Source organism: Brevibacillus schisleri (assembly GCF_055685845.1).
This window is the reverse complement of sequence record NZ_JBVNDM010000001.1, coordinates 4,150,542-4,265,646: the sequence shown is the minus strand read 5'-3', so window position 1 is coordinate 4,265,646 and position 115,105 is coordinate 4,150,542. Positions and strand designations below refer to the sequence as shown.

Sequence of the window (115,105 nt, the reverse complement as noted above, 5' to 3'; positions counted from 1 at the left end):
AAAGGAAAGCAGACCAAACCACGGAGTAAGAGAGGAGGAAGAGTATGGGTGTTATGAATAAATTGATGGGGTTTCTGGGGTTAGAAAACGAGGAATACATCGAAGAGACAACAACGGTGGAAGAGGAAAGAGAAGAGCAAGAGTCCTCGCACAAACGCCAGCCAGCGATCAGTCGAGCTAACAACGTAGTACCGTTTCAAGCACGGGAAAAGGAGGGAATCCGTTTGATTCTCTGTGAACCCCGTCATTACAGCGACGCACAGGATATCGCTGACAACCTGCGTCATCGTAGACCTGTTGTGGTCAATCTTCATCGCGTGGAAAAAGACCAAGCCAAGAGAATTATCGACTTTTTGAGCGGGACGGTATATGCATTAAACGGCGATATCCAAAAGGTCGGAGACACGATCTTCGTGTGCACACCTGACCATGTAGATATTCAGGGTACGATCTCCAGTGTGTTGGAAGAGTAGCCATTTAAGACGAATGTAAAAGGGTGAGCTAATGACTGCTGTCATTTCGATTTTAAATTTTGCCTTTACGGTATATCAATACATGATTATTGCTTACATTTTAATGTCATGGGTTCCTCAAATGAGAGGTACAGGCATCGGTCAGTTACTGGAAAAACTGGTTGAACCTTATTTGGCGCCATTTCGCCGATTTATCCCACCGCTCGGCTTCATCGATATCTCCCCGATTGTCGCATTGATTGCCCTGCGTCTTGCCCAATCTGGCCTGTACGCCATTTTGGACCAAATCATGTTCTAGGCGAGTGAAACGATGAGCATATTTGACCATTTCTCAAAAGAAGAACGTCCCTTTGTTGAACGGGCGCTGGAAATGCTGACGCAAGTAGAGCGGAAGCAGGCCATGCGCCTTACTGATTTTGTAGACCCGAGGCAGTTGCTGATTTTTCAGAGTCTATCCACTCAAGTAAGAGATGTGAAGGTTTCTCCATATGGAGGGTACGAGGGTGCTGAGCGAGTTCGTATTATCATCCATCCGGAGTACCTCCCCGTCGAACCTGATGATTATCGCCTTACCTTATTGGCAATCAAGGCAGATCAGCGCTTTCATGTGCTGGAGCATCGAGATGTGATGGGGGCGATGCTGGGTGTCGGGATGAAGCGGGAGAAATTCGGAGATATGCTGACAGATTCAGCGGGCAGCTATGCGATTGTAGCAGAGGAAGTAGCTGATTTTGTCTGTGCGCAGGTGACGCAAATTCACCGGACATCTGTTCAGTTTGAGCGGGTAGCATGGGAGGCGTTCACACCGCCTGCACCCAAGTTTGTAGAAAAAATGATCACTGTGCCATCAGGTCGAATTGACGCGATCATTGGAGAAGTACATAATATGTCTCGCGCAAAAGCCCTGGTGCCAATCCGAGCGGGAAAAGTAAAAATCAACTGGAAAGTAATCGAAGACCCGTCTTATCAACTCCAGATGGGGGATATGGTATCTCTTGCAGGCTCTGGTCGGTTCAAAATTCTTGAGGTAGCAGGTCCAACACGCAGTGGACGAATTCGAATGATTGTCGGACTGGTTACATAAGATGGACCAAGGCTCAAAAAATTGTAAAATACGGCAGGAAACACTGCTAATCCTGTCGAAATGATTGAAGACGAATTATCGGGAAAAGTGGGGGGTTCATGTGCCATTAACGCCGTTGGATATACACAATAAGGAATTCAGCACAGGCTTTCGTGGGTATAATATTGACGAAGTGAACGAATTTCTCGATCAGGTGATCAAAGATTTTGAGCTCTTGATAAAAGAGAAAAAAGAACAGGAAGAGCGCGTAGCCATTCTAAATGAGCGCGTAGATTACTATAAGAGTTTGGAAGAAAATTTGAGCAAGTCGATTTTGGTGGCGCAGGAGACAGCGGAGGACGTGAAGTCGAATGCCCGCAAGGAAGCGCAGCTCATCTTGAAAGAAGCCGAGAAAAATGCAGACCGAATCGTCAATGAAGCATTGGCGAAGTCGCGCAAAATCGCAATCGAAATCGAAGAATTAAAAAAACGTGCTTCGGTTTACCGTATGCGCTTTCGTACGCTTTTGGAAGCACAGTTGGAAATGCTGGAGAATGGCGACTGGGACAGCATTGAACAGCCACAAGTTGATTCGCCTGTAACAGTTGAATAAATCATTGACGTTCGAGCAATGATGGTATTATAATGAAAGACAACTTTTTCGAAATAAAGCACAAATCATAGACGATGAACGGGAAGAGTACGTGAGCCAGCACTGCCTAGAGAGTCGGGAAAAGGTGAAAACCCGGCCAGTTGCTTTCGCAGAAAATCACCCGGGAGTTCAATATCCGAAAACCGGAGAACCTTGATGGTTGCACAGGTGAGTAAGTGAGCGCGTCATTCCCGTTACGAATGAATGAGTGGAACGAATCCGATGCAGGTTTATTTGTCGTAGGGGTTTGTTCAATCAGGGTGGTACCACGGGAGCTTTCTCTCGTCCCTTTTAGGGGATGAGTGAAGGCTTTTATTTATTTAAGGAGTGAATCAGGCCATGGATTACAGCAAAACTTTAGCGCTACCAAAAACCGATTTCCCTATGCGTGGAAATTTGCCAAGCCGCGAGCCACAGATGCAAGCGGTATGGGAAGAGCAAAATATTTACCAACAAGTGTTGGATCGAACAAAAGACCGCCCGTCTTTTGTCTTGCATGATGGCCCTCCATATGCGAATGGAGACATTCATATCGGTCACGCACTGAACAAGATCCTCAAGGACTTCATCGTTCGCTATAAATCCATGGCAGGCTTTTATGCGCCGTACATCCCAGGCTGGGATACACATGGTTTGCCGATTGAGCAAGCGATTATTAATGCACAAGGGCTGGATCGTCGTAGCATCGAAGTGAACGATTTCCGCCAGCGCTGTGAAGAATATGCTTGGTCCTATATCGACAAGCAACGCGACCAATTCAAGCGTCTGGGCGTTCGCGGAGATTGGGAAAACCCTTATGTAACACTCCTGCCTGAGTATGAAGCCAACCAAATTCGCGTATTTGGTGAAATGGCGAAGAAGGGTTATATTTACAAAGGTCTGCGCTGCGTATACTGGTCTCCGTCTTCTGAGACGGCTCTGGCTGACGCAGAAATCGAATACAAAGACAAGCGTTCCCCTTCTATTTACGTTAGCTTCCAAGTAGCAGATGGAAAAGGCAAGCTGGACACAGAAACAGGCGTCGTGATCTGGACAACGACTCCGTGGACATTGCCCGCAAACCTCGCGATCAGCTTGCACCCTGAACTCGAGTACAACGTCGTGAAGGTAGATGGCCGCAAGTTCCTGGTAGCTAACGGTCTGATTGAAGCTGCGAGCAAAGAAATTGGCTGGGAAGGCGTAGAGATTCTTGCGACCTTTAAAGGTCAAGAGCTGGAAGGTGTAGAAACTCAGCATCCATTCTACGATCGCAAGTCCCCACTCATCCTGGGTGAGCACGTAACCTTGGATGCAGGTACTGGTTGCGTTCATACTGCTCCAGGACACGGGGAAGATGACTTTAACGTTGGTCAAAAATACAATTTGGGTGTGCTTTGCCCGGTAGATCACGAAGGTAAAATGACCAATGAAGCACCAGGCTTTGAAGGTCTGTTCTATGAAGATGCCAACAAAGTGGTTACCGAAAAGCTGAAAGAAAACGGAGCACTCTTGAAGCTCAGTTTCTTCACGCACTCTTACCCACATGACTGGCGTACGAAAAAACCGGTTATTTATCGCGCGACAGAGCAATGGTTCGCATCGATCGACGGATTCCGTACGCAGATGCTCGAAGCGATTAAAAATGTAAAATGGATTCCGCATTGGGGAGAAACTCGTCTGGCTAACATGATTGCGGATCGTGGCGACTGGTGCATTTCCCGTCAGCGTGTATGGGGTGTACCGATTCCAATCTTCTATTGCAAAGCATGTAACGAACCGATCATTAACGACACGACGATCAACCATGTTGCTGATCTGTTCCGCAAAGAAGGATCGAAAGTATGGTTCTCCCGTGAAGCAAATGAGCTCGTTCCAGAAGGGCTTTCTTGCACCAAATGCAATTGCAACGACTTCCGCAAAGAAACGGATATTATGGACGTTTGGTTCGACTCCGGTTCCAGCCACCAGGCTGTTTTGCGCGAAAGAGGCATTGCTTGGCCAGCTGACATGTATCTGGAAGGCTCTGACCAGTATCGTGGCTGGTTCAACTCTTCTCTCTCGACAGGGGTTGCCGTGTATGGCACAGCTCCTTACAAATCCGTCCTGAGCCACGGCTTTGCATTGGATGGGGAAGGACGCAAAATGTCCAAATCCCTTGGTAACGTCATCGTGCCACAACAAGTGATTGACAAGATGGGCGCAGATATCTTGCGTCTGTGGGTAGCTTCTGTTGATTATCAGGCTGATGTTCGCATTTCCGATGCGATTCTAAACCAGATCGCTGAGGTGTACCGCAAAATCCGCAATACGTTCCGCTTCCTGTTGGGTAACCTGGATGGATTTAATCCAGCAACAGACCGCGTAGCGTACGAAGAGCTGGGAGAGCTAGATCGTTATGTTCTGGCGAAAGCGGCAAAAGTCGCGAAGCGTACACGCAAAGCGTACGATGAATATCAATTCCATACCGTTTTCCATGCGGTTCACAACTTCTGCGTGATTGATTTGTCCGCGTTCTATCTGGATATTTGCAAGGATCGCCTGTATGTAGAAGCACCAGACAGTCTGAAACGACGTGCTGCACAGACAGTGATGTACGATTGCTTGCTCAGTCTGGTGAAGCTGGTTGCTCCACTCTTGCCGCATACAGCCGACGAGGTGTGGGCGTTTATTCCAGGCGTGGAAGAGAAGAGTGTGCAGTTGACAGATATGCCAGAAGGCGACGAACAACATCTCAGCTTTGCTGCAGAAGCAGAGAGCAAATGGGATGCGTTCCTAGCGATCCGTGACGAGGTTCTCAAAGCCATGGAAGAAGCGCGCCGCAACAAGGTGTTCGGTAACTCCGTTGATGCGAAGCTGGCTCTGTACCCACAAACGGAAGAAGTTGCGAAAACATTGGCAGCAATGGACGATCTCGCTGACCTGTTCATCGTGGCTCACGTGGATGTACACAGCGGGTCTGCTCCGGCAGAAGCAGTACAACTCGAAGGAATTGCTGCTGTGGTCTCTGCCGCAGACGGTGGAAAATGCGAGCGTTGCCGCGTAGTAAAACCTGATGTTGGCACTCGCGAGTCGCACGCGTCACTCTGCGTACGTTGTGCTGATATCGTCGAACAACATTACGCACATGTAACAGAATAAAAATTGGTTGATCAACCTGTCATTCCTTTTGGGGGTGGCAGGTTTTTTGCTGGTCATATTTCCTTCGGGACCAAGACATACTACCTGTTGAGGAAACCAAACAAAGGTGGTGTACAGCGTGGACCAAAAGATGGTGGCCAGCTTCCGGGAAAAGCTGCTGGAACAGAAAAAAGAACTGGAAGACCGCGTACAGGACCATTATGGCATGAGAGAACCGATGACAACCTCTTTGCAGGAGTTCTCCATGTACGATAATCATCCGGCAGATATCGGCAGCGAGATGTTTGAACGGGAAAAAGATTTGGCTCTAGACAGTCTCGATCGTGAGACGTTAAAAGAGATTGATCAAGCGCTACAGCGTATGGAGGAAGGCACCTACGGCCTGTGTACGGTCTGTGGAGAGCAAATACCTGTGGAGCGACTGGAAGCATTACCACAGTCACAAACGTGCAAGGAGCACGCACCAGCGCCAATAGTCAATGAGTCGCGTCCGATTGAGGAGGAGTTTTTGCAGCCACCATTCGGACGTACGTCTTTGGATGAAAAAGAAGGACAGAACGGATTCGACGGTGAGGATGCTTGGCAAATTGTCGAGTCATGGGGGACATCCAGCACGCCTTTTTCGTACCAGGGTCCCGACAAAACGGATTACGACGAAATGTATATCGAGAGCAATGAGCCGGATGGCTTTGTGGAAGCCGTAGAGGAGATCGGTTATACCGATATTCAGGGCTATCACGGTCCGGACAGTGTGCATTTTATGAGAAGTGGGACGTATGAGGAGTACATGAGAAAAGGAGAAGGAAAAGGAAACTTCCTCTCCTATGACGATTATGAGGGAGAGCAAGCAGAGCGAGAGGGCATGGATGACTATTCGTGATCAGGTAGCGATCGCAGACCTGCAAATTGAGCGCGTGGAAACGTATCCGCTTCTTCATCGTCTATCGCAAGCTTACGGTGATGCGAATGGGTATAAGCGTTATCGAACGAGTTATCTCATTCGGATTATCACACGGGCTGGAATAGATGGCTGGGGAGAAATTATTGATTGGCTGCCGACGCTCCACAAGGGCTTTTGTGAGCGCATCATTCCGTACTTGCTGGGGAAGCAGGTGGATGACAGAGTAGCTATTATCGATGTCATAGGAAAGTGGCATCAGCGATCGGCTTCAGGTGTTAGTATGGCCTTTACGGAAATTTTGGCGAAAGCGGCGGGGGTATCTGTGTGCCAACTGTGGGGAGGGCAGATTCATTCTGGTATCCCGGTATATGCCTCCCTCCAATCCTACCGTGAAACAGAAGACTGGATGCAACAGTCATGGAAGCAAGTCAGCAAGCAAGTCGACGATGGTTTCAAGATGGTGAAAGTAAAGATTGGCGGGCGCTCTGTTCAAGAGGATCAGACGCACATTGAAAAACTGATGAATATGCTTCCCGAAAAAGTTCAAGTAGCAGTAGATGCCAATCAGAGCTACGACTGTGCGACTGCAAGGAAGTGGGCAGGGCTTTTTTCCCGTTATGGCAATTGGCTTTGGCTAGAGGAGCCGATGCCTATGGAGCGTACAAACGAATATGTCAAGCTTCGTGCCTCATTATCCATTCCGCTTGCTGGCGGAGAAAACTTGATCCGTTGCACACAGTTTTTGCCCTTGTATAAGGAGGGGGCTATCGATATTGCACAGCCTGACCTGATGCATACGGGAGGCATTGACGATTATCGAACACATTTGCAAATAGCCCGTCAGTTTGGTTATCGCGTATCTCCGCATTCCTTTGATGGCTCGCTGGCACGATTGTATACGTTATTTGCACAAGCTTGCTTATTAGCATGGACCAAAATGGATAGCCATCCAATTGAGCCTGTCGAATGGGACGTGATGGAGAACCCCTTTACACAATTGTTTCCGCTGCGACCCATAAATGGCGAAGTGACGCTACCCAGTGGCGTGGGAATAGGCATTGAGCCTGACTGGGAGATTATTAACGCGTTGCGCTGGGACGGTAGCGCTTATGCGTAAGACAAGGAGTTTCGTATGGCACAAAATGCGAAAAACCTAATTGGGCTTGTCGGGGTTCCATTAGTTATGGTGCTGGGCAACTCGATGCTGATCCCTGTACTGCCTACAATGAAAACGGAAATGAAGCTCACTTCTTTACAGTCGAGCTTGTTGATCACCGCTTTTTCGATTGCAGCAGGTATGGTTATCCCTTTTGCCGGCTATTTGTCGGATCGATTTGGGAGAAAAATTGTCATTATCCTCTCCCTTGCCCTGTATGGTTTGGGTGGTTTGGTCGCAGGGCTTGCTGCGTTGTGGATCGATCAACCTTATATGGCCATCATGGGAGGGCGTGTCCTGCAGGGGATCGGTGCCGCCGGAACAGCCCCCATCGCGATGGCATTGGTAGGGGATCTGTTCGATGGCGCATCGGAGAGTAGGGCATTGGGGCTCTTGGAGACATCCAATGGGATGGGAAAAGTATTAAGTCCGATTTTTGGCTCTTTGCTAGCTCTCATTTCTTGGTACATGGTCTTTTTAGCTTTTCCGATTATTTGTGGGGTCGTCCTCCTGATGTTTTTATTTTTGACCAAGGAAAAGAAACAGGAAAAGAAGCCGCTCCCCGTCAAGCAGTACATGCATTCGATCGCGCAAGTGTTTAAGCAGCATGGAAAATGGCTTGTCCCCGCGTTTTTTATAGGGAGCATCTGCTTGTTCACGTTGTTTGGTGTACTGTTTTACCTCTCTGATTTATTGGAGGAAAAATACAAGATTGATGGTGTCATCAAAGGCTTCTTTTTGGCGATTCCCTTGCTCGTAATGAGTATAGCCGCATACGTGACAGGAATCATCATTAAAAAGAAGCTGAAGCTGATGCGTCTGTTTGTGATAATCGGCATGTTTTTGTTGGCTACGTCTTACATTCTGGCCAGCTTTGTCCAAGGGGCTTATATCCTGATTGGTATTTTGGTCATCGGCAGCGTGGGGACGGGGATGATTTTACCGTGCTTGAACTCCATGATTGTTGGGGCCGTACAAAAAACAGAGCGGGGCATGATTACTTCTTTGTATAGCGGTGTCCGTTTTATCGGTGTTGCGATTGGCCCGCCTATTTTTACCTGGTTGCTCGGAATTTCCCGAACGGTCATGTTTCTATCAATCGCAGGTTTATCGCTCGTTTTCGCAGTAGTTGCGATCTTTTTCTTGAAGCCCAAGCAGGTCGAGCAGCAAGGAAAGGGGACAAAAGACAGCGAGACGAAAGCGTGGCGGCAACTATCAGAGGTATTGGGAATTGAACCGGAAACGGTACATGAGGAACAACGTGAGAGAGCCATCGAAAGGTATGGTTTTGATCCAAATGAGCTCGTCAAGCGTGTGTTGTCGGGAAAGAAGGAAAAGGAAAAACAATAAACAGGCTGTCTCTGCCGGTCAGTCTCACCGAATACAATGTCGGAGAGCGGCAGGGACGAGCCTGTTTATGATGGCTAGGACTCAGCGAACGGATGACGCAAAGCTCGTTCGAGCGCGAGCGGATACACATCATCTTGTAGAATGCGACTAAACTCCTGATTGCCTTTTACATCCCGCGGGATATCCGCAAACACAATAGTGGCAAGCACATCGGAGCCACTTGGCTGGTTTGTATATTGCGCTACCTTGGCGATATAAATGTCTTTTCGCATCGAGTCGTCGATGGTGTACTGTCCAATGCGCTCAATCCCTTCCAGAATGGCGCCAGTTTCTTCATAGACCTCACGCACTGCCGCTGCCAGGCTGCTTTCACCCGGTTCTACTTTTCCCCCTGGTAGCTCCACACCCCGTTTACGATGGCGCGTAAATAACAGCTTACCTTGATAAAAAGCAAAGATCAGCACGTGACCGGCTTGGTGGTTACGATATTCTTCTGGGGAAAAGGTTAGCTTGACAGGTAAGCCGAAATCGTCGTTAAAAGCGTACATGCAATGCTCTCCTTCTACAGGCTCATTGATTTGGTGTTTTGGATTTGCAAGGAAAGATGTTTGACCGCCTTCATCGCTTGACCAACTGCTAGAGACAAACTCGCATAAGCGGCACCGTTGCTCACGTCTCCGATAGCGTATATCCATGGAGAATTGACTCGGTGATACGAATCGGTTTGCAAATACTCATCGCCAAACGTGTCCAAGCCTTTGAGACCAGCTGTGTTTCCATGAACGCCAATTCGTGGCAAAATCCAATCGACTACGATCGTCTCCGGATTACCTTCTCGACTAGAGGTGAGTGACAAAACAGTCCGTGCCTCTTCGTCCTGATAGTCGCTAACTTGTGTTTCCCACAGGACTTGAATGTTGGGGAGGCCTGTGATTTTCTTTTGCCACTCCGGCCGAGCTCGCCACTTATTGCTCCGAACCAACAGATAGACCTGTCGGGCATGCAAACTCAAATTCGCAGCACTCTCTAATGCACGATCTCCTCCGCCAATCACGGTGATATCTTGCCCGGCGATGGTGTGCGCTTGGGCAGTTGTAGAAAACCAAGGCGACAGGACGCTCGGACAACCAGCTAGGGCAGGGATTTCATTCCAATCAACGCCTGTAGCGATGAGTAAATAGTCGACACGATAAACGGATTTCGAAGTGGTCACCTGTTTCGTTTCCTGATCAATGGAAAGAATGGTCTCGTTGAATCGTATGTTTTGCTGCTGAATGAAAGGATGCTCGATCAGTACCTTTACAAGGGCAGCTCCCTGGTCATATACAAGGGGCGGAAAGTCGGTAATCTCGTTGTAAATGTGATGCAGTTGGCCGCCAAGTCTATCCGTTTTTTCGATAAGAAGACAAGAAAGACCTAATCGTTGGCACCATATTGCTGCGGACAACCCTGCGATGCCGCCACCCGCGATCAGCACCTGTATGTGTTCCACTCTCAAGTCCCTCCGATTCCCTTATTCATCTATCCGATTTTCCTCAGTTTTAGACTACCTGTTTCGATTCGCAAGTGCAAGAACTCAGAGGGAAAACCGCTCGAGTTGAATCGGCAGGATTCTACATTTTAACGGAAGATTGTGGTAAAATGAGACGAAAGTTTTCCAGAATATATTGAAAAATGAAAAGCCCAAAGCACTATGGACCCCGTGATACGAAAAGGAGTGAACCGAACGTGCAAGCCAAGAATGACAAGCCTCAAGCTCCTGCAAAACAGCCGCGTAAACGGATGAAGCGTGGCCAGCGAAGCAAGCGGATGTATCTGCTCTTGGCGGGTTGCTTATTCCTCTGTTTGTTGGTCGTAGGAGCAGGCCTCACCCTCAACAAGTTAGACAAGACCCTGGACGTCGTAACAGTAGACCCTTACAAGCTGCCGGATCAACCCGCTGTAGAGAAGCCGTACGAGCAAAAGAAATCAATCGCTTTTGTCATCGTCGGGGTGGATACGCGCAAAAACATCGGCATGTTGAACACAGATGTCCTTATCGTTGCAGTCGCCAATCCGGTTACGCAAAAGCTGAGCATGGTTTCGTTGCCACGTGATACCCGCGTTCAAATCCCAGGCTATCCCGGCTATCACAAGGTCAATGAAGTATTTGCATTAGGGGAAAATATCAGGAAAGATGCGGAAATCAAAGGGAAGCCTGTCACAGAAAATGGCATGACGATGCTCAAAAAAACGTTGAATCACATGCTGGGGATCTCGGTTGAGCATTATGTACAGCTTGATTTCGAAGGCTTCACAGCGGTCATTGACAAGCTAGGCGGTATTACAGTTGACGTAGATCGCGATCTCGTATACGAATTGCCGAAGCAAGGGGTATACCGCAATTTGAAAAAAGGGAAGCAAGTATTGAACGGCGAACAGGCACTCGGCTTCGTCCGTCATCGCATCGACAGACGTGGAGACGCTTACAACTCCAGCGACTTCGATCGCAACCGCAGACAGCAACAGGTGATTCGTGCCGTGGCAGAAAAGAGCATGTCGATGGATGGATTATCGAGTTTGACAGTTGTACTGGATACCGTTGGTCAACATATCAAAACCGATCTCTCGAAAGACCAAATAAAAGGATTGGCACTCGATTTTGCCAGCTTTTCGTCAAGCAACATGGTTACTTTGAATAATGGGGCGATCTGGAGTTCTCCTTATTCCTTGTGGCCGAGGGAGAATATGCAAGCGGTTCGAACTGCTCTGCAAACAGAAGTGGGTGTAGCCGGACCGGGCGAACAGCTCAGTGATGCAGCTGTAGCAGAAGTAGCAAAAGTCGAAATGAAAGCGGAGAAGAGAACGCCAGCTCCAAATTCTAAGTCTAAAACAGGGACAAAAGAACAGCCAAAAACATCAAAACCAGCGACAACACCAAAACCTAATCCAGAACCGACACAGGAGCCTGCAACACCGCCGACTGTTCCAGATGGCAATGGCGAACTTAATCCTGCGCCGACGGATAGTAATATGCCACCACCAGATATTTTGGCCCCGCCTGCACCGGCGACAGATAGTGCTGACATCGGGTAAACTGGATGATCTTGAGCACACCCCCCAGGCAAAAGCACATATTCTATCGTACATAGACTGTCTTGCCTCTGCTGGGAAGGGGAGTGTGTACGTGATGAAAAATCTGCAAGAGACCATGAAGCAGTTGCAAAAAGCATCCGAAAGTTTGTCCAAGCTCGGTTTTAACCCAGAGCATCCGTGGAAAGCATTGAGCCAGATGGGGCAGGTGCTGGATACAAACTTTTGGGAGAATATCGCGACGCTTAATAAACAAGCTGCACAAAAAACGGCCGCTGACGCCGCACCAACTGTACCACCCGTGAAAAAGAGAAAAAAAAAGACGAAGGAAAAACCGATGCGATTCTTGCAGGCTGACGATTCGCATTTTTCCCCAGTCTCGGATATCTTCCAATTAGAGCAAATGGTCATTGTTTCCTGTGAACTGCCGGGCTTCGATCGCGATAGTCTGGAGATTACTCTCTCCGAGCAACGGTGGTTGGAGGTCAAGGGGATCATCAAGGGGAATGAGCACCAGGGGCTTCGTACACAAGGGGAAAGAAGCTACGGCCCCTTTTATCGAAAGCTGGCTCTTCCGGTTTCCGTCAGTTCAAAAGGGATGAGGGCCCAATATCAGGACGGATTGTTAGAAATCTATTTGATGCGTGGTAGGGCTGCGAATGAAGGAAAAACAACATTTAAGGCGAGCTTGTAAAAGCAGGTGTAGTCGAAACATCAAAAAAGAACCTGGATATTTCCGCCAGGTTCTTTTTATTGCACATAAACAGACGCGATGATATAATCAGATCACGACTAACATTTGTTATGAAGTCATAAATATTGCATCTTACATTATAATAGTATCATGCTGCTGAACTCTTGTCAAATGTTTTTTCTCATTTGAATGGTTAGGGGAGATATTGAATGAGTTCTTTGGTTCTCGGTTTTCAGGAAATAAAAAAGACGCAGCTTTTGCTCGTTGGCGGAAAAGGGTTACATTTAGGGGAATTATCAAAAATTCAAGGAATACAAGTACCAGAGGGATTTTGCGTGACAACAGTGGGATATCAAAAGATGGTCGAATCAAACGACATGTATCATGCCTTGTTGGATCAACTAACCATGTTAAAAGTACAAGACCGAGAAGAAGTTGGAGAAATCAGCAGGAAGATTCGAGAAAGTATTATGGAAGCAGAGATTCCTTCCGATGTTGTGAAAGCCGTTACTCACTATCTCTCCCAATTTGGAGAGGAGCATGCTTATGCAGTGCGTTCTAGTGCGACAGCTGAAGATTTACCACATGCCTCTTTTGCCGGTCAACAAGACACCTATTTAAATATTATTGGCAAAGAAGCAATCTTGCGGCACATCAGCAAATGCTGGGCTTCTCTCTTTACGGATCGCGCGGTCATCTACCGTATGCAAAATGGATTTGACCACAGTCACGTTTATTTATCCGTTATCGTTCAAAAGATGGTTTTCCCACAGGCTTCCGGGATTTTATTTACCGCTGATCCCATTACATCCAACCGGAAGTTGCTATCCATCGATGCCAGTTTTGGACTTGGTGAGGCACTGGTCTCTGGCCTGGTTTCTGCTGATTGTTATAAAGTGCGGGAAGCAGAAATCGTCGATAAGCGGATAGCAACCAAAAAATTGGCTATCTATGGACGAAAAGAAGGCGGAACAGAGACACGGCAGATCGATCCTGTTCAGCAAAAGACGCAAACACTAGCAGATGAACAAATTTTACAACTGGCACGCATTGGAAGACAGATCGAAGCCTATTTTGGGTCCCCGCAAGATATTGAATGGTGTTTGGTTAATGACACCTTTTATATTGTCCAGAGTCGGCCGATCACGACTTTATACCCGATTCCTGAAGCGAATGATCAAGAAAATCACGTCTATGTATCTGTTGGCCATCAACAAATGATGACCGACCCCATGAAGCCATTGGGACTGTCTTTTTTCCTGTTAACGACTCCTGCACCGATGAGCAAAGCAGGTGGAAGATTGTTTGTTGATGTTACAAAAATGTTGGCTTCACCTGACAGCAGACAAACCATATTAGATACCCTGGGACAATCCGATCCGCTTATCAAAGATGCACTTATGACCATCATGGAGCGTGGCGATTTTATACAATCGTTCAAAATAGAACAGAATCCCGATAAAAGCAATAAAGGCATGTCGTTTTGGGGTTTTCAAGAACAATTCGAAAACGATCCGACAATTGTTTCTGATTTGATTAAGCGTACGCAAAGATCGATCGAAGAGGTAAGGCATAACATCCAAACGAAATCAGGACCGGACTTATTTGATTTTATTCGGGAAGACATCCAGCAATTAAGGAAGATTTTATTTGATCCACAAAACATAGGTGTGATTACGGCTGCGATGAACGCTTCAAAATGGATCAATGAAAAAATAAACGAGTGGTTGGGGGAAAAAAACGTAGCCGACACGCTTTCTCAATCTGTGCCAAACAATATTACTTCGGAAATGGGTCTGGCACTCATGGAGGTTGCAGATGTCATTCGTCCTTATCCGGAAGTCATTGATTTTTTACAGCAGGTAAAAGACGATAACTTTTTACATGAACTGGTTCAGTTCGAAGGTGGACAGGAGACGCAAGACGCAATCTATGCTTATCTCACGAAATACGGGATGCGATGTTCGGGAGAAATCGATATAACGAGAACGCGTTGGAGTGAAAAACCAATGACGCTTGTCCCCATGATTCTAGGTAACATCAAAAACTTTGAGCCGAATGCTGGCAAGCGGAAATTCGAACAAGGGCGACAGGAGGCTTTGGAAAAAGAACAAGAGCTATTAGCGCGATTGAAGCAATTACCGGATGGTGAACAAAAAGCAAAAGAAACCAAACAAATGATCGACCTCATTCGCAATTTTAGCGGATACCGGGAATATCCAAAATACGGCCTGATAAATCGCTACTTCGTTTATAAGCAGGCTTTACTGAAAGAAGCCGAACAACTCGTACAAGCAAAGGTCATTCATGAAAAAGAAGATGTATTCTATCTCACTTTTGAAGAATTTCAAGAGGCTGTACGGACAAACAAATTGGATGCTCAGATCATCAGCAAACGAAAAGACGCGTACAGGTTTTTTGAAAAACTGACTCCCCCACGTGTAATTACGTCTGATGGTGAAATTATTGCTGGTGAGTACAAGCGAGAAAATCTGCCAGCGAATGCGCTTGTAGGTATACCTGTTTCAACCGGAGTCATAGAGGGGCGAGCACGCGTCATCTTAAACATGGAAGATGCTGATTTAGAAGATGGCGATATATTAGTCACCGCCTTTACCGATCCTGGCTGGACACCGTTGTTTGTATCGATAAAAGGTCTAGTCACCGAAGTCGGTGGACTGATGACCCATGGAGCAGTTATCGCGCGTGAATATGGCTTACCAGCCGTTGTCGGCGTGGAAAAGGCTACTACCCTGATAAAAGACGGACAACGAATTCGCGTGGATGGAACAGAAGGGTATATTGAAATATTGTAGTCAGGGGGCCTCGTGCCTCCTTTCTCATTTCGTTTTTAGCCAAAATAAAAACAGTGTCAATGAAAAAACATTAACACTGCTAGGATTAGATGTTCCCAAACAATGGCTGATCGACGAGATTGGAGTCCAAAGTATTGGTTGCGTTGACGCCATTGAGCGTATTTACGACGTTACCTGTATTGCCGCCTCCTGAACCGGAGAATGTCTTGGCGGCTGTTTTTGGCGATATGTTGAGGGTGTCTCCGAAGTTAACGGTACCTGAATTGTTATTGATATTGACAGCTCCAATGACAGAAGGCAAAGGCTATCTCCTCCCCCCAGTATGTGGTTCTTCACGGAACAGGTGGCGAATGTTTACCACACGTGTTTCTAACGAAATAGACTCGTTTGAACCGATGTGGACAACAGAGGCAGCAGCTAAGAAAGGGACCCGCACATTGCGAACGAAAATGTAAGGACAGTCATGAAACGTATCGATGAAAATCGGTTCAGTCAGGCTGGGTGCGACTAAAGGAATGGAGAAGGCAGAGTAATCCTCGAACATAAATTCGTTTTCGTAAAAGATGGCCTTTTCACGCTGGACCGCCAAAATATTGGAAATAGCATCAAGGCACTGGGAATCACCTATTTGCAGAACCGATGAGGCATCTACTGAGAGGACATCTACTTTGTGGATATGACTGGTTCTCCGACACATGGTGACCAACGTCCTTACGGAGCAGGAATTGCCGTATCAACGGGAATAGTGGCACCTACAATCATTTTTTCAGGCGGCGTTTCATAAATCGATCGGAGGTTTACCGTCTGGGTGTCCCCGATAAATAAAGACGCGGCAGAGGAGAGAGCTTCAATGGTGACTCGCTTCACGCAAATGGCTTCGTTAATCACCTGATACATGATCAAGGTTCGTTCACCTCACGCGGCAAATTTTTTACAAACGTTTCGCATGTTTTATCAATATCGCGTTTCACTTTTTGAACGATCGTTTGCACGAAAATGTCGTGCTGCTCCGGTTCCAGTTCATCAGTAGGAAGATCGTTTAGGTAATGCTTGATGCGTTGGTCAATCTGCTTTTTAATATCATCTAAAATAAACGCTCGATAATTTTGGTCAAGTGGGTAATTGCACTCCGTTTCAATTTTTTCTAAAACGAGGTAGGCATCGCCCTCCAAATATTGATAAATCTCATTTTGTACACGGTCAAAAAGAGGAGCGCTGGTTTGGTGAGGATCAGGGATGTCCATTGACTGATTGATGGAGAAATCACCGATCCCAGAATCATTTCCTTTTGGATTTAATCCGATATTGAGAGTCCCTTCGAGACGTTCAACCTTGAGCAAGTCGAATTTGTATTCATTTCTAATGACGGAAGGGATCTGCCTTTCCTTGAGGTCATTGACATCTTGTTGCAGTTGTTCAAGCATCTGCCTCATATGTTCGATCTTTTTGTTTTGCGATTGTATATAGTCATGTAACTGTTGAATATATTGCATCATTTCGTGTTCCATGTACATGACGACCATCCTTCTTCAGCCAGCATAAAGCGTATTTAACGACGCCGTAAGGTCATACGCGGGGTAATGCGTGACGGCGCTACCAACGGGACAAGTGGAACGAACTCCTCCGAAACAGCTTCTGGAAGAGGACCCGCTGGTGGTGCTGGTTCTGAGAATCCCCCCGTATTGTAAAGCTTGGATAATGGCTTGATAATACCTGCACTTCCGATCTGGCACACAGAGGAGTTGGTAATGCCATCGATCTTAAGTGAGTTGATTATGATATGCTGCGTGACAAAAAAGTTCATGCGAAATCTCGTCCCTTTGCCCGGAAATCATTCGTTTCTTCTACAAAAAGAGGAATGTCATTATCCGATTGATCATTGACGTAGACGACGCTACGTGGAATTTTGAAGGACAAATTCGTACCGGAATTAAATGATCCTCCACCCGCGAAGGTTTTGGTGTAGCTGGTAGGTGCGATTTTACGGACGTCTCCGACATTGAAAACGCCGCTCACGTTGTTTACATTGATGACTCCAACGAATGCTGGCATGTTCGGCACATCCTTTTGGGAGAGATCCTCTCTGTATTGTATGTCGTAGGCCATTGGGTGTTCATACCTGTTTTTGCGACCGAACCAGTGCGAGCAGCATACGCTGTATGCATAGGCGAGTTTTAGGAAAAGGAGAAAAAGTTCCATGAATATGAAGGTGACGAATAAAAAAATAGACGTCGGTGATTTCAGCTTTGGTGGGGTTTCTCAGTCGTCGATTGTGCTGATTGGGGACACCGATGTCCTGTCCTGCTACACTATTTTTGATACGCCGCTACACGCCGTAATTTATTCCCCCCAGGTTCCTATCCGGCCGTTAGACCTTGGTTTGCGAAGAGGGTAGCGGTGGTTTTTACGTATTCGGGTATTTGGCCTGATAGTGGCTGAGAGCCAGCAACGGCCAAATCCAACGATAGCTGTGATAAGCAAAGTAAGTGCCGCCAGGGCGTCCCCCGCCAGTCGGGTAGCGAGTCGTCCAGTCATTTGCTTGATTGTGAGTGAGCAAATAGCGAATTCCTCGTTGCAGCTCTGCCGTTGGCTTGGATGACACGGCTATCAGTGCATCGATTGCCCATGCTGTCTGCGAGGGAGTGCTTGCTCCGAGGGGGACGTACGTTTTCTTTAAGTCACTTTGGCAAGATTCCCCCCAGCCGCCGTCGGGATTTTGGTTGGCAACCAGCCACGCCACCGCTTTTTGGATAGCGGGTTCAGTAGGGGAGAAGCCAACCGCCATTAGCCCGGTAATGGCAGCCCAAGTGCCGTATAGGTAAGCAATTCCCCAACGTCCATACCAGGAGCCGTCTGACTCTTGATGCTTGAGAAGCCAGCGGACTCCTTTTTCTACATGCGGGTCAGTCAATGTTCGTCCGGCATCGTTTCCGAGGAATTCCAAAGTCCTCCCTGTCAAATCGGCAGAGGACGGATCTGTACTGACGGTATCTGCTCCTTCGATGGGCAGGTGGCGAATGAAATCAGCATCTGTATTTCGTTCAAAAGCAGGCCAGCCTCCATCGTCGTTTTGCATGGATAATAGCCATTCGAGACCGCGTTTCCAAGCAGCAGCTGCTGTCATATCCGTACGGGCTAGCAGGCGTAGAGAGCGAAGAGCAGCTGTCGTATCATCAATATCCGGGTTCATGGTGTTGTGGTCAGAAAAGCCCCAACCGCCAGGCTTTGCTTTTGGATTGCGAATTTTCCAGTCACCGTACGTATGCTGCTGTTTTCGGAGAAGGTAGCGGTTTGCTTTTTGAATCGCGGGATGGGTGGTAGAGAGTCCGCTTTTTTGCAGAGAAGTAGTCAAGAGCGCCGTGTCCCAGACGGCTGAAGTAGCTAGCTGCAAGTGTGCACCGTTTTCATAATCATAGACACTATTGGTAAGCCCTTGCATCGCTTTTTGGATCAGTGGGTCTTTCGGAGAAAACCCCCGTGCGAGCAGCGCAAATATCATGAAAAAGGTAGATGTCGAATAATTGTACAGCGTACCGTCCGGCTCGATTCGCGCCAGGATGTATTGTTCCAGGCGACGTAGAGCGAGCTTGTGTAGTTGTCCGGGTAAAAGGGGGAGCTGCTGCAAGGAATCGTGGATGGTGGCGAGGAACGATTGCCCCTCTTTGAGGAAATTCTCCAGGAATCGGTGCGGATATAGACCGCGAGAGATCGGTGTATCTGCGTATAGATCGGACAAGTCTGGTGCATTGTCAGGCTTTTTTACATAATTGCGATCAGCCACAATCATCATGGGGGCAAGATGGACACGTGCGTACCCGACAAAATCATAAAAGCTGACAGGGAAGCTCGGAGGCAAGAGAGCAATCTCGACGGGAACGAGAAAATGCGAGGGCCACTGGTATTGGCCTGTCAAGGCTGTAGCAAATTTGGTCAGCATGTTCGCTTGTGTCAGCCCACCCTTTTCCAAAATAAACGAGCGAGCCAGAGCCATTCTCGGTTCGTTCTTCGTAAATTTGCCTGATAACAGCAGAGCGTAATACGAATCAATCGTCGTAGACAGATGGCCTTCATGCTCGTCGGGATACAGCTTCCATGCCCCATTATCCTGTTGAAGAGACGTGATGTGAGTCGTGAGCTTCTCCATCAAACGTTCATCATGAATACCCAGCGTACGCAATAGGATGATCATGTGAGAATCTGTCATCGGTGAGCTTTCCAGACAAAAGCGCCATGTGCCATCCTCTTTTTGGCGCTGTAACAAAAAGGTTTGAATGCGGTTGATTTCTTGCTGGACTTCACGCAACTCATTCACCTCCCGATAAAATACGGCGTCTGAGGAAGAGAGGGGGAAGGGCATCCATGGGTTTGTCGTGGCACCAATACGCATCACGTCTGCCGCTTGCCATGAATCTGGGGAAAGTCCGTACGGCGACAGCATCACTGCCAGCACAGGATCAAAAAACGGTAGAGCAGATCAAACAGGAGACACACGCCCACAACCTTGACAACATAGACAGAACGCGCGCCTATTTGTCGTTTTATCAAAAGCATTCACAGATTCACTGGGCGCTATTGGCACATCTCGTATCGCGCAATGCGGGATGGAGTATGACTGATTTGCGGGGAGAATTATTGCCTCGTTTGCTTCGAACAAAAGAGCAGCAGGATTATTTTTCGTTTTTGGAGCGGGGAAACTGGTTGATTTTTCACGATGCGTACCCTCAATTGTTACTGTATGAAGAGAGTGTCAGGCGACAGACCAATCTTTTTTATTTACTGCCCCATCTGGGCGTCTCTACGTTCATGCAGGCGATCTGGAATCACTTTTGGAAGACCACAGATAAAGAGCTGCTCGCCATTGCTTTGATCATCAATGAACAAAACTATTTGGAAGAGCAGCTCATGAAAGACTCAGGCTATCAAAATTCAGTCGTCCGCACCATCCCGTTTGCTCTCCAGGAACTTTTGCAACTGAATTTGATCTTGTTTCCCCATCGGAAAATGGTCGATGAGCAGGGAAGCATCTTGCAGCTCGTGGGGGAGCGAGTGTTTCATTTTGCCTCCTTACCAGAGAGAATCCGCTTGGGAAAAAGGCTGTACAGTTTGCTGTTCGGTGGTGCGAATAGGCAGGAGGCAGCGTACGCTTGGGCATTGCAACAGCCACACACAGGTTCGCGAAAAGATTATTGGCCGCATCTTTTTCACGATGTGAATGATACAGCTCCTGGCAAGTCTTATCAGGTAAAACTAATGAACTGTCAGCTGCGCCAAGGGGCAAAGCGGCTGTTTTCCCCAACGCTGCGTCAAGTTTGGAGACCTATCCACCATGAACCGCCAAAGGCGTTAGATTGGTACAAAAACAAGAGCGATGTATGGCGTGTGCTGACACGAATGGAGGAGACAGCATTTGCAGCAGAGATGAATGAGGCGCATTGCCAGGCGTTGGCAAAAATCGAGTGGGCTGTCGCAGCCAAGACGAGATTACTTGGCTAACTTGTAGTAAAATAGAGAGGAATCCAGAACGTTAGACTGAATCTCGACAGGCTTGAGAGTTTTAGAAGGAGCGATAACCATTTGAAGATATTAATTATTGCGGAGAAACCTGATATGGGACGAAATATTGCCGCCGCAATAGATCCTAAAGCAAAAAATCACCGCACCTATTTAGAAGGTGAAAAATACATGATTACATGGGCAATCGGGCACTTAATTGAACTGGCAGAGCCGGAGGCGTATGACCAAAAATATAAAAAGTGGAACATCAATGATCTTCCTATCATTCCCGAGCCATTTAAGCTAGTGCCCAATCGGAAAACAATCGATCAGCTAAAAATAATCGGGCAGTTGGCCAAACGAAGCAATCTGCTGGTTAATGCATGCGATGCCGGGCGGGAAGGTCAACACATTTTTTCCCTCATTCAGCGACATCTAAAATTGACGCAACCCGTTAAAAGACTGTGGATCTCGGACTTGACCCCTGAAACGATCAGGAAAGGATTCGCAGAGATGAAGGATGCCGCAGCCTATGAGAACTTAACGAGGGCAGCAAAAGCTCGTAGTGAGGCTGATTGGCTAATCGGGATGAATGGCTCACGTGCATTTACGACCAAACATAACGTGCTCCTTTCTGTCGGACGAGTACAGACGCCTGTCCTTGCGCTCATTTACGATCGACAGAAGCAGATTGAGGCCTTCTCATCGGTTACATTTTTTCAAGTAGAAGGGCATTTTTCGCAGGGGGAGAGGACGTACAAGGGTCTTTGGCAAGGTGATCGCTTAACCGATCCATCGAAAGCAGAAATGTTGGCTCGTAAAGTGAAAGGAAAACAAGGGCGGATCGCCTCCTACGAAGTAAAGGATACCAAGGAGTATCCATTCAAGCTGTATGACCTCACATTGCTGCAACGTGAGGCCAATGGCAAGTACGGTTTTTCCGCCAAGAAAACCTTGGATATAGCACAGGCTCTCTATGAAAAACACAAGGTGATTTCTTATCCGAGAACGAATTCCAACTATGTGACAGAGCAAAATATTCCCGAAATGCACAACACCCTGTCGTCCTTACAAGGCACTGGATATGACGCTCTGGTAAAGGGTGCAAACCGTAGTTTGGTTCATAAAGGCAACAAATTTATATGTAATCCGGCAAAGGTGGACGACCACCATGCTATCCTGCCGACCAATCGTAAGGCTTCAGGGCTTACACCAGACGAGCAGAAGTTATATGATTTGATCGTTCGCCGCTTTCTGTCGCAGTTTTATCCGCCAGCAGAATATAAGATGCATACGGTTATAACCGATGTGGAAAATGAGTTTTTCAGAACGTCGGTGAAAGAACAGAAAAGCCTCGGTTGGAAGATTATTTATGCCGACCAGCAGAAGGAAAAGCCCAAGAATGGAAAAGGTACGGCCAAAGAAGAAGAGGATAAAGAAGAGATTGAAGTAAACGAGCCTTTTATCATTCAATCCGATGCCAGCGTAGTATGCTCGGATGCGATGGTAAAGGAAAAAGAAACACAACCGCCGAAGCATTTTACGGAAGGAACGCTTCTAAAGGCAATGGAAAGCGCAGGCAAGCAAATTGAGGACGAGGAACTGCGTGATGCGATGAAGGAATCTGGTCTGGGAACCCCGGCAACTCGTGCCGCCACCATCGAACGGCTGAAAAAGGTCGGATACGTTGAGATGCAGGGGAAAAAGGTTCAACTTACGCTAAAAGGCCGTACCGTTATCGAATTGATTAGGGGAGCAGGGATCGAACTTTTAACCTCTCCTGAAATGACAGGGCATTGGGAGCGCCGCTTAAATGAGATCTCCCGAGGAACCGCCGCCGACGGGCAATTTATGGAGAATGTGAAGAAATTCGCTACGATGATCGTAGAAAAAGTTCGCGTACAATCTCGTGCTGAGAAGACCTTGTTTGAGAGTGAGAGTACCACGCAGAAAGGATCTTCGAAAACAAGAGGACGAGCTAGCGGGCGAAGTACAGGCAAATCAGGTGGCAGGTCTGCCACAACAAAGGCTTCAACTCGAAGCGCAGCAAAGACCGCTACTACAACTTCGAGTATCATCACCAAATGTCCACGACCGGGTTGCGGAGGCTCCATTTTCATGGGACGCAAAGGTTACGGATGTTCGAATTACAACGTGGGCTGTAAATTCGTTATATGGAAAGAGAATTACGGGCGTATGCTGACGGATACACAGATTAAAGCCCTCATTGAAAAAGGCAAAACGGGTAAAATGAAGCTTGAGCGTCAGGATGGAACACCATTTCAAGCAAAACTTATTTTGAAAAGTGTAGAATCGGGCGAGCTTACTTTCGAGTAGGTATGTAAGCCAATAAAAAAATAAATTGTTGAAACTTACTTGCGTAACTATCGTAAATACATGTATAACGGGGACGGCTAATTCAGGCCGAACTACCTAGCACGTACTTTAAGGAGGAATAATCCATGTCCATTTTTAAAAGACTGCGTGATTTGACCATGTCCAATTTGTACGCTTTGATTGAGAAAGCAGAAGATCCAATCAAAATGACAGACCAGTATTTGCGTGATATGCAAGAAGACTTGAGTGAAGCAGAGAAAGCGGTTGCCGCTCAAATTGCTTTGGAAAAGAAATTCAAGGTGCTGTATGAAGAACAGGAAGCCTTGGTGAAAAAGCGTGATGAGCAAGCTCACATTGCAGCACAAGCACAGAACATTGATCTGGCTCGACGGGCTCTGGAAGAAAAGAAAGCTGCCGAGCAAAAAATGAACGAATACAAGGACAGCTACGAGAAAAACAAGCTGGCAGCCGATGGATTGCGCGAGAAGCTGGCTGAGATGAAAAAACAGATTACCGAACTGAAAAACAAGCGCGAGACATTGGTTGCCCGCGTCAATGCAGCCAAAGCGCAAAAGACGATTAATCAGGCGATGGGTAGCTTCGACACGAACTCGGCTATGTCTGGCTTGAAACGCATGGAAGAAAAAGCACTGCAAATGGAAGCAGAAGCAGAAGCCAGCGGCGAGATTTACAAAAAGCAGAGCTCTTTAGATGATGAAATTGCGAAGCTGAATAAGGATCAAGCCGTTGAGGACGAACTGGCTGCTCTGATGAAAAAATATGAGGGGTAAACCGCTTCAAGCGGTTTCCCTTTTTTTCAGACCTTATACACTTTGATGAAAGTGGAGTGATTCGCTTTGACGTGGACAGAAATACTAGGGATGCTGGTTTGGACAGGAGCCGGCGGCATTTTGCTTTTTGTTTTGATGTGGATCGATTCGTTGTTTACGAAATACAAGGACATCACGGAAATCAAAAATGGAAACATCGCGGTCACGACGCGTTTTGTTATGAAGCTGTTTGCGCAAGGATACATCTTATCGCAATCTATCATTACCTCCAACTCATTGTGGACAGCTCTGCTCTTTTCTGTGGTCTCCTTTATTATTTTATTCCTTTTGGAAAGAATCGTGGAATGGCTGTTAAAGCAAGTAACTGGACTGGATCTGGAAAAAGGGACGCAGGAAGGAAAGGTGGCACATGCCATGATGGCTGGTTCATTCCATCTCGTGGGTGCCTTGATTTTGGCTGCATGTCTGTAAGACATGAAAGGGAAGGGAGTACAGCATGAGTTTGATGAAGCGAATCCAAAACATTTTTGCCAAGCATGAGCCTCCTGCACCGGAGAAGAGCATCCTGACGGTGGGACCAGGTGATGTGGTCGATGTATCGCTCGTTACGTATCAAGTAATCGGGAAGGCGAGCAATGCGAGTCGCAAAGCCACGATGCTTACCTTGCAGGATGGAACGACCATTCGCTACCTGTATATCGAAGAACGGGAAAAGATCGTCTATCAGCTGTATAGCGTCATTGATGGACGACTGGATTCAATAGACGAGGTACCGACCACAATCGAGATGGATGATGTCACCTACCATTTGGAGGAGCAATATAATGGCGCCGTCCAGACTGTGGGAAAAGCGCCGTTTCACACATCAGGGGAGCAGTACATTTGGCAATTCCAATCGGATCAACGTCAATTGCTGCGGATCGAGTGGCAGGATGGCCGTTTCATGCTCTATGAGGGAGAAAGTGTTCTGCCAGCGGACGTGCAGGTATTGCGCGGCACATAGAGAGGAGGGACAAGTACATGCCAAATCCATGGATGAAATCAATCAAGCTCCTACTGATTCCGGCGTTGTTCCTCCTTACGCTAGCGGGTTGTGGCAGCCCTGGGGTTGGCGAGACATATCCGCTTGAGTCTGTCTCTACGAAGGACAATGGACAGTCGTCACGCATCTACCGTGCGGAAAACAAGACTGTACCGGAAGTAGCCTCCGAGCTGGCGGAGCAGAATTCGCCAGATGAAATCTCCAAAGAAGATCCGCAGCATATGTTCCTCATTTATCCGGACGAGATCTACCATTTGCAGCAAGACGCTGCCAAGCCGACGGATACGTTGATCGAGGTCGACAGCAAAGAGTACGTCCGGCAAAATTACGATTCTTCGTTTTTGCAGGGATATATTGTAGCCAGTGTACTGGATAATTTGTTCGACGGACTTAAGAAAAGTACAAAGGGCAGCTATCGCGGCTACTCTAGCAAGGACATATACAAGCCTTCCGGTACGTATCGGGTGCCTACAATCGAGGACAAGAAAGTAGCGCCGCCGATTACTAAAGAGGGTACGGGAAGTATTTTCAAACGGGGTAATGCGAAGAACGCGGATGGTACGGTAGGTTCTGACGGCAGCATTTTCAAGAAGAAGGCGGATTCATCTTCTAGCGGTAGTTCAGGCGAAATTACTCGTTCTTCCAGCAGTCAATCGTCGAATTCAAGTGACTCTTACTCATCCAAACGTTCGAGCTTTTCTCCGCCGAAAAGTAAGTCGCCCCCAAGAACGAAGGTTGGGGGTTCTGGGCGGATTACAAAACGCCGATAACTGTAAAAACAAGAGAGAAACGAACACCCCCAAACGATTTTGATAGCTCGTTTGGGGGTGTTTTTGTTTTGCTGATTAACGCTGATTGGTCTCTACCGTATACACAATATCTTCATTTTGATATTTGTACACATACAAGAAGTAACGGCCTGGCTTTACTTGATAATGGGCACTTTGCAGATTTCCCTCCCGCTCTTGCGGGTACGTTACAGGCTGATCCAGATTTCCTTCATGGAATAGCATCCAAGTCACACCTTGTCCCTCTTGAGGATTTAAAGAAATACGTATTTCTTCTGGTTTATCTACTTGGAAGGCAAAGATATCTTGCCAATCGTTTCCTTTCATATCCCCTGAAACAGTCGTGCCAATCTTTAATGGACCATTCGCTTGTTCGGTAGAATCATTGCTCTCGTTTTCTTGATAGAGCTGCTCTTGTGGGCGATCTTCCCTCGTAACCAATAAGCGAAACGGTTGGTTCTCTTGTTCTGTACGATACGTATAAGCAGTCACATAGTAAGTCCCTGGTTTCGCATCGAATGATCCGATCAGTTTGTTGCCTTCACGCTTGGTGGGATAGGAGATATAGTTCTCTCTATCGGATTCGTGGAATACAAGCCATGCCACGCCATCTCCTTGCTTCGTTTCCATCTCTACTTGAAGCTGTTGGGCTGATTTCACATCGAGACGGAACTCCTGACTCGGTTTTTGTGGATGAATGATACCCGTGATCGGCTTACCTAATGGAAGGGAAGACTCTTCAGGATGTGGATTTGGGTTTGGGTTTGGCTGTTCCGTTTCGGAGCCATCTTCTTGAGCCAGCTTCCCGTGGAACACGACATCATAGGCAAAGCGTCCATCTTTTGTTGTACGATAATTGGTGAAGTAGCTCGTAACCGTGTCATAGCCATTCCAGGAAAGATCCGATAACTCCTTGAGGAACCCATCTGTGAGGCGGTTCATTTCTTGCCAATCCTGATATTCCCCTTGGGAAGCTCCACCTGTATAGACCCCACGCAACGTGAAGCTGCGGAAATCTCCAGAGTCTTTTTCATCTGTTTTCACATCGACCAGAGAAGCAACCTTTGCGATTTGGCGATAAACCTCTTCTTTGTTCGTCACGTCTACTTTTTGTAGGTAATCATCTGAAACGAGAGGAACATCCAATTCTTCATACTGGTCGATCAAATCTTCTACTGTTTCTTGATAGCCGCGTTCAAGAGCGCGGTCACGGCTGAATTCTTCGATTAAGTCATCATAAGCAGATACATCATTGGAACGGATCGTATCATTGATTTTATCCAGACGAGCAAAATCATTCTTGAATAGATGGTACTGAAGCGCGAAGGAGTAGTCATAGAATGCAAGGGTTCCGTATTTGGCATGCATCATATCGGCCGCAGTGTAATCGAGATAAGGCGCTGCATTTCGAATATTGCCTACAACTGACTGGCGAGGCTTGATTCCTTCTGTTCGGGTAGAACCTGCGAAAAACTCAGCTCCGCCTTCTTCATACCAAGGCAAGCGACTGTTTTCATATATCTTTCCTTGTCCCCACATGCCCGGCACTTCATATCTGCCTTGCAAATAGTGGACGAATTCATGACGGAACAGCTCCTCCAGACTATAGATGCTTTGTTCTTTTGTCCGATCGTAGGTGAAGAAAGTGCCAGTACCCTCGATGTAGATACCACCATTATCGGTGTCGTATCCGTACAAGAAGCGATTCATTTTATATTCATCAGGCGTATTGTAGATGACAATGGTCAGTACATCATCCGGATTGCCGCTCTCCAGCTCCTTGTCATTACCGATGACACGATGAAATTGTGCCTTCACTTCCTTGGATGCCCAATACAAACGCTCAACCTGTTCTTCTGTGAGCTTATCTCCCGTTTTGAACACAACCGCTCCGTTATCAAAGGTGAATTGCTGCGGAAGATAATGCTTTTTGCCTTCCTTTACCATTTCCTCGAGATCGATTTTTTTGCCATTGGCATCCTCGCCATATGCTTCCGCGATTTGTTGCGCCGCAGTGAAGTATGGCTCGCTCATCTTTTTATACGTTTTCATCGCTTTCGTCAATATGTCATTGACTTTTTCTGGATCACTGTAGTAGCTACCTAATTTCCCTGTGTAATACAGGGCATTGTTCGTCAACCATACGTGATCAGCGGAAGTCTCCCCATTTTCCGCCATGTCAAAAATAGGGTCGAGAAATGCGTCGATGTTACCTTTCAGCTCATCTCTTTCTGAATCATCTACTCCCCAAATCAGAACATAGCCAATACCTTGAAGGACACTGTAAAAGGCCTCGCTTGCTACGCGATCATCTGACCATTTATCCCGATTGTCGTTAAAGTCTTCCATTACTTTTGACAAAGTACCGATTGTTTCTGAATCAACAGTCGTGTTGCTAATTAATTTTCCCGTTGAACTAATGATTTCATTTTGCGTCTTTGTCCCGAAGGCGAAATTTTGGTTGGCAGTAATGGCTTGAAGTGCTGGAATAATCCTTTGCTTATACTTTGGCTCCATCAAATACTTTAATTCATCATGGTAGTACCCCAAGTAATACCCCGAACGCAAAACCTCTACATAGGTATGGATGCCCTGCTCGTCATCCTTGGTGAAGTTCTTGCCACTCGCTTGCAAGGCATCGATGATGGCCTGAACCCGCTCCCGATCCTCATAAAATTCCTGGGTGTCGTCGTTGTAAGTAAACAGCTCAGGGATTTGCGTCCAACTGATTTCCTTCAACAATTCAACCAGCTCTGAATTGTCCAATGTTTTCAGATGCGAGATGCTGTACTTCTCCTGGTTGGCTGCTTGGCGTAACTGTGCTTTCGACATGTTTTCCTGAACGGGTGTATGACCAATCTGTGAATCAATGGGCTCTTGGGATGGGGGTTGCGGCGTGCTTTTAGCTTGAGCTGCTAGTGGCAAGCCTGCCGCTATCGTTGAAATGGCAATTGATCCTGCTGTTACCATGCTAATCCATGAACGCTTCATAGCTTTTGTTGACTCCTTTTTCATTCATTTTGGAAGTATAAGTGAATATTTTATAGTATCGGTATCCAACATGAAAATACTTACAAATAAAACAAAAGGTGATGGGATATGGAACTTTCTTCCTATTTGGCAAAAAGAAAAGAATGTCTCGAGAAGTAGCTTTGTAAGAATGGAAGGAGAGCGGCTTTTGTATGCCTGTGACGAAAACATGATTGTTGATCGACAAAAGAAGAAGGGATGTGCATTCAGCATTCGACAGTCTTTGTTAGCAGCATTGGCTATGATTGACAGTGGGAAAGCACAGATAGGCGAAGTTGGCGGAGGGGAGTGCTAGAAGATGCTGGAAAAAATTCTCGAACTGCGTTCACGATCCATGTCCATTGCACAAATTGCCAAAGAGATCGGCTTAACAATCGGTCAAGTGAAGTATCGCCTGCAAAAAGACCGTGCGAAGTCAGAGGCACCACCTCCCGCTAGAACGGAATTGGAATGGCGATTGCCTGCGTTTTATGGTCGGGACATTGTCAAAGTCATGGCACAAGGACCGACTGTGTTATTCATCTATTGGGAAATCACTTGGCCACGCATGAGAATGGTCGCTTCGTACCTGCAAGCCGATTATCGTCACATTCAGAAGGGATTGCGTCTGTATGATGTGACTGAACGTTTATTTGATGGAAAAAATGCGCATTCCGTCCGAGATGTGTTCGTACATGAAGAGGCTCATTCCTGGTACGTGAAAGATGTAGAGCCAGGACGTACATACATGGTTGATTTTGGTTTATATGAACACAATCGGTTTTGTCCGATATTACGCTCGGAAACGGTAGTTACTCCACGTAATTCAAAAGCTAGCTGGGGGGAACCGTTAGTTGAGCCTGCCCGCGACCCAGCTACACCTTCCTGGTTTGAGAACTTTTCCTCCTACTCGTTGTATACCAAAACATCAAATAAGTGAGGTGTCATTTGTGCACAAAGGTTATCTCTCCCTCGTGTTGCATGCCCATCTGCCTTATGTTCGACACGGGGATCGGGACGATCGCCTGGAAGAGCGCTGGGTGTATGAAGCCATGCTGGAATGCTATCTTCCTTTGCTCATGGTTTTCGACAAGCTCCTCTCAGACGGCATCGCTTTTCGCATGACCCTTGCTATTTCTCCGACGTTACTTTCCATGCTGGATGATGATCTGATCGTGACTCGTTTTCGCACACATCTAGCGAAGACCGTTGAATTGGCTGGGAAGGAAGTCAAACGAACCACAGCTCAACCTCAAGAAAACCGTATCGCCAAAATGTATCTGGAGCGTTTTCGAACGATCATTGCCTATTGCCGCAAGTGGGATTTTCAACTGATCAAGGCCTTTAGGCATATCGCGGACAATGGATGCCTCGAACTCATCACTTGCGCAGCCACACACTCCTTTTTGCCCTATGTGGAAACAGAAGAGGCGATTCGGGCACAGCTTCTGGTAGGGATTGATACACATGAGCGGATTTTGGGAAGACGTCCGAAGGGAATTTGGCTGCCAGAGTGCGGATATACACCTGGACTGGATCGCTTGCTGAAGGAGGCAGGGCTTCGGTATTTCTTTGTAGACAGTCACACGATAGAGCATGCGACGCCTTTACCTCGCAGAGGGTTGCTGGCGCCCTTGTTCACGCCGCATGATGTGGCTGCTTTTGCCCGTGATGAAGTGGCCTCCCGCCAAGTATGGAGCTCGATCGATGGTTATCCAGGGGACTATGACTACCGTGAATACTACCGGGATATCGGATTTGACAGGGAGATGAGCTACATCGAGCCGTACATCCATCCTGAAGGCATCCGCGTGCATACCGGTTTGAAATACTATCGGATCACTGGAAAAGAAGGGGATAAAGACTGGTATGAGCCAAGCTGGGCGCGCGAAAAAGCAGCGTCACATGCGGGACATTTCTTGTATCACCGAGAGCGTCAAGTGGAGGAAGCCACTCATTGGATGGATCGCAAGCCGTTGGTCGTCGCCACTTATGATGCGGAGCTGTTTGGGCATTGGTGGTTCGAGGGTCCGCAGTTTTTGGATTTTCTCATGCGCAAAACCGTGTGTGATTCAAAAGAAGTGAAATTAATGACACCATCTGAATATTTGGAGGAGTATCCAGAGCAGGATCGCGGTCACTTGCCGATGTCAACATGGGGGAGAAATGGCTACGGAGAAGTCTGGCTGAACGAGAACAATGGCTGGATATACAGGCATCTGCATCAAGCGGAGCGGGAATTGATCACAGCGATTATTACCTATTCTGAAAAGAAAGGAGATCAGCTTGCCTTACGGTGCCTCAAGCAGGCCGCACGCGAATTGATGCTGGCCCAAAGCAGTGATTGGGCGTTTATTTTAGACGGTCAAACGGTCACTCGGTATGCGGTGCAACGTGTTCATGACCATTTGGTTCGCATGCGGACTCTCTTGACGATGTATCGGGAGCATCGACTGGATGAAGAGGCAATTACACAAGCAGAAGCTGACTTTCCGATCTTTCCTGACATGGATATCACGTTCTATTTGCCTAAACAAACGCATAGAGTGAACGTATCGCGTCAATTGGTAGCGGCTGCGCAAGATCAGTCTTCGACAAAAACAGTTTTGATACTTGCATGGGAATTTCCCCCTCATGTAGTAGGGGGGCTAGGTCGGGCTGTCTACGATCTCGCCAGGCATCTTGCCCAGCAAGGAATCGTGGTGCATGTGCTGACACGTGCGACAGATTCATGCGCCGTAGAGGAGATGATGGAAGGGGTTCACGTACACCGTTTGCCTACGTACATTCCTTCTGAACAAGCCGACTTTCTGGCATGGGTGTTTCAACTGAATTTGGCGATGGTCGATGCTACCTATCAGCTCTGGTCACTCGGGGTGCGACCAGATGTCATCCACGCTCACGATTGGCTAGTCAGCTGGGCTGCAATCGAACTGAAACAGAGGTACTCTCTTGCGCTCGTCAGCACGATTCATGCTTTGGAACATGGTCGGCATCAAGGCATTCATACACCGTTGCAGCAAAGGATCCATGAGTGTGAACGTACGCTAACACAAAGCTCTGACGCAATGATCGTTTGCAGCAAGTATATGGAGTCGGAAGTCATACGCCTGTTCGGAACACCCTCCTCCCATTTACGTGTCATTCACAATGGTGTCGATCTCATTCCCCTAACGGAGGTAAATCATGAACAGCTTCGACAGGAATTGGCGATAGGGGATGGTCCTGTTCTCTTTTTTGTAGGGCGCTTGGTTCAGGAAAAAGGTGTTCACCTCTTGTTAGAAGCTATGGCAAGGCTACGCGCTGAGTTTCCGCATGCGAGGTTGCTCATAGCTGGCAGAGGACCGATGCAAGACGAGTGGAAGCTATTGGTTCATCAGATGGGACTTTCTGAACAGGTCCGCTTCTTGGGCTTCGTAGACGATGGAAGGCGAGATGAGCTGTTCGCCCTGGCTGATGTGGCAGTATTCCCGAGCTTGTATGAGCCTTTTGGAATTGTTGCGCTGGAAGCGATGGCTCTAGGGACTCCTGTTCTGGTTGCGGATACGGGAGGGCTGCGAGAGATCGTTCGCCACGGCGAAAACGGCGCCATGATGTACACAGGCGACCCTGAATCCTTGACGAATCAACTCCGCTGGCTACTGCGCGACCCTGATCAACGACATCAACTGGCCCAAACGGCCATGCAAGATGTTAAACAGTTTTATAACTGGACACTTCTGGCTAGTCAAACCATCGATCTATACCGTTCACTCGGCGTACCTGCGGAAATCGGCATGACAACCTAGATTGCAACGATGAAGGAGGAAGAAAAGAAGATGAAGGCAGTAATCATGGCTGGGGGAAAAGGTACACGACTACGTCCGTTAACATGCCACACGCCAAAACCAATGGTGCCACTATTAAACCGGCCTTGCATGGAGTACACGATTGATCTATTGAAAAAGCATGGGATTACAGAGATAGCAGTGACACTCCAGTATCTGCCTGACGTCATCCGCGATACGTTTGGTGATGGATCCCGCTACGGTGTTTCGCTTGTCTATTTTGAAGAAGCCATTCCTTTGGGCACGGCAGGCAGCGTGAAAAACTGCGCGGATTTTCTCGATGAGCGTTTTGTCGTGATCAGTGGAGATACGTTGACAGACATCGATTTGTCGGCGGCCATACGTTTTCATGAGCAAAATAATGCACTGGCTACGTTGATCTTGACGCGGGTTGAAACACCGCTGGAATTTGGCGTTGTCATGACAGACGAGGGCGGACGCATTACCCGTTTTTTAGAAAAGCCGAGCTGGGCGGAGGTTTTTAGCGATACGGTGAATACCGGGATATACGTCTGCGAGCCAGAGGTCTTGTCTTATATAGAAGAGGAGCGGGAAGTGGATTTCAGCAAGGAAATTTTCCCGTCCTTTTTACAAGCAGCAAAGCCTCTATATGGCTATGAGGCAAGCGGTTATTGGTCTGATATTGGTTCTTTGGAGGTTTACCAGCAAACCCAGTTTGATTTGCTGGATGGACGCGTACATCTCGAAATAAAAGCACAGGAAATCGCACCGCGTATTTTCTTGGAAAATGATGTTCGCATCGATTCATCGGTCCGTTTGGAAGGCCCGGTCTATATCGGTGAAAATGTACATCTGCAAGCTGGAGTTGCCGTTGGTGCCTATTCCATTCTGGGAAAAAATACGGTGATTTCTTCTGGTACAAAGCTGTCCAGGACGATTATTTGGGAAAACAGTGTCATTGGGAAAAAAGCAGAGATCACAGGAACGACTCTCTGCCGCAACACACGAATTGCAGATTGCGTACAACTCGGGGAAGGGGCCGCTATTGGAGACCAGTGCCTCATTGGGGCGAAGTCAGTGGTAAAGGCAGGGATCAAAATTTGGCCGGATAAGGAAGTCGGGGAAAATGCGACTGTCACCACCTCGCTTATCTACGGTGCCAAGCAAACCAAAAATTTGTTTGGGACGCACGGAATCAAGGGCATTGGCAATGTTGACATCACGCCCGAATTTGTTACAAGACTTTCTGCTGCCTACGCGTATTTACTACAAGCAGGGGACAAAATTGCGCTCTCGGCATGCGCACACCCTTTTGCTCAGTTATTGAAGCATAGCATCATGACGAGCTTGTGCTCTTCCGGAATTGATACGGTCGATCTCGGAATTGGGAATTCACCCTTGATCCGGTATGGCGTACGCTCTCTGGCTTGCAAAGGCGGCATACATATTTATATGGCAGAGCCAGTGGATGATAAAGAGATTGTCATCCAATTCATCGATCATGCGGGCTTGCCGATTTCTCGTGATCTGGAGCGGAAAATTGAGAATGCCTACTGGCAAGAGACTTATATTCGCAACCTGAATCGGTTGGGAGCACTGCAAGTCGAGCATCACGTACAAGAAGCTTATCTTCATGCTTTGGTCCAACAGTTGAATGTATCGTCCATCCAGCGTCAGCGCTTCCACCTGCTGATCGATTGTGAACAGCGTTTTTTCCCGAGTTTTCTTGCGCCTCTTTTGCATGCACTGGGAGTTACTGCCGATTACAGCTCCATACAAGAAGGTATTCGGAAAAAGGGAGTGGATTTGGGCGTTCGTCTCGATAAAAATGGCGAGCAATTTGTCTTGTTTACCGAGCATGGAGAGAAGCTCGCAACCGAACAGATCACGGCGCTACAGCTATTGGCGTGCAGTGGTCAACATCGGCGTATCGGTCTTCCTGTGAGTGCACCGATTGAATTGGAGCATATGGCCCAGCTGTTGCAAATGGAGGTTGTACGCACCAAGGTTTCGCCGCGATCCATGATGGAGGTATCGAACGAACAGCGTTTTCATCCGATGTTTGACGCCGTGTACAGCCTCATGAGAATTCTTTCTTATCTGGCTTCTGAGGAAAAGCCGCTCAGTGTTTTGCTGGAATTGTTGCCAGCGTGCCATATGGAGAAAAAGACTGTTTTTTGCCCATGGGCAGCAAAAGGGAAGGTCATGCGCAGAGTGATGGAGGAAAACAAAGGAAAGCTGCTCGAGCTCGTCGATGGAATCAAGGTATACGATTCGAATGGCTGGGTACTGATTTTACCCGATTCAGAGGATTCGCACGTAAAGGTGATTTCGCAAGGGGCTACGGCAGAGACCGCGGCTACACTTGCTTCTTCCTACGCGAGACGAATTGCCGAATATCAGTTTCACGAAAAGAGAGAGATCGACAGCCTATAACGAAAAGGACGTGAAGGCATGCCGAGACCGCTCGTCGTCGGGAACGGAAAACTGCTGATTAATTTTGATGACAAGCTGCACATGCGAGATCTGTATTTTCCGTATGTTGGTCAGCTGAATCATGTTGGGGGACACTTTAGCAAGCTGGGGATTTGGGTGCAAGATCGCTTTTCCTGGCTGGATGAAGACGGCTGGACGCGGAGGCTCGGATACGGACAGGAGTCTTTGGTGACAGATGTTCATGCGCATCATGAACATCTGGGCATCTCCTTGCAAATCGCAGATGGGGTGCATCAGCGTGACCCGATTTATTTGAAAAAGGTGTGCGTTCGGAATTTGACGAGCGAGATCCGGGAGGTCAGGCTGTTTTTTCATCACGATTTCAGCTTGAATGAGACAGAGGTAGGGGATACTGCTGTTTTTGATCCCGTTCTGCGTACGATTTATCACTACAAGCGTAATGTGTACATCATGGCGAACGGAAAAACAGATACGGGTGGAATCAATCAATATAGCGTCGGGATTAAGCGGTTCAACTATGCGGAGGGGACTTGGAGGGACGCGGAGGATGGCCTTTTGTCCGGCAATCCGATTGCACAAGGCTCCGTCGATAGTACGATCTCTTTTTCGCTCATACTGCAACCTCAAGAAGAGAAGGCGCTCTTTTACTGGATGTGCATTGGTGAATCGTATGAGGATGTCAAAGGGTTGAACCAATATGTACTCGAAAGTGATCCGGAACGTTTGCTCAGTCGGGTTGCTGTGTATTGGCAGCGTTGGGTCAATAAGGAAGAGCGGGACTTTGCTGATCTTCCGGCAGAGGTTGTCAATCTGTACAAGACCAGCTTGCTCCTTGTGCGCACGCAAATCGATCAGAACGGAGCGATTCTCGCTGCGAATGACTCGGATATTCTTCAATTTAATCGCGACCATTACAGCTACATGTGGCCAAGAGACGGGGCGTTGATTGCGAGTGCGATGGCGAAAGCGGGCTACACGGGAGTGGTCGCATCATTTTTTCGATTTTGCGCGGACGCCTTGAACAAGGACGGGTATTTGCAGCACAAGTACAATCCAGACGGGTCTGTAGGCTCCAGTTGGCATCCGTATATTGTTGACGGAGAGGTTCAGCTTCCGATTCAGGAGGATGAGACGGCACTCGTGCTGTACGCGCTCTGGGAGCAATACAAGAGCGGCAAGCAAATTGAAGATTGCCAGGCGCTCTATCCTACGCTGGTTCGTCCGGCGGCTCGCTTTTTGCTGGAGTATATCCATCCAGAGCTGCAACTCCCAAAACCAAGCTACGACTTATGGGAAGAGCGACGGGGAATTTTTACGTTTACCAGTGCTACGGTTTTCGCAGGTTTGATGGCTGCGGCTCGTTTCGCCCAGCTATTCGGGGATGATCGACGCTACAAACGCTACGCAGAAGGGGCAGAGCGCATTCGTGAGGCAATGGAAAAACATCTGTACGACCCTGAAATCGGGCGTTTTCTGCGTGGAATTTATGTAAGAGCAGATGGGAGTGTCGAAAAAGATTTCACGGTGGAGAGCAGCTTGTTCGCTTTGTTTGCGCTTGATGTGTTTTCCGTAGACGATCCGAGAGTTGCGCGGACGATGGAAGCTGTCAAAAAGAGTTTGCAGGTAGACACGGCGATCGGTGGAATCGCTCGCTATCAAGGGGATTACTATTTCAAAAAATCACATGACACGGTCAAGGTCCCGGGAAATCCATGGATCATTTGCACCTTATGGGTGGCTGATTGGGAAATTGCCAAGGCAAAATCACTCGATGAACTCCAAGAGCCAAAGAACAGACTGGCCTGGGTCGTACGGTATGCCCTACAAAGCGGCGTGCTATCCGAACAGCTCGATCCGTATACAGGTGCTCCCGTTTCCGTTGCACCCCTGACGTGGTCGCATGCTACTTATGTCGCCACTGTTTTGCGTTACTTAGAGAAAGTGAATGAGTTGCGGTAACGAAGGGAGAGATGAGGAGATGACAACGATCCGTTTCGGTACGGACGGTTGGCGCGACATAATCGCAGATGGCTTTACCGTCGAGAATGTCCGTATTGTCGCACAAGCCATCGCCAGCTATACCAAAGAAATCGGACAACAGGAGCAGCCTGTTTTGGTCGGGCATGACACGCGGTTTCTGGGGAGACGCTTTGCAAAGGAGGTTGCAGCTGTCCTGACCGCCAATGACATTCGGACCTATTTGGTGAACGAAGCAGCGCCAACGCCTGCCGTAGCTTTTGGAGTGAAGCATTTTGCAGCGAGTGGTGCAATCATGATCACGGCCAGCCACAATCCACCCGAATATAACGGCATCAAATACATTCCGGAGTACGCTGGACCTGCAACCCCTGCGATCACGCAAAGATTGGAAGAGTGGATCACCGAAACCTGCCAGACCAACTCGGTTCGTACGATTTCCCTCGCGGAAGCAAAGGCCCGCAAGCTGCTGCAAGTCATTGTGTTGCGTCCTCATTACGAGGCACATCTGAGACGGATGATAAACATGGATGTGTTGCATAACTCTTCCTTGTCCGTTGTTGTCGATGCCATGCATGGTGCGGGTATGGGCTACGTGAGCGGTTTTTTGTCGGAGGCGGGGGTAAAAAACGTCGGAATCAGAGAAGTCCCGGATGCGGCTTTTGGAGGGGATTTGCCAGAGCCAAACGATAAGCATTTGCAGTTATTAAAAAAAGAAGTCGTAGAACGCCAAGCATCTCTTGGTCTTGCCAATGACGGCGATGCGGATCGCTTCGGAGTCGTCGACCGCTTCGGACAGTATATCACGCCAAATGAAGCGCTGGTCCTGCTGACCTATCATTTGCGAAAAAATCGAGGCTTGACCGGACGGATTGTCAGGACAGTAGCAACCACGCATCTACTGGATCGGATGGCAACGCATTATGGTCTTGAGCTCGTAGAGACGCCGGTCGGTTTCAAGTACATTGGTGAGGAGATGCGCAAAGGCGACGTGCTCATTGGTGGAGAAGAAAGTGGCGGGGCGAGTATTCTCGGACACATCCCGGAGAAGGACGGGGTACTCATCAATTTGCTGCTCGCCGAGATGTGCGCGTATGAAAACAAAGGAATCGATCAAATACTGCGAGACGTCTACGAGCAGTTCGGCGAGCTGTTCCATACACGGCTTGATATGAAATTGCCGGAAAAAGATCAATGGGTACAGCAAATGATCGCCAAGCCACCTGCACTCATTGGTCCTTATCAGGTTTTGGAGATTCAACGAGTGGATGGGGTCAAGCTGTTGCTCGAAGAAGGACATTGGGTCTTAATCCGTCCGTTTGGCACGGAACCGTTGGTGCGTATTTATTGTGAAGCAACGAATGCGACAGCCTTGCAGAAGCTGCAAGATGCGATTCATGAATGGTTTTTGGAGATTAATGTGTAAAAAGTTGACGAGGAGAGCCTGCATAATGTGCGAGGTTCTTCTTTTTGCGTGGGGTCCTTCTATGCGGCTCCCGGAGAAGAGAAGAATATTTCCAGTCTAGGCTCCAGGCTCCGTCCTGGTTTGGGTTGGGACTGTCCGCTCCGAAGGGATTCGCGGGGAAACGCAAAAGTGGTAGCCGCTTCGTAGCACGGGCACGGTTGCGTTTCTTTTGCCCGCGAATCCCTTCTGCGCTGGGTAGGACTCCACAAGTCGCTACGTCTGGAAATATTCTTCTCTGGCGTAACTGATGAGCTTCTTCAATTCTTTTCAGGCATTTAAAAATCGGATCACACAGAAAGCTCGTAGAGAAAACAGGAGAAAAAAGCGAAGATCTTAGGGACACCGACCGAGGCGCAATGCAAAAGGCGAAACACGCCTTTAAGCGTCCACCTCTGAAATACATCCTGCAGAGACCACTTTGGACGCGGTTTCGCTTTTTGTATGGAGCCGTGCAGTCAATCCCACAGGGGGTGGCCCTAGAATCCGAGCGTTTTCTCCTGTTTCCTCCCCACCACAACAGCAACGTACAAGAGCCCCATTTACCAAATCAAAAAAATGAGGTATTCTTGTCCATATGCAATCCTTTCATTGGAATCGGACAGGACTTCCTGGCCCCAACCAGTGCAAAGGATTTTTTGCCCCTTATAGGAAATGTCTGAATGATCGTAGTAGATGAACCTTCATTAATTTTGTTTTAACGTAGTTCGAAGTCGGTAACTGATGAGAGATGATGAGAAACGATGCGGATCGATCAGCATATATTACAAGCTTTTTTACAGGAAGTTCAAGTGGAAAGTCTGTCGCCAGATGATCCAGTCGTTGTACACCACACGCCATACCCGTGGGAACTGGTCGGTACCGGCAATTATGCTGCCGTATTTGCCCACCCGGACTATCCGAAGGTAGTGATCAAGCTGTACGCACCTGGACGACCAGGAGCCGAACAGGAAATCGAAGTCTATCGCAAGCTAGGGGAGACTCGTTCCTTCCCCATCTGTTATGATTATGGGGAAGGATACTTGGTCATTTCGCGGATGAACGGTATCCCCTTGTTTGACTGTGCCCGCTTTGGTATTCCGATTCCTCCGCAGGTGATTGAAGACGTGGAGGAAGCGTTAGAAGAGGCCCGCAGGAAGGGTTTGTTTCCGCATGATGTCCATGGGAAAAATGTATTAATGGATCAGGGACGAGGTTATCTGATTGACGTATCGGATTACTATGTCAATGATACAGACACCAAATGGCGTGATTTACGCAAGGCGTATTACAAGGTGTATCTGCCATTTATCAAGGATCGAGGATGGAAAATTCCATTGTGGATGCTGGAAGTCGTACGCAAAGGCTATCGCCTGTACAAAAAAGGAAAGCGCTTGTTCACGTAGGCGGTCTCTGGTAAAATGATCATTTGACATTGTGTTTGTACAGTTGCTGGTCGAAGCAGAATAAGGAGGACATTCCATTGTGGTACTATCTCATTGCGGCAGTAATTATTGCGCTTGATCAGTTTACAAAGTATTTAATCGTGAAGTATATGGAATTGGGAGAATCCATTCCTTTGATCGCGGACGTCTTTCATCTAACTTCCCATCGAAACATGGGAGCGGCGTTTGGTATCCTGCAAAATCGACGCTGGTTTTTTATCGCCATTACCGCTGTTGTTGTGATTGGGATTGTCATTTCCTTGATTCGCTTGGGAAAAAAACAACCTCGTGCATCGTTGGCGCTGTCATTTGTCTTGGGTGGAGCCGTTGGGAATTTCATTGATCGCGCGATGTCCGGTCAAGTCGTAGATTTTCTCGATTTTACGTTGATTCACTTCCCGATCTTTAATGTGGCGGATATGGCCATCACAATTGGTGTGGGGATTTTGCTTCTCGATGTTTTTCTGGATGGGAAGAAAAACAGATAATCATGAGAATAATAGTGGGAAAGCTCGGATAGGTGGAGAACATACATGAATGACACGCAATTGTTTGAACGTTACGATTGGACGGTAGACCCAACGGATGCGAATGAGCGCATCGACAAATTCATCACGCTGCAAAATGAAGATTGGTCCCGTTCACAGGTACAGGCTTGGGTGAAGGAAGGTCGCGTTACTGTAAATGGTGAACCGATCAAAAACAACTACAAGCTACAGGCAGAGGACGAAGTGACCCTCCGTGTTCCGCCGCCAAAGGAAATGGCGATCCAGCCAGAAGAGATGTCGCTTGATATTGTATACGAGGATAGTGATGTCGTGGTCGTGAATAAACCACGTGGTCTCGTCGTGCATCCTGCTCCTGGACATTACAGTGGGACACTCGTCAATGGGCTTTTGGCACATTGCAAGGATTTGTCCGGAATCAATGGCGTTTTGCGTCCGGGAATTGTCCATCGCATTGACAAGGATACGTCCGGCCTGTTGATGGTAGCCAAAAACGACAAGGCACACATGGGGTTGGCTGAACAGTTGAAAGCACATACGGTCAATCGGAAGTATGTCGCGCTTGTTCATGGGGTCATCCCGCATGAAATGGGAACGATTGAAGCACCGATCGGACGCGATCCGAAAAATCGTCAGCAAATGGCGGTCGTTTTTGAAAACAGCAAGCCGGCAGTTACGCATTTTATCGTGCTGGAGCGCTTCAAAGAGTACACATTGGTGGAATTGAAACTCGAAACAGGGCGTACCCATCAAATTCGCGTACACATGAAGTACATTGACTATCCACTGGCGGGCGACCCGAAATACGGTCCGAAAAATACATTGGAGCTCGATGGACAAGCTTTGCATGCGAAAACGCTGGGCTTCATCCATCCCCGTACAGGAGAGCAGCTCGAGTTCGAAGCACCAATGCCGAAGGAAATGCTTGACGTCATCGAAGTTCTCAGACAAGCGTAGAGAACAGGAGGTAGAGCCGTGCTAAAAAGATTAGCGCATGTGACACTGTACGTTCACGACTGTGAAGATGCATTGCGGTTTTACACGGAAAAACTCGGTTTCGAAAAACGCATGGATTCTCGGATGGATGATGGTTCTCGTTGGCTCACCGTCGGTCTTCCAGGGCAGGAGCTAGAGATTGTATTGCATGACCCTACCCATTGGCATCGGGAAGACGTTGCGCAGGAAATGCTTCGTCAGGTCGGCAAAAATCCAATGTGGGTTTGGCATACGGATGATTTTTGGTCCACATACGAAACACTGGGTCAACGCGGCGTGGAGTTTGTGAGTGAACCAAACGAAGTAATGTATGGCATAGAGGTTATTTTCAAGGATCTGTATGGCAATCGTTTCTTGTTGTTGCAGCAAGTCTTCCTATGACACTTACATAATGGCAGTTGGATTGGAAAACGCTAGTAGAGAGCTTATTACTTTCTTCTGGCGTTTTTTTCATCATTCAATAGAGAGTGTAAGGAGTGAATGCCTGTGATCGGAAAATGGGGGAAGCTGTTCGGTCTTTTTGTCCTTTTGGTTGTACTTGTCACAGCAAACGGTGAAGCAAAGGTGGCAGCCCAAAGCCAAGGGCCAGAGCGCGTGAACAAGGAAATAAGCATTCCAGCAAAAATGGCATTTACGAGCAACCAGCATTTGTTTTTGGTAGATGGACGGGATGCGACGGGAAAGATCAAGCAAATCACCAAGGATGGCTATGCACAGATCGTGGGTTGGTCGCCAGATGGCAAGTGGCTCCTGTTCGTGAAATACAAAGGCAACGACAATTACTCGACACCAGGCTATGTATGGATCGTCAGAGCTGACGGCAGCAAAGCTGTGCAGGTAGACGAGCGAGCGGTTTTTGAAACACCAAAATGGTCTCCGAAAGCGAACAAGCTCGCGTACACCGTGAATGTCGGCAGTAATGAAGCCCCGAGACTATTGCTGATCGTAAAAGACGTTCAAGAGCATGGAGAATTAGCTTTGCAAAGTACAACGAAGGCTGACTTCGAAGATTTTGCCTGGATGCCGGATGGGGAAAACATGCTTGTCTCACTACCAGCCGAAAAAAATAAGCCGATGATGCTGGCCTTGCGCACACTTACAGGTAAACCGCTGGCTGCCTACCCGATTGCAGAACCGCCAAAAGTGGAGGAAGGCATCTACCCATGGGCAGCGACAGGCTTAAAAGTATCGCCGGATGGGAAGGCTGTGGCCTACTTTGTCAGGTATAACTCAGGCTCCTTGTCTGCTGATGGCGTACCGATTCAATGGTTTGATTTGACACAGCCTGCCAAAAAGCCAATAGACCTCGGAACAGGATTGGCTTATCCTGATTGGCTTGCCTGGACACCAAATGGCGAACAGCTCGCTTTTGTCGATGGTACTGACCGGACCGCCACGACTAACAAGCAGTTAAAGCTAGCGGATCGAGCAGGAAAGGTCAAAACAGTCAGCCCTGGTCCAGTGGTGGTAGACACTTATCCAGTATGGATTCCAAAAGCTCCGTACACGCTGCTTTTCACCAGAGGCTTGGCTACAGAGTATTCATATGACCCAAAGAAGGTCATGGTACCGGAACAAGGCATCTGGCGGCGATCCGCAAATGGAGCGGAGCAGCAGGTGACAAAAGGGGAAGCGAATACAGCGGACTACTATCCTGCCCCGTCTCCAGATGGAAAACAGCTTCTTTTCCTGCGGTTGGATCGAGCGGAGCATGGCTCCTTGTTTATCCAAGGAATTGGTGAGAATGCGGACAAACAAGTCGAGCTGATCAAAGACATGACAGGGGACATTGGGTATTATGCGAACTATTTGCCACCGTGGGTCAGCGTCTATTGGGAATAGTTAGACTTTTCCGGGCTGCATTGACACCCGTCCAGAATCGTGACATAATTCTACATGACGAATGGAACCTTTTAATCCAGTCCAGTGAGGCTGGCAAGGGCACGGAATGACAAACAGGCGGGACGCTTAAAAGTCCGGTCGGTTTGTCCGAGGGCTTCTTGTCTCCTGACAAGGAGCCTTTTTTCGTAAGGTCCACTGTTCCCGTCGAAAAGGGGGATATTGAGATGATCAACAAAAGCGTTATTATGGATGAAGCGGCGATCCGCCGTGCGCTCACGCGAATCGCACATGAAATTATTGAGCGAAATAAAGGCGTCGAGGATCTCATTATCGTGGGGATTAAGACCAGAGGGATCTACCTCGCGCAACGCCTTGTGGAAAGAATCGAAATGATTGAAAATGTGAAAGTCCCAGTCGGAGAGCTGGACATTACGTTCTATCGTGACGATTTGCAACACAAGTCCGAAGATGCCATTTTGCAAGGCTCCAAGCTCCCGGATCAAATCACAGGCAAGACGGTGATTCTGGTCGATGATGTTCTCTACACGGGAAGAACCGTGCGAGCCGCGTTGGATGCACTGATTGACAACGGTCGCCCACGGATGATTCAACTGGCTGTTCTGGTTGATCGTGGTCATCGCGAGTTGCCAATTCGCCCTGATTTCGTCGGAAAAAACCTCCCTACTGCCCGAACGGAAATTGTCGATGTACAATTGGCAGAAGTGGACGTTATGGACATTGTCTCCATCCGACAGTTACTGTAAAAAGAATAGGATTCCTCTTTAAAAACGATCCCGTGAGGTCGGCAAGAGGCAAGATACTTCCCATGATTATGGCGAAGCTAGCCTCTTTGTGCCCGGACAAAGAGGTTTTTTTATAAAAAGAAACTTTTTGAGTGAAACAAAACAGGGGGCATACAGGCATGAGCCAGAAAAATTACATCGATGTAGACGAAACACCACATATTTCGCGATTGCTGCCACTTAGTATTCAACACTTGTTCGCGATGTTCGGCTCGACTGTATTGGTGCCGATTTTAACGGGGCTGGATGTTGCAACGGCGCTCATGGCAAGTGGGATTGGAACCCTGTTGTTCCTGTGGATCACCAAAGGAAAGCTGCCGAACTACCTCGGTTCTTCCTTCGCTTTCATCGGTCCGATTATCGTCGTGAGTCAATCACATGGAGTAGGGACCGCACTCTTAGGCTGCTTCCTCTCCGGGATTGTGTACATCATCGTCGCCGGTATCGTGAAGAAGGCAGGAGTCAAATGGCTCGATCGGGTACTGCCACCAGTTGTCATCGCATCCGTCATCGTCGTGATCGGTCTAAGCCTGGCTGGCGTAGCAGTAGACATGGCAACGAAAGTCACTGTAGACGGTCAATCGCAAATGTCTCTGACTTCGATTGAAATCTCGCTTGTTACCGTGGTCATAACAGTACTTGCAGCGGTTATGCTGCGTGGTTTCCTTGGTCTTATCCCCATCTTGATCGGTATGGTTACAGGTTATGTATACACACTACTGCGTCACCCTGACCTGATTAACTTTCAAAAAGTAGTAGAAGCAGACTGGTTCATCACGCCACAAAAAATGTTTACGGAGCACTTCAAATTTACCGAAGTGATGAGTGTGATCGGTGATGGCTCTGCATGGATCGCAGCACTGGTCATCGCGCCAGTCGCTTTCGTCACGCTGGCAGAGCATTTGGGTCACTTGCTGGTAACGAGCAAGGTCATGGATCGCGATCTGATGAAAAATCCGGGTCTGCACCGCAGCTTGCTCGGAGACGGGGTGGCAACCTCACTGGCAGCTATCTTGGGAGGTCCGCCAGCAACGACATATGGAGAAAACATCGGTGTTCTTGCAATGACTAAAGTATACAGCCGAGTGGTCATCGGTCTGGCGGCTGTATTGGCAATCATGTTCGCCTTCGCTGGTAAGGTTAGCGCCATTTTAATGACGATTCCAACGCCGGTACTTGGCGGTGTCTCGATCATCCTGTTCGGTATCATCGCGGCACAAGGCTTGCGGATGTACGTCGAGCACAAAGTGAATTTTGCAGACAAGCGCAACATGATTCTCGCAGCCGTCATCCTCGTCACGGGAATCGGCGGATACAAAATCAGTTTTGCAAGTACAGGTATCGCTTTCCTGAGCGACCTGACCATCGATAATATCGCACTCTCTACCTTCCTGGGAATTATTCTGCACCTGATCCTTCCAGGAAAAGCGTCCGCGATGGGAGAAGCGCATCTTGAAGAACAAAAATAAATAGCCTATACGTTCCCAATCCTTTAAATCCAGTCCAGAGAGGCTGGCAAGGCAAAGAACGCTGTTTCGGCTGCCCAAAAAGGCACTCAACCAGCTTCTTGTCTCGCTTGCCTCCAGATGCAAAGCGATGCCAAGAAGCTTTTTCTTTTGAAAAATAAAGAATCGGAGGGATTCATGATGAAAAATGTAGCGCACCTGATTGGCCTCAAAGACTTATCGAAAGAACAGATCATCCAGCTCCTCGAGCGAGCAGAGTATTGGGCTGCCAGACCAACTGAGCAAGCGGATATCCTGCGTGGACGGTTTGTCGCGAATCTGTTCTTCGAGGCCAGCACCAGAACCCGCTTTTCTTTTGAAGTAGCACAAAAGCGACTGGGCGCACATGTTTTGAACTTCATTCCGGAAACCTCCTCTACTGTAAAGGGCGAGACGGTCTATGACACAATCCGCACCTTGGAAGCAATGGGTGTGGAAGCAGCCGTGATCCGCACCAAGAAGGAAGGCCTGCTGCAAGAGCTGGCTGAAAGCGTAGACCTGAAGCTGATCAACGCGGGAGATGGAACGAATGAGCACCCGACCCAATGCCTGCTCGATCTTTTGACCATGAAAAGGCAGTTTGGCAAGCTCTCTGGTCTCACGGTTGCGATCATTGGAGACCTGCGCCACAGTCGCGTGCTCGGTTCTCACCTGCATGCGCTGCCGAAGCTCGGTGTGAATCTGCTGCTCTCAGGCCCTGCTACGATGATGCCGGCGCATATCCCGCAAGGTGTGAAAATAGTGGAAATGGAAGAAGCGGTTCAAACCGCAGATGTGGTCATGATGCTGCGCGTGCAGCTGGAGCGCCATGCGGAATCCCTCTATCTATCGAAGGAAGAGTATCACAAGGCACATGGGCTCACACTGGAAAGAGCCAAAATGATGAAGTCCGGCGCAGTTATCATGCATCCGGCACCCGTCAATCGCGGGGTTGAGATTCATACCGATTTGGTAGAATGCGAAACGTCCTTGATCCAAACTCAAGTGACCAACGGAGTCGCAGCAAGAATGGCAGTTCTAGAAACTCTTTTGAAAGGGAGCGAAATGACATGGGAATCATCCTTGGCAACGGCAACGTACTAAATCAGGCGGGGGAACTCACCCCGATGGAAATATTGGTGGAAAAGGGAAGAATCACAGCGATGGGGGAAACACTCGATCGCTGTGGGCATGAATGGATTGATTGCCACGGGGGTATGATTAGCGCGGGTCTCATCGATGTCCACGTACATCTGCGTGAACCAGGCTTTGAACATAAAGAAACGATCGAAACAGGGGCAAAAGCAGCGGTACAAGGCGGATTTACAACGGTAGCATGCATGCCTAACACACGACCATCCATCGATAGTGTTGAAACCGTGACTTACATTTTGGACAAAGCGAGCGAGGCAGGTATGGCGCGCGTCATCCCGTATGGTGCGATTACTGTTCGCCAATTAGGAAAAGAGCTGACGGATTTCGCTGGGTTAAAGGAAGCAGGGATCTTCGCGCTGACAGATGACGGTGTGGGTGTCCAATCAACAGCCATGATGAAAACGGCCATGCAAAAAGCAGCAGAGCTCGGGATCGCAATCGTCGCTCACTGTGAGGACGAAGACCTGTTGATCCCGGGAGCAGCTTTGCATGACGGGGTGGTTGCAGCTCGACACGGACTTCCAGGAATTCCTTCTGAATCAGAGTCCATCCACGTTGGCCGCGATATTTTGCTGGCAGAACAGACAGGTGTGCACTACCACGTATGTCACATCAGCGCAAAAGAGTCGGTGCGTCTGGTACGCGACGGAAAACGCGCTGGCGTGAATGTAACGTGTGAAGTCAGTCCACATCATCTCTTGCTGTGCGACGAGGATATCCCGGACAATCTGGATACCAATTGGAAAATGAACCCGCCCCTGCGCTCTCGTGAAGATCGCGCTGCACTGATTGCGGGATTAAAAGACGGCACCATTGATATGATCGCAACCGACCATGCACCACACACCCAAGAGGAAAAAGCCAACGGGATCAACCGCGCACCATTCGGAATCGTCGGACTGGAGACAGCATTCCCGCTGTTGTACACAAATCTCGTACAAACGGGAGAGCTGACCTTGAAGAAGCTGGTTGAGCTGTTGACCGTGAAGCCAGCAGAAGCATTCAAACTGCCATATGGACGTCTGGAAGTAGGCGCACCAGCAGACCTGACTGTGATGGATCTGGAAACGGAAAAAACAATTGACCCAAGCACATTCGCAAGTAAAGGAATCAACACACCATTTGCTGGTTGGGTATGCAAAGGCTGGCCGACGCTGACGCTGGTAGATGGAAAGATCGTATTTCAAAACGTGTAAAAACGACTGACAGACAAGACAAAAGTTTTTACACGACAATGGAGGAGGAGCATAAATGCGTGCAAGATTGATCTTGGAAGATGGAACAGAATTTATCGGGACGGCATTTGGAGCGACAAAGGAGTCTTACGGGGAAGTGGTTTTTAATACAGGGCTGACTGGCTATCAGGAGGTTTTGTCCGACCCATCCTACTGCGGACAGATCGTCACCATGACATACCCGCTAATCGGAAATTACGGGATCAATCGAGACGATTTTGAAGCTGTTCGTCCATACATTCACGGCTTCGTTGTTCGCGAGCATTGCGAGGCACCGAGTAACTGGCGCAATACGAACACACTCGATGAACTGCTGAAAACATACGAAATTCCGGGCATTGCTGGAATCGACACCCGGATGCTGACGAGAAAAATTCGTTACCACGGCACGATGAAGGGCATGATTACCACCAGTGAAGCCCCGTTGGCTGAATTGGTTGCTGCCCTGAACGGCACGACATTGATGACAGACCAAGTCTCACGCGTTTCTACGAAAAGCGTCTTCAGCTGCCCAGGTACAGGGCATCGGGTAGTACTGGTAGACTTCGGAGCCAAGCACGGAATTTTGCGCGAGCTGACCAAGCGTAACTGCGATGTAGTCGTTGTGCCTTACAACGTGACAGCAGAAGAGATTCGCCGCATTCAGCCGGATGGGATACTTTTGTCCAATGGCCCTGGGGACCCGAAGGACGTACCGCAAGCCGTAGAGATGATTCGCGAAATCTTGGGTGAATATCCTCTGTTCGGGATTTGCCTCGGTCACCAACTGTTCGCGCTGGCATCTGGCGCTGACACGACGAAAATGAAATTCGGACACCGTGGTGGCAACCATCCAGTAAAAGAACTGCCAACCGGCCGCACCTATATCACATCCCAGAATCACAGCTATGCAGTAAAAGAAGACTCGCTCGCAGGTACGGAGCTGGAAGTTACACATATCGCCCTGAATGATGGCACCATCGAAGGTGTACGTCATGCCGCGAAGAATGCATTCTCAGTACAGTACCATCCAGAAGCAGCTCCAGGACCGTATGATTCCGGCTACCTGTTCGACCAGTTTCTTGCGATGATGGAAACAGCTAAGGAGGAAAAAACTCATGCCAAAACAAGATAATCTGAAAAAAATCCTCGTAATCGGCTCTGGACCAATCGTCATCGGGCAGGCTGCAGAATTTGACTATGCAGGCACGCAAGCATGCGAAGCGTTAAAAGAAGAGGGCATGGAGGTAGTTCTGATCAACTCCAACCCGGCGACTATCATGACTGATACAAACATGGCGGATAAAGTATATATCGAGCCAATCACACCTGAATTCGTAGCGCGCGTCATTCGTCAAGAGAAGCCGGATGGACTGCTGCCAACACTTGGCGGTCAAACAGGCTTGAACATGGCTGTTGCCCTCTCGGAAGCAGGCGTTCTCGAACAAGAAAATGTAAAGCTGCTCGGAACCAAGCTGGAATCGATCAAGCAAGCAGAAGACCGGGACCTGTTCCGCTCCCTCATGAATGAACTGGGTGAGCCAGTACCTGAATCAGTCATCGTGAGCACGATAGAAGAAGCCGTCGATTTTGCAAACGAAATCGGTTATCCCATCATCGTTCGTCCTGCCTACACCTTGGGTGGTACAGGCGGCGGAATTTGTGATGATGAAGAAACCCTCCGCGAGATTGTCGCAAGCGGATTGAAATACTCCCCGATTACGCAATGCTTGATCGAGAAAAGCATTGCCGGCATGAAAGAAATCGAGTACGAAGTAATGCGCGATGCCAACGACAACTGCATCGTAGTCTGCAACATGGAAAACATTGACCCAGTCGGCGTGCATACAGGTGACTCCATCGTAGTGGCACCTAGCCAAACACTAGCGGACCGCGAGTATCAAATGCTGCGCACATCGGCACTAAACATCATCCGGGCGCTCGGTATCGAGGGTGGCTGCAACGTACAATACGCACTCGACCCGCACAGCTTCCAGTACTACGTGATCGAAGTGAACCCGCGTGTGAGCCGCTCTTCTGCACTGGCTTCCAAGGCAACAGGCTACCCAATCGCAAAGATGGCAGCCAAAATCGCAATCGGCTACACGTTGGACGAACTGAAAAACCCGGTGACAGGTCAAACATATGCGTGCTTCGAGCCAACACTGGACTACATCGTTAGCAAAATCCCACGTTGGCCGTTCGACAAGTTCCAATCCGCCAACCGCAAGCTCGGTACGCAAATGAAAGCGACTGGAGAAGTAATGGCAATCGGTCGGACTTTTGAAGAATCGATCATGAAAGCCATCCGTTCCTTGGAAATTGGCAGCTATCACATTGAGATCAAGGGAGCAGGCGAAATCAGCGAGGATGACCTGAAAGCACGTCTGGTGCACGCGGATGACGAACGTCTCTTCCTGCTGGCAGAAGCACTGCGCCGTGGCTGGACGATCGAACAACTGCACAGCCTGACCAAGATCGATCTGTTCTTCCTGCACAAGTTCCATAAAATGATTGCCTTTGAAACGGAACTGGCAAAAGGCTTGACGAGCGAGAAGCTATACGAAGCAAAACGCATGGGCTTCACGGACCGTATAATTGCCGAGCTGTGCGGTGAGACAGAAGAAGCGGTACACGCCATGCGCAAAGAAAAAGGCTTTGTACCTGTATATAAAATGGTAGATACTTGCGCGGCAGAATTCGAAGCGCAAACACCGTACTACTACTCCGCTTATGAAGTAGAAGACGAGCGCATCGAGACAGGCAAAAAACGCGTGGTGGTACTGGGCTCCGGACCAATCCGCATCGGTCAAGGAATCGAGTTTGACTACGCAACGGTACACGCCGTCTGGGCACTGAGAGAAGCGGGCTATGAGGCAGTGATCATCAACAACAACCCGGAGACCGTTTCTACAGACTTCAACACTTCTGATCGCCTGTACTTCGAGCCGCTGTACATCGAAGACGTCATGAACATTCTCGATGTGGAAAAACCAGAGGGTGTCATCGTACAATTCGGCGGACAAACCGCGATCAACCTGGCTGACAAGCTGACTGCACGCGGAATCAAAATCCTGGGTACGAGTCTGGAAAACATCGACGCAGCGGAAAACCGCGAGAAGTTCGAAGCACTGCTGCGCGAGCTGGAAATCGCCCAACCACCAGGCAAAACGGTTACGTCAGTTGATCAGGCGGTAGTGGCGGCAGAGGGTCTTGGCTTCCCAGTCCTGGTTCGCCCATCCTACGTGCTTGGCGGACGTGCGATGGAAATCGTCTACAATCAGTCCGAACTGTTGGAGTACATGGAAAAAGCGGTGAAGGTAAACCCTGATCATCCTGTACTGGTAGACCGTTACATGGTCGGAATAGAAGCGGAAGTCGATGCGATCTGCGACGGCGAAAATGTTCTGATCCCAGGCATCATGGAACATATCGAACGCGCAGGGGTGCACTCCGGTGACTCTATCGCTGTATATCCTCCGCAATCCTTGTCCCAAGCGATCAAGGATGAGCTGATCGACATGACGACGAAGCTGGCGCGTGCCCTGCAAATCAAAGGCTTGCTCAACATCCAGTTCGTCATCTATAAAGATCGCCCATACGTAATCGAGGTCAATCCGCGTTCGTCCCGTACAGTGCCATTCCTTTCCAAAGTAACGGGGATTCCAATGGCGAACATCGCGACGAAAGCGATCCTTGGTCACTCTATCATGGAACAAGGCTTTACACCGGGCTACCATCCAGAGGAGTCGATGGTTTCTGTCAAAGTACCAGTCTTCTCCTTCGCAAAGCTGCGTCGCGTTGATATTACGCTCGGCCCTGAAATGAAATCGACCGGAGAAGTCATGGGACGCGAGAGCACTCTTGCAAAAGCATTGTACAAAGGCTTGGTCGCAGCAGGCATGAATATCCCGACACAAGGCACCTTGCTCGTGACTGTTGCTGACAAAGACAAGGAAGAAGCGCTGGACATCGTGAAACGCTTCCGCCACCTCGGCTTCAAGCTGATGGCAACCGCAGGCACAGCCGATTATTTGGAGCAAGCGGGACTGCAAGTCACACGCGTAAGCAAATTGTCCGAAGGCACGCCAAATCTGTTGGATGTCATCCATACAGGCGAAGCGAACATCGTACTCAATACATTGACAAAAGGCAAAACGCCACAACGCGACGGCTTCCGCATTCGTCGGGAAGCGGTAGAGAACGGCGCCGTATGCTTGACTTCACTCGATACAGCTTCCGCTCTCCTGCACGTACTGGAGACGATCACATTCTCTACAGAAGCAATGCCAGCCCAGCGTGCTGGTGCCAAAGTAGCAGTAACTGTATAAAAGGGGGAGAGCAGCGTGCAACAACAACTAACCGATATTCGCGAACGCATGATTGTTGCGCTCGACTTTTCCACACTGGATGAAGTCAAGCAGTGCATCGAGCCGCTACAGGGGCATATCCGCTATGTAAAAGTAGGGATGGAGCTCGCTTACTCAGAAGGGCCAGCGATCGTTTCCTTCTTGAAGGAAAAAGGACTCAACGTGTTCCTCGACTTGAAGGTTCATGATATTCCCAATACAGCAAAAGGCGCAATGAGAAGCCTGGCGCGTCTGGGAGCAGATATGGTAAACGTTCATGCGGCAGGCGGCGTAGCCATGATGGCGGCAGCGAGAGAAGGATTGGAGCAAGGGACAGCGGCAGGTGCTGCTCGTCCCCTCCTGATCGGTGTAACGATGCTGACATCCACAGGTTTGCAAACGATGAATCAAGAATTGGCGATTCCAGGTGCGATAGAAGATGTTGTCGTGCACTATACTCGGATGACCAAGCATGCAGGTTTGGATGGGGTTGTTGCTTCTCCGTTAGAAGTACCGATGATCAAAAAAGCTGCCGGAGACGCATTTGTAACCGTAACGCCAGGAATTCGCCCACTGGGAGCAGATCAAGGTGATCAGACGCGTATTACGACGCCAGAACAGGCATTCCGCTTGGGCAGTGATTACCTCGTGATCGGACGCGCCATTACGGGTGCTAAAGATCCGGTAGGGGTATGGCAAAGTATCGTCGCAGCAGTGGAAAAAGATCGTTTGTAAAGTAGCCAGCTGGAGGGAATAAGTAATGACGACAATGACAACCGCTAAACAAATTGCAGCGAATCTTCTCGAAATCGGGGCAGTTCATCTGCGTCCGGAGCAACCTTTTACATGGACGTCCGGGATTAAATCCCCGATCTACTGCGACAACCGGATCACGATGTCCTATCCGCATGTGCGCCGTGCCGTTGCGAAAGCATTTGCCGATCTGATCAAGGAGCAGTACCCAGATGCGCAAGTCGTTGCGGGAACAGCGACTGCTGGTATTCCACATGCTGCATGGGTTGCAGAGCTGCTTGACCTGCCTATGATCTACGTACGGGACAAGGCAAAAGGCCACGGTCGCCAAAACCAGATTGAGGGTGCATTGGCGGCTGGTCAAAAGGTCGTCGTGATTGAAGACCTGATTTCCACAGGAGGCAGCTCCTTGAAAGCAGCGCAAGCGATACAGGCAGAGGGTGGAGAGGTACTGGGGGTCGTAGCCATTTTCAGCTACCAATTCCCGGATGCCCAAGCCTTGTTTGAGGAAGCAGGCATTCCTTGCTCCACCATTTCGAATTATACAGCGCTTTTGGAAGTAGCTTCAGAGCAAGGGGTTATAACTAGCGAACAGGAAAAAGTATTGGGAGAATGGCGGAAATCCCCACGTACTTTTTTGAATAAAAAGTGATACAGGATGAAGAGTAGGGCGGCACTCAGACCGTCCTACTCTTTTTTGTTTCGTCGTGGATCGTAATCTGGACGCCTTCGGATCGATAGAACTGGAGGATATCGACGGTAGTCATTTCGAAATGGCCGAAATCCTCTGGAAACAGAATACCGGGCGTAACCGTTGAGTTTTCGCTTTGTCGAATAATTTGTTGGGCAAAAATGGCAGCTCCCAAAGCGGTCAGGTGAGTCTGCCCTTTCGGATCAGTGATCTCGACTTGGCGTTTCACGTTCATGCCATGCTGATTGCGCCCGTTTATTTGGATGACAACATGGTGAGGAGATCCTGCGCCTGGATTGTACAGTATTTTTTGACGTGTGCTCTTGCCGAGCAGGTTCCATATCCGGCTTTTTACCAATGAAACAAGGGCAAAAGTAGACAGTTTATTGTCGAAGGCAATGCGAAAATCAGCAGAAGTAACGTTTTCGGCTTTCACCAGCGTCATGTGATCCGGTGTGTCAAGACGATAGCATTTCGTATGAAACCCATTGGGAAAGGTCACGGGTACCGGATCTGACATGGGTGTAACTTCTTTAACGCCAGTGGGTGTGGTGACAGTAAAAGGAATATTCATACGATCCATATAGTCGGTGGAATCTGGACCCGCTTTGTCTTGAAGGGAATAAAGAGCGTGAAGATGAATCTGGACATCTTGCAAGGAAGAGGTATGTATGCTTGCAAGAAGGGATACAGTTCCCCCCATCCACCCTGAGGCGAGTATGACTGGAGAGCCCATGTTCTCCCTCTTTAATCGGTCGATGGACCTTGTAAATCGTTCTGTCCAACGCGTGACGTCAATCAAAGGGATCTGTCGACGAACCGAAGCAAGCAGCAGTTTGTCATCTGGATCATTTACCGCACTGATAATCAAAGTCAAATCATCGGGAGCATGGGCGAGAGGATCAGATTTAGAGATGTCCAGAAGGAAAGGCTTTAGCCTCGTAGATGTGAAAGGAAAAGACTTTCCAGCAGACCTTCCTCCCAGCAATAATTCGAGAGTCGGGTGGCGATCGTGCAGGATCTTGGCAATTTGGCTCCCGACTGTTCCATAGCCGCCGACAATTAAAACTTTCGTGAGATTCATAAAGATTTCTCCTTTGATCAAATGTTTATTCGTTTAAGTTTATTAACGGATAGGTGTGAAAAACAGGGACACACTGTCCCTTTTCGTGACGGGTAAAATTTAGTTGCACTCTTCCTCGACGAAAGTCACCAAGTGCTTAAAAAGTCGGATCGCTTCTGTAATTTCAAGCCGATAAAACATCTCCGTTCCCTTCTTTTGAACGTTTACTAGGCCCGCTTGTTTTAATATTTTCAAGTGATGAGACACCGTAGGTCTGGACATGGGAATATGTTCGGCAATTTGTGTTACATTCATGCTTTCCTTGTCGATGAGAAGAGCTACGATTTGCTGCCGAATCGGATCACCCAAGCCTTGGAAGTATGGGCTTAACTCCATAAATAATTGAGTCGCTTTTTCATTGCAGGTTGGATTCGTCGTCATTGTACACTCCGTTAATAAACTTAATCATTTAAACCAAAGTATATGGGGTCTTCCTTATTTTTGCAAGCGATAAAAACGCTTCTTCTCATTTTGGGGGACGAAGCGTTTTTCATATAAAAGAGCTAACTTTAGTTAGTGTTAGAAAGAATTTGGATAATGATATCATGATTGATGATTGCTATTTAATCAGGAAGGATTTCAGAAAAGTACAACGATTACTACAAGGAGGATTATGGTACAAACCAGACCTTTTGAATATGAGCAAGACGAACCATTTATTTGGGAATTGTACTGCTCTACGAGAACCGATGAAATGGCACTTTGGGGTTGGAGTGAGTCGGACGAGCTTGCTTTTTTACAGTCGCAGTTTATCATGCAGCAGAAATCCTACCAAATGCAATTTCCCGCTCAAAATCATCAAATCATTCTGCGATCCGGCCAGCCTATCGGTCGTTTGATCACGGATGCGAGCGGAGAAGCACTGCATCTTGTTGATATTTCTTTGCTGCCTGCTTATCGGGGACAGGGTGTTGGTTCTGGCATTATTGGCGATTTGCAAAAAGAGGCTGAAGCTATCCAATTACCGATCCGTTTACATGTTTTACAAGGGAATCCTGCCTTTCGATTATATGAACGACTTCATTTCATCGTGACAGACTCAACGGGGATGTATATCCAAATGGAATGGCAGCCGCTTTTGCAAAAATGACCAGTCTGTTTGTTTGACAAGGGAAATAACCACTTTACATAAGGAGGAAGCAACATGGCAGAGCCATTTCTTGGAGAAATCAGGATGTTTGGGGGAGATTATGCACCGCAAGGATGGGCATTATGCGAAGGACAAATCTTATCGATTTCTGAAAACGACACATTGTTTAGTTTGATTGGAACCACATACGGCGGGGATGGACAAACGACTTTTGCGTTGCCTGATTTACGAGGACGTATCCCACTCCACCAAGGGAAAAATCCGAGCACAGGAACGAACTTCGTGATAGGTGAAAAAAATGGTGTAGAATCAGTCACCTTAACCATCCCACAATTGCCCGCGCATACACATACGGTCCATGCATCATCGCAGCCAGGAACGCAGAACAGCCCTGCCAATGCTGTATGGGCAAAGAATACGCAGCTATATTCAACAAATGCACCTGATGGATTGATGAACGCTTCCAGCTTGGGTACTGTAGGTGGAAATCAGCCACACAGTAACCTGATGCCGTTTACGGTTATTAATTTCATCATTGCCCTGTATGGGATCTATCCTCAACAAAATTAACATTCCAATCGAACAGGAGGATTTTACGTGGAACCATTTCTTGGAGAAATTCGATTTTTTCCCTTTCCATTTGCGCCAAAGGGGTGGGCTTTGTGTAATGGTGCGTTGATGTCTATCAATGGAAACCAGGCACTGTTTTCCTTGTTAGGAGCTGTTTATGGGGGGGACGGGAAAAACAATTTTGCTTTACCAGATTTAAGAGGGCGTGTCCCCGTTCATAAAAACAATCAACAAGATCGTCCAATCGTACCGCTTGGTATGTCAGCCGGAGAAGAAACGCATGTATTAACAACAAACGAAATACCCGCTCATACCCATACCGCGACGGGCTCGAATGCAGGAGCCAATGAAAAAATTAGCGCTGGGAACTACTGGGCACAAGCATCTACCACTACCTATGGGACAACCCCTGATACAACGATGAGTGAGAGTGCGTTGCAAACGGTAGGAAACAGTGCACCTCATACGAATATGCAGCCGTATTTGGTCGGGAATTTTTGCATCGCGATTCAAGGGATTTACCCGCCAAGAAACTAGAGGAGGCACTATCATATGGATCCGTATATTGGAGAAATTCGTATCTTCGCTGGCAACTTCCCGCCGAGGGACTGGGCTTTTTGTGATGGACAACTGCTTGCGATCCCTTCCAATCCAATTTTGTATTCGATATTGGGAACAAAGTATGGCGGCGATGGCAAGACCACATTTGCGCTTCCCAATTTAAGAGGCACAGCCCCGATGAACCAGGGGGAAGGACCTGGATTGACACCGCGTACGGTAGGTCAGACAGATGGCGCAGCCAAGATAACGCTGCTGCAAAACGAAATTCCGGCGCATACGCATGTTCCCAATGCGTGCTCAACGCCTACAGGGGATACGCCAACAGGGGCGAAATGGTCATCCACTGGTGGTCGGGGAGGTATCATTCCTTACTCCAACACGAGTGATGGGACACAGCTTAGCCCGCAAGCAATTGGAACCACAGGCGGGACTCAGCCTCATAATAATATGCAACCTTATCTCGGACTCTCGTTCATCATTTGTGTGGAAGGCGGAGTTTATCCGGCGAAAGGATAGAGACTGAATTTTGGACGCCAAATGCTGTGCAGCTGGAGGCGTCTTTTTCGCGTGACGGTCACAGCGCTTCTTCCATCTTTTCCTACTTTTCGTATTCTTCTTGCGAGACGTATGCATTATAATGGATATGTCCGTGATACTAAACGATCGCTTGAAGCAGAACGATCGCAGAGGATGAAGCAGATGACGAAGATAGAAATACTGAAAAGCATGTTGACGAGCGATCAACGCAATGCACCAGTATGGCTGTTGTTAGGGTTAGAGCATGCTGAGCAGGGGGATCGTACGGAGGCTTTACAGGCATTTACGCAGGCCCTTGCCTATGGTAATGAAGCGATGAAGGAAAAAATTGTGATCGAGCTCAACAAGCTACAAAAAGAACCCCACTATTCGCGGACGTTAAAAGGGATCAATCAGAAGGATTCCTCTACATACACTACGATGTTTTCACCTAAGATACGCGTCATTGAAGGGGGCAAAGGGAAGACCACTACGAAATCGGTTCTACTTGTTGAGAAAACGGCGGGCTTTGGAATGGTCGGCGGTCTTGGACGAGTAAAAGAGGCAATCTTTCAAAGACTCCTACAGCCTATTTCGCAACGGTTGCCTCAAAAGAAAAGTACCATTTTACTTTACGGACCATCGGGGTGCGGAAAATCTTTACTGGCAAAAGCAACCGCAGAAGAATGCCAGGCTCAGTTTTTCTCCATGGCGAACACAGGCGGTCGAAGTATGTATACGCCGTCGAACAGGCAGTTCAACATCCATGACTTATTGGCAACAGCCCCTGCCAATAAACCGTTTCTGTTTTTTTTAGATGAACTGGAGGCTTCCAGCCAGTACGAAGAGCATGCGAACTCCTATCCTAGACAGGGGCTCGATTCCAAATGGCTTCAGCAGATAGCGGAGGTAGGCGAGTACAACGAACGATTCGTCCTGATGGGCGCAACCAACGTCCCGTGGGAATTGGAGCCATCCATGCTCCGAGCGGCCGGCTTTGATCACTGGATTTTTGTCGGACCGCCAGATCGGCAAGCACGGGAGGATATTTTTCGCCTAAAACTGGAGGGCCGTCCCACTGAGATGCTAAATTATGAGCAATTAGCAGGATGGACGGAGTTTTATTCGGGGGCAGACATCGAGTATGTAGTGGAGCTCGCGACGGAGCAGGTATGGCATGATGTCGTAACAAAAGGGGTCGACCGACCCATGCAAATGAGCGATCTACGGGAGGCCATTGCAGCTACGTATCCAACAACTATTGAGTGGTTGAGGACTTTGAAAGAACATTTGAAACAAGTGGATGATAACGGAATTTATCATGAAGTGTGGGACTACCTGTCTCTTCACAGTAGAATCTGAAATCAACGAAAGACTGTCGGCACGCTATCAAGCTGCAGTCTTTTTTTTTGGTACAAATGTTAGAATATTGACTCAATACAGTCTTTTTTGTACGCTGAGTATAGGCTTGAACAGTTGCTGGAAGGTGGAGGTTACGCGATGAAAATAATAGATATATCCCGTCCGTTCATGGCAGGTATGCCGACCTGGCCGGGGGACACTCCCTTTCACTATGTCGTAAACTGGCCCAAAGCGGAGAGTGGTTCAGTCAATGTCGGCAAAGTAACCATGAGTATTCACACAGGTACTCATGTGGATGCTCCATTTCACTTCGATGATGATGGCCGAAAAATAGCTGAATTACCTCTAGACTTGTACATCGGAGAGGCAAGAGTGGTAGAGCTTACTGGACACTCCAGCATTGGTCCAGAAGATTTTGCCCAGGTTGATCTGGAGGGTGTGGAACGCTTGCTGCTCAAAACATTATCATGGAGCGATCCTAATCAATTCCCGTCAACCATCTGTCATCTGCGAGCGGACTTGCCAGCGTTCTTTGCCAAAAAGGGCATTCGGCTGATCGGAGTGGATGTCCCATCTGTCGATCCGTTGGACAGCAAGGAACTGGCTGCTCATCATGGGTTTCACCAGCATGATATTCATATTTTGGAGGGGCTTCTCCTCGATCATGTAGAACCGGGTGATTATGAATTGAGCGCACTGCCGCTAGCTTTAGTAGAAGCAGATGGAAGTCCGGTACGTGCAATCTTGCGACGTTCGTAACGCTGCATATTGATAAAGCAGTGATTTTCTCGAATAATAAAAGGGTAACCACAAAAACCATCATCACGGCGTACGTGTGAAGGGAATGAAAAGTAGATGGAAGCGATGACCTTTGTCCTTTTTGGTGCGACAGGAGATTTAGCCAAACGCAAAATTTTCCCTGCACTCTTTACCTTATATGTAGATCAAAAGTTGCCTGCTGCCTTTTCGATTATTGGTGTGGGGAGAAGGGCCTGGTCTGATGACGAATTTCAGGAATCTGTTCGCCAGTCTGTCCGTGAATTTTCCCGTCGCGCCCAGATTGATTCCAGGGAGCTAGATGCTTTCTTATCTGCTTGTCGCTATGCGGAAGTAGATGTCATGGAACCGCGTGCTTATGTAACGTTACATGATCTGGTCCTGCAAAGAGAGCAAGAGCTGCAGATTCCGCAAAACCGGATGTTTTACTTGTCAGTGGCCCCGCAATTTTTCGAGGGAATTGCAACCAATGTCAAAGAAAGCGGACTGGGTTCAACGACAGGCTGGAAGCGTCTGATCATTGAAAAACCGTTTGGGCATGATTTGCAATCCGCGAAAGAATTGAATGAAAGGCTGGGGAAAGCATTTTCGGAAGAAGAAATATATCGTATTGACCATTACTTGGGAAAACCGATGGTGCAAAACCTCGAGGCTCTCGAATTTGCGAACCCAGTCTTTCAGGCTCTCTGGAACAATCAATACATCGCCAACGTACAAATTACGGCGAATGAAACGGTTGGCGTCGAGGATCGGGCTGGATATTACGAGCCAGCAGGAGCACTGCGAGACATGCTCCAAAATCACATGCTGCAAATGCTGATGATTATCGCCATGCAGCTTCCAAAGCGAATCACATCTGCTCATATCCGCGAAGAAAAACGCAAGGTGATGGCAGCCGTGCGTCCGATGAAGAAAGAAGAGGTCGGGACCCACGTGATTCGGGGTCAGTATAGCGCAGGACATATTCAAGGAACCACTGTAGCTGGCTACAGGGACGAGCCTGGTGTCGATCCCGTTTCCATGACAGAAACGTATATTGCCACGCGTGTCTGGATTGATGACCCGTTTTGGGAAGGGGTACCTTTTTATATTCGCACGGGAAAAAGACTACAAGAGAAATCAACCAGGATCGTCATTGAGTTCAAAAATCCGCACGAAAAGCTATATCAAGAGCAAAATGAAACGACATCGCCAAATTTGTTGATCATCAGTGTGAATCCGAACGAAGGTATTGCTTTGCAGGTAAATAGTAAGAATCCGACAAATAGCGGTAAGATTGAGCCGGTGACGGTAGATTTCAGTTCAGGGACAAGAGACGTGCCAGAAGCGTACGAGCTGCTTTTGTTCGATGCACTCCGGGGGGATTCCACTTACTTTGCGCATTGGGATGAGGTCAGGCTGTCGTGGGAGTGGGTGACACCGATTTTGGAAGCCTTTGCTGAAAATCTGGTCCCGCTCTTTACGTACGAAGCCGGCTCATTCGGACCAAAGGCCGCAGAGCAATTGCTTGCAGCAGACGGATTCGTGTGGTGGCTGGATAAGGTCGAAGAACGACTGCCAGTCACTGCAACGAGATAGAAAAAGAAAAGGGAGCGGATGAGATGCGATTTGGCGTAATCGGAACGAACTGGATCACCGAGGAATTTATCCAGGCAGGTCAAGAAGTAGAAGGATTTTCTCTTCAGGCTGTTTATTCACGTACCATCGAACGCGCCAAGGAAATCGCTGACAAGTACCATGCTCCATTCGCCTATAACAGCCTAGAAGAAATGGCTACAAGCAAAAATATGGACGCAGTCTATATTGCAAGCCCCAACTCCTGCCACGCGGAACAAGCGATCCAGTGCATGGATGCGGGGCTGCACGTATTGTGTGAAAAACCACTGGCTTCTAATGCGATTGAGGTAGAAGAAATGATCGAGGCAGCGAAAAGAAATGACGTGCTGCTCATGGAGGCTGTCAAATCTACACTATTGCCGAATTTTTATGCGATACAAGACAACCTGCACAAGCTGGGAAAAGTACGACGTTTTATTGCTAGCAATTGCCAATATTCTTCGCGCTATGACGCCTACCGCGAAGGGAAGGTTTTACGTGCTTTTGATCCTGCTTTCTCAAACGGAGCCTTGATGGACATCGGTATCTATTGTCTTTATCCGCTACTCATCCTTTTTGGCAGACCAGACGAGATCAAAGCAGAAGGAATTGTGCTTGATTCTGGAGTGGATGGAGAAGGTAGTATGCTGTTGAAGTATCGAGAAATGGATGCCATTATTAGCTTCTCGAAAATTACGACCTCCTATCAGCCAGCAGAAATTCAAGGGGAGGACGCTACGATGGTGATCGATCGAATCAACCATCTCAAAGAAGTGGACATTCGTTACAGGGACGGACGAACCGAGCGAGTAGCAAGGCCGCAGACCCCGAAGACCATGCATTATGAAATAAGAGAATTCCTACACTTGGCGAAGATCGGGGCCAGACAATCTGCAACGAATTCGCATGAAGTTTCCAAAATGGCCATGCAGGTCATGGATGAAGCGAGAAGGCAGATGGGGATTGTTTTTCCAGCGGATCGAAAAAAACAGTAGGCAAAAGGGAGGGCGTTAGGGATGAAAATGTATGATGTAACCGCCACCGTGTACGAAGGAATGACGGTGTATAAAAACAAGCCGGAAAAGCAGCCGAAAATACGTACCGCTACCAACGGTTATGTAACAGAATCGAGAATCGACATGGACCTCCACACGGGTACTCATGTGGATGCTCCCCTGCACATGGTGAATGCTGGTGATACATTTGAGAGTGTTTCCTTGGAGAAGCTAGTGGGCCCTTGCAAGGTTCTCGATCTCACAGCGGTCGAGGACAGGATCACTCGCGCTGACTTGGAGAGCTTCGATCTTGCCCAAGGAGATTTTGTCCTGTTTAAAACGAAAAACTCTTTTGAAGAGGCGTTCTCCTTTGAATTTGTCTTTCTGTCTGAAGAAGGTGCGGAATATGTAAGTGAGCTAGGGGTGCGTGGCATTGGTACCGATGCACTTGGAATCGAACGCAGCCAGGAAGGTCACCCCACACATAAAAAATTGTTTGCAGCGGGAGTCATTGTCGTGGAAGGCTTGCGGCTAGCAGAGGTCCCGCCAGGCGAGTATTTTCTGGTAGCTGCACCACTCAAGCTGGTCGGCACGGATGCAGCCCCGGCAAGGGTCCTATTGTTTGAAGGTTTACATAGTAATTTGTCTATTGAAACTGAATGACGAGGAGTGAGAAACATATGCTCAGACGACCAGAGCGCGATGAATACGCTGCTTATTTTGACGATTACATTGGTCTTGTACCGGAGGGGGAGCTCCAAACGATCCTCACGCAGCAAGGAGAGAGGCAAGTCGCGTTCTTTTCGTCCCTTGTGCCCGAGCAAATTGATTATCGGTATGCGCCAGGCAAATGGACGGTTAAAGAGGTGTTGGGTCATCTCATCGATACAGAACGCATCATGAGCTATCGCTTGCTGAGAATTGCGAGAGGAGATCAGACACCCCTCGTCGGTTTTGATGAGAATGCTTTTGTTGAACACTGGTGTTTTCAGCTAAGAGACCTGTCTGATTTACTGGAAGAGTATAAGGCTGTCCGTGCTGCCACCATCGCGCAGGTGCGAGGAATTTCTCCAGAAGCGTGGTTGCGTACAGGACTTGCCAACGGAAACAAGCTATCTGCAAGGACGTTGGCGTATGTGATTGCTGGACATGAAGCTCATCACACTCGCATTTTGAAAGAGCGGTATTTGGGGGAAGGTAAAATCTGAAGGTAGTAGTGAGAATAGACAATTTCATAGGTGGAAACAGGTTCCTTAGAGCGTAACCAATTCGCCACAAGGATAATAGGGAAGCTCGGTGCAAATCCGACACGGTCCCGCCACTGTAAGAGGGAGTCAGCGTCCAACAAGCCACTGGTCTATCAAAATAGACGGGGAAGGCGACGCTAGGCGATGAACTCATAGTCAGGAGACCTGCCTGTTTCGACAACACTGATAGACCTACGGGAGATAGGGAGGTGTTAGAGATGGCTTGCGAAAAACAGCGAGTGGACAAGTATGCCCCTCCTTTTCTGGCATTTTCTAACGATCGTCACGGTCGTGAGGAAAATGCTCTTTTTATTTTGGGCAGAATAATAGAAGAGGAGGGCGAGCAATGATCCAACTTTTTATTTGCCAATGGTGCGGATATGTTGAGGAAAAAGAGCAGTCTGAGGAATGCCAGGAGGGCGTGTTTCATTGTGCTTGCTGCAGTTTGGAAGAGGTAGAGAGCCTGTTCACCCACAACTGAAATCCTTGCCAAATTAGCTTGCAATCAGAAAAGAAAGAATTTTGTTGACGCTTGCCTTGGAATTTCTTAGAATAAAGCTCAACAGCATAAATGGTTCTTATCCAGAGAGGTGGAGGGTCTGGCCCGATGAAGCCCGGCAACCGTTGCATATTGCAACAAGGTGCCAATTCCTGCGAGACGTTTTGTCTCGAAAGATAAGAAGCGGGTTACTCCATTAGTAGATGAACCTTCTTCTTAGCGAAGAAGGTTTTTTTAATTTCATATTTTCTTTATCCAGAGAGGTGGAGGGACTGGCCCGATGAAGCCCGGCAACCGTCACGCATATTTTGTGACAAGGTGCCAATTCCTGCAGGACATATACGTCCTGGGAGATAAGGAGGGGGAGCATTCGCTGCTATCAAGCCTTCTTCTTATCGAAGATGGCTTTTCTTTTTATCTAAAATTCGGGGTATGGGGTGGTCAGGATGAGTGCAGAAGTAGTACGCGTGGGATTATTGGGATTGGGGACAGTGGGTAGGGGCGTAATCAAAACGATCCGTTCACAACAAGAGAAGCTGGCTTCTCGTCTGGGAAAACGAATTGAGATCGTCAAGGCATTGGTGCGTGACTCGGAAAAAGAGCGTGCGGTTCATGTCGACCCGGCTTTACTGACGACAGATTTTGAGGATGTATTGAGAAGCGATGTGGATATCGTGGTGGAGGTCATGGGCGGTGTAGAACCTACCTATGACTACGTACGTGCTTTGATCGAAAAGGGCTGCCATGTGGTAACCGCCAACAAAGAGCTACTGGCGAAAAAAGGAACAGAGCTAGTCGATTTGGCAAATCAGCATCAAGTGCATCTTGCCTATGAAGCGAGTGTGGCTGGGGGTATCCCGATCTTGAGTGTGCTCCGGCAGTTTCTACGTACGAACGATATCCAAGGCGTTCGCGGTATTCTCAACGGAACAACGAACTTCATTTTGACGAAAATGGAAGCAGAGCAGCTCTCCTACCAGGAGGTACTCAAGCAAGCACAGGAGCTGGGCTATGCAGAAGCAGACCCTCGTTCGGATGTAGAAGGCTTTGATGCTATGTACAAATTGTATATCCTGGCACAGCTTGTTTATGGAGAATCACTGCCTTTAGCGGATGTTGTTCGCAAAGGTATTGCGGATTTGTCAGCAGGTCATATTCGGATTGCAAGCGACTTAGGGTACCGGATCAAGCTGATCGCGCAGGCTTATCAAGCCGAAAAAGGCATTCGCCTATCTGTTGAACCAACCATGCTTCCGTTGAGCCATCCGTTGGCGCAAATCCACGATGCGTTTAATGCGGTCCAGCTATCCGGCAATATCGTAGGAGACTTGTTGTTTACAGGAAGAGGGGCAGGAGAGCTCCCTACAGCAAGTGCAGTCGTGGAGGATTTGGCCTATTTATTGACACAGCCATTCACACCGCATCCTACCTGGAAAGAAAAAACGGCTGACAAAGCTGGATGCACGGTGGACTCGGCAGAACACGTCCTATGTTATCTGGAGGGCTCATGTCATACTGCGACGCCAGATCGTGTCTTGCATTTCCTTCAGCAGGCCGGGGTGAACGTGCATAAACTAAAAGTCCAATTCGATTTGGGAGGCGTCTTGCGCGCAGGGTTGGTCGTGACGGGAATCAGTGAACAGCATGAGTCCTTATTGAAAAATGATTTTGGCTTAGAAGTGCGCTGCTTCCCTATTCTTGAATCTGCGTAAGTAAGAGGAACCATAAGAAGAAATGCCGTATTTCTAGGAATCTGGAAACACGGCTTCTTTTATCAGGGGGCAGTCTCCACCGCCTTTGCACGTGGCTGCACACACCCGTCACTTTGTATGTCGACTTGCTCAGAAATGGATTCAATGCGTTTTAACAGGGCAGCGCCGTTGCTTTCATTCATGGGTACAGCTTGTCCCAATTCTGCATGAAATGGAAGCATCGTTAGCTCACAATCACCACTTTTGGAGCAGTTTGCTAGCAGGACCATTGTTTCCCAAGTCTTGGGTTCGTTTGAACGTGTGAAAACGAAATTGCCAAGACTGTACGCAATCCATTTGTCGTTGTATCGTTCAAAGCCTTGCAGTACGTGGGGATGACCGCCGACAATCAAATCTGCACCAGCATCGATGTAGGCACGAGACAGCTCCTTTTGATGATCGACAGGATAATCGGAGCGTTCTTTGCCCCAGTGTGCAATCACCACCACGAGATCCGCTTGGCTGTTCGCATCCTGGATCGCTTTCACTGCCAGTGTAGGATCATAGGAAGCGGCCATACCCGGCTGGGAATTCCCTGCAAACCAGCTCGTTTCGGGAATGACCCTGCTGAAGCCAAGAATCGCGATCTTGATGCCGTTCTTTTCTAGGAAAACAGGTGAATAGGCGCGGTTTGCATCCTTACCGGCACCGACGTATTCTATTCGGTTTTCGTCCAAAGCTTCAAAGGTATCCAGCAATCCCGGAACGCCTTGGTCCATGGAGTGGTTATTGGCCAGATTCACCACATCAATCCCAGCGTTTTTCATGGCAGGAACAGCAAGTGGCGATGACTTGTAAACATACTCCTTGTTTTGAGCAGCAACACCTGTGTCGGTGATCGGCGTCTCCAAATTGGCAATGGTGATATCATCTTGCAAAAAGAGCGAGCTTACATGTTTGTATGGGTAGTCATAGCTGTTTGCAAGTAAGGTTTTCTCAACGTTTCCTGACATCATGATGTCACCGACAAAGGTGAGCTGCACGGAAGACTTTTGGTTCGCGGTATTATCAGGAGCAGGCTGCGTGTTCGGGTTGGCATGTTCTCCATCTATGGCAGTTTGGAATAAGTAGTAGGTTCCAACGACGAAGATGACCAACACGCTAAAGAGGAGCGTGCTTTTTCCCACACGTGCCCATTTTCTGCGTGAGCGTTTGCGCCGAGCATGTATCCGGCTTGATCTGTTCTCGTTCATTTTTCCCCCTTGTCTTTCTATCCTTACATAAATGAATTTTGATATCCTATAAGTAATACGAAAAAGGGGAGAAAAAAGGTGCGATTAACTTTTGATCATTTGGTTCATTTTGTACATCGGACTCCTCAGGAAGCAGCGGAGCAATTTTGCCAAGCGGGTTTTCATGCGGTAGCTGGAGGGCGTCATGCGTCTTGGGGGACATGGAATAGCCTTAGTTATTTCGGGCTTTCCTATGTTGAGTTTTTGGCGGTTGAACACCAAGAGCTTGCTCGACAATCAGAGAATCCGCTCATACGTCAATGCATCGAGGATGAGGCAAAGGGAGAAGGATTTGGACAGATTGCCCTTCGGACCAACGAGATGGATGCGTGGGCAGAGCGCTTGCGAAGCCAAGGCTTGCAGGTTACTGGACCTGTTGCGGGAAGTCGTACGCGTGATGATGGCACGACGCTTCGATGGAGGATGTTGTTCCTTGAAGATGCAGATAGTACTCTTCTTCCGCCCTTTCTCATTGAATGGTCGCAAACGGATGCAGAGAGAAGAGAAGATTTGACTAATCGCGGCATCATTGGCGCACATCCGAACGGTGCTGCCGATTTCAAGTCTGTAGGGTATGCCGTGACGGATCTGGAAGAAGCAACAGCACGTTGGCAAAGCTGGTTTGGGTGGGAGAAGAGCGAAGTATTCCACGATAAAGAATTGGGGGCCATCTGCCAAGCATTTGAACTTCCGGGTGGAAATGTAGTACTTTGCCAACCGATTGAGGAGGGAATGGCGCAGACTGCATGGAAAAAACGCGGGCAAAGACCGTTTTTTGCGAGGTTGGCAGGAGGAGGGACGAATAGTAAGTATAAGATTGGTGGAGGATCTTACTTTCTAGCAGAGCTGGAATAGTTATTTAGAACCGGGGGTGATACCAATGAAGTTGACACCACCCCTGGTAGATAGTTTAATCAGCATTTCCCTTCGTCTCTCGTAAAAGTACATGTGGAACAAGACGAATATATAAAAGTTCCCCAATCAGCTCTACAATGGTTTGCGTTACGATTACAGCAGACACTACCCCGTTTAGAGGTTCAGGTAGCGCCAGTGCAAAAGGAAGAACGACAAGAGAGTTTCGGGTTCCTGCACTAAAGATAAGAGCCCGCCCTGCTCCAGTATCTAAACGGAATATACGAGAAATGATACGTGCAAGAATCGGTGCTATGGCCATATAGGCTACATAAACGGGGATCACTAGGCTAATAAAATGAAAAGAGGTATATAGTTTAGAGATTTGAGATGCAACAACAATAAAAAGGGTTAGTGCCATAAAAGGCACAGGAAGCCATGCTGTAGCATCAAGAAAACGTTCTCCGTATGGTTGGCGTCTAGACCACCATTGAGTAAGGAGAGCAAGTACCAGTGGAGCGACAATAAGACCAAAAAATGCTTCGAAAAACGGTCCGACACTCACAATTTCTGCCGATGTCTTGCCCATAAAAAGCCCTAGATAAATAGGTAATAAAAGCATTTGGGTAACAAAGAGTATAGGGGTTGAAACCAGAACAAGCTTTTCGTTCCCTCTCCCAAGTTGTGTAAAGACGATAACATAGTCAATGCAAGGAGTAAGCAAAACGAGAAATACACCTAATAACATTGCTGGATCGTTTGGAAGAAACTGGGCCAACCCCCAAACAAGGATAGGTACAGCTATGTAATTCGTAACAAGCAGTGCATAAATGAACTTTCGATTCGATAGTGCCTCTTTTAAACGAAAAAACGGTATTTGGGCAAACATCCCATACAGTAAGATGGCAAGTATCAGCGAAATCATGCTATCTAAGCTCGCACTGGATTCTGGCCATAACAAGCCTATTCCAGCAGCAATAAGTAGTACGAAAGCATAGAGCCATACTTGATTCTTTTCCAATTCTTCTCTTGAAATCACTTCCTGTACTTCCCCTTCCTAACAGTCCTCTGTCTAATATCTGTATCATCGAGTGAAGCTGTTTTTTCTTCTCCTCAAGTTGGATGCGTTTAAGTAGTCGTTCGTCATAGCGACGTTGTCCCGTTTTTACGCTCCGGGGCAGGGAGCAAACCAAAAACCACCTCGAAATGGAGGTGGTTTTTTTACTAGGTACCAAACGTCTTTTTGGTTAAATTCCGGTACATCACCAGCATCGCGATACGCCAAGGCACGAGCATACCGAATGCGAGCAAGAAGAACAGTCCACCTGTTTGAATCGGTGTAAAGCTATCATTGATCAACAGTTTAATAATCAGCCGGATGACCAACAGACCGGACAAAATGAAGAAAAACGCACGGGACCGTTTCAAATACACATCTTGCCCAATGATTTCGAAACGTGACGTCATAATCAAAGGAATCGAAAAGATTACCCCAACCACAAAGGCTGCAATATCGAATTTGGGCGGTAATTGCGCCTCCGGGAACAAGAACATCGCAAACCCTGTCGCCATAAAGAATGGTGGCAAAATAATGCTTTTTGCAGAAGCCGGCTTTTTTTGCCGACGCATTCTCAAAAAGATCACTGCAATAGCCATCACGAGAGGCAGCAGGATTCCCAAAACGGGAGAGGAAAGGATCTGCATGGAAAAACGCCTCCATTCGTGTTCAACGTACATTCACTAGTGTACACCAAAGCATGGTCGATAGGAAAGCGTTTGTCATGGTACGTTCCATTCCATTACTAGGCAGCGGCTTCATCATGAGAGCGAACATCCAGCTTATGCTTTTTACTGTAAAGAAATGTTAACAATCCAAAGAGCAGTGTTATCGAGCCGATGAAGAGGAGGTAGCCGCTAATACCGAGAAGATCCAGCCCAACTCCTGTAATCGCGAGAGCCAACAAGAAGAATCCACGATCTAGCATGCTTTTGAAAGAAAAGAACCGCCCTTGCTGATGTGGTGGCAGGCGCTTCTGGAAAATTGTTGCGGTAACCGGGAAGAAGAAAGCAACGACAAAGCCGAACACGGAGAAGGAAGCAAGGACCATGAATTTGTTATCGGCGAATGACATGCCAAACTGGGACAGCGCGAAGAAAAAGAGCATGATGGTGGAAGCTGCCACGAGATTTCTGTGACCTATCCAACGTTTTGCCAAGAGCCCCCCAATCAAAATGCTGATTCCTTCTGCCGCATAGATCCATCCCATGAGCTGAGGTTCCTGTTGCAGCTCACTAAAGTTCAAGATCATCAGGTTCACACCGCCAAGGAACAAGGTGATCAACCCATTATTAATCAATCCGACAAACAAAGCCGGGTCTTGTCGCGAGATCGTCAGTACTTCGCGAAACTCCACTTTTTCCTGAATCTTCCGAGAAGTGACTGGAGGAATGCGGAGAAAGAGCGTGACCACAGCGAGTACTGCATACGCGATGATAGAGAATACATACAGCATGGACAGGTCCATGGACGCAACGAGTATACCGCCGATTGCTGTTCCGCCAATGCGCGAGAGCGTAGAGATATTCAAATATGCGCTGTTCGCCTTGAGTAACTCGTCCTGAGAAAGGATAGCTGGCAAGGAAGCCTGCACGGTCGGAAAATAAAAAGCAGCAGAGCATTGCATCACAATCAAAGATACGATCATCCACAGAAGAGAATCGTTTGCAAGAGCTGGGAACATGAAGACTGGGCTAAGTGTCCGGATCAGGCTGGCAAACAGCATGATCTTGCCTTTGTCGTACATGTCAATCACCACACCCGCTTTTGGGGCGAGGAGAATGCTGACCACCAATCCACACATCAGAATCAAGCCCTTCACCGTATCAGAAGGAACAAGTTTCTGCATGAACGAAAGATTGGCAATAATCGAAATCCACATGCCCGCTCCCGCGACGATCTCTCCGCTCATTAAAAGCAGAAAGGTACGATTACGCCATAACATGAGAGCCACTCCAAACATTCGTTAGATAGGTAAAAATTTGAACCGATCCTTTCCTTTGAGAAAAAGCGATTTCTCTAGTATAGCATTCATGCAAACGCTTGTATATTTATTGTCTATGTGGGTATTCTTCGTATTCATAACGGACAAACTAACGCAATGCTGCGGCCATTACGCCCAAAAGGAGATATTCGTAAATGGCGCGAAAACGAACGTTGCTACTGTTGATCGTGTATGGGTTTGCTGCGACACTCACGATCTTTTACGGACTGGTGGAAAAGCATAGTGTCATTATCACGTTCTTTTCTTTTCATGTGCTCGTATGCATCTGTATACCCGTCATTCACGGATGGTGGGAAGGAGATTTGCGCAAGCAATGGCAGTCCGCGTGGGGAAGTTTTGAATGGCAGGGTACTTTATACGGACTGGCACTTGGCGTTCTGATGTTGACAGGAGTGCTGGCTGGACTTTGGTTGCTCTTGCAGGAGCCGGGAAGACCTGAAGCCGTTCGAGCAGGCATGGAAGCATGGGGGATTAAGCGCCGCTGGATTTGGGTTTTTTCCGTCTATCTTATTTTCATTAACTCGCTGCTGGAAGAATTGTTCTGGCGAGGCTTCGTATTGCAGCGGTTTCGTGCATCCTTATCCCGCTTCCTATCCATTTTTCTTTCTGGCTTTTTTTATTCCTTGTATCACCTGATTATCTCTACGGTCCTATTTGGTTTGCGAAACGGCTTGTTCATTACGTCGTTGGTTTTTGGTGTAGGGCTGATATGGGGATGGCTGAAAGAAATGTTTCCTTCGATTTATCCAAACTGGATTAGTCATTTACTCGCGGATTTGGGTCTCGCACTAGCTGTGGTTCTCTGGATTTATTGACCGGATAGGAGGGAGAAAATGATGCTGGCGATACATGAAGAAACGAGGCTTCGCAAGCGATTGCTTAGCATACTTCGGCAAAACAGTGAAGCATTTCAACTCTACTATGACACGTATGGGTATACCCCGGTTGAGCCGTTGCTGGAATATCTTCATACACTGAAAGGGTGCGCATACATAACCAGGCAAGATCTTCAACAAGTCGTGGAATTCGATCCGGAGCGGAGTATCGAATGGGACGGAGGATCACTCATTCGAGTTACCTACGGCTTTTTGCCCTCGATTGCAAAAAGCAGGCTAATGGAGATCGTGCCACCTGATGTTCTCTATTACGGGACACATCGAAAGTTATTGAAACAAGTACTCACTGGCGGCCTGTTGCCGATCGCCAGTGAGTATGTGCAGCTTGCGGATAGACCAGAGCATATTGGAGAGCCGACAGACACATTGCACCTCGTCACTGTGAATGCAAAGGAAGCCCATGAAGCCGGCATTTGCTTTTACCGAGTGGGTGAGCACTATTGCTTGAGCGATGCTGTCCCAGCCAGTTGTCTACAGCTGTACGCTGATTAGTTTGACTCGTTGTTCCGACGTGCTTCGCGCATTTGTAGCTGGTGCTGGCGTTCTGCCATAACTTCGCTGCGATCCCTCAAGGTATGCTTATTCAGCAAGTAGGCGTCTTGCATATCGCTATCCCGATGCTCAGGGTGATTTTGCATCGTACAAGCCTCTTGATACGCCTGTTTCAAAGCATCGGACATGGGCAGGGATATGCTTCGATAGGGCTGACCATTTTGCATTTCTGTCAGACGCTCTTCAAGCAGGCTCGCCAGACTTTCACTATCCAACCCAAGCTTTTGGATGTCTAGATGATGCTTTTTGACAAGGGAAATGGCGCTCGTGAGCATCTTGATTGCACCTGCCTGATTCCCGCGTCTCTGATGATAAAGAGCGACGGAGATTTGAATCAAACCAACCCACACAGGCTGACGCTCATCGGGAGGAGCGCTTTTCCAATATTCCTCGAGAATCTCATGGCACTCAAAATAATCGCGTTCTACATGAAACTGGATCAAATAATCCAGATACGGTTGCGGATACATGGTGATCTTCACCTCACTGCTTGGTTTTCAATGGATCGTTTATGTACTATTATAAAGCATAGAGAGTAGAAAATGAGGTGTAAAACGATTTATGACAAGAGATGAACTCGTAGCCGTATTGGAAAAAAAGCGAATGACCGAAATCATAGAACTAATCGAGGATGCTGAACAGGGCGAGCTGGAAGAGCTCGAGCTTGTGGAAAGCCTAGGATTACTCATGGATCAGGAGTTGAACAAAGAAGTCCTTTCGTTATTGGAGAGCTTGGGTGTCACCATTATTTACGTAAGCGGCGATGAAGAAGACGAAGAGGATGAAAACGACGACGAAGACGACGACATTTCGTAAAAAAGAGAACCAACCTTGTGCATGGTGCCAGGTTGGTTTTTTGCATTTCTTACTTTTGCGTCCATACGCGATTTTTATTTCGTGTAGCAGGGAACTTTTCCCCTCTAGAAAGCTCGATGATCATCGGGTCCTGCACACTTGCACCGGACTCACCAATCTCCATGTATACGGCATTTTTCGGAGACTTTTCTCCTTCACGAAAACGGCTGTGTTCTCCCACGAAGGCACCTTCTTCCTAAGGATTTGTCATCTGCATTAGTATGACCCGGTATACAGGCTTAATGCCCTCCTTTTATTGACGATAAGTTTTGAATTCTCGCTTCGTCTGGTCCTCTGTCTTGCTCGGAAAAACAGCGATCCAATCAACGTTTGACCACTCCTACTGCAAAATAGCCTACGAGACATCCGCTGATTTTGACTAGAATCTAGACTTCTGTCCATGCCGATATGTCATCACCTACATACCTTGTAGATGTAACGAAAAGGAAGGAGTGAGGTTAATGAGTTGCGGATGCAGAAGATCTCGTCGCAGATGCTTTAAATGCTGCGAAAAGAAAGTGTACAGAAAGCATTGCTTCTACAAGCCACACTACAGAACCCATTGTAAGCCATACGGTCGTAGTTGTGGACACGGTCACTTTGGTGGTTTTGAACACTTTGGCGGCGGTTACGATGGCTTCGATGGTTACGGCTCCTCTTATGGTGGCGGATACGGCGGCGGTTACGGTGGAAGTCACGGCGGAAGTAACGAGAGCAAGTATTAATAGAGAAAGGCGCCGGAGTGGCGCTTTTTTCGTTTTTTCGCAAGTTTCGAGCAATTTGTCGTACAATAGTGGAAAAGGGTTAAGGGAGGTATGGATATGCAATTCCTGAATGGGAAAGAGGAACGAATGTGGGCGATGATCGTACATCTATCTGCCTTCCTTGGTTTTGTCGTTCCGTTCGGCAATGTATTAGGACCTTTAATCGTATGGTTGATCAAGCGTGAAGAGGGAGCCTTTTTTTATCAGCATGGAAAAGAGGCCCTGAATTTTAGCATCTCGGTAATGATTTATGCCGCCATTTCAAGTTTATTGATCATCATTTTTATCGGTGCACTATTATTGGGAGCCCTTTTTATTTTTTGGGCGATCTTCGTGATCATCGCTGCGGTGAAAGCGAATGAAGGAAAAGAATTCCGTTACCCGCTCACTCTCCGGTTTATCAAATAACCGTTCTTGGGAAAGTCGTTCCTCGTGGGACGGCTTTTTATATTTGTTTGAATTTTCCATTAAAAAGAGGGTGAACAGTCGTTCATCTCGAAATACAAGTGAGTGTAGTCGGTGAAGGGGGAGTCAAATCATGTTGACGGGAGTGACAATAGTTGATTTTTCTCGCCATCTTCCAGGGCCGCTTTGTACGATGCGCCTGGCTGATTTGGGGGCAGAGGTCATTGAGGTGGAACCGTTTCACGACAAAGCCCACTCACCGTTAACCAGACCTTCTCATTCGGAAGCTAGAGAGACGGGAGCGTTTTACCTGCGTTCACATCGCAATCATAAAAGTATTTCCTTGAATTTGCGGACGAATGAGGGAAAAGCGCTCGCGTTTGCTCTGGCCAGACAGGCTGATGTCGTGGTGGAAAGCTATCGACCGGGTGTGATGCGACATTTGGGACTTGATTACGACCACCTGTGGGAGATGCACCCTGCGGTCATTTATTGCTCTGTGACGGGCTATGGCCAAAGCGGCGAGCTATACCAAATAGGGGGGTATGACTTGAATGTCCAGGCAGTAAGCGGATTTCTCTCACTGGTTCGCGATCTGGAAGGCAAGCCTGTCGTTGCAGATATTCCGCTTTCTGATTACGCGCTCGGGCTGTATGCCAGTGAACAAATATGCGCGGCGCTTGTGCAACGTGCGCGGACAGGCCGGGGAGCTTATTTGGATGTTTCGTCGGCTGACTTGTTTAGTTCTTGGACAGGGCTGCACGCACTGTTTATGTCATACAGCTCCTCCATTGGACGGGAGACCGGGAGAGAGAGTTTGCTGGCGTATCAGGTCTATGAGACAGCAGACGGTCAGTTTGTTGCACTTGCTGCGTTGGAAGAGAAGTTCTGGCTCAATTTTTGCCGCGCGGTAGGAAGAGCAGACTGGGAGCTATGCCACCGGGCTAGCGTTGCTTTGCATCCAGAGATGTTTGACGATATGAAAGCACTGTTTCTGTCAAGAACCCAAGCCGAGTGGAGCGAGCTGGGCAGTGAGGTGGATTGCTGTCTGACCGCCGTTGAAGATTGGGAAAACTGGGCAGACAATCCGTACGTTGCGAACAGGGAGATAGCGTATACGCTTCCTTATTTGGAAAAGAAGTCGCCCAATCAAGAGCGGAGTTTCGCGCATCGCTGTAGGGCGGAGAGGTTGTCACCCCCGTGGCACACCGATTACACGCACGAGCTGCTCAAGCGCAAGCTGAACCTGACAGAAGAGGATTTGAGCCGGCTGCAAAGGCAGGGGGTTATTCCTGTCGCTTCTTCATAGGAAAGGGTGAGAAAAAGGATGGAACAAGATCATCAAACACAATTGATCGTATCAAAAGCGGATGGAATCTGCACGATGACGCTAAACAGGCCACACGTCCTTAATGCAATGACGGTTGAAATGTTTTCCCTTTTGCAGGACGCGATTGCAAAAGCTTCAGCAGATGAGGAGGTCGATGTGCTTCTGTTGCGGGGAGCAGGAGGGAACTTTTGCTCCGGTGCGGATTTGGGCGTGTTGACTGCGCTGACGGATAAGAGTGATGCTGATCAATCATTGACGATCATTAATGATTTCATCACCAACTTGCATCAAATGCCAAAGCCTGTGATTGCAGTCATCGAAGGAGTAGCTGTCGGAGCGGGACTCAATCTTGCGTTGCATGCTGATTTTGTCATTGCGACGGAAGATGCTCTGTTGCAGGAGCCTTTTGTCCAGATCGGTCTGACAACGGATTTTGGCGGGACATACCTTTTGCCGAGGCTTGTTGGTACGGCGTGGGCGAAGCGGCTCGCACTGCTGGGAGAAAGGATTACAGGGAAAAAGGCGGAGGAAATCGGCTTGATCTATCGAGCCGTTGAAGCCAGTCAAGTCGAAAGTGAGCTGGAAAAATTGGTTACTGCGGTACGTCGCCTGCCGAAACAAGCGTATGCCGTAACCAAAGAAGGGTTGGGACGCTGCCAGATACACGACCTAGAATATGCCCTGGCCTGGGAAAAGCAGCAGCAGCCATCCCTGATCGCACATCCTGAATTTCAGACGCTTGTACAAGCGAAGGTAAAGCGGACGTAGCGATTTTTTGGCAGGGAAATGCTTAGCTCACGGGATTGATTAGATTGAAAAGTCCAAAGGGAACTTTATCCGTTGAGCAAAGGGCCATTCTGTGTTAAAGTAGGGATATCAAGATCCTGCGATGTACGATAGGCCGTAAATGTTTCTAACCTTATACGTGTTTTTCGGGAGACGGAAACTGTGATGGATGTCAGGCCCACCTCCTTTTTGGATGCATGGGAAGGCTGAAGTGCAGAAGGGTCGCCCACCTGTGTGAGCGCAGGTTATAGAAACATGAGGTCAACGGCAGAGCGGGGACTTGGCCGTTTATGAATGCAATGAATGACCGATAGCAAAAACAAAAACCACTTGGAATCTGCTTCCAGGTGGTTTTTGTTTTTTGTCTTCAAACTAATGAGTGGTTTTGTTTTGCTTGCCCGAGCCGTGGCTCTGCCCTTGTTTTTGGGCGCCTTGATCTTGATCCCCATGATCGACAATGGTCAGGTCCTTTTCAAGGGTTTGGGAGTCTTGGGCATCTTGAAGAATTTGATACATTTGCAGGAAATTCGCTTTTTGTCCCTCAGGAATTCCTTTAATGCGGACGGTCAGTTCTTGCGGGCCATTTTGCTGTTGTCCGCCTTGGCCACCGCCTTGACTGTTCCCTTGCCCGCTGTGTTCATTTGAACTCGGTTGTTCATCGAGAAAGCTGAGAAACATCGAGTCGCTGTCTTGGTCTTGTTGATGGTTTTGTCCGCCGTCGTGTGATTGCTGTCCTTGTCCGTTTCCACCTTGTCCACCTTGCTGCTCAAACAGCACGTTGAATTCGTTCAGATCGGTCTGGATGATGCCAATAACGTTCATCCTGATCCTCCTTCCAAAATAGAAATGATGCTTCAGCCCGGATGTTTGGAATGGTGGACGCCGTGCCGTTGCAGGTAACCATGGAAAAAGTATTCGACCACCGTAATGGCAAATGTCGTCAACAACAAACCTGATAAGGATATGGTCTGGCCAAACAAGTAACAGCCAAGCCACAAGGAAGCATACACGAACAAGAAATCAGCGGTGCTTGCAAACGTATTATTCGTACGAGGGAGGATTGTCAAATCCAGTACATAACCCAGTAAACTGACAATCACGCTTGCGAGCACGGCAAACATAAGGGACGTCCCTGACCACCAAAGCCCTGGAATGGCAATGATTCCGTTAAACAAGAGCTTGAGAACGATGTTCAAAGAGCGAACACCACCTTTCATGCCCTTAGTATGAACTTAGGTAGTCGCACTATTCGTAGAAGAGGTGTTTGATTTTAAACGGCGGATCAGTGCTTCATCCGGTGTCACATACAGCGTTCGTTGCTGCTCGTAGATCACATAGCCCGGCTTGGCCCCGCTCGGTTTTTTTACATGCTTCACGAGCGTGTAATCTACGGGAATTTGACTTCCTTCTTTGGCGCGACTGAAGAAAGCCGCCAGATTCGCTGCTTCAAGCAACGTCTCATCCGAAAATTCCCGAGCGCGAATGACCACATGGGATCCAGGAATATCCTTGGTGTGCAGCCATGTTTCTTGCGACGATGCGAGCTTGTTGGTCAGGTATTCATTTTGTTTATTGTTTTTGCCGACCAAAATTTCAATGCCATCCGAAGAAAGGTACGTATCCAGCTCTGGTCGGGTATCTTTTTTCTTGCGCGGACCACGTTTTTTACGATCGCGCATGTAGCCTTGCTCAACGAGCTCCTCGCGAATTTCTTCGGCATCTTTTAAGGTGGCATGTTCCAGTTGGACCAATACGCCGTCCAAATACAAGAGCTCAGCCTGCGCTTGCTCAATCTGCTCACTCACGATGGAAAGGCTGTTTTTGGCCTTGTTATACCGTTTGTAATACGACTGCAAATTTTCCGACGGGGTCTTTAATGGGTCGAGCGGAATGGTGATGGTACCTCCCGCTTCGTCATACCAGTTGACTGTGACGAGCTCGCGATCCCCTCGCTTCATTTGGTGCATATTGGCGGTGATCAATTCACCGTACAGGCGAAACTGATCTGCTTCATGCGCATCTTTCAGCGTTTGCTCGAGCTTCTCGATTTTCTTTTCATTTTTATTGCGCTCAACAGTGACAAAGCGAATCAAATCGTGCGCACGTTGTTTGACAGTGTCACGAAGCGCTTTTCCTTCGTAAAATGCCTGCAAGCATTCTTGGACGGAAGGATAGGGGGTGGTAACTCCATTTGAGAGATGTGTCAGCTCGACGACGTGAAAATACGCTTTGCCGTTTGCCTCTACAATGGATGGCACATACGCATGATCGTTGATTGCCTTCATCACCTGTGAAAAGGCAGCCCACAGTGATTCACGATTCGCGAGGCCGGCTCTGTGCAAAATTTCTTTTGCCAATAAGGGACTGATCCCGGTATAGCCATCTACAATTTGCTTGTCCAAACGACCGCCGTTCCAGTCGAGGGAAGAAATAAACGCTTGCTCGGTTACAGTGAGAGGGTCGCGTTTATCTTGGCTCGGAGGAGAGACAAAAGGTCTGCCAGGGGTAACTTGTCTGTACTGGCTAATGGCGAGCGTCACATGCATGGCGCTATCCAAAATCATTCCGGATGCAGGATCGATGAGGATGATGTTACTGTGCTTGCCCATGATCTCTACAATAATGCGACGGACAGCCGTGTCACCCAGCTCATCCCGAGTGCGTACGTCAATGTGAATAATTCGCTCCATCCCGATTTGCTGAACGGATTCAATTACGCCGCCCTCACAATGCTTGCGCAATAGCATGCAAAACATCGGAGCTTCCAGCGGATTCGTGAATTCTTCTGTCGTGATGTGCAAGCGGGGATAGGTCGGGTTTGCAGACAGGAGGAACTTTACCGTTTCTCCTTGAGTCCGTACTTGCATAATAATATCGCTATGGTGGGGCTGGTGGATTTTCGAGATGCGTCCTCCTACCAGTTTATGTAATTCCCGCGCAACAGAGCGGGTTACTACGCCATCAAATGCCACAAAAGTCACCTCAGATCAAAAAAATGGCTAGAATAATAGATAGAGAGCTGCCAGTCACAGTGTAGCATAAGTCAGAGCAAGGAGGAATCTCATCGTGGTGGGGGTGCTTCGGTTGACACTGCCAAGAGTTGTCTCCTATAATAAATTAACGATTTTGCGTCTATGGAAGTGAAAACTTGTGATTCGAAGCATGACTGGTTACGGTAGAAAAGAAGATAGCAAAGGCTCCATTCGAGCAACAGTCGAGATACGTGCAGTGAATCACCGCTTTTCTGAGATTGTCGTGCGCCTGCCCAAAGCATGGAATATGCTTGAGGATTCGATTCGTAAGCTGGTCGCACAGTACGTCAGAAGAGGGCGTGTCGATGTCACTGTCTCAGTGGAAGGGAAAAATTCTTCTGCTACGGTTATGGACATTGACTGGGATGTAGCTGAACAGCTAGTCTCCATTTCCCGCGAGATGACTCAGCGTTTTGCGCTAGAGACGCCTTTAACTGTCAAGGATCTGCTACACTTTCCTGGCGTGATACATACCAAAGAGTCAGAGGACGACAATGTGGAGGAGCTGGCAGAGTGGCTCCAAGACCTAGTCAGGGGCGCGGCCATGGATCTCATTTCGATGAAAGAGACCGAGGGTAAACTGTTGCACGCTGATCTAGCCAGTCGCCTGACTACCGTCAACACATGGACGCGGGAAATCTCCCAGTTGGCCCCACTTTGTAAGGAAGATTATAAGGGCCGACTCGAGCAACGCGTAAGTGAGTGGGCCGGTTTGACGCCTTATGAATTGGACCCTGCTCGTGTAGCACAAGAGGTTGCCTTTTTCGCTGATAAAAGTGATATTAGTGAAGAGTTGACCCGTTTAGATAGTCATTGCCAACAGTTTGCCAATCAATTAGGCAAAGAAGAAGCAATTGGTCGAAAACTGGATTTTCTGCTCCAAGAAATGAATCGGGAAGCCAATACGATTGCTTCCAAAGCGAATCATTTGCGCATACAGCATTTGGCTGTCGAGATCAAGACAGAACTGGAGAAGATGCGGGAGCAAATACAGAATGTCGAGTAGCATGAAAGGATGGGCTGGGCCGTCATGGCAATCAAGCTAATCAATATCGGTTTTGGCAACATCGTCAATGCCAACCGCATTATTTCAATTGTAAGTCCGGAGTCCGCTCCTATCAAACGGATCATCCAGGAAGCGCGCGATCGCAACATGCTAGTGGACGCTACCTATGGGAGACGTACACGTGCGGTCATTATTACTGACAGCGATCACGTGATTTTGTCAGCGGTACAGCCAGAAACCGTGGCACAGCGCTTGACTACGAAGGATGACGAATCGGACGAATAAAGTAGGAGTGTAAACAATGAGCATGGTTGATCGTGGTCTCCTTTTGGTTCTTTCTGGACCAGCTGGTGTGGGAAAAGGAACAGTATGCAAGGCACTTCGTGAAGTGATGCCTGATCTGGTGTATTCTGTTTCCGCTACCACACGCCAGCCGCGTCCTGGAGAGGTAGAAGGAGTTAATTACTTTTTTAAAAGCCAGGAAGAGTTCAAGCGGATGATTGAAGAAGATGCTCTCCTGGAATGGGCAGAATACGTGGGGAATTACTACGGAACCCCTCGTCAGTTCGTGGACGATATGCTCAATGAGGGGCGTGATGTCATTCTTGAGATTGAAGTCCAGGGTGCTCTTCAAGTAAAAGAGAGCTTCCCGCAAGGTACATTCTTGTTCCTGGCTCCGCCTGATTTAAACGAACTGGAAAACCGGATCGTGGGACGCGGGACAGAATCACAAGAGATCATTCGCAAACGCATGGAAGTGGCGCGTGCTGAAATCGAGCTCATGGACCACTACGATTATGTAGTCGTCAATGACGTCATCGAATCGGCGTGCGATCGAATCCGAGCGATTATTACAGCGGAGCATCTGAAAAAAGATCGTCAGGTTCACAAATATCGCAAATGGTTACAGGAGGTTGAATAGAATTATGTTGTATCCATCTATTGACGAATTGACCCAAAAAGCGGAGAGCAAGTACATCCTCGTGACAGTCGCATCCAAGCGTGCGCGTCAGCTTCGCGAAAATAGCGAAATTCAAGTCGTGAGACCAAAATCCAAAAAGTTTGTAGGTTTGGCACTGGAGGAGTTCATCTCCGACGAGCTCGTTCACGAGTTTTTGGACGGTCGCAAATAAGCAGTCACCTTTAAAAACAACCTCACGAGGTTGTTTTTTTCGGATTTCGGATAGGGGAGAAAGGAGAGAGTGCAGATGCATTCGCTTGCAGGAAAACGAATTGTTCTTGGAGTATCTGGCGGCATCGCTGCTTATAAGGCTGCTGCACTGACCAGCAAGCTGACACAAGCAGGTGCATTGGTGCATGTCATTTTGACAGAGAGCGCCTTACAGTTTATTCAGCCTTTGACGTTTCAAGCCTTGTCTCACCTGCCTGTTTATACAGATACATTTACGGAACCAGATCCACATGTGATTAGTCATATTGAACTGGCTGATCGAGCTGATCTCATTTTGATCGCGCCAGCAACGGCAAACGTGATTGGCAAAATGGCGAATGGCATTGCGGATGATATGCTGACGACGACTGTATTGGCTACGAAAGCGCCCGTCATGATCGCGCCTGCCATGAACGTCAATATGTACAATCACCCTGCGGTTATCGCCAATATGGATAAGCTTACGGCTTATGGTTATCGGTTTGTGGAACCGGGTGTCGGGCTTTTGGCATGTGGCTGGATTGGCAAAGGACGTTTGGCGGAACCAGAGGAAATCGTCGAAGCTGTGCGTCAGTGGTTTGCCTCCGATGAGACCAGACAAACGATCCGTAAAAAAGATTTGCAGGACAAGCGCGTACTGATCACAGCGGGACCGACTCGTGAAAAAATTGATCCCGTTCGTTACATAACCAATCATGCTTCAGGAAAAATGGGCTACGCCATCGCGGAAGCGGCAAGAGACAGAGGGGCAAAGGTCACGTTGGTCAGTGGGCCGACAACCTTGGCACGTCCTGATGGAGTAGAATTCATCGCGGTGGAATCGGTACAAGAAATGTTCGATGCCGTCATGGAGCAGTTGCCACACTGTGACATTGTCGTCAAATCAGCAGCCGTTTCCGATTATCGACCGAAGCATGTAGCTGAACATAAGCTGAAAAAGGGTGATGGTCCACTCGACCTCGTGCTAGAAAAAGCACCTGATATTTTAAAGACAATTGGTGAGCGCAAAACGAAGCAATTCGTTGTAGGCTTTGCAGCAGAGACCCAAAATGTGTTACAGCATGCCCAGTCCAAGCTGGAGCGAAAAAATCTCGATATGATCGTAGCCAATAATGTGTTGCTTGAGGGAGCAGGTATGGGGAGCGATACGAATATCGTGACCTTGCTAACCCGTGGCGGCGAGCAACTGGCATTGGATAAATTAAGTAAGCGGGCTGTGGCAGACAAGCTGTTTGATGCTGTCCTTGCCGTCCAAGAGCATAGACCGCTCCAAGATCTGTCATGATCGCCCAAATTATCGTCGACGTTCCGGTCAATCGGACGAATCGACCTTTTGATTACCATGTTCCGCCTTGGTTGCGTCCACTAATTCGCATTGGCAGCCGCGTGGTTGTCCCGTTTGGCCCCCGTCAACTGCAAGGCTATGTTATTGGGATCGTAGAGGACGATCAAGCCATACCAGATCGTTCGCGACTAAAAGATGTCGTGCAGGTACAAGACGACACGCCTCCTCTCACGCCAGAGCTGCTAAAGATGAGCGAATGGATGTCCAAGCAATACTTGTGTCCGTGGGTAACGGCAGTACAGGCCATGCTTCCGGCTGTGCTCAAAGGGAAGTCGGAGAAGTGGTTGACAGCGACAGACGCGTTGGACGAAGAGGCATGCGGGAGATCGGGGCTTCTGTGGGAATTATTTCGCAAACGGCAATTGCCGCTGACAGAAGTGGAGAAACAATTTGGGGAGGAGTATTTACTCGTTCCGGGTTGGATACAGAGTGGATTGCTTGCTACGGAGTATCAAGTTAGGGACAAAATAACCCGCAAGCAGCAATCATTTGTCAGAAGCTTATTGGATGAGGGGAAGCTGGAAGAAGCGATTGGTTCGTTGCCAGCACGGGCAGAGCAGATGCGCCGTGTCCTTCAACTAATGCTCATGCACAAGGAGCAGTCCTTATCTGTACAAATGCTGCGGGAGGAATACGGAATTACGCGCTCTCCGCTAAAAAGCCTGGAAGCAAAAGGCTGGATCGCGATCGAGCAAGTGGAGGTCTACAGGGACCCGTACGCTAATCGACGATTCCAGGAAAAGCAGAAGCCTGTCTTTACCCCGGTACAGGAGGAGGTACTGACACCTATCTTACAATCGATTGAATCGGGAACCTATGCTTCTTACTTGCTGCACGGGGTTACCGGAAGCGGTAAGACAGAAGTGTATCTCGAAGCGATCGAACGCACGTTGGAAAAAGGGCGCGAGGCGATCTTTCTCGTTCCTGAAATTTCACTGACCCCGCAAATGGTAGAGCGCTTCAAAGCTCGTTTTGGCGCAGATGTAGCTGTTTTGCACAGTGCGTTGTCACAAGGAGAGCGTTATGACGAGTGGCGCAAGATCATTCGCAAGCAAGTCAAAGTGGTGGTAGGTGCCCGATCTGCCATCTTTGCTCCGTTTCGGAATGTTGGCTTGATTGTGATCGATGAAGAGCATGAGAGCTCGTATAAGCAAGAAGAGACCCCGCGATATCATGCACGAGAAGTAGCTCTATGGCGAGCGAAAGAGAATCAGGGTGTCCTTGTCATGGGAAGTGCGACTCCTGCCCTGGAGACGTATGCATTGGCTACGCGAGGCCGATACGAGCTGTTGCGTATGCCAGAGCGTGTCGGGAATCGCCCGATGCCAGAGGTACATGTCGTAGATATGCGCGAGGAGCTTCAGGCCCAGAATCGCTCGATGTTCAGTCGGAAGCTGCATGAGATGATTGCGGATCGATTGGCAAAAGAAGAACAGATGGTCATTTTCCTTAATCGAAGAGGCTTTTCTACCTTTGTCATGTGCCGCTCCTGCGGATATACGATGCGTTGCATTCATTGCGACATCTCGCTTACTTATCATAAAACCAATCATACGGCGCGCTGCCATTACTGTGGATATACCATCGCACAGCCTAAGCATTGTCCTGAGTGTCAAAGTGAACATATACGCTTTTTTGGTACGGGAACGCAAAAGGTGGAAGCCGAGCTGGCAAAGCTTTTTCCTGGAATCCGGGTCATCCGAATGGACGTGGACACGACCTCGCGAAAAGGCTCTCACGAAGAGCTGTTAAATAAATTCCGCTCGGGTCAAGGAGACGTTCTGCTCGGTACACAGATGATTGCCAAGGGACTTGATTTTCCACGAGTGACGTTAGCGGGTATCATTGCAGCGGATACATCCTTACATCTGCCCGACTTTCGTGCAGCGGAGAAGACATTTCAGCTTTTGACGCAGGTAGGTGGACGGGCAGGACGGCATGAGCTGGACGGAGATGTTGTGATTCAGACGTATACGCCGGAGCACTATAGCATTGTTCATGCGACTAAACATGATTATCCTGCATTTTATCAGGATGAAATGATGCAGCGCAGACGAACAGGCTACCCGCCATATTTCCGTCTCGTATTAATTACGTTTAGCCACGAGGAGGTACCTGTAGTGATCCGTGGTGCGCATTCGATGGCTGACTATTTGCGGCAGCGTTTGGCACAGACGACGATCCTCTTGGGCCCTGTGGCTTCGCCCATTGCGAGGGTGAAGGATAGATTTCGTTTTCAGATCATGCTAAAATATCGTGATGAACCGCAACTGTCAGACCTGCTCGCTCAGGCGACGGCTGCGTTTGAAGAATGGAACAAACAGCAGAAAGTATTGATGACGATTGACGTCGACCCTTACGTACTGCTTTAGGGAGGATATGAAACACATGGCGATTCGCACAATTGTAAAACATCCAGATCCGATTTTGCGTGAAAAAGCAATGGTCGTAACCAAATTTAATTCCAACTTGCACAAGCTGCTTGATGATATGGCAGACACGATGTACGATGCAGACGGTGTAGGCTTGGCTGCTCCACAAGTGGGCATCTCCAAGCGTGTCATCGTGATGGATTGCGGTGATGGACTGATTGAAATGATCAATCCGGAAATCATTGAGCATGAAGGGGAGCAATACGATTATCCAGAAGGCTGCTTGAGCATTCCTGGCCTGCAAGGAGACGTTCGTCGCCACAAGTGGATCAAGCTGCGCGGTCATGACCGTAACGGGAATGTGGTTGAGCTCGAGGCAGACGACCTGTTGTCCCGTTGTGCTCAACACGAGATCGATCATTTGAACGGTGTCCTCTTTATCGATGTAGCTGACAAGGTGTACAAAGTAAACCCGAACCAGGAAGGGGAATAACCATTTGAAAGATGCTCGCATCCTGTTTATGGGTACGCCTGACTTTGCTGTATCGAGTCTTACGGCAGTACTCGAAGCAGGCTACAACGTGATTGGAGTCGTAACACAACCCGATCGTCCCGTTGGACGCAAGCAAGTATTGACGCCGCCCCCCGTGAAGGAGGCGGCTTTGCGTCATGGACTTTTGGTATTGCAACCGGAAAAAATCAAGGCAGAGGAAGCGCTTGAAGAAGTGCTGGCCCTCAAGCCTGATCTGATCATTACCGCGGCATATGGGCAGATTTTGCCTAAAAAACTGCTCGATGCCCCGAAATATGGCTGCATCAATGTGCACGCTTCTCTTTTGCCGAAATATCGCGGCGGTGCCCCGATTCATAAATCGATTGTCGAGGGAGAAGCGGAAACAGGCGTAACCATCATGTACATGGTGGAAGCTCTCGATGCAGGGGATATGCTGTCCAAGGTAGTCGTGCCGATTGAAGAGCGCGATACAGTGGGGACCTTGCATGACAAATTGGCTGCGGCAGGCTCGGAGCTGTTGATTGCTACTGTTCCGCCCCTGTTGGCTGGTGAGCTAGTAGCAGAGCAACAGGATCATTCGGCAGCGACTTTTGCCCCGAATATCAAGCGTACAGACGAAAAAATTGACTGGAGCCGTTCTGCGGAACAGATTTACAACCAAGTCCGCGGCTTGAATCCGTGGCCTGTCGCATTTACTACATGCGAAGGAAAGATTTGGAAGCTGTGGTGGGTAGAAAAAATGCCTGCGTCCGGTGAAGACAAAGAGCCGGGAACCATCATCGCCCGTGAGGAAGACGGTATCGTTGTCGCTTGCGGTAGCGGTGCTGTGAAAATAACCGAATTGCAGCCAGAAGGCAAAAAACGTATGAGTGCACTCGACTTTTTGCGCGGAGCGGGCAGCAGCATTGAAATCGGCACAAAGGTAGGAGAATAGTCCGTGGCAAAAAAGGGAGCTCGCGATATCGCCCTCGATGTTTTGAACAGGGTAGAAGAACATAAGTCCTACAGCAATCTTGAGCTGCGCAATGTCTTGGATCGGGAAAATCTCAGTGCAGCAGATGCAGGGCTGGTGACAGAGCTTGTGTACGGTACCATACAGCGCAAGATGACGCTGGATCATGTCCTGTCCCATTTTGTCGGGAATAAAAAGGTTCAGACCTGGGTCCGTAATTTGTTGCGTCTCAGCTTGTATCAAATTCGCTTTTTGGACCGTATTCCTGAGCGCGCTGCCGTACACCAGGCGGTTGAAATCGCCAAGAAACGCGGTCACCAAGGGATTGCTTCGATGGTCAACGGTGTCTTGCGCAATGTGTTGCGTCAGCCGGATGTGTGGGAGCGTCAGCCAAAAGGCAGCCGTGCCTTGCAAATCGCCGTTGCCTATTCGCATCCGGAATGGCTTGTGCGTCAGTGGCTTAACGTATATGGCGAAGAGACGACGATTGCCATTTGCGAAGCCAACAACAGAACCCCGCATAGCGCTATCCGGGTCAATTCATGGAAAACGACGAAGGATCAAGTGCTGGACAAGCTGGCGGAAGAAGGGCTGGAAGGACAAGCGTCGTCTGTCAGTCCTCATGCTATTCTGATGGAAGGCGGACATGTAGCCGGCTCTCGCTTGTTCAAGGAAGGCTACTTCACGATCCAGGATGAGAGTTCCATGCTCGTAGCACCAGCTCTTGCTGCCCAACCAGGTATGCGTGTACTGGATGCTTGCGCGGCACCTGGTGGAAAAACAACGCACATAGCCGAAATGATGGAAAACCGCGGGGAAATCATAGCGAGTGACGTGCATCCGCACAAACGCGATCTGATTGCGAATGCAGCGAAAAGACTCGGGATTACGATCATCGAGCCAATCGTAAGTGATGCACTAGACCTGCCTGAAAAAGCGCTGGGAACTTTCGATCGAATCCTGCTGGATGCGCCATGCACCGGATTTGGCGTGATTCGTCGCAAGCCTGATCTGAAGTGGAACAAAACGCCGGAAGATGTCCGTGCGATTGCTCAGCTACAATACGAACTGCTCAAGACATTGGCGCCGCTACTCGCAGAGGGTGGTGTCATGGTTTACAGCACATGTACGATTGAGCCAGCAGAAAACCAGGAGATTGTTCGCCGCTTTGTTGAAGAACACCCTGATTTCGTATTCGATGATACACTGGCACAAGACCTGCCTGAGGCTGTCAGAGGGCATGTCGATGAAACCGGAGCCTGCGTGCAAATTTTGCCTCACCATTTCGAGAGTGATGGATTCTTTATCGCGCGATTGAAACGAAGAGGATAAGGTAACGGACGTACAAACAAGGGGTGGCGCACCAACAGGTGGAAAATGCCACTCCTTTGCCTTTGTTTGCGAGGGCTTGGATTGGTTTACACTAGGAAAAGCGACGCATTTGTGAATCTGGATGTCAAAACCGTTTGAAGCGAGACGCCCCACGAGGTACAATGATAGAATGGATTTAGGCAAGCAATGATTTTGAGGATGTGGAGATAGAATGCCGTTAACGACATTTACTGGCGCAAAGCCGCTTATTTACAGTTTAACGCAAGATGAAATGAAAGAATGGCTGGTTAGTGCCGGCGACAAAGCATTTCGTGCGCAACAAATTTTTGACTGGCTATATGTAAAACGCGTCACTTCTTTTGACGAGATGAGTAATTTGTCCAAGGAGCTGCGCGAAAAGCTGGCTGATACATTCCGCATGGAGCCACTCAAGGAAATCACACATCAGGAGTCGCAGGATGGGACGATTAAGTTTTTGTTCCAGCTTGTCGATGGTCATGCGATTGAGACGGTGATTATGCGTCATAATTACGGAAACAGCATTTGTGTCACGACACAGGTGGGCTGCCGTATCGGTTGTACGTTTTGTGCTTCTACATTAGGGGGACTGAAGCGTAACCTGGATGCAGGTGAAATCGTCTCTCAAGTATTGACGGCACAACGTAGATTGGATGCGGAAGGTGAGCGTGTCAGTCACGTTGTCGTCATGGGGATTGGGGAGCCGTTCGAGAACTTCGAGAGCTTGATGGCGTTCTTGTCCGTCATCAACGATAACCGTGGATTGAATATCGGTGCTCGTCACATTACGGTTTCCACCAGTGGAATTGTGCCGAAGATTTACGAGTTTGCTGAACGAGGCGGACAAGTGAACCTGGCGATTTCCCTGCACGCACCGAACACGGAGCTGAGGAGCCAGCTGATGCCGATCAACCGTGGCTTCCCGCTCGCTAAGCTGATGGAGGCATGTCACCATTACATTAACAAGACAGGGCGTCGCATCAGTTTTGAGTACGGTCTATTCGGCGGGAAAAACGATCAGCCCGAGCATGCAGAGGAGCTGGCCGAACTCATTGGCGACATGCTTTGCCACGTGAATCTGATCCCGGTGAACTACGTACCAGAGCGCGATTATGTACGCACGCCACGTAATGAGATTTTTCAGTTCAAACGCATTTTAGAGGAAAAAGGAATCAATGTGACCATCAGACGCGAGCAAGGCAGTGACATTGCTGCTGCTTGCGGACAATTGAGGGCACAACACGCTAAAGAAACCGTGGGGTGATGCCATGGAAATCGCGATGAAATCCCATGTTGGGCGCGTTCGTCAGGTTAACGAGGACTACTATGCCTGTGTGACCGATTTAAACGGACGCGTGCTCGCCATTGTAGCAGATGGTATGGGTGGCCATCAGGCTGGTGATATTGCCAGTCGCCTAGCTGTTGAGCGAATAGTGAAAGAACTGCGTCACCTAGATGGGGACCTCGAAGCAGAGGATGTGCGCGAGCAATTGATGAACGCCGTTCTGCTTGCGAATAAAGAAGTCTATGAATATGCGCTTGAACATCCGGAGTGCAGTGGCATGGGCACAACCGTAGTTGCTGCCTTGTTCGACCAATCCTCCGTGATTACCGCGCATATTGGTGACAGCCGTCTGTATTTTTACAACCAAGACGGACTGGTCATGAAAACAGAAGACCATTCCCTTGTCAATGAGCTGATGAAAAGTGGACAGATTACAGCCGAGGAGGCGTCTGTCCACCCTCACCGCAATGTTATTATGCGTTCACTCGGGACAGAACCGGATGTACTCATTGATCTTGGGCAGTTTGAATGGTCAGAGGGTGATATCGTCTTGATTTGCTCAGATGGATTGAGCAACAAGGTCAGTCATCCTTCCTTGGAAGAAAAGTTGCAGAAACAGATATCGTTACAAGCGAAGGTGGACGGTTTGGTGCAGGAAGCACTGGATGCTGGTGGGGAAGATAACATAACGCTGGTTGCCGTACGAAATACGCTTGATGCCGGTCAGAAAGAGGGGTGAGAGAGATGGAAGGTCAACGACTGGGAGGACGATACCAAATAGAATCCCGCGTCGGTGGGGGCGGTATGGCCATTGTATACAAGGCCAAAGATTTAATTTTGAATCGTCCAGTGGCAGTTAAAGTACTGCGTTCACAGTTTGGTACGGACGAAGATTTCGTAAATCGTTTCCGACGTGAAGCGCAGGCGGTGGCGAGCTTATCTCACCCCAATGTGGTTGGGGTGTATGATGTCGGTCAGGATGGCGATACCCATTACATGGTGATGGAGTACATAGAAGGCTATACGTTGAAAGAGGTCATCATTCAACGTGGTGCGCTGCCGGTAGAAGAGGCAGTGCGGATCGCCGAGCAAATTTGCGATGCACTCGATCATGCGCATCAAAACCAGATCATTCATCGAGATATTAAGCCGCATAATATTATGATTGGAAAAAATGGTCGGGTGAAGGTTACGGATTTCGGGATTGCGCGAGCCGTTACTTCAGCAACGATTACGCATACGAATGCGATGCTTGGCTCTGTCCATTATTTTTCGCCAGAGCAGGCGCGCGGTGGGATTACCGGGGAAAAATCCGATATTTACTCGCTGGGGATCGTCTTGTACGAAATGGTGACGGGTGAACTGCCGTTTTCCGGTGACTCGCCTATATCAGTGGCGCTCAAGCATTTGCAGGAGCCGCTTCCAGAGCCGCGCCAAGTCAATCCGGCTATCCCACAGAGTGTGGAAAATGTCATTTTGAAGGCGCTGGTAAAGGATCCATTTCTCAGATACGCATCCGCGAGTGAAATGCTAGAAGATTTGGAGACCTGCCTGTTCCCAGAGCGATTAAACGAAGAAAAGCTGACGTTCCCGGTGGATGAAGAAATGACGCGTGTGGTGCCGATCATCACACCTGACATGCTTGAAGGCGATACCAATGGCAAAACCGGAGGAGCGGGGCGTAGCCGCTATGAGCAGCGTACAGAAGAAGAGGATGCCAAACCAACGAAGAAAAAATGGTGGGTCAAAGCACTGTTCTGGGTAGGCGGTATCGGACTGTTTTTCGTACTGGCATTCTTCGGATTTAACTTACTGTTGAATCTGTTCCCGTCCGTTCCAGAGGCACAGGTGCCTCATGTGGAAGGGATCGAAGTGACGCTTGCTGAGAAAAAGATTCAGGATGCCAAACTTGTTGCCCGTATCGTCGAAGAAGCCAATGATACGATAGAAAAGGGAATGGTGATACGCCAGGACCCAGCACCTCCCATGCGGTTAAAGGAAAATTCCGTTGTGACCTTGTTTGTAAGCAAAGGACAACAAGAGATCAACATGCCAAATCTGGTTACGTTGCCGCGAGCAACAGCAGAGGAAGCATTGAAAAGCAATGGCTTTAAACTGGAGAATGTCACTTTCGTAGAGGAAGAGGACGACAAGGCTGAGGTAGGGACGGTTATCAAGCAATCTCCAGCCGCAAATGAAAAGGTCTTCCCGACTAAAACGAATGTGACGGTCACGATCAGTAAAGGGAAAACCTTCGTGAAAATGCCGGATGTCCGGAATAAATCCGTAGAGGTTGCGCAAGTAGAATTGTTCAAAAAAGGGCTGGCTGTCGGGAAAATCACCGAGGTACCTTCTTATACGACTGACAAACCAGGTATTGTTCTCAGCACTCACCCTTACGATCCGGGAATGGAAGTGCAAAAGGATGTAGCGATTCCGCTTGAGGTCAGCAATGGCCAATATCCGCAGGACGCCAAGCTGGCAAACGTTCCGGTTTATGTAGAGGTTGTACCTGGTGAACCACTGGAAGTGAAAATTGAAGTGACAGATGCTCGTGGAGAGGCAAAAGTTTTCCAGACGGAGACGATCACCGAAAATAAAGAGTACGATGTACCAATCGTCTTGGCGCCACAGAAGGACTCGGTAGTCAAGGTCTTTGTGAAACGATCAACTGATCAAGGCTTCAATGAATACCAGACGATTCCAGTTTCCTATAACAGCTTGCCATAGTGTAGTGGAGGGACATGAATGCCAGAAGGACGGATTGTGAAAGCGCTCAGCGGTTTCTATTATGTAGCCGACGAAGGGCGAATCTACAGTTGCCGTGCACGAGGGCTCTTCAAGAAAAAAGATGCAAAAGTAAACCCACTGGTTGGGGATTGGGTCGTCTACGATGCGATCAATGAGAAAGAAGGCTATATCATGGAGGTGGGCGAACGGACGAATGAGTTGGTTCGTCCGCCCATTTCCAATGTGGATCAGGCGGTACTCGTCTTTTCGATGTACAAGCCGATGTTTAGCCCGTTGCTGCTGGACAAGTTCCTGACGCACACGGAGCATGCAGGGATTGATTCCGTGATTGTCTTATCCAAAGCCGATCAAGTGTCGGAAGAAGAGGTCACCGAAATCGTGAAGAAGTATGAAGCGATCGGGTACCGCGTGATTCCGACCTCAACGGCGGATGAACGCGGTGTAGAGGACGTGCGTGAGATTTTGCGCGACCGTATTTCGGTTTTCGCCGGTCAGTCAGGTGTGGGTAAATCCTCCCTGATCAACATGCTGTTTCCGGGTGTCAGCTTGCAGACAGGAGATGTCAGCCAAAAGCTCGGACGCGGAAAGCATACAACGCGTCATGTCGAGCTGATTCCGCTTGCGGGCGGTGGCTATGTGGCAGACACACCGGGCTTCAGTTCATTGGAATTTATCGATTTCTCCGAGCTTGACCTGGCGGAATCCTTTCTGGACTTTGCCAATCGCAGCTCGGAATGCAAGTTCCGTGGCTGTCTTCACGTAAGCGAGCCAGCTTGTGCCGTGCAGGCCGCGCTGGAGGCTGGAGAAATCAGTGAACAGCGCTACGAGCACTACAAGCAATTCCGCGAAGAGCTAAAAGAATACCAACGGAGGAACAAATCATGGTAAAAATCGCACCTTCTATCCTATCTGCTGATTTTGCCCGTCTGGGTGAAGAAATTCTCGATGTCGAGAAGGGAGGAGCAGACTGGATTCACGTGGATGTGATGGATGGACACTTCGTTCCAAACATTACGATCGGTCCTCTGATTGTGGAAGCGATTCGTCCAGTGACCAAGCTGCCACTCGATGTGCACTTGATGATCGAGGAGCCAGATCGCTACATTCCGCAATTCGCGAAAAGTGGAGCAGACTGGATTACTGTTCATCAGGAAGCATGCCGTCATCTGCATCGCACGCTGTACTTGATCAAGGAGCAAGGTGTGAAAGCGGGAGTGGTATTGAACCCGGCTACACCGATTTCCACGATCGAGCCAGTCCTTGCTGATTTGGATATGGTTCTCCTCATGACAGTGAACCCTGGTTTTGGTGGACAAAAATTCATTCACAGCGTTGTGCCAAAGGTTGCCCAGTTGCGTCAAATGCTGAACGAGCGTGGCTTGGGGCATGTGGAAATCGAAATCGATGGCGGTGTCAACGCACAAACAGCACGTTTGTGCGAGGAAGCAGGAGCGACAGTCCTCGTTGCAGGAAGCGCAGTATTCAATCAGGAAAATCGCGGTCAAGCGATCGCTGCGATTCGTGGACAGTAAGAATAATGCTTAGCAGCTGTAAGCTGACGACGATATGCAATCGGCGTCAGCTTTTTTTTGTGCTTTCTTCTGTGAATAGTCCATTCGTAATCATCTGAATATTATAACTGATTATGTGATAAATCAATTAATAATAAAAATATAAGTATAATTATCGTTCAAACTACAAATAGGGTGAAATCAAATTAAGCTTACTCTAATAAGGGTTTTTGGTGATATATGAGTAAAGGTTAATTAACAAAAATAAAACATTTTGGAAAATATTGCTTTTTAATAAATATAATGATTAAATCAAATCATCCAGATAGTGGTAAAAATCCTGTCTGAGAGATACTGGCCAGTATCAAGTAATGTTGTTGCCCTCTAAAAAAAATCAGGAGTTGATAAAGTATGAAATCGTTATTGAAAAACAGTGTAGCGGTTCTCACCATTCTCTCCATCCTGCCATTTTCACAAACTGCCGTGCAGGCTGAACAAAAACATTCGGAGTCGATCTCGGCTTCTCAGGTAGACGTGCAAACGAAAAAATTGTCTATCGAAAAAGAAGGTACATTGTCAGCGGCTGAACGAGAGTTCGTAGGAAAAGTAAAAGATAAGAAGGGTGTACATCGCCAAGGCGACTTGTATGTAGTCTCCCGCGGTGAAATGCCTACCTCTGGTTATAGTCTGAAGGTTGTTGGAACAGAGCAAGGATGGGAAATGCTCAAGGTTTATGTAGAGCTGACAAACCCTACTCCAGAAGATATTACAATGCCAGCGCTGCATACACCTTATATCCTTGTGCGTGCAAGCCTGCCGCCATACACAACAATGGTGTTTATGGATGCAAAAACAGATAAGGTACTGTTCCGATAAACTGCTAGATGGATAAAGTAAAGAAGACCGGATGAATATATCCGGTCTTCTTTAGTCGGAACATGCTGTTGTACGCGCCAATCTGATAAAAATACCCCCTTAGAATCGTCGGAAAACGGGTGGTTTTTCCAATAACCAATCGAAGGGGGCTCGTCGCAGAGTTGCTATTTTCTATGTAAGATGAGTAGTAATTTAAGGCTGATCCGATGTTACATACGTACCTGCGATCAAATCATGGAGCGAGCGTTTATCCTGACGAACAGCAACCATGATGGCACTGACGATTATACCAATACCGAGTGTAATGACGTACACGATCCCTCCGACCAAATTGCGTAGCAGCATGGTTCCGATTCCTACAGGATCTCCATCGATACGGGCGATGCGAATACCGGCAATTCGTTTGCCCACTGTATAGCCGTGCCAAAATACAGGTACAAGAAGGTTGTAAAGTGAAGTAATGATATTGGTAACAAGATTGTCTTCTGTATTGCCTGTAATGATATAGGTGATCAGTAGTAGCGGTATTCCGATAATGATTGCATCAAGCAGACCGGCACCGAGCCGGCGCCAAAATCCAACAGGATTGCTTGGTGATGTGAAGTTTGATTCCATGGTTCCCTCTCCTTGTTATTCGAATAGGTATATATATGTCTGCCCATTCGAAAATAGTGCAGATAAGGCTCCGTCGTTAGGTAGACGGAGCCTTAAATTTCCATAAAATTATACACCTGTAAATTTATTATGACAAGGTTAAAAACATCCGAAGCATGACGGCAATCCTGCCAGGTATGGCGTCAATGGTGATATGCTCATGGGAAGCGTGGGCTCCATCACCAACAGGTCCCAAACCGTCAAGCGTTGGTGTTCCTGCATCTGCGGCGAAGTTTCCGTCGCTAGTTCCACCGACACCTTGCTCCGTCAATTCAAAACCTTCCAGACGTGCTTGCTCCTGCGCATGCAAGAATAGTTGCTCAGTACCAGCAGTTCGTTCCATAGGAGGCTTGGTGATTCCGCCTTCCACGAACAGCTTGGCTTCCGGATGGACAGGGGTCAGCTGACTCATCAATCGGGTAATACGCTCGCTTTCCTCGCGACTTTGGATCCGCACATCAATTTCCGTCATGGCAAAGTCAGGCACGACGTTCGATGCACTTCCGCCTGTAATGGTACCGACGGATAAGGTTGTGCCCGCTTCATAATTTGTAAATGATTGAATAGCGAGGACGTGGTGAGCCAGCTCAGCAATCGCATTGACCCCCTTGGCATGATCATTGCCCGCATGCGCAGCGCGGCCCGTTACTTTTAAAATGAAGTCTCCTCCGCCTTTGCGGCTTGTTTTCAAAGAGCCATCTCCAGCGGCGGGCTCCAGTACCAATGCATATTTACTCCTTTTTGCTTCCTCTCTAATGAGCATTTCGGAGGAAACACTGCCAATCTCTTCGTCGGTATTCCAAAAAAAGACGAGCTTATTTTGGGGCGAAAGATTATGTTCCATCATGGCGCGCAGGGCAAAATAGCTAAAAACGATTCCCGCTTTCATGTCATATGTACCAGGCCCATAGAGTCGGCCATTTTCCTCGCGACAAGGCTCAACGGCTAATGTTCCAATCTCTTTTACGGTATCGAAGTGACCGAGAATGAGGATTTGTTCGTCGCCGTCTCATATACTCCATTCGCAGCTGATTTCCGTATTGCTCTTGTGGCAAACTCTCCACCCGACACCCCAATTGGCGAAAGCGTTCTGCAATCAGGCTGCCTAATCGATCGACAGCTTGCTTGTTATGGGTGGGTGTTTCCATCTCTACATATGTACGCAGTTCCTCGATAATTTCTGGGAGATGCTGCTGAAAATAGGACGTCCAGTTTTTCTCCATGTCAGCCTCCTGTAATTCCTTTTACTAGCACTAAAACCTTGTTTGCTTTTCTGCCACAAAAATAAAGATTTGTATATAAAATTCTGGATATTCCGTATTTAAAATGTAAGTAAAAAATGATTGAAATTGTTCAGATTATGAGTAAAATAATCATTGTAATGCATAAATATAAGTTTTCATGCAAATTAATACTGCGAATAGACTGCTTTATGCGTAAAAATCATAACAACGGGGGTTCATCATGAAGAAAACAAAATCATTTATTTCTCTGGCACTTACTTCTATGCTTGCGGCAGTCGTGATCGCTGGATGCGGTACAGGCAATCAAACCGCAACAGGACAAGCACCTGCACCTTCAGCTGGCGACAAGAAAACATTGGTCATGGCTACTTCTGCTGAATATAAGCCGTATGAATATCACGATCTGAGCAGCGGAAAAGATGAGATTGTCGGGTTTGACATTGATATCGCGAAATACATTGCAAAAGAGCTCGGCTACGAACTGCAAATCAACGACATGAACTTTGACGGGCTTATTCCGGCACTGCAAACGAATCGCGCGGACTTCGTTATGGCGGGCATGACAGCAACACCTGAGCGCGCGAAGAACGTTGATTTCTCCACCATCTATTACGATGCGAAAAATACGATCGTAGCAAAGAAAGACAGCAATCTGACCAAGCCTGAGCAATTGGCTGGCAAAAAAGTGGCGGTACAGCTCGGTTCTATTCAGGAAGGGGCAGCAAAGGAACTTGCAAAGACTGTTTCCGGCTTGCAGATCACTTCGCTGAACAAGCTGCCTGAGATCGTGGAAGAAGTAAAGACGGGTCGTGTAGATGCTGCCATTATTGAGGACACGGTAGCGAAAGGTTTTGTGGCAAACAATGATTCTCTACAATTCACCACAATGGAAGAAAATGAAAAGAATGGCTCCGCTGTTGCGTTCCCAAAAGGATCGCCGCACGTACAGAAATTTAATGAAGTGATTAAAAAGATGCAAGACAATGGAGAAATGGACAAGCTGATTCAAAAATGGTTCGGTCAATAATCTCTCCAGACAACGACGAATAACTGCATAAGCAGCAAGAGGGGAGAATGGGCATGAATTTGGATTTTGCACAAATCGTGCCCTATATTCCTTTCATATTGGAAGGGATAAAGGGCACGCTACTTGTTACCTTGATTTCGGTTGTATTAGGATTTTTCTGGGGCTCCATTCTCGCACTCATTAAAATTTCGAATGTGAAATTGCTAAACTGGCTCGCGGTTGCCTACACGTCTGTTTTCCGCGGGACACCTTTGATTTTGCAATTGACCTTTGTATATTTTGCAACGCCACAGCTTACTGGTTACAATATTTCACAACTGGAAGCAGCTGTATTGACGTTTACATTAAACTCAGGTGCATACATTTCCGAGACCATTCGTGGTGGCATTTTGGCGGTGGATAAAGGGCAGTGGGAAGCGGCTAAAGCGCTTGGGGTACCTTATCACCGGATGATGCTCGACATTATTTTGCCGCAGGCTGTCAAAAATATCTTGCCGGCTCTTGTCAATGAAACGATTGCACTCTTGAAGGAATCCGCACTCGTTTCCACGATTGGTCTTGCAGACATCATGCAGAACGCGAATGTAGTCAAAGGCACCATCTTCCGCTATTTTGAGCCATACATGATAGCCGGTATCCTGTACTATGTCATGGTTATGATCCTGACTTGGGTAGCTCGCGTACTGGAACGGAGGATGAGACTCAGTGATTAAAATTGATAACATTACGAAGTCATTCGGACAACTGAATGTGTTGAAGGGCATCACGACGAACATCGGAAAAGGGGAGGTTGTCGCCATCATCGGTCCATCTGGATCGGGTAAGTCAACGCTATTGCGCTGCATTAATCTGATGGAGACACCAACGACGGGTACCATTACAATCAACGGACAGGAAATCACCACGCCAAAAGCCGACGTGATGGGCATTCGCCAACAAATCGGGATGGTTTTCCAGCATTTTCACCTGTTTCCGCATATGACCGTGTTGAAAAACTTGACCTATGCTCCGATGAAAGTAAAAGGCATGTCTGCGGCTGAAGCGGAAAAGAAGGCGCGCGAGCTATTGGCACGTGTAGGGCTGGCAGATAAAGCGGATGCCTTTCCTTCGCGCTTGTCAGGAGGTCAAAAGCAGCGTGTAGCTATTGCCCGTTCGCTTGTGATGGAGCCGCAAATCATGCTCTTTGACGAGCCGACCTCTGCTCTTGACCCTGAGATGGTCAAGGAGGTTTTGGAGGTTATGAAGGGGCTGGCTGATAGCGGAATGACCATGGCAATCGTCACGCATGAAATGCGCTTTGCCGAAGAGGTGTCAGACCGTATTTTGTTCCTCGATGATGGCCGTCTCTTGGAGGATACGCCACCGGAAGAGTTTTTCCAAAAGCCAAGAAGTGAACGTGCCCAGCAGTTTTTGGAGAAAGTTCGGTAATACAACTAGCCGCAGTGCCGATGAGGCAGCGGCTTTTTTCTTTGACACGAGCATAGACTTGGGCTAGAATCAGAAACATTATCGGTGTAAAAAAATTTTTATTTATTCTATTTTGAGGAGTGACTATATTGGATCGTCAACGGTTGGTCATTTTGTTGGAAATGGCGATGATGGCGGCTCTTGCAATTGTGTTTAGTCAGATCAAGGTTTTCGAAATGCCACAGGGTGGCTCTGTGTCCCTTGTGATGGTGCCAATCGCATTGATCGCTGTTCGCCGTGGACTCGCTGCTGGTGTCGTGACAGGGCTTGTTGTCGGATTTCTTCAATTGCTCTTGGGCAGTACAGTTGTTCATCCGGTTCAGCTGTTGCTGGATTATCCGCTTGCTTTTGGTGCGCTTGGTCTCGCTGGGCTTTTTCGTCTGTCTGGCTACGAAGGAACGAAGCAACGAATCATGGTACTGTGGAGCGGCTTGTTCATTGGCGTGATTGCGCGATTTGTCTGCCATTTTCTATCGGGGATTATTTGGTTTGGCAGCTATGCGCCAGAAGGTGTGCCAGTCTGGCAATATTCCCTCATTTATAACATCACATATCTGCTGCCAGAAATGATTATCGCGGGAGTCGTCCTGACAGTTGTGCTTAGCAGTGCATCACAGCTGCTGCTCCCCGCACGCGATCGAGTTGCATAAAAAAGGAAAAAACGGTATCATGTACAAACTATCCACATAATGTAATCAGGCAGCGAGTTTTCGTTGCCTGATTTTTTACTGCTTAGACATCTACTTTTTCATGTGGCAGGATACATGTTTATCCGACAGCAGAATATGATGTAATATGCACGTTTTTGAGAACACCTAAAGGAGGTGCTTACGCGAAATGGGATTGCGCTCCTATCGCCTGCGACAGGGGGGCGCCTTGCGACGTGTTCTCGGGGTTGCGTTGGCTGTCGGGGGAATCACCATCTTCCTGTATTGGGCACCTCCGTGGGTTTGGTATAGCCTATTGGCATTAGCACTCATAGGGGCCGGCGTGTATTTGTATCGTGTGTAGTAATTTCGGTGAGGAGGGGTAGCATGCGGTTTTACACCATCAAGTTGCCGAAGTTCCTGGGTGGCATGATTCGGGGCATCATTGAGGCGTTCAACAAGAAAAAGTGAAGCTTCGGCCCCGAGCCTCCCTTTGGGAGAAGAGTGGAGAAACGGGAGAAATGCAAAAAAGCACCTCGAGGGTGCTTTTTTTCGCATAGCTGAAATCAACTATACGCGAGTTACGAGACCGGATTTCAGTGCTCGAGTACTTACATAAACGCGCTTCGGTTTTCCATTTACGAGAATGCGCACTTTTTGTACGTTGACACCCCAGGTGCGGCGAGTTGCGCGCATGGAGTGGGAGCGAGCGTTTCCAGCTTTAGCAGATTTACCTGTTACAAAGCAACGACGTGCCATTACGATCCACCTCCCTTGTTACATCTAAACGGGATTTCCTTTGTGGGAAATACAAATACTCGACTATATTAGCACACCATTGCTGTCAATTGCAATACTTGACAAGATGATTTCCCACGTCTTTCTCGTAGGGTTGATAGGATCGACAAAACGCTTCATTTCTATTAAGTGTTAGTGTAGAATTGTAAGGAAGCATGGTTACGCTTACCTATGACGGTCAAGCTGTTCTAACAGAGGAGGAGTCCTTGCATGACAGTGGAAATGAATACATCGCTAGGAAAGATCGATGTTACCGAAGACGTGATCGCACGGATTGCTGGAGGCGCGGCCATGGAAGTTTTTGGACTTGTGGGCATGGCTTCTCGCAAAGCGTTGAAAGATGGAATCGCTGAGTTGTTAGGAAGAGACAACCTGAGCAAGGGTGTCGTCGTTCATAACACAAATGGCGAAGTAGTTTTGGACATGCACATTATCGTCAGCTATGGCGTGAAAATTTCCGAGGTGGCAGGCAACGTTCAACGCCGTGTTCGATATACCTTGGAGCAAACGGTAGGCATTGATGTGACTGCTGTTAATATTTTTGTGCAGGGAGTTCGTACAGACAGGGATATGTAAGGAGGAACATCAGTTGGTACATACGCGTCTAGATGGCGTGCTGTTTAGCCGGATGGTTTACCTGGGGGCGAACCTTTTATCCGACAACGTCAGAGTAGTGGATGGATTAAACGTCTTTCCTGTGCCGGATGGCGATACGGGGACAAACATGAATTTGACTTTCTCTTCCGGTGTGGAGGAGCTAACTCGAAAAGAATCCCCCCGAATCACTGAATCGGCAGCTGCTTTGGCAAAAGGTCTGTTAATGGGCGCGCGCGGTAACTCCGGCGTGATTTTGTCCCAGTTATTCCGTGGCTTCAGCAAATCAGTCAATGGAAAAGATGAGGTTAACGCCCGTCAGTTTGCCGATGCCTTGAAAGCTGGTGTTGACTCTGCGTATCAAGCAGTGATGAAGCCGGTAGAAGGCACGATTTTGACTGTTGCCCGTGAAGCGGCGGAGATGGCTGTGCGTGCAGCACGCACTTCAGATGATATTATCTCTGTCATGGAAAAAACATACGAGCAGGCACAAACTACGCTATTGCGTACACCGGAAATGCTGCCTGTTCTAAAAGAAGTGGGCGTAGTCGACTCAGGTGGACAAGGTCTCTTGTTTATTTATGAAGGGTTTTTGCGAGCATTGCGCGGGGAAGAGCTATCTGCTGATCGTGAGCGTTCGGTACCCAAAATCGGTCAGCAAGAGCTGGACAAGCTCATCTCCGAGCAGCATAATGCGCAAATCCACATGAAAACGGAAGACATCACGTACGGGTACTGTACGGAGTTTATGGTTCATGTCGCGAATAGCACAGAGCCGAACAAAAAAGCGTTCTCAGAAGCGCTGTTCCGCAGCCATCTGGATACGATGGGCGATTCACTGCTCGTCGTCTCTGATGATGAAGTGGTCAAGGTACATATTCATGCAGAGCATCCGGGAAGCGTCCTGCAATACGCTCAGCAATTCGGTAGCCTGCATCGATTGAAGATAGAAAACATGCGCGAGCAGCATGCGAACATTCTCAAAGCGGAAGAGAGCAAAGGACAGGCGAAGCCAGAAACAGCTGCTCAACCTGTTGCAGACCTGCTTCCTTACGGATTGATCGCGGTAGCTGCTGGTGAGGGAATTGCTACGATTCTGCGCAGCATGGGTGTGCATGTGGTAGTAGAGGGCGGCCAAACGATGAACCCGAGCACAGAGGACTTCATGAAGGCCATCGAGGGGCTCCGTGCAGAGCACATCATCATCCTGCCAAACAACAGCAATATCATCATGGCAGCACAGCAGGCATCCGAGCTCGCTGAAGTTCCTGTTTCTGTCATACCGACGAAGAGCATTCCGCAGGGATTGGCAGCACTGATCAGCTTCCGCGTGGATGTTGAACCAGAAGTGAACGTGCAAGCGATGACCAAGGCGATTGCTCAGGTGAAAACAGGGATGGTGACCCACGCGGTTCGCGACACGCAAATGGGTGAGGTACAAATCAAAGAAGGCGATTTTATCGGCATGGCTGAGAAAGAAATCGTCACAGCAGGTCCCGACTTGTTAGCTTGCGCCACGACGCTACTCTTGGGAATGGTGGATGAAGACTCCGAAATCATTACGATATTCTTAGGAGAAGATGCGACAGAAGATCAGGCTCATGCTTTGGAAAAAGCTTTGTCCGATCCATTCCCGGATGTGGAAGTTGAGATCCAGGCAGGCGGTCAACCGTTGTATCCATTCATTTTTTCTGTCGAGTAAAAGCCGATTTTTTGAACACGAATGAATAGGGAGAGGAGCGATCGAGAATGCCAATTGTGATTCTTACCGACAGCGCGTCTGATATCGATGCGTCTGCCAGGCAGTCATTGGGGATCGTGGCCGTCCCGTTGAAAATCATGTTTGGGGCGGAAACGTATGTGGACGCAGTCACTATCTCGTCTTCGGAGTTTTTCGATAAGCTGAAGCAATCGAGCGTGATGCCGACGACCTCGCAGCCGTCTCCGCTTGAATTTGCCGAAGCGTATAAAGCAATTCATGAGAAATATGGCAAGGACGTGCAAATTATTGCCATACTTTTATCTGGTTCCTTATCGGGAACGTATCAATCAGCGATGATCGCCAAGTCGATGTTGGACGAAAATATCGACATTACGGTGATCGATTCTCGCAAAGCTTCGTTTGTTCATGGAATGATCTGTGTGGAGGCTGCCAAAGCCGCTCAAGCAGGCAAGAACAAGGAACAAATTCTGGATCAGATTGATCGTTATTTGGATGAGGTGCAGGTATACTTTATTGTGGATACGCTGGAGTTCCTGCAAAAAGGCGGTCGAATTGGCAAAGCATCTGCCGTCATCGGTTCGCTCTTGAATATCAAGCCGATTTTGACGCTGGATCCTGCTGGGTACGTGTCTGCTTTTGACAAGGTACGAGGGACAAAGAAAGCTCTGAATCGCGTATTTGAAGCGTTGCAGGAATACGCGCAAGGCGAGCCTGTGAAAATCGCTGTACTGCACAGCAGTGTTCCGGATCAAGCGGCTGAGCTCTTGGAGCGACTCAAGCAAGAGTTTTCGGTAACGGACTCTTGGTTGGAAGAGATTGGTCCCGTGATCGGTACGCATACAGGTCCAGGTCTACTTGGGATCGTCATGGTAAAAAATCAGTAAGGCATATATGGTATGGAGAGGAGCTTCCCTGAGGCAGGGGGCTTCTTTTTTTCATAGTCTTGAAAATAAGGGGGAGGTTTTGGTGAATAAGGATGAATTCCTTATTGAGTTGGAGGATATTGTGTATGACTCTCTTTTTATTGGGGGCCATAAAGATGATTTGAATAAAGAAATTTCTGCTAATATGTGGTCTATTTCTTTAAGTATGCAGTTAGCTAGTCAGTTCACAGTTTCTGATTTTATGAACTTTTTTCATACAGTAATAGCGAATAGACAACAGCAAATTGTAAAATCAAATAGTGATCATGGAATGCTGTTATATGTTTGGTTCGATTGGCAGGCTTCGCAACTAAGATTTAATCTTATCTCTCAGATTCATGAAAGACTCCCTTTTAGCGGAAAAATTGAAATCCTTGATGAGCTTGAACCAATCATTAACGAGTTTATTCACTTCCCTTATCATGAGGGAATTCCAATAGGAGAAACAGCAAACGAAGGAAATGATGTTCAAGCAGATTTCGACCAAGAACCAGATCCCGTAAAGGTATTCCTAACTTCACTTCCAAAGAAATAAAATGAAATTTATGAAGTTTGCACGTATACCATGCTGGTCGTGGGATCTCTTTTTTCACTGGGAGTTTTTTCATTTATCCTGATTTGTCCGCATGTTGTCTGCGTAAAACGATTATGATTGCCTTACGTACAGTTTCCTCTGTAGCGCTTTCAAAGGCTGTAGGATACAATGAAAGTGAATCTTGTTGAACCCCTTGTGATTCAGGAGGAGAACCGGTTGAAGTACAAAAGCGTATTTGATATTATCGGTCCAATCATGGTTGGGCCATCTAGCTCCCATACGGCTGGTGCAGCTCGTATCGGTCGTGTGGCTCGCAAGCTGTTTGGCAGAATGCCTTTGCGAGCAGAAATTGTTTTTTACGGCTCATTTGCAAAAACGTATCAAGGACATGGTTCTGATGTGGCGACAGTGGCAGGAATTCTTGACTTTGACACGTCGGATTTGCGTCTAAAAAATTCGCTGGTGATTGCAGAAAAAGCTGGCATGCAAGTGGAGTTGTCCACTTCTGATGTTTTGACAGAGCACCCGAACACGGCGCGGATCAAGTTGTCTGATGATGAGCATCAGATCGAAATCGTGGGTGTTTCCATTGGTGGCGGGAAGATCGAAGTGCTGGAAGTGAACGGGTTTTCCTTTCAGTTGGGCTTCGATACACCGACGCTCTTGGTTTTACATGAAGATCGCTTTGGGATGATTGCGGCTGTGGCAAAGGTACTGACGCAGCACAACATTAATGTGGGACTCATGGAAGTGTCTCGACACACACGCGGCTCGCGTGCTTTGATGGCAATCGAAACAGATTCGACGATCTCTCCGGAAGTCCTGGAGGAAATTCGTCAAATCCCCCATATCTTTGAGGTATCCCTGCTCGCATTGAACTAAGCAAAAGGACGAGCAGGATTAGAGGAGTGAACAACCAGATGTTTCGTAATGTGGCTGAACTAGTGGAGTTGGCCGAATCTCAGGGGAAGAAGATCTCCGAGGTGATGATTGAAGCAGAAATGGAAGTTTCCCAGCGCAGTCGGGATGCCATTATGCAAGATATGTACGCCAACCTCGATGTGATGGAAAAAGCAGTGCGTCGCGGGCTTACCGAAGATATTCGCTCGCATAGCGGATTGACGGGCGGCGATGCGAAGAAGCTGCAAACATATATGGAGACCAAGACATTTTTGTCCGGTCCTACACTTTTGAATGCTGTCTCGATGTCCGTGGCGGTTAACGAAGTAAACGCAGCAATGGGCACGATTGTCGCAACGCCTACAGCAGGAGCATGCGGCATTGTACCAGGGACGCTGTTTGCCGTATCTGACAAGCTACAGCCGACCCGTGAGGAAATGGTCAACTATTTGTTCACGGCAGGCGCTATCGGGTATTGCATTGCCAATAACGCGTTTATTTCGGGTGCTGCGGGTGGTTGCCAGGCAGAGGTAGGCTCTGCAACAGCTATGGCTGCTGCGGCGATTGTAGAAATGGCTGGCGGTACGCCTGAGGAATCTGCCCAAGCAGTGGCGATCGCATTGAAAAATATGCTCGGTCTGGTCTGTGACCCCGTAGCCGGACTGGTTGAAGTACCATGTGTGAAACGAAATGCGATGGGAGCAGCAATTGCGACGGTAGCCGCAGATATGGCAATGGCAGGTATCAAGAGCGTGATCCCGACAGATGAAGTCATCGAGGCCATGTACCGAATCGGCTGCGCCATGCCGACTACGCTGAAGGAAACCGCACAGGGTGGTCTTGCTGCTACGCAAACGGGCCGCATGATCGAAGCCAAAGTGTTCGGCGTACGGATGGAGAAGTAAGATGGCTGGTGCATATCAATCGCCCGTCTCCCTTTTGCACGGGGTAGGGGAAGAGCGGGCGAAGGCATTTGCAGGACTGGGAATCAACAGCATTGGTGATTTGCTGGAGTATTTCCCGTCTCGCTATGAAGATTACCGTGTGCGCGATTTGACAGAAGTAAAAGACGGAGAGAGGGTCACGCTGGCAGGTACGGTGTACGGCGAACCCTCTGTTCGTTTTTATGGAAAAAGAAAATCACGATTGTCCGTCAAGGTTGTCATGGACCGTGTCGTAGTGACGGCTGTCTGGTTCAATCAGACGTTTGTCAAAAGCAGGCTGTCGCCAGGCAAGGAAATACTCGTCACAGGAAAATGGGACAAGCACAAGCTGCAGATAACTGTGAGCGAAATGACAGAGGTAGACTCCGAACGTGCGACAAAACGAGGCGAGCTCGCCCCTGTCTATCCACTTGGCGGCGATGTGACGCATACACTGCTGCGCAAAACCATTCAACTGGCGTTGCGCCAGTACGGCAAGGAAATTCCTGAAATCCTTCCTGCGGATATCGTGGAGCGCTACCGACTGATGCCGCGGATTCATGCCTTTCATTCGATTCATTTTCCTGAAAATGCGGAAGATGGTCGTCAAGCGCGGCGACGGATTATGTTTGAGGAACTTTTCTTATTCCAATTGAAAATGCAAACATTGCGCAAGATTAATCGGCAACAAACGGAAGGCGTTGCACTGGCGATTCCGATGGAAGAGGTACGGGAATTTGTCAAAGGCTTACCGTTCCCGTTAACAGATGCCCAGAAACGAGTCGTAAAAGAAATATTGGATGACATGCGGGCACCTCATGCGATGAATCGTTTGCTGCAAGGGGACGTAGGCTCGGGGAAAACCGTCGTAGCTGCCATTGCGCTGATTGCTGCGGTGAAAGCAGGTTATCAGGGAGCGCTGATGGTACCGACAGAGATTCTCGCCGAGCAGCATCTGCAGTCGTTGACGAAGCTCTTGTCCGATTACGGCATTCAGGTCGCGCTCTTGTCAGGCTCACTGACGGCGAAACGTAGACGCGAAGTCATCGGCTCTCTGCAAATGGGGTTAATCGATGTCGTAGTTGGTACCCATGCGCTCATTCAGGAGGATGTGTTTTTCTCCCGTCTTGGTCTCGTGATTACGGACGAGCAGCACCGGTTTGGGGTGGAGCAACGGCGAATTTTACGGAATAAAGGCTTGTCGCCTGATGTCTTGTTTATGACTGCGACACCAATTCCGAGAACACTGGCCATTACGGCATTTGGCGACATGGACGTCTCGACGATTGATCAAATGCCTGCGGGGCGCAAACCGATTGAGACGACATGGAAAAAGCATGATCAGTTTCCGGCTGTGCTGGAGCAAATGCGGGATGAGCTGCGCAAAGGACGACAGGCCTACGTTATTTGTCCGCTTATTGAGGAATCCGAAAAGCTCGATGTGCAAAATGCAATTGATGTACATGCTCAGCTCACACACATTTTCCCTGAATTCGGCGTAGGCTTGATGCATGGGCGACTGCCAGCAAAGGAAAAGGATGCCGTCATGCAAGCCTTCCTTGCCGCCGAGCACGCTGTCCTGGTCAGTACAACGGTCGTAGAGGTCGGTGTGAATGTTCCGAATGCCACCTATATGGTGATTTATGATGCGGAGCGGTTTGGTCTTGCTCAGCTTCACCAATTGCGTGGGCGCGTAGGACGTGGCTCTGAACAGTCGTATTGTGTGCTGATCGCCGACCCGAAATCCGAGATCGGAAAAGAGCGGATGCGGGTCATGTGCGAGACGACGGATGGATTTGAGCTGTCGCAGCGCGATTTGGAATTGCGCGGACCGGGTGATTTTTTCGGAACCAAGCAGAGCGGCTTGCCAGAGTTTAAAGTCGCTGATTTATTAAGTGATTACAAAGCGCTGGAGGTAGCGAGACAGGAGACTGTCAAGCTGGTAGCAGAGGATTCTTTCTGGCGGGACGAAAAGTATCACTGGCTGCGTGACTATTTGAAGAATGAGGGCGTACTGGACGGTGTCGTCTTCGATTAAGAAAGGCAGGCCTTCCCACTTCAAGGTGTGGGGAGGCTTTTTCTATTGGGGGGTGAAACCTTAAGCTGGCATTCGACGTCTATCCTCTGTAAGGTAAATTTTTCTAGGAAGCGAGGCGAGTTTTTTGTCTTTGCGAAAAATTCGGGGAATGAGTATGTCCATTGTGTTCGCATTGATTATTTTGACAGGATCCGACTTCGCGCAAGCAACTTCCACGGACAGTCGGATTGCTCAAACTGGCCCATCCCATACAACCAGCCAAACGACAAAGGAATGGAAGCAAAAGGAACTGCCTTACGACTACGCGGCGATGAAAGAAGACGTGGTTATACAGCTAAACGATGCTCCACAGCTTCGCTCTCCTCGAAGAACGGTCGTGGGAACTGTACCACAGGCGTACACCCTCTTTTTTAAAGAAGCCGTGAACCGAGGAACAGTCGAAGCAGCTATCCGCAAAAATGCTCAGGAAGAGACCAAAAAAGAGAACTTGGGATTCGTGGAGCCGATTTTTACGTTTCACTGGGTGCACGATCGCCAACTGCAATTGCTGGCTACGCTTCCTGATACGCTTGCTAAAGACAGAAGCTGGACGGAATATGTTGTAAACGTAGCAGGAGCGAAGACGGTAAAGGGAACCGTGTTTGAAGATACGAACAATTTCTCGGCGGTGGTGTTTGCTCCCGCGCAGATTTGGCGAGTCTCAGTCGATGGCAAGGTGAAAGAAAAAATGACGGACTTTGCCGTCAGGACTCCCATGGAGTTTATCGACGCTCTGGAACGGTATGTGTTGCTGGAGCGATTTACAGAATATTGTGAGTGTGATGCCCGTTTCCCCATGCTGTACTCGATTTATGACACACAGACAAAAGAGCTAACTGCTTATCCAGTGGAGCTCACTGACAATTATAGTGGTGCAGGCGACTTCATGGCAGATCGTCGCGGCTTCTTTTTTGCTCATCCACCGAAAGGGACAGACGTACCGAAAAGCGAGTTTGCCATTCGTGTCAAGGTAGATGGATACGTACATGGAGCCAGCTTTAGCCATGATCGCAAGCATGTATTGATGGCAGTAGGCAAGACTGAACAGAAAAAAGATCTCGATCTGGTCGTGTACGATTTGGCGACTGGAAAAGAACGGCGCCTCCCAGGTGTCATCAAAGGATGGGTTCCAACAGATGAGATGAATGGGCAAGTCCAGCCCGTTCTTTTTATGGATGATGGACGTTACGCGACGTTTGAAATGAGAACAGAGGAAGATAGCTTTGAAGAGCTTCGTCAACGCTACGATTGGCAGTCAGGCAAAGTGATCAGCTGGAATCCACCCGTTCCCAAAGAAGCTTGGTCTGGCTATATCCAGTCGACAGATGGCGCCTATCAAATGTATTGGAATGCAGGGGTGTTTAAGGGCGACGTCAAACTGATGGAAATGAAGCCAGAAGCGATATGGATTCCAGGCACTCACCATTTGGTTTATATCGATTGGGAAAAAGCTGAGCAAGGAACAGAGTCTGTGTCGTCGCTCTTCCTGTTCGATGCCGATCGTAAGCAACAAGCAGTGCTGGTGAAGGGACTGCCAGCAAGTGTATCGATTTTGGGAGCGAGCAACGACGGCAAATGGCTGTATGTCACGACTCCGGATGCATTTGCCCCTTAGGCGCGTCATATTCCGTTGCCAGCATCGATAAAATGATCAGGGATTCGTAAGTATCGCCCGATTTCAGGCAATCGCGCAAGATGCCCTCTATATGAAACCCTTCCGATAGGTAAAGGCTGCGGGCGCGGTCGTTCGTTTCTTTTACATCGAGCCAGAGTCGATGGGCTTTTTGTTCGATGAATGCCCAATGCTTGATCTGACGCAGGATGTTGCGTCCGTAGCCCTCTCCCTTCACTGCGATTGTAATACGCATGAGCTCAATACTTTGATGAGGATTGGTCAGCCCGGCGATGATAACGTAGCCGACGGGGTGGCCTGTTTCTTTTTTTTCGGCGATCATATGGAGGATGTCCGGGTCGCCAAGAGCGTTGTGGTGCCGCTCTTCGCTCCACGGAATAATGAACGGGGTATTCTCTGGCGCATTTTCTACTTCGCATACGAATGGAATGTCTGCCGGTGTTGTGCGGCGCAAGTGGATGGTCATGCGTGTATCTCCTTTTCCTTTAACATTGGCTCACCATGATCAGATTGCCGTCGGGATCGCGGAAGTTGAACCAGTGGCCATGCTGGATAGGAGTGACGACTTCAACTCCGCTCTCTTTGAGAAATGCATAAGAGGCTTCGATATCCTGTGTGTTGAAATGAAACAAGGGGGCATCATCTGTGATGCGCTTCGGAAAGATTTTGCTATCCAGAACGAGCGTCAATCCGCTTTGTAAAGGAATGCAGTATATATGCCCGAACATAATTTCACCGTCTGCGGGAATGTCCAAGAGACGGCAGTACCAGTCGCGTGCGCGCTCGATGTCGCTGACGGCTACAAAAATAGCTCCGATTTGGGGGAGTAGAGGGGAAGTCGTTGTCATTGGGATGAAGCTCCTTTCCATAGTCGTTTTTACAAGGTCGACCCGTCATAATCGTGCACGAAATGTCGGATCGCCCGATTTTGCATCTGCTATTCTAAGGGAGAAAGGGGGGTCATTACCATGGATTTGCTTGTGAAGCTGAATGAGGCTCTGGACTACATCGAAGACCATTTGACAAGCGAGATTGACTATAAAGAAATCGCCAGGGTGGCTTGCTGCTCCGAGTATCACTTCAAAAGGCTGTTTTCTTTTCTCGCTGGTGTTCCGCTATCCGAGTACATCCGGCGCCGACGCATTACGCTTGCAGCTTTTGAGCTTGCGGACAGCAACGAGCGTGTCATTGACATTGCGATCAAATACGGATACGGATCGGCTGATTCCTTTGCCAGAGCCTTTCAGAATGTGCATGGAGTCACTCCGACAGAAGCCAGACACATCGGCCATTCCTTGAAGGCTTATCCGCGAATGACCTTTCATCTATCCATTAAAGGAGGCAGTGCCATGAACTACCGTATGGAAGAAAAAGAGGCATTTCACATTGTGGGTCTGAAAAAAAGAGTTCCGTTGATTTATCGTGGAGTCAATCCAGAGATTGCGGCTATGTGGGCTTCATTAGATATGGAGATGATTCAGCAACTAAAATCGCTATCCGATGTCGAACCACTTGGACTGATCAGTGCATCCACGAACTTTTCAGAAGGTCGGCTGGAATATGGCGAGCTCGATCACTATATCGGCGTAGCTACTACAAAAGCTTGTCCAGACAATCTGGCCGTACTTGAAGTTCCTGCTTCCACCTGGGCGGTTTTCGAAGCAGTGGGTCCTTTTCCTGATACGCTGCAAGATGTCTGGGCCCGGATTTATTCGGAATGGTTTTTATCCTCCGGTTATGAACAGGCTGAGGGTCCTGAGATTTTGTGGAACGAAAACAAAGACACTTCATCACCAACATTTCGAAGCGAAATTTGGATTCCTGTCGTGAAAAAGTAACCCCTTATTGGATTCGCTCTCGTTTGCGGAACACCTACCGACGTGTGCTTATCTGGAAAGAAATAATTACCAGCTTTTTTTTGCGCGAGACAGGAATAAAAGCGAACGTTTGTTTGCTATAATAAGAACAAAGCAACAAGAGAACATAAGTTCTTATTTAGGGGATGATCGTGTGTCCAATGCGAACAAGCGGATCGTGTTTTTGATCGACATGCAGAGCTTTTATGCCAGTATCGAGAAAGGGGCCAATCCAGAGCTGCGAAACAAACCGATTGTCGTCGCGGGTGATCCAGAGCGGCGTAGCGGAGTCGTGCTGGCAGCGTGCCCGATTGCCAAGTCATACGGAGTGGTCGCGGCCGAAGCGCTGTGGCAGGCGCAGCAGAAGTGTCGCCAGCTCGTCGTTGTTCGTCCGCGCATGGAGATGTACATTCGCATCTCCATGCAAATCACTCGCATATTCGAGGCATTTACTGACAAGGTGGAGCCGTACTCGATCGATGAGCAGTTTCTCGACGTGACAGGCAGCGTCCACCTGTTTGGTGATCCGTTGCAGATGGCTGCACAGATTCGGCAGCGCGTTTGGATGGAGACGGGAATCAACTGTCGGGTAGGCATCGGAGAGAACAAGGTACTGGCCAAGATGGCCTGCGATAATTTCGCCAAGAAACGGGAAGAAGGCGTTTTTTGGCTCAAGCGGGAAACGTTAGCGGATACGCTTTGGAAGCTTCCGATTGAAAAGCTGTTCGGAGTAGGCTCACGCATGAAGCGGCATTTTCATCGAATGGGCGTCTATCAGATCGGGCAGCTTGCAGATATGAGGCCAGCCATCCTCACCCGACATTGGGGAGTGAACGGGGAAGTGCTGTGGCGCACGGCTCACGGAATCGACGATTCACCCGTGGCTTTGGATTCCTATGATTCGCAAAAAGGGATCGGTCATCACATGACGTTGCCGCGGGATTACCATACAGCAGCGGAAATCAAAGTGGTGCTTTTAGAGCTGTGCGAAGAAGTGTGCCGTCGGGCGCGGAAAAAGGAGCTGATGGGCTCCGTTCTGTCTGTGGGCTGTCGTGGGGCCGATTTGGCTGCTGGAACGGGCTTTGGACGGCAGATGAAGCTTACGGAACAGACGAATGATGCCATGACTTTGTACGAAGCGGCCTGCTTTCTGTTTGACCGTCATTGGCAGGAAACGCCCGTCCGCAGTATCGGGGTCAATCTGGGGCAGCTTGTCCCTGACAACGTGGTGCAACTCAATCTGTTTACGGACAATCACAAGCGGCGTTCGTTGGCACAAGCCATGGATGATATCCGGAGCCGATACGGCCAGGACGCCATCCTGCGCGCCGCCTCTGTGTTGGATGCGGGACAGGCGAAAGAGCGCGCGCGTAAGATCGGAGGACACTACAAGTGACGGAGCCGATGGTGTCTGACGAGCAGGAATTGATACGCCAGTATATTTTATTTGGCATTTTGTTTCGGGCAGTCATGGCCGATCTGGGGCAGATGCGGATTGTGCCGTTGAAGTTTTCTTATCAGATGATGTTCGATGAGCTCTCGCGGTGGGCGGAGCGGCAGCATCACCAGCTACGTCACATCTTGCGGCAGAGAGGGTGCACAGTCGTCAGTTCACGACGTCAGGGACATATGTATGTCGTCCACTATCGACAACGCGGGTATGCGCGAGAAGCGATCTATACGATTGAGGTATTGCGGGCAGAGTGTCAGGAGCTCGTCCATTTGTGGACCCGATATGAACAGCGAGGAGAGAACAAGCAATGAGGGAAAAACGCGTGTCCAAAAAGGAAAATGTATTCGTGGCCAGTCGGTTTGTGCTGCCTGAGCATCGGGAAATGTATTTGCGCATCAAGGAAGAAGAGCGCCGCTATGTACCACCCGAGCTGGATCAGGAGCAGCTCAGCGCCTTGAGCGAGCTGGTATGGCAGGCGTTCCAGACAGAGAGCATCCTGACGCTGACCTATTATGACGGGCGAGAGCCGCGACGTCTGTCTGCCCACATTATCCATATTGATCAAGCGGCGAGACGCCTCAAGCTTCGGGCAGGCTCCGATATTCACTGGGTTCCTTTTGCCCGACTGCTGCATGTGGAGCTGGCAGCGAGCTTCTAAATCGAGGAAATGCAGGTACATGATGGGCAAGACATGAGAATTACTCAAGAAATCGGCAAAAATAGGCCTCTTTTTCAAAAGCAAGCGGCAAAAAACAGCGTGCCGCGTTGAAACGGTGTGTGCGAGGAAGATGTGAGATTCCTGAAACGAAAAGCGGTCAAAAACAGCCGTTTTTCGTGTTTTTTTGGCTTACACGGATTTTGCCAGAAGGGAGGTTTCCCTGTATTGTTAGATTATCTTTTGAAGCATATATTTGACGGATAGAACAAAGGAGATTTTACATGCTAGCACAAGAAATGGGTGTCATATTCACCAAGCACGCCGATCAGATTACTTCCAAGCGTTGGGGAGAATTCATGCAACAATTGGAGGAAAAAGGCCTGTACGTGCTCATTGAGACAGACACGATCGGAAGAGTGATGAGTCCATTGGGCGGATTGATGCCCATGCCGTGTAAAAGTGAGACGCTCCATATTGTGACAGCTAATGAGCTGGAGCAGCGTGGCTTGCCGCTCGGTCACCACATCGTAACGAAAGCGAAAGAAAAAGAAAAAGTAGTCCAACCATAATCCAAAAAAACAACGCAACCTTTCCTGTAGGAGCAAGCTTCCAAGTCGGAAAGGTTTTTTTGTGTGAAAAACGCCTCGATGTTTTTCATAAAGGTGGACATCAGTATCAGTGACAAAACCCGCTAGGAAAGTCAGCCAAAGCGGGTTTTGTTTAGGTATGGGCGCAAACTTCGTTCAGTTGTCTGCTTTTTTAGTCGAAGGGACGTGACGGAATAGCTTAGTCATGCACACCCACGCGATGAGTGGGCCGATTCCGATACACAGAATCAACCAGTTCAGTGTAAGAGGAGAGACGCTCAAGGACGTTACTAGCAGAAAGATCAAAATCCCCACCAGCCGACCAACGTCCAGAGCAAACTCTCGGAGCACGACATACTCGACCCGATTGCGTGCGCTCTCTTCGTTCGTGCCAATCAGATCAAAAATCGTGGAGAGCATGGGCACAGAAAACAGCGGATAAGCGATGGACACCGCAATTCCAAAAATAAGCAGAGTCGTAAAGCTCACCTGCCAAAAAAATACGAAGAGAATCCCCCACATGATGACAGAGCCAGTGAGCATTCCCCACTTGCGATAGCGAGGAGCGAACCATTTGGCGATCAGAAAGTAGCTCACAAGTCCGACGGCAGATGTAGTCAACCAGTAGTTGCCGAGAGTCATCTCGCTTCTCGTGGAAATGTAGACGAGTAGACCGATCACAAAGCCGAATACACCTTCACGCAGTCCTTGACCAGCCAAAGCCCCTGCCGCCCAGCGCCACTCGGGCTCCTCTCGCAAACAACG

The 115,105-nt window shown here is 48.4% G+C and carries 121 protein-coding genes, 1 other RNA gene, 3 riboswitches and 1 other annotated feature (2 of these 126 only partly in view); of the genes, 94 read left to right on the top strand and 28 right to left on the bottom strand.

Going from position 1 to position 115,105, the window contains the following annotated elements; all coding sequences use genetic code 11:
- The 9 genes from ACUUHJ_RS20100 to ACUUHJ_RS20060 all read left to right on the top strand — a co-directional run.
- Positions 1-2, top strand: partial view of a YggS family pyridoxal phosphate-dependent enzyme gene (locus ACUUHJ_RS20100; protein WP_472299727.1) — a 2-nt sliver only. 697 nt of this gene lie to the left of the window's left edge; just 2 of its 699 coding nucleotides fall inside the window; the start codon falls outside the window, past its left edge; only part of the stop codon is in view: it crosses the left edge, with 2 bases visible at positions 1-2.
- A 42-nt stretch (positions 3-44) separates the two neighbouring features.
- Positions 45-473, top strand: coding sequence for a cell division protein SepF (locus ACUUHJ_RS20095; protein ID WP_219662110.1), 429 nt, complete (start codon positions 45-47; stop codon positions 471-473).
- 31 nt (positions 474-504) lie between these two features.
- On the top strand, positions 505-771 hold the full coding sequence (locus tag ACUUHJ_RS20090; RefSeq protein ID WP_064200553.1) for a YggT family protein: 267 nt from the start codon (positions 505-507) through the stop codon (positions 769-771).
- Positions 772-783: 12 nt separating this feature from the next.
- Positions 784-1,557 (top strand): YlmH family RNA-binding protein, encoded by a 774-nt coding sequence (locus tag ACUUHJ_RS20085; RefSeq protein WP_472299726.1) that lies wholly within the window; start codon positions 784-786, stop codon positions 1,555-1,557.
- 100 nt (positions 1,558-1,657) lie between these two features.
- Positions 1,658-2,149, top strand: a complete 492-nt coding sequence (locus tag ACUUHJ_RS20080) for a DivIVA domain-containing protein (RefSeq protein WP_007717747.1) — start codon at positions 1,658-1,660, stop codon at positions 2,147-2,149.
- Between the two features lie 65 nt (positions 2,150-2,214).
- Positions 2,215-2,481, top strand: a binding site (T-box leader).
- A 46-nt stretch (positions 2,482-2,527) separates the two neighbouring features.
- The gene (ileS, locus tag ACUUHJ_RS20075; RefSeq protein ID WP_472299725.1) at positions 2,528-5,305 is read left to right on the top strand and encodes an isoleucine--tRNA ligase; all 2,778 of its coding nucleotides are present in this window, start codon (positions 2,528-2,530) and stop codon (positions 5,303-5,305) included.
- Positions 5,306-5,411: 106 nt separating this feature from the next.
- On the top strand, positions 5,412-6,185 hold the full coding sequence (locus ACUUHJ_RS20070) for a TraR/DksA C4-type zinc finger protein (RefSeq protein ID WP_472299724.1): 774 nt from the start codon (positions 5,412-5,414) through the stop codon (positions 6,183-6,185).
- A complete protein-coding gene (locus ACUUHJ_RS20065; protein ID WP_472299723.1) occupies positions 6,172-7,323 on the top strand; it encodes a mandelate racemase/muconate lactonizing enzyme family protein in 1,152 nt (383 codons plus the stop codon). Before ACUUHJ_RS20070 ends, ACUUHJ_RS20065 begins: the two co-directional genes overlap by 14 nt.
- A 15-nt stretch (positions 7,324-7,338) precedes the next feature.
- Entirely contained in the window at positions 7,339-8,712 is a 1,374-nt protein-coding gene (locus tag ACUUHJ_RS20060; protein WP_472299722.1) for an MFS transporter, read from the top strand.
- Positions 8,713-8,786: 74 nt separating this feature from the next.
- On the opposite strand, the gene ACUUHJ_RS20055 is transcribed toward ACUUHJ_RS20060, so the two are convergent.
- Together ACUUHJ_RS20055 and ACUUHJ_RS20050 are read right to left on the bottom strand one after the other, a co-directional pair.
- Positions 8,787-9,260, bottom strand: coding sequence for an NUDIX domain-containing protein (locus ACUUHJ_RS20055; RefSeq protein WP_472299721.1), 474 nt, complete (start codon positions 9,258-9,260; stop codon positions 8,787-8,789).
- 14 nt (positions 9,261-9,274) lie between these two features.
- Positions 9,275-10,204, bottom strand: a complete 930-nt coding sequence (locus ACUUHJ_RS20050; RefSeq protein WP_472299720.1) for an NAD(P)/FAD-dependent oxidoreductase — start codon at positions 10,202-10,204, stop codon at positions 9,275-9,277.
- Between the two features lie 236 nt (positions 10,205-10,440).
- On the opposite strand from ACUUHJ_RS20050, the gene ACUUHJ_RS20045 reads away from it, so the two are divergent.
- The 3 genes from ACUUHJ_RS20045 (at position 10,441) to ppsA (ending at position 15,294) form a co-directional block, all read left to right on the top strand.
- Entirely contained in the window at positions 10,441-11,787 is a 1,347-nt protein-coding gene (locus ACUUHJ_RS20045; protein WP_472299719.1) for an LCP family protein, read from the top strand.
- A 94-nt stretch (positions 11,788-11,881) separates the two neighbouring features.
- A complete protein-coding gene (locus tag ACUUHJ_RS20040) occupies positions 11,882-12,478 on the top strand; it encodes an Hsp20/alpha crystallin family protein (protein ID WP_472301223.1) in 597 nt (198 codons plus the stop codon).
- Positions 12,479-12,687: 209 nt separating this feature from the next.
- Positions 12,688-15,294, top strand: a complete 2,607-nt coding sequence (ppsA, locus tag ACUUHJ_RS20035) for a phosphoenolpyruvate synthase (RefSeq protein ID WP_472299718.1) — start codon at positions 12,688-12,690, stop codon at positions 15,292-15,294.
- 85 nt (positions 15,295-15,379) lie between these two features.
- On the opposite strand, the gene ACUUHJ_RS20030 is transcribed toward ppsA, so the two are convergent.
- From ACUUHJ_RS20030 to ACUUHJ_RS20005, 6 genes are read right to left on the bottom strand one after another with little or no spacing between them, the layout of a single operon-like run.
- Positions 15,380-15,595: a spore germination protein gene (locus ACUUHJ_RS20030; RefSeq protein WP_289673616.1), complete on the bottom strand. Its 216-nt coding sequence runs from the start codon at positions 15,593-15,595 to the stop codon at positions 15,380-15,382.
- 3 nt (positions 15,596-15,598) lie between these two features.
- Positions 15,599-15,991, bottom strand: coding sequence for a spore germination protein GerPE (locus tag ACUUHJ_RS20025; protein ID WP_472299717.1), 393 nt, complete (start codon positions 15,989-15,991; stop codon positions 15,599-15,601).
- 14 nt (positions 15,992-16,005) lie between these two features.
- Complete coding sequence (locus tag ACUUHJ_RS20020; protein ID WP_015892067.1) at positions 16,006-16,191, bottom strand: hypothetical protein; 186 nt, start codon at positions 16,189-16,191, stop codon at positions 16,006-16,008.
- Positions 16,192-16,193: 2 nt separating this feature from the next.
- Complete coding sequence (gene gerPC, locus ACUUHJ_RS20015; RefSeq protein ID WP_234124675.1) at positions 16,194-16,808, bottom strand: spore germination protein GerPC; 615 nt, start codon at positions 16,806-16,808, stop codon at positions 16,194-16,196.
- Positions 16,809-16,843: 35 nt separating this feature from the next.
- The gene (locus tag ACUUHJ_RS20010; RefSeq protein ID WP_472299716.1) at positions 16,844-17,098 is read right to left on the bottom strand and encodes a spore germination protein GerPB; all 255 of its coding nucleotides are present in this window, start codon (positions 17,096-17,098) and stop codon (positions 16,844-16,846) included.
- Complete coding sequence (locus tag ACUUHJ_RS20005) at positions 17,095-17,346, bottom strand: spore germination protein (protein WP_289673613.1); 252 nt, start codon at positions 17,344-17,346, stop codon at positions 17,095-17,097. Before ACUUHJ_RS20005 ends, ACUUHJ_RS20010 begins: the two co-directional genes overlap by 4 nt.
- Before the next feature lie 145 nt (positions 17,347-17,491).
- On the opposite strand from ACUUHJ_RS20005, the gene ACUUHJ_RS20000 reads away from it, so the two are divergent.
- Positions 17,492-17,689, top strand: coding sequence for a hypothetical protein (locus tag ACUUHJ_RS20000; protein ID WP_015892063.1), 198 nt, complete (start codon positions 17,492-17,494; stop codon positions 17,687-17,689).
- 9 nt (positions 17,690-17,698) lie between these two features.
- Here ACUUHJ_RS20000 and shc read toward each other — a convergent pair whose 3' ends face one another.
- On the bottom strand, positions 17,699-19,681 hold the full coding sequence (gene shc, locus ACUUHJ_RS19995; protein ID WP_472299715.1) for a squalene--hopene cyclase: 1,983 nt from the start codon (positions 19,679-19,681) through the stop codon (positions 17,699-17,701).
- On the opposite strand from shc, the gene ACUUHJ_RS19990 reads away from it, so the two are divergent.
- The 6 genes from ACUUHJ_RS19990 (at position 19,654) to ACUUHJ_RS19965 (ending at position 25,727) form a co-directional block, all read left to right on the top strand.
- The gene (locus ACUUHJ_RS19990) at positions 19,654-20,787 is read left to right on the top strand and encodes a DUF2515 domain-containing protein (RefSeq protein WP_472299714.1); all 1,134 of its coding nucleotides are present in this window, start codon (positions 19,654-19,656) and stop codon (positions 20,785-20,787) included. The two genes, shc and ACUUHJ_RS19990, sit on opposite strands and share 28 nt — an antisense overlap.
- Positions 20,788-20,868: 81 nt before the next feature.
- Positions 20,869-23,124 (top strand): type IA DNA topoisomerase, encoded by a 2,256-nt coding sequence (locus tag ACUUHJ_RS19985; protein WP_289673610.1) that lies wholly within the window; start codon positions 20,869-20,871, stop codon positions 23,122-23,124.
- Between the two features lie 125 nt (positions 23,125-23,249).
- Positions 23,250-23,915 carry a PspA/IM30 family protein gene (locus tag ACUUHJ_RS19980; RefSeq protein ID WP_016740755.1) on the top strand — a complete coding sequence of 222 codons (666 nt, stop codon included), beginning with the start codon at positions 23,250-23,252 and terminating at the stop codon, positions 23,913-23,915.
- A 66-nt stretch (positions 23,916-23,981) separates the two neighbouring features.
- A complete protein-coding gene (locus ACUUHJ_RS19975; RefSeq protein ID WP_015892053.1) occupies positions 23,982-24,386 on the top strand; it encodes a DUF350 domain-containing protein in 405 nt (134 codons plus the stop codon).
- A gap of 25 nt (positions 24,387-24,411) precedes the next feature.
- Positions 24,412-24,918 carry a DUF4178 domain-containing protein gene (locus ACUUHJ_RS19970; protein ID WP_015892052.1) on the top strand — a complete coding sequence of 169 codons (507 nt, stop codon included), beginning with the start codon at positions 24,412-24,414 and terminating at the stop codon, positions 24,916-24,918.
- A 17-nt stretch (positions 24,919-24,935) separates the two neighbouring features.
- Positions 24,936-25,727, top strand: coding sequence for a DUF4247 domain-containing protein (locus tag ACUUHJ_RS19965; RefSeq protein WP_289673609.1), 792 nt, complete (start codon positions 24,936-24,938; stop codon positions 25,725-25,727).
- A 75-nt stretch (positions 25,728-25,802) separates the two neighbouring features.
- Here ACUUHJ_RS19965 and ACUUHJ_RS19960 read toward each other — a convergent pair whose 3' ends face one another.
- Positions 25,803-28,736: a collagenase gene (locus tag ACUUHJ_RS19960; RefSeq protein ID WP_472299713.1), complete on the bottom strand. Its 2,934-nt coding sequence runs from the start codon at positions 28,734-28,736 to the stop codon at positions 25,803-25,805.
- Between the two features lie 187 nt (positions 28,737-28,923).
- On the opposite strand from ACUUHJ_RS19960, the gene ACUUHJ_RS19955 reads away from it, so the two are divergent.
- The 19 genes from ACUUHJ_RS19955 to pyrE all read left to right on the top strand — a co-directional run bounded on the left by ACUUHJ_RS19955 (position 28,924) and on the right by pyrE (position 53,616).
- Complete coding sequence (locus ACUUHJ_RS19955) at positions 28,924-29,070, top strand: hypothetical protein (protein WP_472299712.1); 147 nt, start codon at positions 28,924-28,926, stop codon at positions 29,068-29,070.
- Between the two features lie 3 nt (positions 29,071-29,073).
- Positions 29,074-29,694, top strand: coding sequence for a DUF4912 domain-containing protein (locus tag ACUUHJ_RS19950; protein ID WP_289673607.1), 621 nt, complete (start codon positions 29,074-29,076; stop codon positions 29,692-29,694).
- A 10-nt stretch (positions 29,695-29,704) separates the two neighbouring features.
- Positions 29,705-32,542: a 1,4-alpha-glucan branching protein domain-containing protein gene (locus ACUUHJ_RS19945; protein WP_472299711.1), complete on the top strand. Its 2,838-nt coding sequence runs from the start codon at positions 29,705-29,707 to the stop codon at positions 32,540-32,542.
- A 30-nt stretch (positions 32,543-32,572) separates the two neighbouring features.
- A complete protein-coding gene (locus tag ACUUHJ_RS19940) occupies positions 32,573-34,978 on the top strand; it encodes a sugar phosphate nucleotidyltransferase (RefSeq protein ID WP_472299710.1) in 2,406 nt (801 codons plus the stop codon).
- A gap of 18 nt (positions 34,979-34,996) precedes the next feature.
- Positions 34,997-36,958: a glycoside hydrolase family 15 protein gene (locus ACUUHJ_RS19935; protein ID WP_472299709.1), complete on the top strand. Its 1,962-nt coding sequence runs from the start codon at positions 34,997-34,999 to the stop codon at positions 36,956-36,958.
- A gap of 19 nt (positions 36,959-36,977) precedes the next feature.
- A complete protein-coding gene (locus ACUUHJ_RS19930) occupies positions 36,978-38,402 on the top strand; it encodes a phosphoglucomutase/phosphomannomutase family protein (RefSeq protein WP_472299708.1) in 1,425 nt (474 codons plus the stop codon).
- Positions 38,403-39,181: 779 nt separating this feature from the next.
- Positions 39,182-39,823 (top strand): serine/threonine protein kinase, encoded by a 642-nt coding sequence (locus ACUUHJ_RS19925; RefSeq protein ID WP_396471140.1) that lies wholly within the window; start codon positions 39,182-39,184, stop codon positions 39,821-39,823.
- Between the two features lie 77 nt (positions 39,824-39,900).
- Positions 39,901-40,350, top strand: coding sequence for a signal peptidase II (gene lspA / locus ACUUHJ_RS19920; RefSeq protein WP_015892042.1), 450 nt, complete (start codon positions 39,901-39,903; stop codon positions 40,348-40,350).
- Between the two features lie 45 nt (positions 40,351-40,395).
- Positions 40,396-41,325, top strand: coding sequence for an RluA family pseudouridine synthase (locus tag ACUUHJ_RS19915; protein WP_172140208.1), 930 nt, complete (start codon positions 40,396-40,398; stop codon positions 41,323-41,325).
- A gap of 18 nt (positions 41,326-41,343) precedes the next feature.
- The gene (locus tag ACUUHJ_RS19910; RefSeq protein WP_472299707.1) at positions 41,344-41,745 is read left to right on the top strand and encodes a VOC family protein; all 402 of its coding nucleotides are present in this window, start codon (positions 41,344-41,346) and stop codon (positions 41,743-41,745) included.
- A gap of 99 nt (positions 41,746-41,844) precedes the next feature.
- On the top strand, positions 41,845-43,206 hold the full coding sequence (locus ACUUHJ_RS19905; protein ID WP_472299706.1) for a hypothetical protein: 1,362 nt from the start codon (positions 41,845-41,847) through the stop codon (positions 43,204-43,206).
- A gap of 224 nt (positions 43,207-43,430) precedes the next feature.
- Complete coding sequence (gene pyrR, locus ACUUHJ_RS19900; protein ID WP_007728461.1) at positions 43,431-43,970, top strand: bifunctional pyr operon transcriptional regulator/uracil phosphoribosyltransferase PyrR; 540 nt, start codon at positions 43,431-43,433, stop codon at positions 43,968-43,970.
- A gap of 158 nt (positions 43,971-44,128) precedes the next feature.
- Positions 44,129-45,478 carry a solute carrier family 23 protein gene (locus ACUUHJ_RS19895; protein ID WP_289673599.1) on the top strand — a complete coding sequence of 450 codons (1,350 nt, stop codon included), beginning with the start codon at positions 44,129-44,131 and terminating at the stop codon, positions 45,476-45,478.
- Between the two features lie 177 nt (positions 45,479-45,655).
- Positions 45,656-46,597 (top strand): aspartate carbamoyltransferase catalytic subunit, encoded by a 942-nt coding sequence (locus ACUUHJ_RS19890; RefSeq protein ID WP_048033695.1) that lies wholly within the window; start codon positions 45,656-45,658, stop codon positions 46,595-46,597.
- The gene (locus ACUUHJ_RS19885) at positions 46,564-47,844 is read left to right on the top strand and encodes a dihydroorotase (protein ID WP_289673598.1); all 1,281 of its coding nucleotides are present in this window, start codon (positions 46,564-46,566) and stop codon (positions 47,842-47,844) included. The genes ACUUHJ_RS19890 and ACUUHJ_RS19885 overlap by 34 nt, the downstream gene beginning before the upstream one ends.
- 55 nt (positions 47,845-47,899) lie before the next feature.
- Entirely contained in the window at positions 47,900-48,997 is a 1,098-nt protein-coding gene (locus ACUUHJ_RS19880) for a carbamoyl phosphate synthase small subunit (protein WP_106783141.1), read from the top strand.
- Positions 48,981-52,193 (top strand): carbamoyl-phosphate synthase large subunit, encoded by a 3,213-nt coding sequence (carB, locus tag ACUUHJ_RS19875; protein WP_472299705.1) that lies wholly within the window; start codon positions 48,981-48,983, stop codon positions 52,191-52,193. Before ACUUHJ_RS19880 ends, carB begins: the two co-directional genes overlap by 17 nt.
- A 15-nt stretch (positions 52,194-52,208) precedes the next feature.
- Complete coding sequence (pyrF, locus tag ACUUHJ_RS19870) at positions 52,209-52,946, top strand: orotidine-5'-phosphate decarboxylase (protein ID WP_472299704.1); 738 nt, start codon at positions 52,209-52,211, stop codon at positions 52,944-52,946.
- 25 nt (positions 52,947-52,971) lie between these two features.
- A complete protein-coding gene (gene pyrE / locus ACUUHJ_RS19865) occupies positions 52,972-53,616 on the top strand; it encodes an orotate phosphoribosyltransferase (protein WP_472299703.1) in 645 nt (214 codons plus the stop codon).
- Between the two features lie 25 nt (positions 53,617-53,641).
- On the opposite strand, the gene ACUUHJ_RS19860 is transcribed toward pyrE, so the two are convergent.
- Together ACUUHJ_RS19860 and ACUUHJ_RS19855 are read right to left on the bottom strand one after the other, a co-directional pair.
- On the bottom strand, positions 53,642-54,739 hold the full coding sequence (locus ACUUHJ_RS19860) for a saccharopine dehydrogenase family protein (RefSeq protein WP_472299702.1): 1,098 nt from the start codon (positions 54,737-54,739) through the stop codon (positions 53,642-53,644).
- Between the two features lie 99 nt (positions 54,740-54,838).
- A complete protein-coding gene (locus tag ACUUHJ_RS19855; protein WP_472299701.1) occupies positions 54,839-55,159 on the bottom strand; it encodes an ArsR/SmtB family transcription factor in 321 nt (106 codons plus the stop codon).
- 232 nt (positions 55,160-55,391) lie between these two features.
- On the opposite strand from ACUUHJ_RS19855, the gene ACUUHJ_RS19850 reads away from it, so the two are divergent.
- The 13 genes from ACUUHJ_RS19850 to ACUUHJ_RS19790 all read left to right on the top strand — a co-directional run bounded on the left by ACUUHJ_RS19850 (position 55,392) and on the right by ACUUHJ_RS19790 (position 65,703).
- On the top strand, positions 55,392-55,868 hold the full coding sequence (locus ACUUHJ_RS19850) for a GNAT family N-acetyltransferase (RefSeq protein WP_472299700.1): 477 nt from the start codon (positions 55,392-55,394) through the stop codon (positions 55,866-55,868).
- A 54-nt stretch (positions 55,869-55,922) separates the two neighbouring features.
- The gene (locus tag ACUUHJ_RS19845) at positions 55,923-56,438 is read left to right on the top strand and encodes a phage tail protein (RefSeq protein WP_472299699.1); all 516 of its coding nucleotides are present in this window, start codon (positions 55,923-55,925) and stop codon (positions 56,436-56,438) included.
- Positions 56,439-56,465: 27 nt separating this feature from the next.
- Entirely contained in the window at positions 56,466-56,975 is a 510-nt protein-coding gene (locus ACUUHJ_RS19840) for a phage tail protein (RefSeq protein ID WP_289673591.1), read from the top strand.
- Positions 56,976-56,990: 15 nt separating this feature from the next.
- Entirely contained in the window at positions 56,991-57,515 is a 525-nt protein-coding gene (locus tag ACUUHJ_RS19835; RefSeq protein WP_289673590.1) for a phage tail protein, read from the top strand.
- A gap of 183 nt (positions 57,516-57,698) precedes the next feature.
- Positions 57,699-58,877 carry an ATP-binding protein gene (locus ACUUHJ_RS19830; protein WP_472299698.1) on the top strand — a complete coding sequence of 393 codons (1,179 nt, stop codon included), beginning with the start codon at positions 57,699-57,701 and terminating at the stop codon, positions 58,875-58,877.
- A gap of 138 nt (positions 58,878-59,015) precedes the next feature.
- Positions 59,016-59,636 (top strand): arylformamidase, encoded by a 621-nt coding sequence (gene kynB, locus ACUUHJ_RS19825; protein WP_472299697.1) that lies wholly within the window; start codon positions 59,016-59,018, stop codon positions 59,634-59,636.
- 96 nt (positions 59,637-59,732) lie between these two features.
- Entirely contained in the window at positions 59,733-61,232 is a 1,500-nt protein-coding gene (gene zwf / locus ACUUHJ_RS19820; RefSeq protein WP_289673587.1) for a glucose-6-phosphate dehydrogenase, read from the top strand.
- A gap of 23 nt (positions 61,233-61,255) precedes the next feature.
- The gene (locus tag ACUUHJ_RS19815; RefSeq protein WP_289673586.1) at positions 61,256-62,245 is read left to right on the top strand and encodes a Gfo/Idh/MocA family protein; all 990 of its coding nucleotides are present in this window, start codon (positions 61,256-61,258) and stop codon (positions 62,243-62,245) included.
- A gap of 21 nt (positions 62,246-62,266) precedes the next feature.
- Positions 62,267-62,908 (top strand): cyclase family protein, encoded by a 642-nt coding sequence (locus tag ACUUHJ_RS19810; protein ID WP_289673585.1) that lies wholly within the window; start codon positions 62,267-62,269, stop codon positions 62,906-62,908.
- Positions 62,909-62,925: 17 nt separating this feature from the next.
- A complete protein-coding gene (locus ACUUHJ_RS19805; RefSeq protein ID WP_472299696.1) occupies positions 62,926-63,453 on the top strand; it encodes a DinB family protein in 528 nt (175 codons plus the stop codon).
- Positions 63,454-63,474: 21 nt separating this feature from the next.
- Positions 63,475-63,679, top strand: a riboswitch (cobalamin riboswitch).
- Between the two features lie 22 nt (positions 63,680-63,701).
- Entirely contained in the window at positions 63,702-63,842 is a 141-nt protein-coding gene (locus ACUUHJ_RS19800) for a hypothetical protein (RefSeq protein ID WP_472299695.1), read from the top strand.
- A complete protein-coding gene (locus tag ACUUHJ_RS19795; protein WP_289673582.1) occupies positions 63,839-63,973 on the top strand; it encodes a hypothetical protein in 135 nt (44 codons plus the stop codon). The genes ACUUHJ_RS19800 and ACUUHJ_RS19795 overlap by 4 nt, the downstream gene beginning before the upstream one ends.
- A gap of 94 nt (positions 63,974-64,067) precedes the next feature.
- A riboswitch (SAM riboswitch) is annotated at positions 64,068-64,174 on the top strand.
- A 65-nt stretch (positions 64,175-64,239) separates the two neighbouring features.
- Positions 64,240-64,351, top strand: a riboswitch (SAM riboswitch).
- Between the two features lie 86 nt (positions 64,352-64,437).
- Positions 64,438-65,703: a homoserine dehydrogenase gene (locus tag ACUUHJ_RS19790; RefSeq protein WP_472299694.1), complete on the top strand. Its 1,266-nt coding sequence runs from the start codon at positions 64,438-64,440 to the stop codon at positions 65,701-65,703.
- Positions 65,704-65,765: 62 nt separating this feature from the next.
- On the opposite strand, the gene ACUUHJ_RS19785 is transcribed toward ACUUHJ_RS19790, so the two are convergent.
- Positions 65,766-66,935 carry a CapA family protein gene (locus tag ACUUHJ_RS19785; RefSeq protein WP_472299693.1) on the bottom strand — a complete coding sequence of 390 codons (1,170 nt, stop codon included), beginning with the start codon at positions 66,933-66,935 and terminating at the stop codon, positions 65,766-65,768.
- Between the two features lie 78 nt (positions 66,936-67,013).
- Here ACUUHJ_RS19785 and ACUUHJ_RS19780 point away from each other — a divergent pair, with 78 nt between their 5' ends.
- A complete protein-coding gene (locus ACUUHJ_RS19780; RefSeq protein ID WP_472299692.1) occupies positions 67,014-67,829 on the top strand; it encodes a VOC family protein in 816 nt (271 codons plus the stop codon).
- Between the two features lie 55 nt (positions 67,830-67,884).
- Here ACUUHJ_RS19780 and ACUUHJ_RS19775 read toward each other — a convergent pair whose 3' ends face one another.
- The 3 genes from ACUUHJ_RS19775 to ACUUHJ_RS19765 all read right to left on the bottom strand — a co-directional run bounded on the left by ACUUHJ_RS19775 (position 67,885) and on the right by ACUUHJ_RS19765 (position 70,828).
- Complete coding sequence (locus tag ACUUHJ_RS19775; protein ID WP_472299691.1) at positions 67,885-68,865, bottom strand: arsenic resistance protein; 981 nt, start codon at positions 68,863-68,865, stop codon at positions 67,885-67,887.
- Between the two features lie 185 nt (positions 68,866-69,050).
- Positions 69,051-69,530 (bottom strand): CcdC family protein, encoded by a 480-nt coding sequence (locus ACUUHJ_RS19770; RefSeq protein ID WP_015892012.1) that lies wholly within the window; start codon positions 69,528-69,530, stop codon positions 69,051-69,053.
- Between the two features lie 98 nt (positions 69,531-69,628).
- Positions 69,629-70,828, bottom strand: a complete 1,200-nt coding sequence (locus ACUUHJ_RS19765; protein ID WP_016742014.1) for an MFS transporter — start codon at positions 70,826-70,828, stop codon at positions 69,629-69,631.
- A 194-nt stretch (positions 70,829-71,022) separates the two neighbouring features.
- Between ACUUHJ_RS19765 and ACUUHJ_RS19760 the strand changes: the two genes are divergently transcribed.
- Together ACUUHJ_RS19760 and ACUUHJ_RS19755 are read left to right on the top strand one after the other, a co-directional pair.
- The gene (locus tag ACUUHJ_RS19760; protein WP_472299690.1) at positions 71,023-71,703 is read left to right on the top strand and encodes a lysostaphin resistance A-like protein; all 681 of its coding nucleotides are present in this window, start codon (positions 71,023-71,025) and stop codon (positions 71,701-71,703) included.
- Positions 71,704-71,721: 18 nt separating this feature from the next.
- Positions 71,722-72,276, top strand: coding sequence for an RNA 2'-phosphotransferase (locus ACUUHJ_RS19755; protein WP_289673576.1), 555 nt, complete (start codon positions 71,722-71,724; stop codon positions 72,274-72,276).
- Here ACUUHJ_RS19755 and ACUUHJ_RS19750 read toward each other — a convergent pair.
- Positions 72,273-72,806 carry a DUF309 domain-containing protein gene (locus tag ACUUHJ_RS19750; RefSeq protein ID WP_289673575.1) on the bottom strand — a complete coding sequence of 178 codons (534 nt, stop codon included), beginning with the start codon at positions 72,804-72,806 and terminating at the stop codon, positions 72,273-72,275. The two genes, ACUUHJ_RS19755 and ACUUHJ_RS19750, sit on opposite strands and share 4 nt — an antisense overlap.
- Before the next feature lie 91 nt (positions 72,807-72,897).
- Between ACUUHJ_RS19750 and ACUUHJ_RS19745 the strand changes: the two genes are divergently transcribed.
- Positions 72,898-73,152, top strand: coding sequence for a hypothetical protein (locus tag ACUUHJ_RS19745; RefSeq protein WP_472299689.1), 255 nt, complete (start codon positions 72,898-72,900; stop codon positions 73,150-73,152).
- Positions 73,153-73,201: 49 nt separating this feature from the next.
- Here ACUUHJ_RS19745 and ACUUHJ_RS19740 read toward each other — a convergent pair whose 3' ends face one another.
- Positions 73,202-73,372, bottom strand: a complete 171-nt coding sequence (locus ACUUHJ_RS19740; RefSeq protein WP_007728413.1) for a YjzC family protein — start codon at positions 73,370-73,372, stop codon at positions 73,202-73,204.
- A gap of 280 nt (positions 73,373-73,652) precedes the next feature.
- Between ACUUHJ_RS19740 and ACUUHJ_RS19735 the strand changes: the two genes are divergently transcribed.
- From ACUUHJ_RS19735 to ssrS, 5 genes are all read left to right on the top strand, one after another.
- Entirely contained in the window at positions 73,653-73,916 is a 264-nt protein-coding gene (locus ACUUHJ_RS19735) for a hypothetical protein (protein ID WP_472299688.1), read from the top strand.
- Between the two features lie 96 nt (positions 73,917-74,012).
- Complete coding sequence (locus tag ACUUHJ_RS19730; protein ID WP_015892006.1) at positions 74,013-74,363, top strand: DUF4870 domain-containing protein; 351 nt, start codon at positions 74,013-74,015, stop codon at positions 74,361-74,363.
- Between the two features lie 130 nt (positions 74,364-74,493).
- On the top strand, positions 74,494-75,669 hold the full coding sequence (locus ACUUHJ_RS19725) for a CaiB/BaiF CoA transferase family protein (protein ID WP_472299687.1): 1,176 nt from the start codon (positions 74,494-74,496) through the stop codon (positions 75,667-75,669).
- An 18-nt stretch (positions 75,670-75,687) separates the two neighbouring features.
- Positions 75,688-76,458, top strand: coding sequence for an enoyl-CoA hydratase/isomerase family protein (locus ACUUHJ_RS19720; protein ID WP_289673571.1), 771 nt, complete (start codon positions 75,688-75,690; stop codon positions 76,456-76,458).
- A gap of 110 nt (positions 76,459-76,568) precedes the next feature.
- Positions 76,569-76,759: non-coding RNA, 6S RNA (ssrS, locus tag ACUUHJ_RS19715), on the top strand.
- Positions 76,760-76,848: 89 nt separating this feature from the next.
- Here ssrS and ACUUHJ_RS19710 read toward each other — a convergent pair.
- The 3 genes from ACUUHJ_RS19710 to ACUUHJ_RS19700 are packed head-to-tail and all read right to left on the bottom strand — an operon-like array spanning position 76,849 to position 79,448.
- The gene (locus ACUUHJ_RS19710) at positions 76,849-77,298 is read right to left on the bottom strand and encodes a hypothetical protein (RefSeq protein ID WP_472299686.1); all 450 of its coding nucleotides are present in this window, start codon (positions 77,296-77,298) and stop codon (positions 76,849-76,851) included.
- Positions 77,299-77,330: 32 nt separating this feature from the next.
- Positions 77,331-77,672 (bottom strand): DUF2512 family protein, encoded by a 342-nt coding sequence (locus ACUUHJ_RS19705; RefSeq protein WP_015892002.1) that lies wholly within the window; start codon positions 77,670-77,672, stop codon positions 77,331-77,333.
- Positions 77,673-77,708: 36 nt separating this feature from the next.
- Positions 77,709-79,448 (bottom strand): Rqc2 family fibronectin-binding protein, encoded by a 1,740-nt coding sequence (locus ACUUHJ_RS19700; RefSeq protein WP_289673569.1) that lies wholly within the window; start codon positions 79,446-79,448, stop codon positions 77,709-77,711.
- 178 nt (positions 79,449-79,626) lie between these two features.
- On the opposite strand from ACUUHJ_RS19700, the gene ACUUHJ_RS19695 reads away from it, so the two are divergent.
- The 15 genes from ACUUHJ_RS19695 (at position 79,627) to ACUUHJ_RS19625 (ending at position 94,641) form a co-directional block, all read left to right on the top strand.
- On the top strand, positions 79,627-80,514 hold the full coding sequence (locus ACUUHJ_RS19695) for a YicC/YloC family endoribonuclease (protein WP_472299685.1): 888 nt from the start codon (positions 79,627-79,629) through the stop codon (positions 80,512-80,514).
- A gap of 24 nt (positions 80,515-80,538) precedes the next feature.
- The gene (gene remA, locus ACUUHJ_RS19690; protein WP_015891999.1) at positions 80,539-80,799 is read left to right on the top strand and encodes an extracellular matrix/biofilm regulator RemA; all 261 of its coding nucleotides are present in this window, start codon (positions 80,539-80,541) and stop codon (positions 80,797-80,799) included.
- Between the two features lie 16 nt (positions 80,800-80,815).
- A complete protein-coding gene (gmk, locus tag ACUUHJ_RS19685) occupies positions 80,816-81,436 on the top strand; it encodes a guanylate kinase (RefSeq protein WP_289673567.1) in 621 nt (206 codons plus the stop codon).
- A 4-nt stretch (positions 81,437-81,440) separates the two neighbouring features.
- Positions 81,441-81,647, top strand: a complete 207-nt coding sequence (rpoZ, locus tag ACUUHJ_RS19680; protein ID WP_106653312.1) for a DNA-directed RNA polymerase subunit omega — start codon at positions 81,441-81,443, stop codon at positions 81,645-81,647.
- A 75-nt stretch (positions 81,648-81,722) separates the two neighbouring features.
- Positions 81,723-82,970, top strand: a complete 1,248-nt coding sequence (gene coaBC / locus ACUUHJ_RS19675; protein ID WP_472299684.1) for a bifunctional phosphopantothenoylcysteine decarboxylase/phosphopantothenate--cysteine ligase CoaBC — start codon at positions 81,723-81,725, stop codon at positions 82,968-82,970.
- Positions 82,967-85,402 carry a primosomal protein N' gene (gene priA / locus ACUUHJ_RS19670; protein ID WP_289673565.1) on the top strand — a complete coding sequence of 812 codons (2,436 nt, stop codon included), beginning with the start codon at positions 82,967-82,969 and terminating at the stop codon, positions 85,400-85,402. Before coaBC ends, priA begins: the two co-directional genes overlap by 4 nt.
- A gap of 16 nt (positions 85,403-85,418) precedes the next feature.
- Positions 85,419-85,895: a peptide deformylase gene (gene def / locus ACUUHJ_RS19665; RefSeq protein WP_015891995.1), complete on the top strand. Its 477-nt coding sequence runs from the start codon at positions 85,419-85,421 to the stop codon at positions 85,893-85,895.
- A 4-nt stretch (positions 85,896-85,899) separates the two neighbouring features.
- A complete protein-coding gene (fmt, locus tag ACUUHJ_RS19660; protein WP_289673564.1) occupies positions 85,900-86,850 on the top strand; it encodes a methionyl-tRNA formyltransferase in 951 nt (316 codons plus the stop codon).
- 3 nt (positions 86,851-86,853) lie between these two features.
- Entirely contained in the window at positions 86,854-88,200 is a 1,347-nt protein-coding gene (gene rsmB / locus ACUUHJ_RS19655) for a 16S rRNA (cytosine(967)-C(5))-methyltransferase RsmB (protein WP_289673563.1), read from the top strand.
- 211 nt (positions 88,201-88,411) lie between these two features.
- Complete coding sequence (gene rlmN / locus ACUUHJ_RS19650) at positions 88,412-89,482, top strand: dual-specificity RNA methyltransferase RlmN (protein WP_048033654.1); 1,071 nt, start codon at positions 88,412-88,414, stop codon at positions 89,480-89,482.
- 4 nt (positions 89,483-89,486) lie between these two features.
- Positions 89,487-90,242, top strand: a complete 756-nt coding sequence (locus tag ACUUHJ_RS19645) for a Stp1/IreP family PP2C-type Ser/Thr phosphatase (protein ID WP_015891991.1) — start codon at positions 89,487-89,489, stop codon at positions 90,240-90,242.
- A gap of 5 nt (positions 90,243-90,247) precedes the next feature.
- The gene (gene pknB, locus ACUUHJ_RS19640; protein WP_472299683.1) at positions 90,248-92,233 is read left to right on the top strand and encodes a Stk1 family PASTA domain-containing Ser/Thr kinase; all 1,986 of its coding nucleotides are present in this window, start codon (positions 90,248-90,250) and stop codon (positions 92,231-92,233) included.
- A gap of 18 nt (positions 92,234-92,251) precedes the next feature.
- Positions 92,252-93,142, top strand: a complete 891-nt coding sequence (gene rsgA, locus ACUUHJ_RS19635; protein ID WP_472299682.1) for a ribosome small subunit-dependent GTPase A — start codon at positions 92,252-92,254, stop codon at positions 93,140-93,142.
- Positions 93,136-93,786, top strand: coding sequence for a ribulose-phosphate 3-epimerase (gene rpe / locus ACUUHJ_RS19630; RefSeq protein ID WP_015891988.1), 651 nt, complete (start codon positions 93,136-93,138; stop codon positions 93,784-93,786). The genes rsgA and rpe overlap by 7 nt, the downstream gene beginning before the upstream one ends.
- Before the next feature lie 390 nt (positions 93,787-94,176).
- Positions 94,177-94,641: a protease complex subunit PrcB family protein gene (locus tag ACUUHJ_RS19625; RefSeq protein ID WP_472299681.1), complete on the top strand. Its 465-nt coding sequence runs from the start codon at positions 94,177-94,179 to the stop codon at positions 94,639-94,641.
- 192 nt (positions 94,642-94,833) lie between these two features.
- On the opposite strand, the gene ACUUHJ_RS19620 is transcribed toward ACUUHJ_RS19625, so the two are convergent.
- From ACUUHJ_RS19620 to ACUUHJ_RS19610, 3 genes are all read right to left on the bottom strand, one after another.
- Positions 94,834-95,256, bottom strand: a complete 423-nt coding sequence (locus tag ACUUHJ_RS19620) for an RDD family protein (RefSeq protein ID WP_396471176.1) — start codon at positions 95,254-95,256, stop codon at positions 94,834-94,836.
- Positions 95,257-95,383: 127 nt separating this feature from the next.
- Positions 95,384-96,253, bottom strand: coding sequence for a M20 family metallopeptidase (locus ACUUHJ_RS19615; RefSeq protein WP_472301222.1), 870 nt, complete (start codon positions 96,251-96,253; stop codon positions 95,384-95,386).
- A complete protein-coding gene (locus tag ACUUHJ_RS19610) occupies positions 96,234-96,518 on the bottom strand; it encodes a hypothetical protein (protein ID WP_472299680.1) in 285 nt (94 codons plus the stop codon). The genes ACUUHJ_RS19615 and ACUUHJ_RS19610 overlap by 20 nt, the downstream gene beginning before the upstream one ends.
- Positions 96,519-96,759: 241 nt before the next feature.
- Between ACUUHJ_RS19610 and ACUUHJ_RS19605 the strand changes: the two genes are divergently transcribed.
- From ACUUHJ_RS19605 to spoVM, 6 genes are all read left to right on the top strand, one after another.
- The gene (locus tag ACUUHJ_RS19605) at positions 96,760-97,566 is read left to right on the top strand and encodes a transporter substrate-binding domain-containing protein (protein ID WP_472299679.1); all 807 of its coding nucleotides are present in this window, start codon (positions 96,760-96,762) and stop codon (positions 97,564-97,566) included.
- Between the two features lie 53 nt (positions 97,567-97,619).
- Positions 97,620-98,279 carry an amino acid ABC transporter permease gene (locus tag ACUUHJ_RS19600; protein ID WP_048035888.1) on the top strand — a complete coding sequence of 220 codons (660 nt, stop codon included), beginning with the start codon at positions 97,620-97,622 and terminating at the stop codon, positions 98,277-98,279.
- Positions 98,272-98,994: an amino acid ABC transporter ATP-binding protein gene (locus ACUUHJ_RS19595; RefSeq protein ID WP_289673555.1), complete on the top strand. Its 723-nt coding sequence runs from the start codon at positions 98,272-98,274 to the stop codon at positions 98,992-98,994. The genes ACUUHJ_RS19600 and ACUUHJ_RS19595 overlap by 8 nt, the downstream gene beginning before the upstream one ends.
- Before the next feature lie 128 nt (positions 98,995-99,122).
- On the top strand, positions 99,123-99,683 hold the full coding sequence (thiT, locus tag ACUUHJ_RS19590) for an energy-coupled thiamine transporter ThiT (protein WP_016741986.1): 561 nt from the start codon (positions 99,123-99,125) through the stop codon (positions 99,681-99,683).
- Positions 99,684-99,870: 187 nt separating this feature from the next.
- Complete coding sequence (locus tag ACUUHJ_RS19585; protein ID WP_007728365.1) at positions 99,871-100,044, top strand: hypothetical protein; 174 nt, start codon at positions 99,871-99,873, stop codon at positions 100,042-100,044.
- Between the two features lie 23 nt (positions 100,045-100,067).
- Positions 100,068-100,151, top strand: a complete 84-nt coding sequence (gene spoVM / locus ACUUHJ_RS19580) for a stage V sporulation protein SpoVM (protein WP_005831022.1) — start codon at positions 100,068-100,070, stop codon at positions 100,149-100,151.
- A 99-nt stretch (positions 100,152-100,250) separates the two neighbouring features.
- Here spoVM and rpmB read toward each other — a convergent pair whose 3' ends face one another.
- Positions 100,251-100,439 (bottom strand): 50S ribosomal protein L28, encoded by a 189-nt coding sequence (rpmB, locus tag ACUUHJ_RS19575; RefSeq protein WP_005831020.1) that lies wholly within the window; start codon positions 100,437-100,439, stop codon positions 100,251-100,253.
- Positions 100,440-100,688: 249 nt separating this feature from the next.
- Between rpmB and ACUUHJ_RS19570 the strand changes: the two genes are divergently transcribed.
- The 8 genes from ACUUHJ_RS19570 (at position 100,689) to ACUUHJ_RS19535 (ending at position 109,768) form a co-directional block, all read left to right on the top strand.
- Positions 100,689-101,054 (top strand): Asp23/Gls24 family envelope stress response protein, encoded by a 366-nt coding sequence (locus tag ACUUHJ_RS19570; protein ID WP_007728362.1) that lies wholly within the window; start codon positions 100,689-100,691, stop codon positions 101,052-101,054.
- 13 nt (positions 101,055-101,067) lie between these two features.
- Positions 101,068-102,774, top strand: coding sequence for a DAK2 domain-containing protein (locus ACUUHJ_RS19565; RefSeq protein WP_472299678.1), 1,707 nt, complete (start codon positions 101,068-101,070; stop codon positions 102,772-102,774).
- 47 nt (positions 102,775-102,821) lie between these two features.
- Positions 102,822-103,679, top strand: coding sequence for a DegV family protein (locus tag ACUUHJ_RS19560; RefSeq protein ID WP_289673552.1), 858 nt, complete (start codon positions 102,822-102,824; stop codon positions 103,677-103,679).
- Positions 103,680-103,761: 82 nt separating this feature from the next.
- Positions 103,762-104,253, top strand: coding sequence for a hypothetical protein (locus ACUUHJ_RS19555; protein ID WP_289673551.1), 492 nt, complete (start codon positions 103,762-103,764; stop codon positions 104,251-104,253).
- A 216-nt stretch (positions 104,254-104,469) separates the two neighbouring features.
- Complete coding sequence (gene sdaAB / locus ACUUHJ_RS19550) at positions 104,470-105,135, top strand: L-serine ammonia-lyase, iron-sulfur-dependent subunit beta (RefSeq protein WP_472299677.1); 666 nt, start codon at positions 104,470-104,472, stop codon at positions 105,133-105,135.
- Positions 105,136-105,173: 38 nt separating this feature from the next.
- A complete protein-coding gene (gene sdaAA / locus ACUUHJ_RS19545; protein ID WP_007728344.1) occupies positions 105,174-106,058 on the top strand; it encodes an L-serine ammonia-lyase, iron-sulfur-dependent, subunit alpha in 885 nt (294 codons plus the stop codon).
- A gap of 1 nt (position 106,059) precedes the next feature.
- Positions 106,060-108,114 carry an ATP-dependent DNA helicase RecG gene (gene recG, locus ACUUHJ_RS19540; RefSeq protein WP_472299676.1) on the top strand — a complete coding sequence of 685 codons (2,055 nt, stop codon included), beginning with the start codon at positions 106,060-106,062 and terminating at the stop codon, positions 108,112-108,114.
- A 154-nt stretch (positions 108,115-108,268) separates the two neighbouring features.
- Positions 108,269-109,768: a hypothetical protein gene (locus ACUUHJ_RS19535; RefSeq protein ID WP_472301221.1), complete on the top strand. Its 1,500-nt coding sequence runs from the start codon at positions 108,269-108,271 to the stop codon at positions 109,766-109,768.
- Here the strand turns inward: ACUUHJ_RS19535 and ACUUHJ_RS19530 are convergent.
- Positions 109,740-110,252 carry a GNAT family N-acetyltransferase gene (locus tag ACUUHJ_RS19530; RefSeq protein WP_472299675.1) on the bottom strand — a complete coding sequence of 171 codons (513 nt, stop codon included), beginning with the start codon at positions 110,250-110,252 and terminating at the stop codon, positions 109,740-109,742. The two genes, ACUUHJ_RS19535 and ACUUHJ_RS19530, sit on opposite strands and share 29 nt — an antisense overlap.
- Positions 110,253-110,271: 19 nt before the next feature.
- Positions 110,272-110,634: a VOC family protein gene (locus ACUUHJ_RS19525; protein ID WP_289673547.1), complete on the bottom strand. Its 363-nt coding sequence runs from the start codon at positions 110,632-110,634 to the stop codon at positions 110,272-110,274.
- A 120-nt stretch (positions 110,635-110,754) separates the two neighbouring features.
- Here ACUUHJ_RS19525 and ACUUHJ_RS19520 point away from each other — a divergent pair, with 120 nt between their 5' ends.
- From ACUUHJ_RS19520 to ACUUHJ_RS19500, 5 genes are all read left to right on the top strand, one after another.
- Positions 110,755-111,624: an AraC family transcriptional regulator gene (locus tag ACUUHJ_RS19520; RefSeq protein ID WP_472299674.1), complete on the top strand. Its 870-nt coding sequence runs from the start codon at positions 110,755-110,757 to the stop codon at positions 111,622-111,624.
- Positions 111,625-111,796: 172 nt separating this feature from the next.
- The gene (locus ACUUHJ_RS19515) at positions 111,797-113,038 is read left to right on the top strand and encodes a DNA polymerase IV (protein ID WP_472299673.1); all 1,242 of its coding nucleotides are present in this window, start codon (positions 111,797-111,799) and stop codon (positions 113,036-113,038) included.
- Positions 113,035-113,406, top strand: coding sequence for a YhjD family protein (locus ACUUHJ_RS19510; protein WP_472299672.1), 372 nt, complete (start codon positions 113,035-113,037; stop codon positions 113,404-113,406). Before ACUUHJ_RS19515 ends, ACUUHJ_RS19510 begins: the two co-directional genes overlap by 4 nt.
- Positions 113,403-113,753 carry a YolD-like family protein gene (locus ACUUHJ_RS19505; protein ID WP_015891970.1) on the top strand — a complete coding sequence of 117 codons (351 nt, stop codon included), beginning with the start codon at positions 113,403-113,405 and terminating at the stop codon, positions 113,751-113,753. Before ACUUHJ_RS19510 ends, ACUUHJ_RS19505 begins: the two co-directional genes overlap by 4 nt.
- Positions 113,754-114,034: 281 nt before the next feature.
- Positions 114,035-114,322, top strand: coding sequence for a hypothetical protein (locus ACUUHJ_RS19500; protein ID WP_188068763.1), 288 nt, complete (start codon positions 114,035-114,037; stop codon positions 114,320-114,322).
- A 174-nt stretch (positions 114,323-114,496) separates the two neighbouring features.
- Here ACUUHJ_RS19500 and ACUUHJ_RS19495 read toward each other — a convergent pair whose 3' ends face one another.
- On the bottom strand, positions 114,497-115,105 hold the final stretch of the coding sequence (locus tag ACUUHJ_RS19495; RefSeq protein ID WP_472299671.1) for an MFS transporter. It continues 702 nt past the right edge of the window; 609 of the gene's 1,311 nt are visible here — the last part of the coding sequence; its start codon lies beyond the right edge, outside the window; the stop codon is at positions 114,497-114,499.

Bases quoted from the DNA above. Each gene is read 5' to 3' on its own strand.
- ACUUHJ_RS20095 (WP_219662110.1), top strand. From the start codon at position 45: ATGGGTGTTATGAATAAATTGATGGGGTTTCTGGGGTTAGAAAACGAG.
- ACUUHJ_RS20090 (WP_064200553.1), top strand. From the start codon at position 505: ATGACTGCTGTCATTTCGATTTTAAATTTTGCCTTTACGGTATATCAA.
- ACUUHJ_RS20085 (WP_472299726.1), top strand. From the start codon at position 784: ATGAGCATATTTGACCATTTCTCAAAAGAAGAACGTCCCTTTGTTGAA.
- ileS (WP_472299725.1), top strand. From the start codon at position 2,528: ATGGATTACAGCAAAACTTTAGCGCTACCAAAAACCGATTTCCCTATG.
- ACUUHJ_RS20065 (WP_472299723.1), top strand. From the start codon at position 6,172: ATGACTATTCGTGATCAGGTAGCGATCGCAGACCTGCAAATTGAGCGC.
- ACUUHJ_RS20060 (WP_472299722.1), top strand. From the start codon at position 7,339: ATGGCACAAAATGCGAAAAACCTAATTGGGCTTGTCGGGGTTCCATTA.
- ACUUHJ_RS20055 (WP_472299721.1), bottom strand. From the start codon at position 9,260: ATGTACGCTTTTAACGACGATTTCGGCTTACCTGTCAAGCTAACCTTT.
- ACUUHJ_RS20040 (WP_472301223.1), top strand. From the start codon at position 11,882: ATGAAAAATCTGCAAGAGACCATGAAGCAGTTGCAAAAAGCATCCGAA.
- ppsA (WP_472299718.1), top strand. From the start codon at position 12,688: ATGAGTTCTTTGGTTCTCGGTTTTCAGGAAATAAAAAAGACGCAGCTT.
- ACUUHJ_RS20025 (WP_472299717.1), bottom strand. From the start codon at position 15,991: ATGTGTCGGAGAACCAGTCATATCCACAAAGTAGATGTCCTCTCAGTA.
- ACUUHJ_RS20020 (WP_015892067.1), bottom strand. From the start codon at position 16,191: ATGTATCAGGTGATTAACGAAGCCATTTGCGTGAAGCGAGTCACCATT.
- gerPC (WP_234124675.1), bottom strand. From the start codon at position 16,808: ATGTACATGGAACACGAAATGATGCAATATATTCAACAGTTACATGAC.
- ACUUHJ_RS20010 (WP_472299716.1), bottom strand. From the start codon at position 17,098: ATGAACTTTTTTGTCACGCAGCATATCATAATCAACTCACTTAAGATC.
- ACUUHJ_RS20005 (WP_289673613.1), bottom strand. From the start codon at position 17,346: ATGCCAGCATTCGTTGGAGTCATCAATGTAAACAACGTGAGCGGCGTT.
- ACUUHJ_RS20000 (WP_015892063.1), top strand. From the start codon at position 17,492: ATGAATATGAAGGTGACGAATAAAAAAATAGACGTCGGTGATTTCAGC.
- ACUUHJ_RS19990 (WP_472299714.1), top strand. From the start codon at position 19,654: ATGGGTTTGTCGTGGCACCAATACGCATCACGTCTGCCGCTTGCCATG.
- shc (WP_472299715.1), bottom strand. From the start codon at position 19,681: ATGCGTATTGGTGCCACGACAAACCCATGGATGCCCTTCCCCCTCTCT.
- ACUUHJ_RS19980 (WP_016740755.1), top strand. From the start codon at position 23,250: ATGTCCATTTTTAAAAGACTGCGTGATTTGACCATGTCCAATTTGTAC.
- ACUUHJ_RS19970 (WP_015892052.1), top strand. From the start codon at position 24,412: ATGAGTTTGATGAAGCGAATCCAAAACATTTTTGCCAAGCATGAGCCT.
- ACUUHJ_RS19965 (WP_289673609.1), top strand. From the start codon at position 24,936: ATGCCAAATCCATGGATGAAATCAATCAAGCTCCTACTGATTCCGGCG.
- ACUUHJ_RS19960 (WP_472299713.1), bottom strand. From the start codon at position 28,736: ATGAAGCGTTCATGGATTAGCATGGTAACAGCAGGATCAATTGCCATT.
- ACUUHJ_RS19950 (WP_289673607.1), top strand. From the start codon at position 29,074: ATGCTGGAAAAAATTCTCGAACTGCGTTCACGATCCATGTCCATTGCA.
- ACUUHJ_RS19940 (WP_472299710.1), top strand. From the start codon at position 32,573: ATGAAGGCAGTAATCATGGCTGGGGGAAAAGGTACACGACTACGTCCG.
- ACUUHJ_RS19935 (WP_472299709.1), top strand. From the start codon at position 34,997: ATGCCGAGACCGCTCGTCGTCGGGAACGGAAAACTGCTGATTAATTTT.
- ACUUHJ_RS19930 (WP_472299708.1), top strand. From the start codon at position 36,978: ATGACAACGATCCGTTTCGGTACGGACGGTTGGCGCGACATAATCGCA.
- ACUUHJ_RS19925 (WP_396471140.1), top strand. From the start codon at position 39,182: ATGCGGATCGATCAGCATATATTACAAGCTTTTTTACAGGAAGTTCAA.
- ACUUHJ_RS19915 (WP_172140208.1), top strand. From the start codon at position 40,396: ATGAATGACACGCAATTGTTTGAACGTTACGATTGGACGGTAGACCCA.
- ACUUHJ_RS19905 (WP_472299706.1), top strand. From the start codon at position 41,845: ATGCCTGTGATCGGAAAATGGGGGAAGCTGTTCGGTCTTTTTGTCCTT.
- pyrR (WP_007728461.1), top strand. From the start codon at position 43,431: ATGATCAACAAAAGCGTTATTATGGATGAAGCGGCGATCCGCCGTGCG.
- ACUUHJ_RS19895 (WP_289673599.1), top strand. From the start codon at position 44,129: ATGAGCCAGAAAAATTACATCGATGTAGACGAAACACCACATATTTCG.
- ACUUHJ_RS19890 (WP_048033695.1), top strand. From the start codon at position 45,656: ATGAAAAATGTAGCGCACCTGATTGGCCTCAAAGACTTATCGAAAGAA.
- ACUUHJ_RS19885 (WP_289673598.1), top strand. From the start codon at position 46,564: ATGGGAATCATCCTTGGCAACGGCAACGTACTAAATCAGGCGGGGGAA.
- ACUUHJ_RS19880 (WP_106783141.1), top strand. From the start codon at position 47,900: ATGCGTGCAAGATTGATCTTGGAAGATGGAACAGAATTTATCGGGACG.
- carB (WP_472299705.1), top strand. From the start codon at position 48,981: ATGCCAAAACAAGATAATCTGAAAAAAATCCTCGTAATCGGCTCTGGA.
- pyrE (WP_472299703.1), top strand. From the start codon at position 52,972: ATGACGACAATGACAACCGCTAAACAAATTGCAGCGAATCTTCTCGAA.
- ACUUHJ_RS19860 (WP_472299702.1), bottom strand. From the start codon at position 54,739: ATGAATCTCACGAAAGTTTTAATTGTCGGCGGCTATGGAACAGTCGGG.
- ACUUHJ_RS19855 (WP_472299701.1), bottom strand. From the start codon at position 55,159: ATGACGACGAATCCAACCTGCAATGAAAAAGCGACTCAATTATTTATG.
- ACUUHJ_RS19850 (WP_472299700.1), top strand. From the start codon at position 55,392: ATGGTACAAACCAGACCTTTTGAATATGAGCAAGACGAACCATTTATT.
- ACUUHJ_RS19845 (WP_472299699.1), top strand. From the start codon at position 55,923: ATGGCAGAGCCATTTCTTGGAGAAATCAGGATGTTTGGGGGAGATTAT.
- ACUUHJ_RS19835 (WP_289673590.1), top strand. From the start codon at position 56,991: ATGGATCCGTATATTGGAGAAATTCGTATCTTCGCTGGCAACTTCCCG.
- ACUUHJ_RS19830 (WP_472299698.1), top strand. From the start codon at position 57,699: ATGACGAAGATAGAAATACTGAAAAGCATGTTGACGAGCGATCAACGC.
- kynB (WP_472299697.1), top strand. From the start codon at position 59,016: ATGAAAATAATAGATATATCCCGTCCGTTCATGGCAGGTATGCCGACC.
- zwf (WP_289673587.1), top strand. From the start codon at position 59,733: ATGGAAGCGATGACCTTTGTCCTTTTTGGTGCGACAGGAGATTTAGCC.
- ACUUHJ_RS19815 (WP_289673586.1), top strand. From the start codon at position 61,256: ATGCGATTTGGCGTAATCGGAACGAACTGGATCACCGAGGAATTTATC.
- ACUUHJ_RS19810 (WP_289673585.1), top strand. From the start codon at position 62,267: ATGAAAATGTATGATGTAACCGCCACCGTGTACGAAGGAATGACGGTG.
- ACUUHJ_RS19805 (WP_472299696.1), top strand. From the start codon at position 62,926: ATGCTCAGACGACCAGAGCGCGATGAATACGCTGCTTATTTTGACGAT.
- ACUUHJ_RS19795 (WP_289673582.1), top strand. From the start codon at position 63,839: ATGATCCAACTTTTTATTTGCCAATGGTGCGGATATGTTGAGGAAAAA.
- ACUUHJ_RS19790 (WP_472299694.1), top strand. From the start codon at position 64,438: ATGAGTGCAGAAGTAGTACGCGTGGGATTATTGGGATTGGGGACAGTG.
- ACUUHJ_RS19785 (WP_472299693.1), bottom strand. From the start codon at position 66,935: ATGAACGAGAACAGATCAAGCCGGATACATGCTCGGCGCAAACGCTCA.
- ACUUHJ_RS19770 (WP_015892012.1), bottom strand. From the start codon at position 69,530: ATGCAGATCCTTTCCTCTCCCGTTTTGGGAATCCTGCTGCCTCTCGTG.
- ACUUHJ_RS19765 (WP_016742014.1), bottom strand. From the start codon at position 70,828: ATGTTATGGCGTAATCGTACCTTTCTGCTTTTAATGAGCGGAGAGATC.
- ACUUHJ_RS19760 (WP_472299690.1), top strand. From the start codon at position 71,023: ATGGCGCGAAAACGAACGTTGCTACTGTTGATCGTGTATGGGTTTGCT.
- ACUUHJ_RS19755 (WP_289673576.1), top strand. From the start codon at position 71,722: ATGATGCTGGCGATACATGAAGAAACGAGGCTTCGCAAGCGATTGCTT.
- ACUUHJ_RS19750 (WP_289673575.1), bottom strand. From the start codon at position 72,806: ATGTATCCGCAACCGTATCTGGATTATTTGATCCAGTTTCATGTAGAA.
- ACUUHJ_RS19745 (WP_472299689.1), top strand. From the start codon at position 72,898: ATGACAAGAGATGAACTCGTAGCCGTATTGGAAAAAAAGCGAATGACC.
- ACUUHJ_RS19735 (WP_472299688.1), top strand. From the start codon at position 73,653: ATGAGTTGCGGATGCAGAAGATCTCGTCGCAGATGCTTTAAATGCTGC.
- ACUUHJ_RS19730 (WP_015892006.1), top strand. From the start codon at position 74,013: ATGCAATTCCTGAATGGGAAAGAGGAACGAATGTGGGCGATGATCGTA.
- ACUUHJ_RS19725 (WP_472299687.1), top strand. From the start codon at position 74,494: ATGTTGACGGGAGTGACAATAGTTGATTTTTCTCGCCATCTTCCAGGG.
- ACUUHJ_RS19720 (WP_289673571.1), top strand. From the start codon at position 75,688: ATGGAACAAGATCATCAAACACAATTGATCGTATCAAAAGCGGATGGA.
- ACUUHJ_RS19710 (WP_472299686.1), bottom strand. From the start codon at position 77,298: ATGAACGTTATTGGCATCATCCAGACCGATCTGAACGAATTCAACGTG.
- remA (WP_015891999.1), top strand. From the start codon at position 80,539: ATGGCAATCAAGCTAATCAATATCGGTTTTGGCAACATCGTCAATGCC.
- gmk (WP_289673567.1), top strand. From the start codon at position 80,816: ATGAGCATGGTTGATCGTGGTCTCCTTTTGGTTCTTTCTGGACCAGCT.
- rpoZ (WP_106653312.1), top strand. From the start codon at position 81,441: ATGTTGTATCCATCTATTGACGAATTGACCCAAAAAGCGGAGAGCAAG.
- coaBC (WP_472299684.1), top strand. From the start codon at position 81,723: ATGCATTCGCTTGCAGGAAAACGAATTGTTCTTGGAGTATCTGGCGGC.
- priA (WP_289673565.1), top strand. From the start codon at position 82,967: ATGATCGCCCAAATTATCGTCGACGTTCCGGTCAATCGGACGAATCGA.
- def (WP_015891995.1), top strand. From the start codon at position 85,419: ATGGCGATTCGCACAATTGTAAAACATCCAGATCCGATTTTGCGTGAA.
- rlmN (WP_048033654.1), top strand. From the start codon at position 88,412: ATGCCGTTAACGACATTTACTGGCGCAAAGCCGCTTATTTACAGTTTA.
- ACUUHJ_RS19645 (WP_015891991.1), top strand. From the start codon at position 89,487: ATGGAAATCGCGATGAAATCCCATGTTGGGCGCGTTCGTCAGGTTAAC.
- pknB (WP_472299683.1), top strand. From the start codon at position 90,248: ATGGAAGGTCAACGACTGGGAGGACGATACCAAATAGAATCCCGCGTC.
- rsgA (WP_472299682.1), top strand. From the start codon at position 92,252: ATGCCAGAAGGACGGATTGTGAAAGCGCTCAGCGGTTTCTATTATGTA.
- rpe (WP_015891988.1), top strand. From the start codon at position 93,136: ATGGTAAAAATCGCACCTTCTATCCTATCTGCTGATTTTGCCCGTCTG.
- ACUUHJ_RS19625 (WP_472299681.1), top strand. From the start codon at position 94,177: ATGAAATCGTTATTGAAAAACAGTGTAGCGGTTCTCACCATTCTCTCC.
- ACUUHJ_RS19620 (WP_396471176.1), bottom strand. From the start codon at position 95,256: ATGGAATCAAACTTCACATCACCAAGCAATCCTGTTGGATTTTGGCGC.
- ACUUHJ_RS19610 (WP_472299680.1), bottom strand. From the start codon at position 96,518: ATGGAGAAAAACTGGACGTCCTATTTTCAGCAGCATCTCCCAGAAATT.
- ACUUHJ_RS19605 (WP_472299679.1), top strand. From the start codon at position 96,760: ATGAAGAAAACAAAATCATTTATTTCTCTGGCACTTACTTCTATGCTT.
- ACUUHJ_RS19600 (WP_048035888.1), top strand. From the start codon at position 97,620: ATGAATTTGGATTTTGCACAAATCGTGCCCTATATTCCTTTCATATTG.
- ACUUHJ_RS19585 (WP_007728365.1), top strand. From the start codon at position 99,871: ATGGGATTGCGCTCCTATCGCCTGCGACAGGGGGGCGCCTTGCGACGT.
- spoVM (WP_005831022.1), top strand. From the start codon at position 100,068: ATGCGGTTTTACACCATCAAGTTGCCGAAGTTCCTGGGTGGCATGATT.
- rpmB (WP_005831020.1), bottom strand. From the start codon at position 100,439: ATGGCACGTCGTTGCTTTGTAACAGGTAAATCTGCTAAAGCTGGAAAC.
- ACUUHJ_RS19570 (WP_007728362.1), top strand. From the start codon at position 100,689: ATGACAGTGGAAATGAATACATCGCTAGGAAAGATCGATGTTACCGAA.
- ACUUHJ_RS19560 (WP_289673552.1), top strand. From the start codon at position 102,822: ATGCCAATTGTGATTCTTACCGACAGCGCGTCTGATATCGATGCGTCT.
- sdaAA (WP_007728344.1), top strand. From the start codon at position 105,174: ATGTTTCGTAATGTGGCTGAACTAGTGGAGTTGGCCGAATCTCAGGGG.
- recG (WP_472299676.1), top strand. From the start codon at position 106,060: ATGGCTGGTGCATATCAATCGCCCGTCTCCCTTTTGCACGGGGTAGGG.
- ACUUHJ_RS19535 (WP_472301221.1), top strand. From the start codon at position 108,269: ATGTCCATTGTGTTCGCATTGATTATTTTGACAGGATCCGACTTCGCG.
- ACUUHJ_RS19530 (WP_472299675.1), bottom strand. From the start codon at position 110,252: ATGACCATCCACTTGCGCCGCACAACACCGGCAGACATTCCATTCGTA.
- ACUUHJ_RS19525 (WP_289673547.1), bottom strand. From the start codon at position 110,634: ATGACAACGACTTCCCCTCTACTCCCCCAAATCGGAGCTATTTTTGTA.
- ACUUHJ_RS19520 (WP_472299674.1), top strand. From the start codon at position 110,755: ATGGATTTGCTTGTGAAGCTGAATGAGGCTCTGGACTACATCGAAGAC.
- ACUUHJ_RS19505 (WP_015891970.1), top strand. From the start codon at position 113,403: ATGAGGGAAAAACGCGTGTCCAAAAAGGAAAATGTATTCGTGGCCAGT.
- ACUUHJ_RS19500 (WP_188068763.1), top strand. From the start codon at position 114,035: ATGCTAGCACAAGAAATGGGTGTCATATTCACCAAGCACGCCGATCAG.